At 43.0% G+C, this 86,092-nt stretch carries 77 protein-coding genes, 2 tRNA genes, 3 rRNA genes and 2 pseudogenes (1 of these 84 cut by a window edge); 46 read left to right on the forward strand and 38 right to left on the reverse strand.

Features of this window, described 5'->3' with window-relative positions:
• Positions 1-117, reverse strand: the 5' end (the start) of a protein-coding gene (locus AC5EUN_RS16330; RefSeq protein ID WP_004684194.1) for a thiol:disulfide interchange protein DsbA/DsbL. It extends 501 nt beyond the left edge of the window; the window shows 117 of its 618 coding nt (coding positions 1-117); it begins with the start codon at positions 115-117; its stop codon lies beyond the left edge, outside the window.
• 180 nt (positions 118-297) lie between these two features.
• On the opposite strand from AC5EUN_RS16330, the gene ubiG reads away from it, so the two are divergent.
• The 14 genes from ubiG (at position 298) to AC5EUN_RS16400 (ending at position 12,255) form a co-directional block, all read left to right on the forward strand.
• The gene (gene ubiG, locus AC5EUN_RS16335; protein ID WP_419277039.1) at positions 298-1,014 is read left to right on the forward strand and encodes a bifunctional 2-polyprenyl-6-hydroxyphenol methylase/3-demethylubiquinol 3-O-methyltransferase UbiG; all 717 of its coding nucleotides are present in this window, start codon (positions 298-300) and stop codon (positions 1,012-1,014) included.
• Entirely contained in the window at positions 1,011-1,706 is a 696-nt protein-coding gene (locus AC5EUN_RS16340) for an HAD family hydrolase (RefSeq protein WP_493352448.1), read from the forward strand. Before ubiG ends, AC5EUN_RS16340 begins: the two co-directional genes overlap by 4 nt.
• Positions 1,707-1,742: 36 nt before the next feature.
• The gene (locus tag AC5EUN_RS16345; RefSeq protein ID WP_279043934.1) at positions 1,743-2,489 is read left to right on the forward strand and encodes a YciK family oxidoreductase; all 747 of its coding nucleotides are present in this window, start codon (positions 1,743-1,745) and stop codon (positions 2,487-2,489) included.
• 152 nt (positions 2,490-2,641) lie between these two features.
• Entirely contained in the window at positions 2,642-3,061 is a 420-nt protein-coding gene (locus AC5EUN_RS16350) for a hypothetical protein (protein ID WP_493352494.1), read from the forward strand.
• Positions 3,062-3,211: 150 nt separating this feature from the next.
• Positions 3,212-3,367: a hypothetical protein gene (locus tag AC5EUN_RS16355; RefSeq protein ID WP_286407706.1), complete on the forward strand. Its 156-nt coding sequence runs from the start codon at positions 3,212-3,214 to the stop codon at positions 3,365-3,367.
• A 246-nt stretch (positions 3,368-3,613) separates the two neighbouring features.
• The gene (locus AC5EUN_RS16360; RefSeq protein WP_004983820.1) at positions 3,614-3,997 is read left to right on the forward strand and encodes an RcnB family protein; all 384 of its coding nucleotides are present in this window, start codon (positions 3,614-3,616) and stop codon (positions 3,995-3,997) included.
• Positions 3,998-4,294: 297 nt separating this feature from the next.
• Entirely contained in the window at positions 4,295-4,651 is a 357-nt protein-coding gene (locus AC5EUN_RS16365; RefSeq protein WP_493352449.1) for an RcnB family protein, read from the forward strand.
• Between the two features lie 124 nt (positions 4,652-4,775).
• On the forward strand, positions 4,776-6,128 hold the full coding sequence (gene argA / locus AC5EUN_RS16370) for an amino-acid N-acetyltransferase (protein ID WP_493352450.1): 1,353 nt from the start codon (positions 4,776-4,778) through the stop codon (positions 6,126-6,128).
• A gap of 331 nt (positions 6,129-6,459) precedes the next feature.
• Positions 6,460-7,425 carry a sulfonate ABC transporter substrate-binding protein gene (locus AC5EUN_RS16375; protein WP_493352451.1) on the forward strand — a complete coding sequence of 322 codons (966 nt, stop codon included), beginning with the start codon at positions 6,460-6,462 and terminating at the stop codon, positions 7,423-7,425.
• Between the two features lie 10 nt (positions 7,426-7,435).
• Positions 7,436-8,431, forward strand: coding sequence for an aliphatic sulfonate ABC transporter substrate-binding protein (locus tag AC5EUN_RS16380; RefSeq protein WP_493352452.1), 996 nt, complete (start codon positions 7,436-7,438; stop codon positions 8,429-8,431).
• A gap of 26 nt (positions 8,432-8,457) precedes the next feature.
• Entirely contained in the window at positions 8,458-9,633 is a 1,176-nt protein-coding gene (gene ssuD, locus AC5EUN_RS16385; protein ID WP_493352453.1) for an FMNH2-dependent alkanesulfonate monooxygenase, read from the forward strand.
• Entirely contained in the window at positions 9,633-10,448 is an 816-nt protein-coding gene (gene ssuC, locus AC5EUN_RS16390) for an aliphatic sulfonate ABC transporter permease SsuC (protein ID WP_493352454.1), read from the forward strand. Before ssuD ends, ssuC begins: the two co-directional genes overlap by 1 nt.
• 10 nt (positions 10,449-10,458) lie before the next feature.
• A complete protein-coding gene (locus tag AC5EUN_RS16395; RefSeq protein WP_493352455.1) occupies positions 10,459-11,259 on the forward strand; it encodes an ABC transporter ATP-binding protein in 801 nt (266 codons plus the stop codon).
• 357 nt (positions 11,260-11,616) lie between these two features.
• Entirely contained in the window at positions 11,617-12,255 is a 639-nt protein-coding gene (locus tag AC5EUN_RS16400; RefSeq protein ID WP_058868590.1) for a TetR/AcrR family transcriptional regulator, read from the forward strand.
• A gap of 60 nt (positions 12,256-12,315) precedes the next feature.
• On the opposite strand, the gene AC5EUN_RS16405 is transcribed toward AC5EUN_RS16400, so the two are convergent.
• Both AC5EUN_RS16405 and AC5EUN_RS16410 read right to left on the reverse strand, forming a co-directional pair.
• On the reverse strand, positions 12,316-12,876 hold the full coding sequence (locus AC5EUN_RS16405) for a phosphorylase family protein (RefSeq protein WP_058952462.1): 561 nt from the start codon (positions 12,874-12,876) through the stop codon (positions 12,316-12,318).
• Positions 12,877-13,008: 132 nt separating this feature from the next.
• A complete protein-coding gene (locus AC5EUN_RS16410) occupies positions 13,009-14,145 on the reverse strand; it encodes a TDT family transporter (RefSeq protein ID WP_493352456.1) in 1,137 nt (378 codons plus the stop codon).
• A 206-nt stretch (positions 14,146-14,351) separates the two neighbouring features.
• Here AC5EUN_RS16410 and ribF point away from each other — a divergent pair, with 206 nt between their 5' ends.
• From ribF to AC5EUN_RS16445, 7 genes are all read left to right on the forward strand, one after another.
• A complete protein-coding gene (gene ribF / locus AC5EUN_RS16415; protein WP_493352457.1) occupies positions 14,352-15,353 on the forward strand; it encodes a bifunctional riboflavin kinase/FAD synthetase in 1,002 nt (333 codons plus the stop codon).
• 64 nt (positions 15,354-15,417) lie between these two features.
• A complete protein-coding gene (gene ileS, locus AC5EUN_RS16420) occupies positions 15,418-18,261 on the forward strand; it encodes an isoleucine--tRNA ligase (RefSeq protein WP_493352458.1) in 2,844 nt (947 codons plus the stop codon).
• Complete coding sequence (gene lspA / locus AC5EUN_RS16425) at positions 18,254-18,793, forward strand: signal peptidase II (protein ID WP_005401585.1); 540 nt, start codon at positions 18,254-18,256, stop codon at positions 18,791-18,793. The genes ileS and lspA overlap by 8 nt, the downstream gene beginning before the upstream one ends.
• On the forward strand, positions 18,786-19,268 hold the full coding sequence (locus AC5EUN_RS16430) for an FKBP-type peptidyl-prolyl cis-trans isomerase (protein ID WP_004684162.1): 483 nt from the start codon (positions 18,786-18,788) through the stop codon (positions 19,266-19,268). The genes lspA and AC5EUN_RS16430 overlap by 8 nt, the downstream gene beginning before the upstream one ends.
• 154 nt (positions 19,269-19,422) lie before the next feature.
• Positions 19,423-19,965, forward strand: a complete 543-nt coding sequence (locus AC5EUN_RS16435; RefSeq protein ID WP_087014932.1) for an NADPH-dependent FMN reductase — start codon at positions 19,423-19,425, stop codon at positions 19,963-19,965.
• A gap of 641 nt (positions 19,966-20,606) precedes the next feature.
• On the forward strand, positions 20,607-21,155 hold the full coding sequence (locus AC5EUN_RS16440; protein ID WP_279737340.1) for a TauD/TfdA family dioxygenase: 549 nt from the start codon (positions 20,607-20,609) through the stop codon (positions 21,153-21,155).
• 373 nt (positions 21,156-21,528) lie between these two features.
• On the forward strand, positions 21,529-21,678 hold the full coding sequence (locus AC5EUN_RS16445) for a hypothetical protein (RefSeq protein WP_493352459.1): 150 nt from the start codon (positions 21,529-21,531) through the stop codon (positions 21,676-21,678).
• A 22-nt stretch (positions 21,679-21,700) separates the two neighbouring features.
• Here AC5EUN_RS16445 and istB read toward each other — a convergent pair.
• The 8 genes and pseudogenes from istB to AC5EUN_RS16485 form a co-directional block, all read right to left on the reverse strand.
• Positions 21,701-22,204, reverse strand: a pseudogene (gene istB / locus AC5EUN_RS16450) (IS21-like element ISAba8 family helper ATPase IstB); the annotation flags it as partial.
• 133 nt (positions 22,205-22,337) lie between these two features.
• Positions 22,338-23,495, reverse strand: coding sequence for a PQQ-dependent sugar dehydrogenase (locus tag AC5EUN_RS16455; RefSeq protein ID WP_493352460.1), 1,158 nt, complete (start codon positions 23,493-23,495; stop codon positions 22,338-22,340).
• Between the two features lie 608 nt (positions 23,496-24,103).
• Positions 24,104-24,218: ribosomal RNA gene (gene rrf, locus AC5EUN_RS16460) — 5S ribosomal RNA — on the reverse strand.
• A gap of 175 nt (positions 24,219-24,393) precedes the next feature.
• Positions 24,394-27,287, reverse strand: a 23S ribosomal RNA gene (locus AC5EUN_RS16465).
• 338 nt (positions 27,288-27,625) lie between these two features.
• A tRNA-Ala gene (locus tag AC5EUN_RS16470) sits at positions 27,626-27,701 on the reverse strand.
• A gap of 67 nt (positions 27,702-27,768) precedes the next feature.
• Positions 27,769-27,845, reverse strand: a tRNA-Ile gene (locus AC5EUN_RS16475).
• A gap of 61 nt (positions 27,846-27,906) precedes the next feature.
• Positions 27,907-29,444 (reverse strand): 16S ribosomal RNA (locus tag AC5EUN_RS16480).
• Together the 16S, 23S and 5S rRNA genes with 2 tRNA genes alongside form the textbook arrangement of a ribosomal RNA operon.
• A gap of 426 nt (positions 29,445-29,870) precedes the next feature.
• Positions 29,871-30,440 (reverse strand): peptidylprolyl isomerase, encoded by a 570-nt coding sequence (locus AC5EUN_RS16485; protein WP_148825243.1) that lies wholly within the window; start codon positions 30,438-30,440, stop codon positions 29,871-29,873.
• A 96-nt stretch (positions 30,441-30,536) separates the two neighbouring features.
• Between AC5EUN_RS16485 and AC5EUN_RS16490 the strand changes: the two genes are divergently transcribed.
• A complete protein-coding gene (locus tag AC5EUN_RS16490; RefSeq protein ID WP_493352461.1) occupies positions 30,537-31,205 on the forward strand; it encodes an acetoacetate decarboxylase family protein in 669 nt (222 codons plus the stop codon).
• A gap of 49 nt (positions 31,206-31,254) precedes the next feature.
• Here the strand turns inward: AC5EUN_RS16490 and AC5EUN_RS16495 are convergent, their stop codons facing one another.
• Positions 31,255-32,328, reverse strand: a complete 1,074-nt coding sequence (locus tag AC5EUN_RS16495; protein ID WP_493352462.1) for an alpha/beta hydrolase — start codon at positions 32,326-32,328, stop codon at positions 31,255-31,257.
• 198 nt (positions 32,329-32,526) lie between these two features.
• Here AC5EUN_RS16495 and AC5EUN_RS16500 point away from each other — a divergent pair, with 198 nt between their 5' ends.
• Positions 32,527-33,075 (forward strand): hypothetical protein, encoded by a 549-nt coding sequence (locus AC5EUN_RS16500; protein WP_493352463.1) that lies wholly within the window; start codon positions 32,527-32,529, stop codon positions 33,073-33,075.
• A 136-nt stretch (positions 33,076-33,211) separates the two neighbouring features.
• Here AC5EUN_RS16500 and AC5EUN_RS16505 read toward each other — a convergent pair whose 3' ends face one another.
• Complete coding sequence (locus tag AC5EUN_RS16505; protein WP_039890835.1) at positions 33,212-33,439, reverse strand: hypothetical protein; 228 nt, start codon at positions 33,437-33,439, stop codon at positions 33,212-33,214.
• 925 nt (positions 33,440-34,364) lie between these two features.
• Here AC5EUN_RS16505 and grpE point away from each other — a divergent pair.
• The 5 genes from grpE (at position 34,365) to AC5EUN_RS16530 (ending at position 39,395) form a co-directional block, all read left to right on the forward strand.
• A complete protein-coding gene (gene grpE, locus AC5EUN_RS16510) occupies positions 34,365-34,913 on the forward strand; it encodes a nucleotide exchange factor GrpE (RefSeq protein WP_058951459.1) in 549 nt (182 codons plus the stop codon).
• A 119-nt stretch (positions 34,914-35,032) separates the two neighbouring features.
• Positions 35,033-36,973 carry a molecular chaperone DnaK gene (dnaK, locus tag AC5EUN_RS16515; RefSeq protein WP_062031141.1) on the forward strand — a complete coding sequence of 647 codons (1,941 nt, stop codon included), beginning with the start codon at positions 35,033-35,035 and terminating at the stop codon, positions 36,971-36,973.
• A gap of 114 nt (positions 36,974-37,087) precedes the next feature.
• On the forward strand, positions 37,088-37,912 hold the full coding sequence (blaOXA, locus tag AC5EUN_RS16520; protein ID WP_493352464.1) for an OXA-211 family carbapenem-hydrolyzing class D beta-lactamase: 825 nt from the start codon (positions 37,088-37,090) through the stop codon (positions 37,910-37,912).
• An 82-nt stretch (positions 37,913-37,994) separates the two neighbouring features.
• Positions 37,995-38,906, forward strand: coding sequence for a matrixin family metalloprotease (locus tag AC5EUN_RS16525; RefSeq protein ID WP_493352465.1), 912 nt, complete (start codon positions 37,995-37,997; stop codon positions 38,904-38,906).
• A gap of 114 nt (positions 38,907-39,020) precedes the next feature.
• A complete protein-coding gene (locus tag AC5EUN_RS16530; protein WP_005401765.1) occupies positions 39,021-39,395 on the forward strand; it encodes a hypothetical protein in 375 nt (124 codons plus the stop codon).
• 60 nt (positions 39,396-39,455) lie between these two features.
• Here AC5EUN_RS16530 and erpA read toward each other — a convergent pair whose 3' ends face one another.
• The 4 genes from erpA to AC5EUN_RS16550 form a co-directional block, all read right to left on the reverse strand.
• Entirely contained in the window at positions 39,456-39,791 is a 336-nt protein-coding gene (erpA, locus tag AC5EUN_RS16535) for an iron-sulfur cluster insertion protein ErpA (protein ID WP_004697409.1), read from the reverse strand.
• 118 nt (positions 39,792-39,909) lie between these two features.
• Positions 39,910-40,911: a putative solute-binding protein gene (locus tag AC5EUN_RS16540; RefSeq protein WP_410119883.1), complete on the reverse strand. Its 1,002-nt coding sequence runs from the start codon at positions 40,909-40,911 to the stop codon at positions 39,910-39,912.
• A gap of 231 nt (positions 40,912-41,142) precedes the next feature.
• The gene (locus AC5EUN_RS16545) at positions 41,143-42,153 is read right to left on the reverse strand and encodes a putative solute-binding protein (RefSeq protein WP_493352466.1); all 1,011 of its coding nucleotides are present in this window, start codon (positions 42,151-42,153) and stop codon (positions 41,143-41,145) included.
• 253 nt (positions 42,154-42,406) lie between these two features.
• The gene (locus tag AC5EUN_RS16550) at positions 42,407-43,417 is read right to left on the reverse strand and encodes a putative solute-binding protein (RefSeq protein ID WP_493352467.1); all 1,011 of its coding nucleotides are present in this window, start codon (positions 43,415-43,417) and stop codon (positions 42,407-42,409) included.
• Positions 43,418-43,647: 230 nt separating this feature from the next.
• Between AC5EUN_RS16550 and AC5EUN_RS16555 the strand changes: the two genes are divergently transcribed.
• Positions 43,648-45,588 carry an ATP-binding cassette domain-containing protein gene (locus AC5EUN_RS16555; RefSeq protein WP_336957613.1) on the forward strand — a complete coding sequence of 647 codons (1,941 nt, stop codon included), beginning with the start codon at positions 43,648-43,650 and terminating at the stop codon, positions 45,586-45,588.
• Positions 45,589-46,228: 640 nt separating this feature from the next.
• Here the strand turns inward: AC5EUN_RS16555 and AC5EUN_RS16560 are convergent.
• From AC5EUN_RS16560 to dnaA, 5 genes are all read right to left on the reverse strand, one after another.
• Positions 46,229-46,597, reverse strand: coding sequence for a hypothetical protein (locus tag AC5EUN_RS16560; protein WP_004977712.1), 369 nt, complete (start codon positions 46,595-46,597; stop codon positions 46,229-46,231).
• A 169-nt stretch (positions 46,598-46,766) separates the two neighbouring features.
• On the reverse strand, positions 46,767-49,238 hold the full coding sequence (gene gyrB, locus AC5EUN_RS16565) for a DNA topoisomerase (ATP-hydrolyzing) subunit B (RefSeq protein ID WP_005401771.1): 2,472 nt from the start codon (positions 49,236-49,238) through the stop codon (positions 46,767-46,769).
• 52 nt (positions 49,239-49,290) lie between these two features.
• A complete protein-coding gene (gene recF, locus AC5EUN_RS16570) occupies positions 49,291-50,373 on the reverse strand; it encodes a DNA replication/repair protein RecF (RefSeq protein WP_493352468.1) in 1,083 nt (360 codons plus the stop codon).
• A 15-nt stretch (positions 50,374-50,388) separates the two neighbouring features.
• On the reverse strand, positions 50,389-51,537 hold the full coding sequence (gene dnaN, locus AC5EUN_RS16575) for a DNA polymerase III subunit beta (protein WP_004977721.1): 1,149 nt from the start codon (positions 51,535-51,537) through the stop codon (positions 50,389-50,391).
• Between the two features lie 110 nt (positions 51,538-51,647).
• Positions 51,648-53,027: a chromosomal replication initiator protein DnaA gene (gene dnaA, locus AC5EUN_RS16580; protein WP_004697428.1), complete on the reverse strand. Its 1,380-nt coding sequence runs from the start codon at positions 53,025-53,027 to the stop codon at positions 51,648-51,650.
• A gap of 672 nt (positions 53,028-53,699) precedes the next feature.
• Between dnaA and rpmH the strand changes: the two genes are divergently transcribed.
• The 5 genes from rpmH to mnmE all read left to right on the forward strand — a co-directional run bounded on the left by rpmH (position 53,700) and on the right by mnmE (position 57,811).
• Positions 53,700-53,834 carry a 50S ribosomal protein L34 gene (gene rpmH, locus AC5EUN_RS16585; protein WP_000831329.1) on the forward strand — a complete coding sequence of 45 codons (135 nt, stop codon included), beginning with the start codon at positions 53,700-53,702 and terminating at the stop codon, positions 53,832-53,834.
• A gap of 33 nt (positions 53,835-53,867) precedes the next feature.
• Positions 53,868-54,257: a ribonuclease P protein component gene (gene rnpA / locus AC5EUN_RS16590; protein WP_039890852.1), complete on the forward strand. Its 390-nt coding sequence runs from the start codon at positions 53,868-53,870 to the stop codon at positions 54,255-54,257.
• A gap of 9 nt (positions 54,258-54,266) precedes the next feature.
• Entirely contained in the window at positions 54,267-54,587 is a 321-nt protein-coding gene (gene yidD / locus AC5EUN_RS16595) for a membrane protein insertion efficiency factor YidD (protein ID WP_004977726.1), read from the forward strand.
• Positions 54,588-54,592: 5 nt separating this feature from the next.
• Positions 54,593-56,356, forward strand: a complete 1,764-nt coding sequence (yidC, locus tag AC5EUN_RS16600; RefSeq protein WP_493352469.1) for a membrane protein insertase YidC — start codon at positions 54,593-54,595, stop codon at positions 56,354-56,356.
• Positions 56,357-56,455: 99 nt separating this feature from the next.
• The gene (gene mnmE / locus AC5EUN_RS16605; protein WP_428870296.1) at positions 56,456-57,811 is read left to right on the forward strand and encodes a tRNA uridine-5-carboxymethylaminomethyl(34) synthesis GTPase MnmE; all 1,356 of its coding nucleotides are present in this window, start codon (positions 56,456-56,458) and stop codon (positions 57,809-57,811) included.
• Positions 57,812-57,970: 159 nt separating this feature from the next.
• Here the strand turns inward: mnmE and AC5EUN_RS16610 are convergent, their stop codons facing one another.
• The 4 genes from AC5EUN_RS16610 to AC5EUN_RS16625 form a co-directional block, all read right to left on the reverse strand.
• Positions 57,971-59,668: an NAD-dependent malic enzyme gene (locus tag AC5EUN_RS16610; protein ID WP_493352470.1), complete on the reverse strand. Its 1,698-nt coding sequence runs from the start codon at positions 59,666-59,668 to the stop codon at positions 57,971-57,973.
• A 210-nt stretch (positions 59,669-59,878) separates the two neighbouring features.
• Positions 59,879-60,487, reverse strand: coding sequence for a L(+)-tartrate dehydratase subunit beta (gene ttdB / locus AC5EUN_RS16615; protein WP_493352471.1), 609 nt, complete (start codon positions 60,485-60,487; stop codon positions 59,879-59,881).
• On the reverse strand, positions 60,484-61,383 hold the full coding sequence (ttdA, locus tag AC5EUN_RS16620; protein ID WP_062031161.1) for a L(+)-tartrate dehydratase subunit alpha: 900 nt from the start codon (positions 61,381-61,383) through the stop codon (positions 60,484-60,486). Before ttdA ends, ttdB begins: the two co-directional genes overlap by 4 nt.
• A gap of 59 nt (positions 61,384-61,442) precedes the next feature.
• Positions 61,443-62,744, reverse strand: a complete 1,302-nt coding sequence (locus AC5EUN_RS16625) for an MFS transporter (protein WP_493352472.1) — start codon at positions 62,742-62,744, stop codon at positions 61,443-61,445.
• A 247-nt stretch (positions 62,745-62,991) separates the two neighbouring features.
• On the opposite strand from AC5EUN_RS16625, the gene AC5EUN_RS16630 reads away from it, so the two are divergent.
• Positions 62,992-63,915 (forward strand): LysR family transcriptional regulator, encoded by a 924-nt coding sequence (locus tag AC5EUN_RS16630; RefSeq protein ID WP_493352473.1) that lies wholly within the window; start codon positions 62,992-62,994, stop codon positions 63,913-63,915.
• A gap of 74 nt (positions 63,916-63,989) precedes the next feature.
• Here AC5EUN_RS16630 and AC5EUN_RS16635 read toward each other — a convergent pair whose 3' ends face one another.
• The gene (locus AC5EUN_RS16635; RefSeq protein ID WP_493352474.1) at positions 63,990-65,174 is read right to left on the reverse strand and encodes an MFS transporter; all 1,185 of its coding nucleotides are present in this window, start codon (positions 65,172-65,174) and stop codon (positions 63,990-63,992) included.
• A gap of 133 nt (positions 65,175-65,307) precedes the next feature.
• Positions 65,308-65,574: a metal/formaldehyde-sensitive transcriptional repressor gene (locus AC5EUN_RS16640; protein WP_058870671.1), complete on the reverse strand. Its 267-nt coding sequence runs from the start codon at positions 65,572-65,574 to the stop codon at positions 65,308-65,310.
• 56 nt (positions 65,575-65,630) lie between these two features.
• On the opposite strand from AC5EUN_RS16640, the gene dmeF reads away from it, so the two are divergent.
• Both dmeF and AC5EUN_RS16650 read left to right on the forward strand, forming a co-directional pair.
• The gene (dmeF, locus tag AC5EUN_RS16645) at positions 65,631-66,614 is read left to right on the forward strand and encodes a CDF family Co(II)/Ni(II) efflux transporter DmeF (protein ID WP_493352475.1); all 984 of its coding nucleotides are present in this window, start codon (positions 65,631-65,633) and stop codon (positions 66,612-66,614) included.
• A gap of 106 nt (positions 66,615-66,720) precedes the next feature.
• Entirely contained in the window at positions 66,721-67,422 is a 702-nt protein-coding gene (locus tag AC5EUN_RS16650; protein ID WP_493352476.1) for a DsbC family protein, read from the forward strand.
• Between the two features lie 57 nt (positions 67,423-67,479).
• Here AC5EUN_RS16650 and AC5EUN_RS16655 read toward each other — a convergent pair whose 3' ends face one another.
• The 3 genes from AC5EUN_RS16655 to guaD all read right to left on the reverse strand — a co-directional run bounded on the left by AC5EUN_RS16655 (position 67,480) and on the right by guaD (position 69,972).
• On the reverse strand, positions 67,480-67,731 hold the full coding sequence (locus AC5EUN_RS16655; RefSeq protein WP_004977734.1) for a GlsB/YeaQ/YmgE family stress response membrane protein: 252 nt from the start codon (positions 67,729-67,731) through the stop codon (positions 67,480-67,482).
• Between the two features lie 172 nt (positions 67,732-67,903).
• Complete coding sequence (hpt, locus tag AC5EUN_RS16660) at positions 67,904-68,431, reverse strand: hypoxanthine phosphoribosyltransferase (RefSeq protein WP_004697480.1); 528 nt, start codon at positions 68,429-68,431, stop codon at positions 67,904-67,906.
• A 224-nt stretch (positions 68,432-68,655) separates the two neighbouring features.
• Positions 68,656-69,972 (reverse strand): guanine deaminase, encoded by a 1,317-nt coding sequence (guaD, locus tag AC5EUN_RS16665; RefSeq protein WP_183174402.1) that lies wholly within the window; start codon positions 69,970-69,972, stop codon positions 68,656-68,658.
• Between the two features lie 328 nt (positions 69,973-70,300).
• On the opposite strand from guaD, the gene AC5EUN_RS16670 reads away from it, so the two are divergent.
• Positions 70,301-70,774 (forward strand): hypothetical protein, encoded by a 474-nt coding sequence (locus AC5EUN_RS16670; RefSeq protein ID WP_058870669.1) that lies wholly within the window; start codon positions 70,301-70,303, stop codon positions 70,772-70,774.
• 381 nt (positions 70,775-71,155) lie between these two features.
• Here the strand turns inward: AC5EUN_RS16670 and AC5EUN_RS16675 are convergent, their stop codons facing one another.
• The 3 genes from AC5EUN_RS16675 to AC5EUN_RS16685 form a co-directional block, all read right to left on the reverse strand.
• Positions 71,156-72,316 carry a glutathionylspermidine synthase family protein gene (locus AC5EUN_RS16675; RefSeq protein ID WP_493352477.1) on the reverse strand — a complete coding sequence of 387 codons (1,161 nt, stop codon included), beginning with the start codon at positions 72,314-72,316 and terminating at the stop codon, positions 71,156-71,158.
• Between the two features lie 3 nt (positions 72,317-72,319).
• On the reverse strand, positions 72,320-72,682 hold the full coding sequence (locus AC5EUN_RS16680; RefSeq protein ID WP_176536851.1) for a hypothetical protein: 363 nt from the start codon (positions 72,680-72,682) through the stop codon (positions 72,320-72,322).
• A 185-nt stretch (positions 72,683-72,867) separates the two neighbouring features.
• Positions 72,868-73,833 carry a TerC family protein gene (locus tag AC5EUN_RS16685; protein ID WP_183174405.1) on the reverse strand — a complete coding sequence of 322 codons (966 nt, stop codon included), beginning with the start codon at positions 73,831-73,833 and terminating at the stop codon, positions 72,868-72,870.
• A gap of 400 nt (positions 73,834-74,233) precedes the next feature.
• On the opposite strand from AC5EUN_RS16685, the gene AC5EUN_RS16690 reads away from it, so the two are divergent.
• From AC5EUN_RS16690 to AC5EUN_RS16700, 3 genes are all read left to right on the forward strand, one after another.
• Complete coding sequence (locus AC5EUN_RS16690; RefSeq protein ID WP_279697458.1) at positions 74,234-74,518, forward strand: GNAT family N-acetyltransferase; 285 nt, start codon at positions 74,234-74,236, stop codon at positions 74,516-74,518.
• A 39-nt stretch (positions 74,519-74,557) separates the two neighbouring features.
• Positions 74,558-74,842: a GNAT family N-acetyltransferase gene (locus tag AC5EUN_RS16695; RefSeq protein ID WP_087528470.1), complete on the forward strand. Its 285-nt coding sequence runs from the start codon at positions 74,558-74,560 to the stop codon at positions 74,840-74,842.
• Positions 74,843-74,929: 87 nt separating this feature from the next.
• Positions 74,930-75,313: a hypothetical protein gene (locus AC5EUN_RS16700; RefSeq protein ID WP_493352478.1), complete on the forward strand. Its 384-nt coding sequence runs from the start codon at positions 74,930-74,932 to the stop codon at positions 75,311-75,313.
• A gap of 58 nt (positions 75,314-75,371) precedes the next feature.
• On the opposite strand, the gene mpl is transcribed toward AC5EUN_RS16700, so the two are convergent.
• A complete protein-coding gene (gene mpl / locus AC5EUN_RS16705; protein WP_493352479.1) occupies positions 75,372-76,739 on the reverse strand; it encodes a UDP-N-acetylmuramate:L-alanyl-gamma-D-glutamyl-meso-diaminopimelate ligase in 1,368 nt (455 codons plus the stop codon).
• A 145-nt stretch (positions 76,740-76,884) separates the two neighbouring features.
• A pseudogene (locus AC5EUN_RS16710) lies at positions 76,885-77,650 on the reverse strand (IS5-like element ISAba31 family transposase).
• Between the two features lie 204 nt (positions 77,651-77,854).
• Between AC5EUN_RS16710 and AC5EUN_RS16715 the strand changes: the two are divergent.
• Positions 77,855-78,193 carry a DMT family protein gene (locus AC5EUN_RS16715; RefSeq protein ID WP_493352480.1) on the forward strand — a complete coding sequence of 113 codons (339 nt, stop codon included), beginning with the start codon at positions 77,855-77,857 and terminating at the stop codon, positions 78,191-78,193.
• Between the two features lie 25 nt (positions 78,194-78,218).
• On the opposite strand, the gene AC5EUN_RS16720 is transcribed toward AC5EUN_RS16715, so the two are convergent.
• Positions 78,219-78,668 (reverse strand): hypothetical protein, encoded by a 450-nt coding sequence (locus tag AC5EUN_RS16720; RefSeq protein ID WP_062031194.1) that lies wholly within the window; start codon positions 78,666-78,668, stop codon positions 78,219-78,221.
• Positions 78,669-78,880: 212 nt separating this feature from the next.
• Here AC5EUN_RS16720 and purE point away from each other — a divergent pair, with 212 nt between their 5' ends.
• The 3 genes from purE (at position 78,881) to AC5EUN_RS16735 (ending at position 82,566) form a co-directional block, all read left to right on the forward strand.
• Positions 78,881-79,393 carry a 5-(carboxyamino)imidazole ribonucleotide mutase gene (purE, locus tag AC5EUN_RS16725; protein ID WP_004697498.1) on the forward strand — a complete coding sequence of 171 codons (513 nt, stop codon included), beginning with the start codon at positions 78,881-78,883 and terminating at the stop codon, positions 79,391-79,393.
• A gap of 15 nt (positions 79,394-79,408) precedes the next feature.
• On the forward strand, positions 79,409-80,530 hold the full coding sequence (locus tag AC5EUN_RS16730; protein ID WP_004697499.1) for a 5-(carboxyamino)imidazole ribonucleotide synthase: 1,122 nt from the start codon (positions 79,409-79,411) through the stop codon (positions 80,528-80,530).
• Positions 80,531-81,282: 752 nt separating this feature from the next.
• The gene (locus tag AC5EUN_RS16735) at positions 81,283-82,566 is read left to right on the forward strand and encodes a lytic murein transglycosylase (protein WP_493352481.1); all 1,284 of its coding nucleotides are present in this window, start codon (positions 81,283-81,285) and stop codon (positions 82,564-82,566) included.
• A gap of 112 nt (positions 82,567-82,678) precedes the next feature.
• On the opposite strand, the gene AC5EUN_RS16740 is transcribed toward AC5EUN_RS16735, so the two are convergent.
• Positions 82,679-83,806, reverse strand: a complete 1,128-nt coding sequence (locus AC5EUN_RS16740) for an anhydro-N-acetylmuramic acid kinase (protein WP_493352482.1) — start codon at positions 83,804-83,806, stop codon at positions 82,679-82,681.
• Between the two features lie 63 nt (positions 83,807-83,869).
• Here AC5EUN_RS16740 and tyrS point away from each other — a divergent pair, with 63 nt between their 5' ends.
• Positions 83,870-85,102 (forward strand): tyrosine--tRNA ligase, encoded by a 1,233-nt coding sequence (gene tyrS / locus AC5EUN_RS16745; protein WP_101495492.1) that lies wholly within the window; start codon positions 83,870-83,872, stop codon positions 85,100-85,102.
• Positions 85,103-86,092: the final 990 nt, after the last annotated feature.

Consider the following 86,092-nt stretch of genomic DNA (forward strand, 5'->3'; position numbering starts at 1 on the left):
CTGTACAGGTGTTGGTACGACGATATAGTCCTGACCTGCCACAAAATTTGCAGCCAATGCACTGCCCGAAATTGCGAAAACAGCGGTTGCTAAGCCACTCAAAAGGAGTTTTTTCATTGAACTTATTGTCCTCAAAATCATTATGATAAGTTTATGCAAATACTATAAATCAAATATGCCAAATTCGTTTTCATTCTGTGAACTTTTTTCAGGCTTTTATCGCTTTTTCTAGAATAAACGCTACACTAAGCCCTATTGAACATTTTAAATATCATGACTTAAATTGAGGTGCCGACGATGTCGCAACTGAATGTTGATCCACAAGAAATTGCCAAATTTGAAGCATTTGCTGCCATATGGTGGGATCAGCACTCGGAATTCCGCCCTTTACATATGATCAATCCACTGCGCTTAAACTGGATTGATGAACATGCAGGTGGACTCAATGGAAAAAAAGTCCTTGATGTCGGCTGTGGTGGCGGAATTTTAGCTGAAAGTATGGCACGTCGTGGTGCAGATGTGCTCGGCATTGATATGGGCGAGGCCCCCCTGAATGTGGCACGTTTACATGCAAAACAAGAAGGTGTTGAGCATATCGAATATCGCCAAATTCCAGTGGAGCAGCTCGCAGAAGAACAAGCAGGACAATACGATATTGTGACCTGCATGGAAATGTTGGAACACGTACCCAATCCAGCCTCAATCATTGAAGCCTGCCATAAACTGGTGAAACCAGGTGGTCATGTATTCTTCTCTACCATTAACCGTAATCCCAAAGCCTACCTGTTTGCCATTATTGGCGCTGAATATGTACTGCGCATGTTAGCCAAAGGCACCCACGATTATCAAAAATTCATTAAGCCCTCAGAACTGGCACATGATATTCGCGGCGCAGGGCTCAAACTGAAAGACATGACGGGTTTACATTACAATCCCTTGACCAAACGCTATTGGTTAGCGCCAAATGTCGATGTCAATTACATGGTCTATACCGTCAAAGAAGGTGCTGCATGAAAGCCGTCCTATTCGACCTTGACGGCACACTGATCGACACGGCTGCCGACTTTATTCGTATTATTCAAGACATGTGCCGTGAAAAAGGCGTCGCTGTGGTCGACGCAGACCTGATCCGCAGCCAAGTCTCTGAAGGTGCACGGGCGATGGTGAAATTGGTTTATCCAGAGCTGGAAGTCGAAGACCCGGTTTTTCTGGCACATCGTCAGCGTTTTTTAGATATCTACGGTGCCGATATCGCAGTAGATACTGACCTGTTTTCGGGCATGTATCCGCTACTTGAAAAACTTGAAAACCAAGAGATTCCTTGGGGCATCGTCACCAATAAACCGCGCTGGCTCAGTGAAGCATTATTAAATGCGCTGAATTTGACAGAGCGCTGTGCGGTTTTGGTCTGCCCTGAAGATGTCTCTCAGACTAAGCCTGATCCTGAGCCGATGTATTTGGCTGCCAAGCACATCGCGATTGCGCCTGAAGACTGTATCTATGTCGGCGATCATCCACGTGACATCGATGCAGGTCGTAACGCACAAATGTATACCATTTTGGCGGCTTATGGTTATTTACCATTCGCGCACAAAGATGACTTAACAGCGTGGCAAGCAGATTGTATAGTGAAGACTGTGGCTGAATTGGACGATGTTATTCAGTCTCTTGTGAGTCAAACTATACCGTCCACTTCACTGACTTGATCACAATTAAAAAATCAAAATAACGAGGAGGTAATGATGAAATATTCAGAATATCAACCTCGCCCCGATCTGCTCAAAGATCGCATCATCTTAATTACAGGTGCGGGCGATGGTATTGGTCGTGCTGCGGCATTAAGTTATGCCCTACACGGCGCAACTGTGGTGCTGCATGGGCGTACCTTAAATAAGCTCGAAGTCATTTATGATGAAATTGAAGGCTTAGGTGCGCCGCAACCTGCAATTTTACCCTTGCAGCTGTCGAGCGCCTCTCCTCGTGATTATGAATTATTGGTCGACACTTTAGAGCGCCAATTTGGGCGCCTAGATGGCATTTTGCATAATGCGGGCATCTTGGGTGAGCGCACAGAACTGGAAAATTATCCTGTCGATGTCTGGGATGATGTCATGGCCGTCAACTTGCGTGCGCCATTCGTTATGACTCAAGAGCTAATGCCACTTCTGAAAAAATCTGAGCATGCCTCCGTAGTTTTTGCCAGCTCAGGTGTCGGACGTGAAACGCGTGAACGTTGGGGCGCATATTCCGTGTCTAAGATCGCGATTGAAGCGGTCAGCCAACTATTTGCTAAAGAAAATACCTCACCGAATATCCGCTTTAACTGTATCAATCCAGGGGCGACCCGCACTGCAATGCGTGCAAAAGCCTATCCCGATGAAGATCCAAAAATATTGCCAACGCCTGAAAATATCATGCCTGCCTATCTGTACTTGATGGGCGATGACAGTTTGCATATGAATGGTCAAAGTATTGATGCACAAGACTAAAATGTGTCACTTAAGAGGAAGCTTCGGCTTCCTTTTTTTATGCGTCAAACTGAAGCTTAGTCATCTGCAACATGATCTCAAGTTCAGAAAAGGTTGTCTTTTTTCAATTTTTGCGGATACTGATGTCCAACTCCATTTTTGAAGCATATGCCATGACGGACTTGAGTAACATCACTGTACAACCCACTGAAGATGGTATGGTTAGCCTGTTGATTGACCAACAGCCGATTTCAGAAAAATATGGAATGAAGTTTGAAGCCAGTATTGTGGAGGAACTTCAAGCCCTGGAAAATGGCGCCACACTGAAACTTTTCGACCAGTTTGTTTTTGCCCATACCGACTTGAACTTTGAACATAGCTATCACTACGTCACGGTCATTGCTAAGAATGATGAACAATACAGAGCCAAGAAAAACTTTGTTTATCGCATCAAAATTGAGGGTCAGCCCGACATTGAGCATGCCATCAGCAAAAATGGTGAACCGATGACCACAGCCGATGTACGTGAATTTATCCAAGCGCATGTACAGAAATCATTGAGTGATTATACCGACCTCAACTATGCCTATTAAGCCGAATCAGCCAAGTTGAAAACTCAGCTTGGCTAGCTCGATATTTTAAATCGTATTTTTAAATTACTTTAATAAAAATATTCGGTTTTTCAGATTTAAATTTCCTATTTATCATCCTAATTCATCAAAAATTGAAAATAAGGATGCAGCATGGCTGATTTGCAACGTAAACATGACACCATTCGTCATATCCATAATTTACAACTACCCGAAAGCCTGATTTGTGCTTTGGAGGATGCCAACCAAGCTGAAGCAGTGGTTCATTCAATCTATTCATTACAACATCTGACGCAGCAGTGGAATTAAATAATGCACTATGCGTTCTTTGACAAAGGGAGATATGAGCCCTCAAAATGAGTCAAAAATCAGAAGATACAGACTGTTTGCTTTGGACTTTAGCGCAATTGATGATTTAATTCAGGCTTAGAATTGGGCATAATCTTCTTAATATCTCTGCATTTGTTAATAAATACCCAATTCATCTTCACAGTTTCTCTGCATTTTTTTCGTACATTATAGGAAAGAATGAAATTACCTTAATGAGGATTCAACATGAAAAAGATTTTGACAGTATTGGCAATCTCTTTCAGTGCTTTGATGGCAAGCAGTCTCAGTACTGCTGCCCCTCAGTTTGACCACGATCATCCACGCTATGGTAATGAGCCCCGCGGACGTGACTTTCGCGATTCAGATGATGACGATCAACAAGATCGTCGACGTATGCGCGAAGAGCGCGGTGTCAAACGTTTACAACAGCATAAATGGCAACAAGGTTATGTCATGCCACAGCATTACCGTGGTAACGGCTATAAAGTCGAATATAAAGACCATAATCTTCCAAAGCCAAACCGAAACCAGCAGTGGTACAAAATCAATAACGACTACATCTTAGTCGATGCAGACAGCAACAATATTCTGCGCATTATGGGGCTTTAATCTGCGCTTCGTTTTGTATAACTCAGCAACATTATTGAGACCTGAATCAACACCCTTTCACCCGCTTTAGTACGACTGCATACTCCTCTTAAGAGACCACAGTCAGGCACAGCAAGAAAGGCGTTGTTTCAGGTTTTTTTATGTGCCAAAGCTTTTGTTTGAAAACATTGCAGAAAAACAACAATCTCCTCAGTCTCTTCATACATTTCACAATTCACCTAAATAGCCCTCACGCTTTCTCTAGAGTTATTCGCTAATTTTGAATGATCGAAACAAGACTAATACTGGACGAAAGCAATGAAAAAAATTCTGACTGCAATCACGCTCTCTTTAGGCGCACTCATGGCCACATCTGCAATGGCAGCTCCGCAGTACTATGACCGCTCGCATGATCATGACTCACGTTGGGATCATCGCGATGACCGTCGTTGGGACAATAACAACCGCTACCAAAACAAACGTGTTAACCCAAGCCGTGACTGGCGCTCAGGTCAAACCTTACCACGCGGCTATGACTCATCGCGTTACCATGTCAGTGACCGCGAAGCGCGTCGCCTACCCAACACAGGGCGTTACCAACAGTGGTACAAGATCAATGGTGACTATGTTTTAGTCAATGAACGCAATAACCGTATCCTGCGTATTATCGGTTAATTCTGACTTGTGTCGCAAAACCGATAGAACACCTGAACGTTGCTTCAGGTGTTTTTCTATTTAAGACTTCCTCTTCTGCATTTTTTGATTAAAATCATGCTAAGCAGTTCATTTTGAGACAGGCATGCAAACGAATTCGATCGAAACACATCACAGTACAACTTTGCAGTATGTGCATTGGTTTCGACATTCTGCGCCTTATATCAATGCTCACCGTAATAAAACCTTTGTGATTATGTTCGATGGTGAAGCCGTTCAGCATGATAACTTTCAACATATTATTCACGACATTGCCCTGCTGCATTCACTCGGGATTCGCCTGATCTTGGTGCATGGAGCGCGTCCGCAAATCAACCACAACTTAAAACAAAGCCAACTACAAACGCCATTTCATCAGTATCGTCGCGTCACCACCCGAGAATCTTTGGGCTGTGTGATGAATGCGGTGGGCTCGATTCGTTTGCAAATTGAAGCCTTACTGTCGATGGGACTGGCCAACTCACCGATGTACGGCGCACGCATTGATGTAGTTTCAGGGAATTTTGTCACAGCCAAGCCCTATGGTATTCGCGATGGGGTTGATTTTCAGTTAACCGGCGAAGTCCGTACGGTCGATACCGACGCCATTCAACGCCATTTGGATAATCACAATATTGTGCTGCTCGGGCCAACTGGCTATTCCACCACAGGCGAAGTGTTCAACCTACTGGCAGAAGAAGTAGCGACCCGCACGGCGATTCATCTTAAAGCGGACAAACTGATTTTCTTGGGCAGACAGCATGGTCTGCTCAATGAACATGGTCAGTTGCAACGCGAAATTTCGCCACACAAGCTCGATGCACAAATTGAGAAATACCAAGATTCGAATCCAGACATTGCGGTACATTTACGCGGTGCCAAAAAAGCCTCGACGCACGGCGTACATCGCGTCCATCTGATTTCCTATGCTTATGATGGTGCCTTGGTTGAGGAGCTCTTCACGCGTGATGGTTCGGGTACCATGATTACCGATGCCCATTATGAAGAAGTCCGTATGGCCAACATTCAAGATGTCGGCGGGCTGATTAACCTATTACGCCCACTTGAAGAAGAAGGCATTTTGGTTTATCGCTCACGTGAACGTCTCGAAAACGAAATTGGGCAATTTGCGGTAATTGAACGTGATGGCATGATCTTGGCCTGTGCTGCGCTCTACCCACTGCCAGCGGCAGAGGGTGAAATCCGCAGTGCCGAAATTGCCTGTGTCGCAGTCGATCCTAGCTATCGCAAATCAAATCGCGGCAGCCAAATTTTGCATTATCTCGAAGGTAAAGCCCGCAGTATGGGCATTCAACAGTTGTTTGTACTGACCACACGTACTGCACATTGGTTCTTAGAACATGGCTTTGAAACGGCCAATGTCGATGAACTTCCCAATGCACGCCAAGCCTTATACAACTATCAGCGCAACTCGCTCGTCTTTAAAAAGCCACTTTAAGTGGCTTTTGCAGGATTATGGATATCTTTATTTCTCATATCTTTATCTAGAAAACACCGCAAAAATCGCTCAAATCTATATTGCGTGAAACACTAAGCTTATTCCAAAAACAAAAATACCTTTTAAATAATAAATATCAATAATTTAACCTCAATAAATTTTATATTTTATGTTTTTTATATTGCTGTTTTTTGCATAAGTTTTGCACTTTTGTTTTTATCTTTTTTTTTCATGTCTAAAGCCCGATTTCTTATTTTTTCTGAAAAGAAATGCCCATTAGCGTATGTGTTCACCAACTCACTCACCTTATTTATTTGGAGTTATGAAACACATGAGCACTTCTCGAGCACAGTTCTGGATCAAAACAAGCGTTCTTTCTGCAGCAGTCGTGGGTGCCATGATGTTATCTGGATGTGGGAAAAAAGAAGCTGAGGCCGTCACACTCAATATTGGCTTTCAAAAATATGGCATTTTGCCCATCGTCAAAGAGCGTGGCGCTTTAGAAACGGTGCTTAAAGCACAAAATGTCCAAGTGAAATGGGTCGAGTTTCCTGCAGGTCCACAGCTCCTCGAAGGCTTAAATGTCGGCAGTGTGGTCTTTGGTGAAGCAGGTGAAGCGCCTCCGATTTTCGCACAAGCTGCAAATTCGAACTTGGTTTACATTGCCAACCAACCTGCTGCACCTAAAGCAGAAGCACTGATCGTACAAAAAGACTCAAAGATTCAAAGCATCCAAGATTTAAAAGGCAAACGGATTGCACTCAACAAAGGTTCAAATGTGCATTACCTGCTACTCAAACTGTTAGAAGCGAACAATCTGAAACTTTCTGATATTGAAGCAGTCTATCTACCCCCATCAGATGCACGTGCTGCGTTTGAACGTGGTGCAGTCGACGCTTGGGTCATTTGGGATCCCTTCTTTGCTGCCGCTGAACACCAAATCTCAGCACGTGTGATTGCTACGGGAGAAAACTTAGTCAGTAATCATCAGTTCTATTTGGCCGATCGTAAATTTTCCGAAACCCATCCAGAAGTTTTAAAAACGGTCGTCCATGAACTCAACACCACCACACAGTGGGTCGAACAAAATCAACAACAGGCAGCCAAATTGTTAGAAAAACCGACAGGCTTGTCTTTAGACATTTTACAAAGCTCGATTGGGCGTATGGGCTTTGGCGTTCAACCCATTTCAGCCGAAGTCGCAAAAAAACAGCAGTACGTTGCGGATGCTTTCTATCAACAAAAACTCATTCCGAACAAACTGAATATTGACGCTGCCATTATTAAACAAAAATAACGAGATCATTATGAAAACACTTAAAACAGTTTCCAGTATTGGTATCGTCACCTTGAGTCTTGGACTCGGGGGATGCCAAAAGCAAGACACGGCAGCAACAAATACTTCTGAAAAGCAGGCAGCAGATCCAGTTAAAACCCTGTCGATTGGCTTTCAAAAGTCATCTTTGAACCTATTGGTCGCACGTGAGCAAAAATTATTTGAGCAACAATTTCCTCAAGCCAAAATTGAATGGAAAGAATTCCCCGCTGGCCCACAAATGTTAGAAGCCTTGGCCGTCGGCGCAGTTGATTTTGGCTCTGTGGGCAATACCCCACCGATCTTTGCTCAAGCTGCTGACAAAGAGCTGAGTTATGTCGGCTATGAACAGGTTCCGGCGAATGCTCAAGCGCTGTTGATTGCTAAAAATAGTTCCATTGATTCAGTACAGGCCTTAAAAGGCAAACGGATTGCGGTACAACGCGGTTCAAGCGCACATGAGTTACTGGCGAAAGTCTTACAAAAAGCAGGACTCAGTTGGCAGGACATTCAACCGATTTGGCTGCCCCCTGCGGATGCGCGTGCCGCGTTTGATAAACAATCCATAGATGCATGGGCCATTTGGGAACCCTACCTCAGTGCAGCAGAGCAGGATGCACAGGCCAAAGTCTTGATTGATGGCACAGCATTTCCGCAAACCTATTCTTTTTATATTGGCAACCCGAAATTCATTCAGACCTACCCTGAAGCCACCGCTCAGTTCATTCACGGGCTAAATTTGGCCGATCAATGGGTGCTAAAAAACCAAGCGCAAGCACTTTCCGTCTATACCCAAAGTACGGGTTTACAGCCCTCTATTGCCCAACGCGTCATCGACAAACGTCTGAAGCCTTCACCAATTCAAACCCTGACGCCTGAAGTGGTGCAAGCACAACAACAAATTGCAGATTTGTTCCAACAAGTCCAGCTCATTCCGAAACACATTCAAGTTCAAAGTACCGTTTGGGTTGCACCGAGCAAACCTTAAACGACTCTATCTAAGGATTTTTTAAAATGAAAATTTTCTGGTTTATCCCAACTCACGGTGACAGTCGCTACTTAGGTACCAGCAAAGGTGCTCGTCAAGTGGACCATGCCTATATGAAACAGATTGCTGTTGCCGTGGATAATTTGGGTTATGAAGGTGTGCTGATTCCAACAGGTCGTTCATGTGAAGACCCATGGTTGACCGCAGCCAGCCTGATTGATGCCACAAAAAAATTAAAATTCCTAGTTGCACTGCGTCCAGGCGTGACCACTCCGGCACTGGCTGCACGGATGGCAGCCACCTTTGACCGTCTCTCCAATGGTCGGGTTTTATTGAACTTGGTGACAGGTGGCGATGAAAAAGAACTGCAAGGCGATGGCGTTTATGAAGACCACTCCACTCGCTATAAAACTGCCAATGAATACGTCAAAATTTGGCGTGAGATTTTAACCCGTTCCCATACAGGTGAAAGCTTTACCTTTCACGGCGAACGTCTAAAGGTAGATGATGCCAAACTGCTATATCCACCGGTGCAACAACCCTACCCTCCACTTTGGTTTGGCGGTTCATCGGATGATGCCATCGAGTTAGCCACTGATCAGGTTGACACATATCTGACATGGGGGGAACCTCCTGCGGCAGTCAAAGCAAAAATTGACACTGTCCGTGCCAAAGCCGAGGCCAAAGGTCGTACGCTCAACTATGGTATTCGTCTGCATGTGATTGTGCGTGAAACCAATGAACAAGCATGGCAAGCGGCAGAAGAGCTCATTCAATATGTCGATGATGCCACCATTGCTGCGGCACAAGCCAAATTTAAGAGCATGGACTCGGTCGGTCAACGTCGCATGGCTGAACTGCATAATGGTGACCGTAGCAAACTGGAAGTGTCCCCAAACCTTTGGGCTGGCGTAGGTCTGGTTCGTGGGGGTGCAGGTACGGCATTGGTCGGCGACCCTGAAACGGTTGCAGCCCGTATTCAAGAATATGCAGACTTGGGCATCAGCACCTTTATTTTCTCAGGCTATCCACATCTTGAAGAGTCGATTCGTTTTGCCGAGTTGGTGTTCCCACTCCTGCCGCTTGAAACTCAAACAAAGTTGGCACAACCAAATTTAACAGGCCCCTTTGGTGAGATTGTGGCAAACAACTACACACCCGATGAAAACAAAAAAACAAAAGTGATTCAGGAGCCTGCCTAATGTCCAAAATCGTTTCAGTGCAAACCCTCCAGCAGGAAAAGGTTTCACGTGGAACTCAGTTAGGGCAGCTATTGCTGCCTTGGCTCTTTCCTATCGGCTTGATTGTGCTTTGGCAAATTGCCTCCAGCACAGGACTTTTAGAAAGTCGGATTTTACCTGCACCAACGGCAGTGGTTACTGCTTTTTGGCACCTGCTAATGAGTGGTGAACTATGGAAGCATGTGCAAGTTAGTGCAGGCCGTGCCTTACTCGGCCTATTGGTGGGTGGGGGGTTAGGGCTATTTCTGGGTTTGTTAAATGGTTCATCGAAAACAGCGTCAACCCTGCTCGACACCACTCTACAGATGATCCGAAATATTCCCGCACTGGCACTTATTCCGTTGGTGATCTTATGGTTCGGGATTGATGAAACCGCCAAGCTGTTCTTGGTTGCGGTCGGGGTCTTTTTCCCCATTTACATCAACACCTATCACGGCATCCGTTCGGTAGATCCACAACTGATTGAAATGGGGAAAAGCTATGGTTTGACCCGTTGGCAATTGTATAAAGAAATTATTTTACCGGGTGCGATGCCGTCTATTTTAGTCGGACTGCGCTTTTCACTGGGTTTGGTGTGGGTCCTGCTGATCGTTGCTGAAACCATTTCTGCCCAAGCGGGCATCGGTTATATGACTATGAATGCGCGTGAATTTTTACAGACCGACATCGTCTTGGTGGGGATTTTACTGTATGCCCTACTTGGAAAATTGGCTGATGTACTGGCCGTCACATTAGAAAAATACCTGCTGCGCTGGCATGCAGGATACCAAAAATAAGGAGCCTGAGATGACTGATTTAAGCCTTGGTCGCCATGCCAACATTCCATCGCCGCCAAATCACAATCAAGACATTAACCCTCAAGCGGTGCTTGGGGCCGAAATTATTATCGAACAACTGCATAAGTTTTATGGTTCAGTTAAAGTCCTTGAAGACTTAGATCTGCATATTCAGCCGGGTGAGTTTTTAGCCATTGTCGGACGCAGTGGTTGTGGTAAAAGTACCCTCCTGCGCCTGATTGCCAACTTAGAACAACAAAGCTACGGCGAAATTAAGTTTAAGTCCGCACGACACCTCCGCGAAGGGATTACCGCAGACGATATACGGGTCATGTTCCAAGATCCACGACTGTTACCATGGCGCTCCATTGAACAAAACGTACAACTGGGGCTGCCGAAACAACAACATGCCACTGCCTCGGGTTTGCTAGAAAAAGTCGGACTCAAAGAAAAAGCGGGACTTTGGCCTTCGCAGCTCTCTGGGGGACAGCGTCAACGGACCGCTTTGGCACGGGCTTTATCGCATAAACCACGGATTTTATTGCTCGATGAACCTTTGGGAGCACTCGATGCCTTAACCCGCTTAGACATGCAGAATTTGATTGAAAAATTATGGACGGAACAAGGCTTTACCGCCATATTAGTCACCCATGATGTTAGTGAGTCTGTTCAACTGGCCGATCGGATTATTTTGCTAGACCGTGGCCATATTGCCAAAGAGTTTCAAGTCGACCTGCCCCGCCCTCGCGTCAAAGATATGCAGTTCAATACCCTTGAACAGCAGGTGTTAAATGCGGTTTTAGCCACATAAGTAGACTAAAAAATCCTTAGCTTGGGGGCTAAGGATTTTTTATGCTGAATTTCAGTAAAAAAACACAAGACCATCATATAAATTGAGCATACTTTATTTTAAATAATGTAATAAATTTCACGTTATTTTTATCAAAACATACCACTTCACATTGAATCATTTCATATAGTTTAGACAAAATAGTTTTTATATAATTATATTTTATTGGACAACTTTTAGAATTTATCGCAATTTAAGAGCCAATCTACAGAATAAATGATCATTATTCAAAAAATTAAATTTCCACTTTGTGCACAAATCTGATGATTTGCCGTACAATTTGTCCTTCCCCCTTTTTATTGTTTTTTAAATTAGAGAATGGAACAGAAAAAGAGTACTCAAAAACGCCACCAGCTGCTGAATGCTGCACTAGACGTCTTCTCGCTCTATGGATTTAATGGAGCAAGCTTAGATGAAATCGCACAGATTGCTGAAATGCACAAATCGAATATTTTCTATTACTATGAAAATAAAGAAGCTTTGTACGTTGAAGTTTTAACGACGGTTCTACAAAAATGGTTAGCCCCACTACAAATGTTAGAAGCTGACTTAGAGCCAGAAGAAGCGATCACCAACTACTTATTGCAAAAGATTGAGGTTTCTCGGACTCAACCGAAAGCGTCTCGCTTGTTTGCGTTAGAAGTGATCCAAGGGGCTCCGCATATTTTGGAAATCCTCAAAGGGCCTTTAAAGAAGTTGGTCAAACGTAAAGCCAAAGTCATTAGCAATTGGCAAGAGCAAGGTAAAATTTCAACTGAAATAGACCCTGAGCTGTTAATCCTCAACATTTGGGCATTAACGCAAAACTATGCTGACTTTGCCACGCAAATGGAAATGGTGACAGGTAAAACCCTACGTAACCGCAGCATGCAACAACGAGTCATTCAACATACCGTGCATATGATGCTGTATGGCGTGATCCCGCGAACACCGTCTGCATTATTCAAAGCTGAGTAATTTTGGCATACGACCATAGCACTCTATGGTCGCCGAATTGAAAAAGACAGAATCAAAGCCTCAGATACTTTCAAATAATGCTAATAATTTCTGAGCTCCCAATAACAAATTGTCTTCCCAGTCCAAATGCGCGGTGTCGTTGGCACCGTCTGAAATATATTTGACCGAAATCAGACGGACACCCTGTTTTTTACAGACCTTTGCCAGCGCATATCCTTCCATATCAACCAAATGACACGGTACTTTGGATTCACCCGTTTCAAAGCTATCCCCTGTTCCACAGATACCAGTGCGGAGTTGTTGGAAAAACGGTTCTAAATGAATTTCCGCAGGATGCATGGTGTCAAATGGGGTAAAACCGACAGCGAAACCCAGTGGAGAGACATCCATGTCGCGTTGTACAAATTGAGAGACTTCAACCAATTCGTGCTTATCAAAATACGTACTGCCTGCTGTGCCTAAATTAATCAGGGTTTTACAGCCTGTTTTTTGAATCACTTCAAATGCTTTATAGGCCGCGTTGACTTTACCAATACCGCTGTAATGGACTTCAATCCCTGCTTGCTCAAACAATCCTTTAGACTCATTCGGCAAAGCCATGATTAGTGCAACATCCGACATAAAATACTCAATTAACAGACTTCATGCGTGCCATTAGAAAACAAATCGATCCGAAAGAAAAGCGCCTCTGGTCTCTGCTCAAACAACATATATAAGATCAAATGGCGCTTTAAACTGAAAGGATTGCAGACCTCATTTATACTGCTGTTCTAAATAGGTTTTTAAGCACGGCGAAAAGAACAAATGACCTTGATAAAAACCCTGTGCCGTCTTGGTTGCGACCAAACTCCATAACAACATCAGGATGGCTGCAAAAGCATAACCAACGGCATACAGGAAGGCCAAATTGAGTTGTTGGGCTAAGGTTAAGATTGCCAGTGTATATACGCCCAACGGAAATGTCAGTCCCCACCAGCCCAGATTAAACGGCAAGTCCTGTTTGGCATGGTGTAAAGTGGTCATCACAGCAATGCCTAACCACCATAACCCAAAACCGAGCAGAATGAGACTACCGAAAATTCCTGCATATTGAAAAAGCTGGCCCATTTCAGCCAAATCTATGCTCACCAAAACTGTCGGTGCTTGCTGTCCTAAAATCAATAAAGCCAAAGCCCCCGTACCGATCGGTCCCAAAGCCAACCAACTGCTGACTGCCAGCTCTTTTTCGGGTAGTTTATGTAAGACCAAACGCAACATTAAAATCGTTAAAATTGCAAAGGCGGGTAATACTGAAACACCCCACAATACATAACTACCCAATAAAATCGCAACGGCATAAGTATCAGCTGCCAAATGCCCCAGCAATAAACCACCACTGCTGGCTGCAACTTCACAGGCCACGATCGGCAATAACCACACTGCGGTCATCTGCTGTAAAGCATGCTCCTGATGTCGATACATGGCAAAAGGAACTGCCCACGCCACCAAGAGCGCCAAGACCACATCGGCATGCCAGAACGTTTGAGCAATCTGTACTGCTATGTCGCCATAAATAGGCTGACCATACTTTAAAAAGCCATTGAGGATGGTGGCCAGCGCCATCGGGATAGTCCCTAAAAATAGACTCATGCTTGGATGTTGAAAAATCTGTTTGGCTTCGTGCGGATAAAATGCCCAACGTAAGCCATATAGCACACTAAAAAGTACGAACAGTAAAATATTGAAATACCACAGCCCTGTGCCGAGTTGCCATGTGAATGCCTTTAACATCGGAAACTCTGATACAATTAATGCCACAACACCTGTTCCCATACTCACAGTGAACCAGTTGGGGGTGAATTGACGGATCAGATTGTGCCGCTGTCCAAGTTGTGTAAATGGTTTTTGCATGAGTTCGGCCTCATTTAAAATCTACATTTATACTAATCAAATCTATAAATAAGAAAAATTGATTAATTTATATTAAATAAATCAATAAAAACAATATAAGTATACTTTGCACTAAATTTTGCGTTGTCAAAAAACAACCACAAGACGAATGCCCAAGAATATGGCAATATATAAGCCGTTCTTAATTCCAAGCACTTGATTTGCCCATGAAGCTGCTCCGTCTAAATGCTTTGCCTTCACATACCCAATTAGAAAAAACCGCTGTCACTATCGGTAATTTTGACGGGGTGCATTTGGGTCATCAAGCCATGATTCATCAGCTCAAAGCCGTTGCAAAACAACAAAATCTAAAAACAGTGGTGATGATTTTTGAGCCTCAACCACTTGAATTTTTTAAAGGTTATGATGCTCCACCGCGTATTTCATCATTGCGTGAAAAAGTCGAATATTTAACTGAGCTGGGTGTGGACTATATTGCGGTCGCGAAATTTGACAACAGCTTCCGCAGTTTAAGTGCAGAACAATTTGCGGATATTTTAAAAGAAAAACTCAATGCCCAAAGTTTGGTTTTAGGCGATGACTTTCACTTTGGTAAAAACCGCCAAGGCAACAGCGAATTTCTCAAAAACTATGGTTTTCAAGTCCACAATCTAGAAACCATCCTCGCAGAAGGTGAACGCGTCAGTTCAACTCGGATTCGCCAAACACTGGCCACAGGGGACTTGGCGCTGGCTGCTCAGTTATTAGGGCGCCCTTATAGCATTACGGGTCGCGTACAATATGGCGACCAAATTGGCCGAACCCTTGATTTTCCAACCATTAATGTACGTTTAAACCGACATAAACCCTGTTTAAACGGCATTTATGGTGTAAATGTGATGTGTGAAACCACGTCTTTACGCGATAAAGTGAAAGCAGACCACCCTGATCGATTAGGGGTTGCAGGATATGACCATTCAGCGCTTTTTGGTGCGGGTCATGTCGGAACACGTCCAGCCATTCAACAAGCACAGCCAGAATGGCGATTAGAAGTACATTTCCCTGATGTTTCTGCTAATCTGTATGGTTTGTTAATGCGGGTCACTTTCTTAAACTATTTACATGGTGAAAAGAACTACCCTTCGCTGGAAGCACTAAAAGCGGGAATTGATGATGATGTGGTGAAACTGCTTGAGTTCCGCCAAAACACCCCCACATTTCCCTTTTAAATACCAATCAATTTTATGTAAAACGCGTCAGCCGAGCCGCTGATTAAATTGGAAGACATCTTGCATGAGCGATAAGCAAACTACTGAAAATGCAGTGGATTATAAAGCCACACTCAACCTCCCAGGTACCGAATTTGCCATGAAAGCAAACCTTGCGGTACGTGAAGCAAAATGGTTAGAAGAGTGGTATGCCGACAACATTTATCAGCAGATTCGCGCGTCGCGTATTGGCAAGAAAAAATATGTCCTGCATGACGGCCCTCCTTATGCAAATGGCCAAATTCACTTGGGTCATGCAGTCAATAAAGTTTTAAAAGATATCATTATTAAAAGTCGTATTCTCGACGGCTTCGATGCCCCTTATGTACCAGGTTGGGACTGTCACGGCCTTCCGATTGAACTGAAAGTAGAAGAGAAAGTCGGTAAAGTGGGCGTGAAGGTGGATGCCTCTACTTTCCGTAAAGCCTGCCGTGAATATGCTTACACCCAAGTTGAACTGCAAAAGAAAGACTTTGTGCGTATGGGTGTGTTTGGTGATTGGGACAACCCTTACCTGACCATGAACTTTAAGCAGGAAGCGGACATTGTGCGCTCTGTTGGCGCAATTGCAAAAGCAGGTCATATCGAACCAGGTCTTAAACCTGTGAACTGGTGTTTAGACTGTGGTTCAGCTTTGGCTGAAGCTGAAGTGGAATATGAAGATAAAAAATCTGACGCGATTGACGTTGGCTTTACGGTTGTCGACTTAAAAGACTTAAGCGCACGTTTAAATATCAACGTAGAAGCCGCAACAGATATCGTAATTTGGACCACCACACCTTGGACTTTGCCTGCAAACCAAGCAGTTGCCGTCCATGCTGAAATTGACTATCAACTAGTTCAAGTTAGCACCGACCGTGGCGTGCAAAACTTTATTTTAGCCAAAGACTTGGTTGAATCTTCAGTTGAGCGTTATAAGCTTGAAAATCCTGTGGTTCTCGCTGATTTTAACGGCTCAGTAATCGAAAACCTATTATTACAACACCCGTTACTGACCGATCGCCAAGTGCCTGTGATTTTAGGTGAACATGTCATTGCAACCAGCGGTACAGGGGCGGTACATACGGCACCGGGCCATGGTGTAGACGACTATAAAGTTGGCTTACAGTACAACTTAAAAGTTGAAAACCCAGTGGGTGGTAATGGTGTGTATTTACCAACTTCACCGATTTTTGCAGGCGAGCACATCTACAAAGCCAATCCAAAAATCATTGAAGCTTTGGGTGCCGTCGGTCGCTTATGGGCACATCAACCGATCAAACACAGCTACCCGCACTGCTGGCGCCATAAAACACCGATTATCTTCCGTGCGACCCCACAGTGGTTTATCAGCATGGATGCACAAGGCTTGCGTCAAAATGCGTTAAATGCGATTGAAAACGAGATCAGTTTTGTGCCTGATTGGGGTAAAAATCGTATTCAAGCCATGATCGAAGGTCGTCCAGACTGGTGTATTTCGCGTCAACGTACATGGGGCGTGCCAATCCCATTCTTCGTGCATAAAGACACCAACGAACTCCATCCGCGCACAGCAGAGTTGATCGAAGAAGTCGCGAAGTTGATCGAACAAGAAGGAATTGACGCTTGGTATAACCGTGAAGCGAAAGACTTTATCGGGGATGAAGCGGAACAGTACAATTGTGTGCGTGACACTTTAGACGTGTGGTTCGACTCAGGCACAACGCACTATGCCGTGCTGCGTGAACGCGAAGAACTCACCGATCCTGCTGATTTATACCTTGAAGGTTCAGACCAACACCGTGGTTGGTTCCAGTCTTCATTGCTCACCTCGATTGCCATCAATGAACGTGCACCGTACAAAGGCTTACTGACCCATGGCTTCGTGGTGGATGAAAAAGGCCGTAAGATGTCAAAATCTTTGGGCAACATCATCACCCCACAAGACATCATTAAAGATATGGGTGCGGATGGCTTACGTTTCTGGATTGCATCGGCCGATTACCGTTATGAAATGACTGCTGGTAAAGAAATCTTTAACCGTGCATCAGATGGCTACCGCCGTATTCGTAATACTTTGCGCTTCTTGTTAGCGAACTTAAATGGTTTTACACCATCAACGGATGCACTTCCTGTAGATCAATTGATCGCACTTGATCAATACATCTTGCAACGTGCAGCGGACGTGCAGAAAACCATTCAACAAGCCTATGAAGATATGAACTTCCATATCGTGGCAAATGCACTAACCAACTTCTGTATCAATGACTTGGGTGGTTTCTACCTCGACATCATCAAAGACCGTCAGTACACCACCAAAGCCGATTCACAAGCGCGCCATTCAGCTCAAACTGCGCTGTATCATTTGGTTCAAGCCTTTGTACGTTGGATGTCACCAATCTTAAGCTTTACTGCTCAAGAAGCATGGCCATTGATTCCAGAGCAAACTGAGAAATACGTGTTCACTGCGGAATGGTATGACATTCCTGTGGCTTCAAAAGCAAACTTGTTGTCTGAAGCCGATTGGCAAACGCTGATTGCAGTGAAGTCTGCGGTGAACAAATTCATCGAAACTGCGCGTACCGCGAAAATTGTGGGTTCAAATCTCTCTGCCAAAGTTGAACTGTGGGCAGATGCAGAACTCAAAGACGTACTGGATCGTCTAGATGATGAACTTCGCTTTGTTATGATCACTTCACAAGTCTTGGTCAATGCATTCGATGCAACTCAAGGTGAAGCCTCTGATCTGACAGGTCTGAATGTTCAAGTCTCGGCTGCTGATGGTGAAAAATGTGTACGCTGCTGGCATGTTCTGCCAGATGTGAATACACATGTTACACATCCAGGTCTATGTGGTCGTTGTATTATCAACCTTCCTACAGGCCAAGGCGAAGAGAGAAAGTATGCCTAACCCTCAACAGAAAAAGGGCTTATTCCAATTCTATCCGCACAATTTGGTGTGGGTAGGTTTGGCGATTCTAGCGATTGTCTTAGATCAATGGACCAAATGGATTGCCAGTACCCATCTGAATTATGCAGATCCAGTACCAGTCCTGCCCTTTTTAAATTGGACTTTATTGCATAACTATGGCGCAGCCTTTAGTTTCTTATCCGATGCAGGCGGCTGGCAACGTTATTTCTTTACCTCTCTTGCAGGTATTGTGTCTGTCATTTTCCTGTTTTGGCTGATGCGTATGCCCAAAACTGTGAAAGTGTTGCCCATCGCGATTGCCCTTATTTTAGGTGGTGCTATAGGGAATTTAATTGACCGTGTAACATTAGGCTACGTGGTTGATTTTATTCATGTGTACTATCAAAACAGCCACTTCCCTGCGTTTAATATTGCAGATAGTGCGATTACGCTAGGAACGATCCTTTTGTTGATCGATACCTTTTTTCTCGAAAAAAACCGTATCCAACGTGCCGAAGTAAACCATGACTGATTTTATTAATCCCAATGAAGAAACTCGCGTGAGCGAAGGTTCAAAAGTAGAGTTACATTTTTCTGTTTGCATTGAAAATGGTGTAGAAATTGATAACACACGTAGCCGTGAAGAGCCTGTGAGCCTGGTGATGGGTGATGGCAGCTTACTGCCTGGTTTTGAAAAAGCACTGTTTGGTTTACGTGCTGGCGACCGTCGTACGGTGAGCCTACCACCAGAAGATGCTTTTGGCCCTTGGAATCCTGAAAACGTACAACAGTTTGATACTGTCAAATTTGAACAGCGTCCTATTGAAGGACACATGATTGAATTTGAAGACAAAGCCAAACAAAGTCTTTATGGCGTGGTTAAAACTGTAGGTGATGACATCACCGAAGTCGACTTTAACCATCCATTGGCAGGTAAAGATATTACCTTTGAAGTGGAAATCTTCAAAGTGACCCCTGCCGGCCAACAAGGCATCAAAATTATGTAAAGCCACAGATCGACTGTCTGTGTGTCAGCCAAAGCTCCTTCGGGGGCTTTTTTAATGCCTCAAACATTTGTCGATCAGATACACATTCAATCTATGCAAAGCCTAATTTTCATACTACCGTAGCGTAATCACATTTATTTCCCAAGGATTTTTCATGAAAATTCAGGTCATTATAGGCAGTGTTCGCGAAGGTCGGACAGCCATTAAAGTTGCGCGATGGGTACAAAAAGGCTTTGAACAACTTGGGCTCAATACGGTCCAACTCGAATTGGTCGACTTAAAAGAGTGGGATTTACCGATTTTTTCAGGTGCAAATCCCCCAATGACAGGGATTTATGATCAACCCAAACAACAAGCATGGGCTGACCACATTGCCCAAGGTGATGCCTTTATTTTCATTAGCCCCGAATACAATCATGGTTATAGCCCTGCGCTTAAAAATGCCCTAGATTACTTAGGCAAAGAATGGCAAGGTAAACCTGCGGCCTATATCAGTTATGGTGGTACCAATGGCTCACGCTCCATCGACCAAATTCGCCAAGTCGGTACTCAACTCGGTCTGGTCGATACCAATGCGGTGATTGAAATTCGAGATATTTTTTCACGCAATAAAACCGAAGATTTTGAACCAAATCCTTTTGATGAGAAGAATCTAAAAGCAGCAATTGATAAACTCATTAAATATGTCAGCGCATAAGCATGAGATTCTTCTGTACGCTATTGCTTACAGTAACTTAAGTATTTGTCGGCTGTTCAATAAGCAGCATCGACGTTATAGTTAAACCATACAGAGACAGGATGTCTCAGATTAAAAACAAAAATAACAACATACACAGCAGGATGCTGATCGGTAGGACAGGAGTTATACCGCTTGAAAGAATTTAAAAAACCCTCGACAGGATGTCGAGGGCTTTTCAATTGTAGTGATTATTAGCTCAATATTTCTCTAACAGCCCAAATCACGATCAGATATTAACGAACCTCTTATATGCTTCAATACTTTAGAAGAAGCTCGTGAATACAAACTAAACTGGTCTACTTGGATGTCTATCTCAATTAAAAATTCATAAAATAATCATATAAAACAAATATAAATGCATGTGAAATTTAAAAAATGATCACTTGCGTCCAACGTACATATTTAAGCGCTAGTCCATAAAGTAAATCCATCAAATATTAAGGCTTTCAACATTTGTCGGTATGTTCTTCTGCACCACAAAATATTACATCTTATGCCTGAACTACACTTATACTCTCCCCCACTGAACATTTGCTGATTCAGCCAAAAGGCTTCAGTCCAATACAATAAATTAAAAAAATAACTATAGAGACCATTCCATGCAACTAAACACCACACTTTTAAATAATTATTGCAAAATTTATGTCACAGACCCCGAATATACAGATGTAGACGTTCTAGCCGCCTATGTTAGAGTCCATCGCACAGAACTTATGCAAGAGTTGCATCAGTACGGCATCTTATTATTTCGTGGCTTTAAATTACAACGTCACTATGAATTTCATGAGTTGATCGAACATCATTTTCAGCTTGAACCTTGGCATCCATTTACGCCTAAAAAATCAGGTTGGTTTGCCTCTTTCATGCGTAAATATAGCGAAAATCGTGCAGGTGATGATAGACCTTACCTCAACTGCAATACGGTACAATTAGGCTCTGTTGAAAACTCAATTCAAGGTCCACATGTCGAAGGTGGCCTATACTCGACTCGCTCGCGTTATATTGCCTTGTTTTGCCAAGAACCCGGGGACCACTTACTCGAAACCGGGTTTAATAACCTCGAAAAAATTTGGACTCATTTTCCAGTCAGCATACAACAAAAAATACTTAGACGCATGGAATCATTTTTCTTATATTTCAACATGTAAGCTTAATCTATTTGATCGCTTGACCTTCAATAAAAGCTCATTTAGTTTCCAGAAACAACCAAATAAAAAAACCAAACTTACCTCAAAACGCTCACCTTTCGTTGTCATACACCCGAACACGCAAAAGTTGATGATCGAGCCGTGGGCTTTTGCAAACAATACCAACGCTTTTGCCCACCAAGCTGCACAAAAAAGCTTTAAGAAGTGAGGAAAGCTTCAACTAGACCCCACGGCTAATTGCATACAGCTGTCATGGGAACTTTTCACCCATGAAGGTGAAAAAATTGAATGGACCGATCAGGAAAAACAACACTTCTTTAAAGCCTTATATCACGATGCACTCTTGCTCCAATGGCAAAAAGGGGATGTCGCCTTGATCGATAATATTAAAATTGACCATTGGCGGATGAATGGCAAACAAGGACAACGAAAACTGATGCAGATCCAAGCCAATGTCTTCAATGCCGATTCTGTCAACGGCATTCTAAAATTGACCCCTTTTACCTTACAAATGGCAAAGTAAAATTGACCCCTTTGATCTCGTATTAAGTTTCAACCTGGGGCTGAATCCCTATTCTTTTTTTATCCTTCAAACGATAACTCTCACCCGATATTTGTACCACATGACAGTGATGCAATAACCGATCTAACATCGCAGCGGTCAACGTGACATCATCTGCAAAGGATTTGGACCACTGGCTAAAGGGTAAGTTACTCGTCAATATCGTACTGCCTTTTTCATAACGCTTGGCAATCACATTAAAGAACAGATTCGCTTCTTCACGTCCAAACGGTAAATAACCAATTTCATCCATAATCAGTAACTTTGGTCCCAGTACCGCACGTTGCATATAGGTTTTCAGTTTACCTTGCTGATAGGCTGTACTCAGTTGCAGCATTAAATCCGCTGCGGTAATGAACTTGATCTTAATGTTGTTCATGATGGCCTTATAGCCTAATGCCATAGATAAATGCGTTTTTCCTACTCCGCTAGCCCCCAGAAACACCACATTTTCTGCTCTAGCAATAAAGCTCAGATTGAACAGTTCAAAATGACCGCTATATTAACCAAGGGGGTCAGTTTTTAAATGCCATTAGGGGGTCATTTTTACACTGCCGCTAACACCGATCAACATGCTGCGCTTTAAGACCATCTTTCTTAGCAACACTCTGTTCGGGTGATTAATGTGAAAGTAGCTGAATTAAATCAGCATGTTTCCCATCCTCAATCACCCAAATACTGCCATCTTTCGCTTGTTGTAAACCACGGATACGTTCTTTCATATCTATCCGTTGGATTTCTTTTACTGGCTGTGCTGTGGTGTCTACAATAATTAATGCTTCAGATGAAAGCCCGCCAATGATGGCTTTATCCTGCCACTTTGGAAACCTCTGTCCCGTATAAAAAATCAAACTCGATGGAGAAATCACAGGGGTCCAATCTAATGTCGGCGCTTCAAACTCAGGCCGCGTGGCGTGGTCAGGGATATTCAAACCACTATAATGATCACCATTCGAAACGATTGGATAACCATAGTTTTTAGCCTTTTGAATTAAATTGAGTTCATCCCCACCTTTAGGGCCCATCTCAACCACCCAAAGTTGTTTTTTGGCATCCAAAGCCATTCCTAAAGGATTACGATGCCCCAAACTCCATATTTGTTTTGCGATATCCCCCTGCGCCTGAAATGGATTATCTAAGGCAACCGAACCATCATCATTCAAACGAATCATTTTTCCAAGGTTCGATGTTAAATCTTGTGCAGGATCAAACTTTTGCCGTTCTCCCGAACTAATCCATAATTTACCTGCGCTATCAAATAATATTCGATGTGCATAATGTCCCTGCCCGCGCACCTTGGGTACTTGTTTCCATATCGTTTTAAGGTGATCTAATTTTGGCTGTGTCTGATCTAAATTCAAATCAGCACGAATCACAACCGCACCATAACCACCTTGCCCTGCTTCTGCATAGCTAAGATAAATTTGATGATTTTGTGCAAACTCAGGATGTAAAACAATATCACCTAATCCGCCCTGACCACCATAAGCCACTTTAGGTATATTCCTAATGAGAGTCTTTGTCTGATCTATAGGATTAAATAAAATCAACTGTCCTGATCTTTCAGTAATTAATAATCGCCCATCAGGCAATACCGCTAATGCCCATGGCTCATTAAATTCAGCAATACGCTTTAGCTGTATAGATGTGCCTAAAGAAGCAAAACTGTCCTGTTGTTCATGTGCTGCTGACTCCGCTGGTCTTTGTGCGTGACATGCCATTAATCCAAAAAATGCACTCACTGTCATCAACAAACAAAAAGCTTTTTTTCTCAACATTGCCTTCCCCATTAAATGCACGATCACCATTGATTGTAGAGAAATCATAAGTACAAGGTTATCCGCTTTGGTAACAAGATGAATCTGTGTAAGTCAAAGCTTACAAATACTGAGGAAAGCGACCACTAGCCTTAAAACAGCTTACCGCATATATTAAACAAATCAGGAAACAGGACGTTTCCCAAACTTAAAACAACAATAATCAGTTTGAGCATCAGGATGTGAGATATGACAGGAGTTATATCTAAGCACTGAAATACAAAGAAACCTCGACAGGATGTCGGGGTTTCTTTTTTATTAAGCACATTAAAATCTAAATCAAAACCTGTTTTGGCATATTTTGCATGATCACGAGTTAACTATAGCCCTTCTTTTCCAACGGATATAGATGAAATAGCTGCTCAATTGCTTAAAATATATATAGATACTTAGTTAAAATTTCTTTTAGTGAAGAAGAAACCATCAAATTCAAGTGATAAAAACTAAACCTATTAAATATTAACGGCTATTTTTAGCTAATATTCTTCTTGTATCTCGTTTATTATTTAATATTTTCAGCATAAAAAAATCCCCCTCAGCGATTAGCGGAGGGGGATTTAGAATTAATGAGCTGGCGATGACTTACTCTCACATGGATAACTCCACACTACCATCAGCGCTAAGAGGTTTCACTTCTGAGTTCGGGAAGGGATCAGGTGGTTCACTCTTGCTATTGTCGCCAGCACAACTGTTTATGACTATTCGTTGGGTCTAACCTCAGAGCAGTGCTCTTCGTGCCTAACTTTCATCAAATGAGTTATTAACAGGTATATTTGAGTTGGATATTGTATCTAGCTTTATAACTAAATCAAGTTGTTTGCAGTGATTTGAACCACAACACCAACTGTTTGGGTGTTGTATAGTCAAGCCTCACGAGCAATTAGTATTGGTCAGCTTCACATATCACTATGCTTCCACATCCAACCTATCAACGTCGTAGTCTTCAACGGCTCTTTAGAGGACATAAAGTCCTAGGGAAATCTTATCTTGAGGTAGGCTTCCCGCTTAGATGCTTTCAGCGGTTATCCCTTCCGAACATAGCTACCCGGCGATGCGACTGGCGTCACAACCGGTACACCAGAGGTTCGTCCACTCTGGTCCTCTCGTACTAGGAGCAGATCCTCTCAAATTTCCAACGCCCACGGTAGATAGGGACCGAACTGTCTCACGACGTTCTAAACCCAGCTCGCGTACCTCTTTAAATGGCGAACAGCCATACCCTTGGGACCTGCTTCAGCCCCAGGATGAGATGAGCCGACATCGAGGTGCCAAACACCGCCGTCGATATGAACTCTTGGGCGGTATCAGCCTGTTATCCCCAGAGTACCTTTTATCCGTTGAGCGATGGCCCTTCCATACAGAACCACCGGATCACTAAGACCTACTTTCGTACCTGCTCGACTTGTGGGTCTCGCAGTTAAGCGCGCTTTTGCCTTTATACTCTACGCGTGATTTCCGACCACGCTGAGCGCACCTTCGTACTCCTCCGTTACTCTTTAGGAGGAGACCGCCCCAGTCAAACTACCCACCAGACATGGTCCTCGCTCCAGATAATGGAGCAGAGTTAGAACCTCAATATTACCAGGGTGGTATTTCAAGATTGGCTCCACCGAAACTAGCGTCTCGGTTTCAAAGCCTCCCACCTATCCTACACAAGTAAGATCAAAGTTCAATGTCAAGCTGCAGTAAAGGTTCACGGGGTCTTTCCGTCTAGCCGCGGGTACACCGCATCTTCACGGCGAATTCGATTTCACTGAGTCTCTGCTGGAGACAGCGCCCCCATCATTATGCCATTCGTGCAGGTCGGAACTTACCCGACAAGGAATTTCGCTACCTTAGGACCGTTATAGTTACGGCCGCCGTTTACTGGGGCTTCGATCAAGAGCTTCGCTTACGCTAACCCCATCAATTAACCTTCCAGCACCGGGCAGGCATCACACCCTATACGTCCACTTTCGTGTTTGCAGAGTGCTATGTTTTTAATAAACAGTTGCAGGGGCCTGGTTTCTGTGGCTGCCAATAGCTCAAGGAGTAAATCCTATCACCGTCGGCAGCGTACCTTCTCCCGAAGTTACGGTACCATTTTGCCTAGTTCCTTCAGCAGAGTTCTCTCAAGCGCTTTGGTCTACTCGACCTGACCACCTGTGTCGGTTTCGGGTACGATTCCTATGTAACTGAAGCTTAGAGACTTTTCCTGGAAGCATGGTATCAGCCACTTCACTGTACAAGTACAGCTTGCTATCAGTTCTCAGCATAGAGTACCCCGGATTTGCCTAAGATACATGCCTACAACCTTCCACCTGGACAACCAACGCCAGGCTGACTTAACCTTCTCCGTCCTCTCATCGCATTACATAGAAGTATTGGAATATTAACCAATTTCCCATCGACTACGCCTCTCGGCCTCGCCTTAGGGGTCGACTCACCCAGCCCCGATTAACGTTGGACTGGAACCCTTGGTCTTTCAGCGTGCGAGTTTTTCACTCGCATTGTCGTTACTCACGTCAGCATTCGCACTTCTGATACCTCCAGCATACTTCTCAATACACCTTCATCGGCTTACAGAACGCTCCCCTACCACTTGCAATAAATTGCAAATCCGCAGCTTCGGCATATAGTTTTAGCCCCGTTACATCTTCCGCGCAGGCCGACTCGACTAGTGAGCTATTACGCTTTCTTTAAAGGGTGGCTGCTTCTAAGCCAACCTCCTAGCTGTCTATGCCTTCCCACATCGTTTCCCACTTAACTATAATTTTGGGGCCTTAGCTGGCGGTCTGGATTGTTTTCCTCTTGACTACGGACGTTAGCACCCGCAGTCTGTCTCCCGGATAGTACTCATTGGTATTCGGAGTTTGCATCGGTTTGGTAAGTCGGGATGACCCCCTAGCCGAAACAGTGCTCTACCCCCAATGGTATTCGTCCGAGGCGCTACCTAAATAGCTTTCGGGGAGAACCAGCTATCACCGAGTTTGATTAGCCTTTCACCCCTATCCACAAGTCATCCCCTGGCTTTTCAACGACAGTGGGTTCGGTCCTCCAGTTAGTGTTACCCAACCTTCAACCTGCTCATGGATAGATCACCCGGTTTCGGGTCTACACCCAGCAACTAAACGCCCTATTAAGACTCGATTTCTCTACGGCTCCCCTATTCGGTTAACCTCGCTACTGAATGTAAGTCGCTGACCCATTATACAAAAGGTACGCAGTCACCGAACAAGTCGGCTCCCACTGCTTGTATGCATGCGGTTTCAGGATCTATTTCACTCCCCTCACAGGGGTTCTTTTCGCCTTTCCCTCACGGTACTGGTTCACTATCGGTCAGTCAGGAGTATTTAGCCTTGGAGGATGGTCCCCCCATATTCAGACAAGGTTTCACGTGCCCCGCCCTACTCGACATCATCATATAAGCCCTTTCGTGTACAGGACTATCACCCACTATGGTTGCACTTCCCAGAGCATTCCACTAGAACTTATATGACTTAATGGGCTTTTCCCCGTTCGCTCGCCGCTACTGAGGGAATCTCAATTGATTTCTTTTCCTAAGGGTACTGAGATGTTTCACTTCCCCTCGTTCGCCTCGTATGACTATGTATTCATCATACGATACCTGCCTTATGACAGGTGGGTTTCCCCATTCAGAAATCTCCGGATCACAGGATATTTGCCGCCTCCCCGGAGCTTATCGCAGGCTATTACGTCTTTCATCGCCTCTGACTGCCAAGGCATCCACCACATGCACTTAATTACTTGACTATACAACCCCAAACAGTCGTAGCACCTACAAGTAGTACTAGGACAGATCGATTGCTCGATCATACAGTTTGTTGCTCTGTGTACTTAAACACCGTACAGCTTCAATTCAATTCACATACCAAAACGCTTGATTCAGTTAATTTCGCTAGTAACTCATTTCTTTAATCTTCATCATCCAGTAATAAATCACTGTTAATGTCGATCTTAAAAACGAGTATGAACAAATTATTTCAACTCAAATATATTCTGTTAATGATTTTTCCAGCCTTCGTCAGGTCAGGAAACTGTGATAAATCACAGAAGTTAATAAGCTTTAACTTACTAAGTTCTATAATCTATGGTGGAGACTAGGAGAGTCGAACTCCTGACCTCCTGCGTGCAAAGCAGGCGCTCTACCAACTAAGCTAAGTCCCCAGCTTATCAATAAGTCAATGTTTCTGTTTTCTGTATTCAGCATTTAACAATGCTTGTTAGTCAGATTTGGTGGGTCTGACAAGACTTGAACTTGTGACCCCACGCTTATCAAGCGTGTGCTCTAACCAACTGAGCTACAGACCCTCAGATACATCGTCATGAAGAACAACTTGTTGTGGATTCTTACCAATCGTCAATCTTTCGTTAAGGAGGTGATCCAGCCGCAGGTTCCCCTACGGCTACCTTGTTACGACTTCACCCCAGTCATCGGCCACACCGTGGTAAGCGTCCTCCTTGCGGTTAGACTACCTACTTCTGGTGCAACAAATTCCCATGGTGTGACGGGCGGTGTGTACAAGGCCCGGGAACGTATTCACCGCGGCATTCTGATCCGCGATTACTAGCGATTCCGACTTCATGGAGTCGAGTTGCAGACTCCAATCCGGACTACGATCGGCTTTTTGAGATTAGCATCCTATCGCTAGGTAGCAACCCTTTGTACCGACCATTGTAGCACGTGTGTAGCCCTGGTCGTAAGGGCCATGATGACTTGACGTCGTCCCCGCCTTCCTCCAGTTTGTCACTGGCAGTATCCTTAAAGTTCCCGGCTTAACCCGCTGGCAAATAAGGAAAAGGGTTGCGCTCGTTGCGGGACTTAACCCAACATCTCACGACACGAGCTGACGACAGCCATGCAGCACCTGTATGTAAGTTCCCGAAGGCACCAATCCATCTCTGGAAAGTTCTTACTATGTCAAGACCAGGTAAGGTTCTTCGCGTTGCATCGAATTAAACCACATGCTCCACCGCTTGTGCGGGCCCCCGTCAATTCATTTGAGTTTTAGTCTTGCGACCGTACTCCCCAGGCGGTCTACTTATCGCGTTAGCTGCGCCACTAAAGCCTCAAAGGCCCCAACGGCTAGTAGACATCGTTTACGGCATGGACTACCAGGGTATCTAATCCTGTTTGCTCCCCATGCTTTCGTACCTCAGCGTCAGTATTAGGCCAGATGGCTGCCTTCGCCATCGGTATTCCTCCAGATCTCTACGCATTTCACCGCTACACCTGGAATTCTACCATCCTCTCCCATACTCTAGCTTCCCAGTATCGAATGCAATTCCTAAGTTAAGCTCAGGGATTTCACATCCGACTTAAAAAGCCGCCTACGCACGCTTTACGCCCAGTAAATCCGATTAACGCTCGCACCCTCTGTATTACCGCGGCTGCTGGCACAGAGTTAGCCGGTGCTTATTCTGCGAGTAACGTCCACTATCCTAGAGTATTAATCCAAGTAGCCTCCTCCTCGCTTAAAGTGCTTTACAACCAAAAGGCCTTCTTCACACACGCGGCATGGCTGGATCAGGCTTTCGCCCATTGTCCAATATTCCCCACTGCTGCCTCCCGTAGGAGTCTGGGCCGTGTCTCAGTCCCAGTGTGGCGGATCATCCTCTCAGACCCGCTACAGATCGTCGCCTTGGTAGGCCTTTACCCCACCAACTAGCTAATCTGACTTAGGCTCATCTATTAGCGCAAGGTCCGAAGATCCCCTGCTTTCCCCCGTAGGGCGTATGCGGTATTAGCATTCCTTTCGGAATGTTGTCCCCCACTAATAGGCAGATTCCTAAGCATTACTCACCCGTCCGCCGCTAGGTCAGGTAGCAAGCTACCCTTCCCCGCTCGACTTGCATGTGTTAAGCCTGCCGCCAGCGTTCAATCTGAGCCATGATCAAACTCTTCAGTTAAAATCATTAGTAGCTTATGGCTACAAATCTTGGCTCATCAATTTTCTGACAAATATTTCTCAAATAAACTTCGAGTAATTTTTACCTTCAATCAATGAAATATTTTCGATCGATCAATCAGTAAAAATCCACACAAGTTGTTCTTCATAATCTCTTAATGATCTTTCTAACACCTCGTCAGTGCTAGAAGCTGGACTCAATATACTTAACAACTCAGCACTTCGTGCTTCGTTCGTTTCCGTCTATCTCGTCGGTATGGGGTGCATTCTAGACCATTACGAAATCTTTGCAAGCGCTTTTAACTGGTTGTTTTATCGGGTGTTGTATTTTTATGCACTAAAAAGGTTCAAAAACACACAACCACACACCTAACCCAATAATTTTAAAGCAGAAATATAGATTTAATATTTCTGCTCTCTTTTTTCATTACTTTTGCACTGCTGCTGCTTTAATATTCACACTGAGAATTTTAACAGGTTGTTTCGGTACATCTTGATGTGGTCCTGCACGTCCTGTCGGTACTTTAGTGATTTTATCTACCACATCCATACCTTTAGTGACCCGACCAAAAACCGCATAACCTGCGTTATTGGTACTTTTATCTAAAAAGTTATTATCCACCACATTAATAAAGAACTGACTGGTTGCAGAATGCGGTAAGTTGGTTCGTGCCATCGCCAAAGTGCCACGTTTATTAGATAGACCATTACTTGATTCATTTTGAATGGCTGGTCGTGTTGGTTTTTCTACAAGGTCCGCAGTCATGCCCCCACCTTGCACCATGAAACCCGGAATGACGCGATGAAAGATCGTTCCGCTATAAAACTTAGCTTTCGTATAGTCTTCAAAGTTTTTTGCTGAGATTGGTGCTTTATCATTAAACAGTTCAATTTCGATGTTACCCATTGATGTTTTCATTTCAACAATCGTGTTATTTGCCATGACCGCCATACTCATACATGTAGCCGCCACTGCAACTAAACTCTTCTTTAACATTTCGTTACTCACAGCATTCAGATGTTATTAGATTTCGGTATATTAATCGTTCAGTATAAATAAAACACTACTTCTTCTAAGAAAACGAGAATAACGATGAATGAAGCTTTAGCCCTGTCTCAATTGAGTCAATTCCCACCTTGGCATTTACAAGGTGAAGCCTTTATTTTGAATTATTGGATTAGTCCGCAATTTATTCGACAATATAACGCGTTTCGTATTGCCCCGTCCCCGATTGGTCGTGTGGTTCAAGTCATGTTGGTGCGTTATCATCAATCCCCTGTTGAACCTTATGATGAACTACTTTTACTCGACCATCCTTTACTGAGCAAACGGCGTTTAAGTTCGATTCCTAAAATTTATGTGTCTACACAGATTTCAGTTGAACATGGTCAACAACTTTGGGGTATTCCGAAAGAGTTCGCTCAGTTTGACTGGCATACGCAGCACGAAACAACACAATGTCAACTCAGCACTCAAGACCAAACCCTGTGTTTAACACTCACCCAGTGCAAAAAGGCACGTCCGTTTTATATTAATAGTCATCACATTCCACGTTCTATGCTCAAAATACAGCAAGCATGGCAAGGTCAACGTTATGAGTTTTCTCCACAGTTTCGCGCAAAGCTAATGAAACTGAAAAAATTTGAATGGCAAAACCATACCACTCTCTTTCCAGACTTTGGCCAAGCCAAGGCTCTACAAAGTTTTTATGTCCCGAGCTTTCAGCTCGTTTTTCCAGAAGCCAAAGTCCGCTCTAAATAAAAAAAGAATGTTCCACGTGAAACATTCTTTTTTTCCAATTCATGCATCTTTATTTGGCATTCTTATCCCAAAATTTTCTAAAGTTCTTTGCCATTTCTATGGTGATTTTTTTTGCTCGGCGAGAAATGATGGTGAAGTTCACAAACCCATGGGGTTGATCTAGATAATTCTGATAATAAACCTTATTGCCCTGCTGCTTTAATTTGATGGCATAAATTTCACCTTCATCATGTAATAAATCATGACCTGCGGTGATGACAAAAGCGGGTGCGACACTTTTTAATACGCCATAGGTTGGCGAAACAATAGGATTATCTAAAGCTACCTGATGTTGTTCAGCATACAACGAGGTCACTCTATCGACATCTTGCCCAGTTAAGGTCAGTCCATCTTTGTAAGCAAAGAACGATGGATGGCGACTTTTGAAATCAACCACAGGGTAAATTAACAGTTGTGCACTTGGCGCATAAGCTTTTGCAGCAGTTCGCTGCGCCACCACGGCACTGATATTGCCACCTGCACTATCGCCTGCCACCGCAATTCGGTTTTTCAAAATTTTGAACTGACGACGGTTTTGATAGACCCAAGCCAAAGCATCTTCACAAGATTGAATTAATAAATTCGGGCCAACTTCTGGCGCCAAAGGATAGTCAATACTGAGCACCTGCACTTTGGCATGGATCGCCAGTAAGCGACAGACTTCATCATGACTGTCGAGGCTGCCAACCACAAAGCCGCCACCATGATAAAACACCAGCATCGGCAGCTTCTTATTCGGTGCAGGATGATAATGCCGCGCAAATACAGTTCCACTTTGTAGAGGTAGACGTAAATCTTCCACTTGTTTTACCGCACTGGGTTTGGCAGTCAACATTTGAATTTGATGATCAAACAATTTACGCGAACGATGGTAGTCTTCAAAAATAAAGCCCGATTTACCCTGCTTATATTGAGCTGCCATTAAGCATTTAATAAAGGGATCTAATTGCTCAAACTGGTGAGGATAACCCAGCGCTTTCACCAAGCCTTCTTGTGCTACTGTCGGTAAGCGATCAATCACTCGTGCCGCACTGCCTTGGCCTTGTTCCATCCATTGTTGTAAAGTTTGATTCAACACGCCCATGTCAATAATATCCTTTTATCGTTCTTCATATTCTCTACATGATCAGCACTTACGTGACCATTCTCTTATATAAGTCTTCACATCAAGATACATAGCAATACGCCCTATACGCTAATCTTCTTTTAAGAGCTTGTCATTGACAATTTTTATGCCGATTTAGGAGTGTTTTGCTACTCCGTTTTATGAAGGAGACCTGCCATGACTAAAAAAATAATATTCCTCTCACTCATCAGCACCTTGTTTGTTGGTTGTGTGGCTTTTCCTGAGGATGGCTACTATGACGGACGCTATGACCACCGCTATGATTATGATGATCGACGCTACGACCAGCATGATCGCTATGAAAGTGAACGAGACCGCCAACGTTGGGAATACCAACAACGACAAAACCGCATCGAGCGTGAACGTCGCGAGGCAGACCGAAACCGTCAAAGACATGCTGAATGGGAACGCCAAAACCGTGAACAAGAACGGCAACGTATTGAAGCTGAGCGCAAACGGATCGCCAATCAACGTCATCAAGACTGGCAACAGAAAAAGCGTGACCAAGAGCGATTAAACCAAGAACGTAAACGTTATGATACTGAGCGTCAGCAACGACAAAATGCCGAACGCCAACGTCGTGAGCAAGAGCGTCAACGTACTGAAGATCGACGCAAACAATCCAATAGCGATCGGAAGCAACGTCCCGATGATCAACGCAGCGATCAAAACAAAGGTTGGGATAACTCACGTCAAGAACGATAAAATCGCCATCGTACATCAGACTGATCAAATAACACGGCTGAACAGCTTCTAATTATTTACTCCCTAAAAAAGACCTTCACGGCATCCTGTGAAGGTCTTTAACAAAGCGAATGTAAGAGAAGTTCTCTTTTAAGCTTTATTGTTGTGTTGTCGCAGGTGTAGATTGGATGGGTTCAATCTGAGCCGCAGGATCTGCTTGAACCTCGACTCCAGCACTCCCCTCAACGGTTGCTGTTGCATCCGGTGCAGTGGTCACTTGAGCGGACTCAGGCGCTGTATTGGTTTCATTTGAGCTACAGCCCACAATGGCAAATGCTGAACCTAAAAGCGCTAGAGACAATAATGCAGTTTTCTTATTTAACATTCTTCCATTTCCTTTTACGTCATACAAAAAATAGCAAAGCCAAACTTTGCCCTGCCTATCTTTGTCAAATCCGAAAACTTTTACACACGTGCTGAGTTGTAGTTTTTGCAGACTCGAGTACAACTTGTGCAATTTTTTATTAATTGGGCACAAATATCACCTTAGCACTACATCTCCACAGCAGCTCAAGTTAATGTGCTGATTCTTCATTATTTCTCTCTTCGGTGAGCAGCATAAATAGGAACTCTATGCTTAGCCCATCAACTCTTCAGCATTGCAGAACTCTTGTATGCTGATACACGATTAAATAATGTTATTTTTAAATTTTAAGCAAAAAAAAGCTTAACCCAAGGCGGATTAAGCTCGAAAAAGCATACAAAAATAAAGAAACCACAGCCTTAAAAATCGAATTTTGAGCGCAAAGCTGGAAGCATCCTGACAGCATTATACCTTTGCACCGAATAGAGTACTTTTGGGAGACGTACTATTCAAAAACCTAAATCTCTAAATTGGGAGAGTTCTCCCAAGCTATGCAAATAGGTCGCAGTCACCATACTTTGCTCTCTCCACAAAGTATGATCACCGCTAATAAATTCATTATGTGGTCAAGCGAAAAATTAGTAAAACAGATAAATTTGATTAAAATAATTCAATGTAACGATTAGACTTTTTCAACATCAAAAAACTAAAGCCAGATTGGAAATGAACCTTCGGACAGAATAAGCGCCAAGAAAGCCTGATTTCAGCAATTTTTTACCAAAAATACATGAATTAATCACTGAAGCCGCTTGAATTTTTGGCTGTTGCCCCGACCTTTTGTAGTAATCCTGAATTCAATAACGCATGGCAGTTCAGATTAACCCAGTTAACACTGATGCCTGAAGGACTGTACATGTTTAAGAACCCATTTAAACGGAGTAAATCAATGGCGACTGAGCACAATCAAGAAGCTCAAGATCTAGGGCAAGAGCAAGCGGATTCACAAACAGCGCAAACTCAAGCTGAAACGGAGCAAGCTGAAGTTTCAGTTGAGGATTTACAAGCTCAAATTACCAATCTTGAAGAAAGCTTAAAGCTTGAAAAAGCACGCACTGCAAATGCTGTATACGAAGCACAAAAAAGTGTAGAGCGTATTCAACGTGAATCAGATAAGCATAAAGACACCGTTCTCGAAAAATTCGCAAAAGAGTTACTGGACTCAGTGGATAATTTAGAACGTGCCCTTAGCGCATCGGGTGAAGAAAAAACACCAATGTTTGAAGGTGTGGAACTGACGTTGAAATCGTTACTGACTGCACTGGAAAAATTTGGTGTGGTGGCAGTTGATACAGCAAATGGTTTCAATGCGGACTTGCATCAAGCAGTCGGGATTGATCCAAATGCAAAAGCCAACGAGATCGGAACGGTATTGCAAAAAGGTTATACCTTAAATGGTCGTTTGCTTCGTCCAGCAATGGTCATGGTTGGCGCATAAGCCCTATAAATTCGAGAGTTTGTAAAATTTTTTCTTGATTATCACTTGAAAAAAATTGAACGGCTCTCATATCGAATAACAAGCAAAAACATTGCAAAAATTTTTGAGGAATCATCCAAATGGCTAAAATCATTGGTATTGACTTAGGTACAACAAACTCTTGCGTCGCTGTACTTGAAGGCGACAAAGTTAAAGTGATCGACAACGCTGAAGGTGCACGTACAACACCATCAATTATTGCGTATAAAGATGGCGAAATCTTGGTCGGTCAGTCGGCAAAACGTCAAGCAGTGACTAACCCTAAAAACACATTATTCGCAATCAAACGTTTGATCGGTCGTAAGTATCAAGACCAAGCGGTTCAAAAGGACATCGGTCTTGTCCCTTACAAAATCATCAAAGCAGACAATGGCGATGCTTGGGTTGATGTAAACGACAAGAAACTTGCACCACAACAAATCTCTGCTGAAATCTTGAAAAAGATGAAGAAAACAGCAGAAGATTACTTAGGTGAAACGGTTACTGAAGCGGTGATTACTGTTCCTGCTTACTTTAACGATGCGCAGCGTCAAGCAACTAAAGATGCGGGTAAAATCGCAGGTTTAGAAGTTAAACGTATCATCAACGAACCAACGGCTGCTGCACTTGCGTTCGGTATGGACAAAAAAGAAGGCGACCGTAAAATCGCGGTTTATGACTTAGGTGGTGGTACTTTTGACGTATCTATCATTGAAATCGCAGACCTTGATGGCGACCAACAAATTGAAGTATTGTCGACTAACGGTGATACCTTCCTTGGCGGTGAAGACTTCGATAACGCTTTAATCGAGTTCTTGGTTGAAGAGTTCAAGAAAGAACAAAACTTCAACTTGAAACAAGATCCACTTGCATTACAACGTTTGAAAGAAGCAGCTGAAAAAGCAAAAATCGAGCTTTCTTCGTCAAATGCAACTGAAATTAACCTTCCGTACATCACGGCGGATGCGACTGGTCCTAAACACTTAGTGATCAACGTAACGCGTGCGAAACTTGAAGGTTTAGTGGCTGATTTGGTTGAACGTACAATCGAGCCTTGCCGTATTGCACTTAAAGATGCAGGTCTTTCAACTTCTGAGATTTCTGATGTGATCTTGGTGGGTGGTCAGTCTCGTATGCCACTTGTACAACAAAAAGTACAAGAGTTCTTCGGTCGTGAACCACGTAAAGACGTGAACCCTGACGAAGCGGTAGCAATGGGTGCTGCGATTCAAGGTGCGGTATTGTCTGGTGACAAAACTGACGTACTTCTTCTTGACGTTACTCCGTTGACACTTGGTATTGAAACCATGGGTGGCGTGTTAACAGCAATTATTGAGAAAAACACCACGATTCCTGCGAAGAAATCTCAAGTGTTCTCAACTGCTGCGGACAACCAACCTGCTGTAGACATTTCTGTGTTCCAAGGTGAACGTAAAATGGCACAGCAAAACAAATTGTTGGGTAACTTCCAATTGGGCGACATTCCACCTGCTCCACGTGGTGTGCCACAAATTGAAGTATCGTTCGACATTAACGCTGACGGTATATTAAAAGTATCGGCTAAAGATAAGAGCACTGGCAAAGAGCAATCCATCCAGATTAAAGCAAACTCAGGTTTGTCTGATGCTGAAATCGAAGCAATGATCAAAGATGCTGAAGCGAATGCTGAAGAAGACCGTAAGTTCGAAGAACTTGCGAAAGCACGTAACGAAGCGGATGCATTGGTATCTTCTGCTCAAAAAGCAGTGAAAGATCTAGGCGAGCAAGTAACTGCTGACGAAAAAACTGCTGTTGAAACTGCAGTCGCTGAGCTTGAAACTTCGACTAAAGAAAATGATGTAGAAGACATCAAAGCGAAAACTGAAGCACTTCAAAACATCATCATGCCGATCACGCAACGTGCTTATGAAGCTGCGCAAGGTCAAGGCGGTGCTGAAGGTTTCGACCCGAATGCATTCGGCGGTGACGCTGGTCAACAACAAAAAGCGGACGATGGCGTTGTAGATGCTGAGTTCACTGAAGTAAAAGATGACAAAAAATAATTTGTCTCTTTAATAAAAAACCGCGCGAAAGCGCGGTTTTTTATTACCTAAATATTGTTGTTTCACATTCCACTTTTACATTAGGCTGATAAAAAATTTAGATCTCAGCCTTCAATGAAAAATTTACAATTGGGCCTCATCGCCCTCATTACAACCTTCGCTTCCGCATGTACCACAATAAGCCCCTCCGTAGAAACAGCTAAAAACCAACAGCAACAAAGTGTGCAGCAGCAGATCCATCAGGCCTTCAATCAACTCCAAACCACGGGGGTGATTGTCATAAAGGATAAGCATGGCTTACGCAGCTACGGCAATGACTTGAGCCGTGCTCAGACACCCTATGTACCTGCCTCTACCTTTAAAATGCTGAATGCCTTAATCGGACTAGAACATGGTAAAGCAACCAACACCGAGGTGTTTAAATGGGATGGTCAAAAGCGCAGCTTCCCTGCTTGGGAAAAAGACATGACTTTAGGGCAAGCCATGCAAGCATCTGCCGTTCCCGTTTATCAGGAGCTAGCACGGCGCATTGGCCTAGATCTAATGAAAAAAGAAGTACAGCGCATTGGATATGGCAATCAACAGATTGGCACCGTTGTCGATAACTTTTGGTTAGTCGGTCCACTGCAAATTACGCCTGTTCAAGAAGTCCTTTTTGTAGAGAAGCTGGCCAATACACAACTAGCTTTTAAACCAGATGTGCAACATGCAGTACAACACATGCTGCTGATTGAACAAAAACCGAATTATAAACTCTACGCCAAATCAGGCTGGGGTATGGACCTAGAACCGCAAGTGGGCTGGTGGACAGGCTGGGTCGAAACAGCAACAGGTGAAAAAGTGTATTTTGCTTTGAATATGCAGATGAAAACAGGGATTTCAGCCAGCGTACGTGAGCAACTGGTCAAACAAAGTCTGACAACACTGGGGATAATTTAAGTCCACAGAGAAGACGCATTTTTTATGTTGCAAAGGTATTTTTTACGCTAAAGTAGCTAAAAATAAAGATATATGAAGAAATATGCGTCAAAGTCTCTTGTTTGCTTTACTGGGCTTTTTAGGGTTCATTCTGTATCAAAATATACAACAGCCCCAGCTGCGTCTCAATCCACTGCTGGATCGGCTCACCCATCCTTTCGATCAGCGTATTCGCTATCGTATTGCGGAAGTCGATCCACGTTTTGGTCTTAGTGAACATGAGTTAAAGTACATTAGCCAGCAAGCCACGGATATTTGGAAACAAGGTTTGGGCCAAGACTACTTTGTCTATGACCCCAATGCTCGGCTCCGTATTCGACTCATTTATGACCAGCGTCAAGATGAGTCGGTACAACGCCGTGATCAACTGTCTAAACTGACACAAAATGAACAAGGGCTGAGTCAGAAGAATACTGAACTCAAAGCCATGCAACAAAATCTGGCACGTCACTCAGGGGCTTTAGATGTGCAAAAACAGAGTCTACAGGAACTTAGCCAAAAGTATAATGCCATGATCCGTCAGTATAGCCAGCACGGCGGAGTCCCTGCTTCGCAGCAGGCGGCTGTACAACAGAGTTTGGCGCAGCTGCGCCAACAGCAACACGTTTTAGACCAACAAATTGCCAACTTTAACCTGCAAGTGAATGCCTACAATCAAAAGGTAGATGAACTGAACCGCTTAGATCAAGGCCATAATCGGGCCATCGACCAGTTCAACCAACGCTTCCAACCCCGTCTATTTGATAAAGGACTGTTCAATGGGCGTGAAATTCATATTTATGAGTTTGAGTCCAAAGAAGACTTACGTCTGACTTTAGCGCATGAATTTGGCCATGCCCTCGGAATGAAACATCATAATGATCCGAAAGCCCTGATGTACCCAATGCTAGAAGAGCAAGATATGCAGCATTTCCGTTTACAAAGTGCCGATATTGCATTGTTTAATGCCCGTTGAAATGATGAATTACTAAAAAAATCCCCTAATTTTAATATGTGTATGAAATACAATCACAGCACATCTTGACTCGGGTTCGTGTTATTGTAAATAATTGAATATCCACTAGAAGCTTTGGAGACGAATGTGAGTTACTACCATATCTTAATCGAAGTAAATGACCACATCAGTACGATTGAAGAAACTCGTGATATCGAAATCTTTGATATTGTTGAGATTCAACCTTATCTCCATTCTATTCTATTGCCCTATTTTAACGAGCAGCTGTTAGAACTTGAAGATGAAAATTTAGAGTTTAAGGATGTTTTACATCTGGAAGTGAAACAGACGCTTTTACCGATCAATGACTTGATCGAAGAAGAACAGAAACTGTTACCGAGTGACACCGATGTCACCATTACTGCCTATGAAGTTTTTAATAACCGAGACTTAAGCCAAGATGTCACCACGATTATTTTTGACTTACTCGATGCAATTAAACTCGATTGAAAGTGAATGATTGCACATAAAAAAGCCCTCATCATGAGGGCTTTTTTAATCAGATCAGGCTTAGATCGAGAAAGATGAACCACAACCACAGGTCGTTGTTGCATTTGGGTTTTGCACGATGAAACGTGAACCTTCTAAACCTTCAATATAATCCACCACTGAACCGACCAAATATTGATAACTCAATGAGTCAACCAACATTTTCACATCACCATTGATAAATTCTGCGTCGTCTTCATTTTGGTTTTCAGCAAAGTTAAAACCATAAGAAAAACCTGAACAACCACCGCCCGTGACATATACACGAAGCATTAAATCCTGATTCCCTTCACTGTCACGTAATTGACGTACTTTATTTGCGGCATTGTCGCTTAGTTCAAGTGCTTGGGCATTCATCTTAGATTCCTCAGTTCGGTTCAGCTGTCTTTCAAATCAAAAAGACAATATTTCGAGTATAGCATACTCAATATATGGTCCCTATTTGAATATTTAAAGTCAAATCAGACTAATTTTCTCAAGATTGTTTGTAATTTTCATCCTGTAGTCCACATTCAAAGTTTTTCGCCGCTTGCTTACAACGGAATTGCCATAACAGTTTCATCATTCGCTTATCGTAAATACCGCGGTTGGTAAGATCAATTCGTGCTTCCCGCATCATCTTTTGATAACCGGGTTGATCTGCAGCGGGCACCTGCATCCAATATTTTTGCGGAATTTCGGCTTTCATTTTACCCAAGATACCGAATGCACGCGGCAGCTGGCCTTTGACCCATTCCCGTGATTTTTGTCCATAACCTGCAGGAAATTTATCTGGACGAATGATGATATTACCTGTGACCTGTAAAATCGGATAATTCACAATCGCCCCTTTCGTCCCCAAGCCTTTATGTAATTCCAACGGTTTAAAAACCGCTGCAGGCGCACCAATAATATCGACTTGACCATTATTGAACTTTGCACCAAAGTTCGTGACATCGGCACTCACAGCTTGCGCACCAATTTGTTGAACCATAACCTTTTGCGCTTGGTCATAGTCTAAAACCGCAATTTTCTTGCCTGCGGCTTTCGCTACGGTATTGATGCTACGGTCATTCACCAATAAAAAGGCATCCCCCACAGGAATCACACCTGCGACCTCGTACTTACCATTGACCATATGTTTAGCAAAAGTTGGACTGGCCAAGCCTTGCATCACTTTAACCGCTAAATTGAGATCGGGAATCGCACCAATCGCGTCAAGTGAACCTGTAAACGCGTTAAATTGGCGCCCGCGCATGCCCGTAACACTAATGGCATCGCATTTTCCTGCTTTAAAATCCTCAGCAATCACGGCTTCGTTTTGTCCGACCCGCAGTTCAATATCCGCGCCCCAGTTTTTAGCCGCCAACTGATAATCTTTCATCAGGCTATACACATCACCATTTTTACCGACCAAGTCGAATACACAAACCACTTGTTTGGCTTGCGCCATCGCTGTTGCAGAAATGACTAATGTCCCGACACTCAGGCTTTTCATCCACTGTTTCATGTATCTTCCTTTTGACTTATTGTTGTTTATTGTGATGAGCCATTCACTTCTGCTCTTTGTTATTTTTTAATGCCCCGAATGACAATGCACTCGGTTCAAAACCACTCATTTCCTGCGCGCTATACAAATTAGCTGCTTCAAATCCATTTAAATCGGTCGATTAAAAGCAAAAAAGAAAGCTCAATTTAAACTGAGCTTTCTTTGATTACACTCGGCAAATTACTCACCGCCCAGTGAGCATTCAAAGTTGGCTTTATCCACCGAGCAACGGGCTTTTTTCAAGACCGACATCATTGCTGGATCATAGATGCCTCGTTTGGTCATATCCATCCGACCATCACGTAACATTTTTTGATATTTGGTTTTGTCTTCTGCTGTAAGATTCATTTTGTATTTTGCAGAAATGCCTGCTTCTAAACGACCAATCATCGCGATGCTTTTCGGTAGGTTTTTCACAAACCAATCTCGCGATTTTTGTCCAAAGCCTGCGGGAAATTGATCTGGGCGAATCACAAAGTCAGCTGTCACTTGTAGTACAGGGAAGTTAAACATGGCGCCGTTCGTGCCTAAACCTTTATAAATTTCTAAAGGTTTATAAGCATAAGCCGGTGCCCCGACCATATCAACTTGACCATTATTAAACTTCGCCACAAAGTTAGACACATCGGAAATCACAGCTTGCGCACCGACGCGTTGTACCATGATTTTTTGGGCATCGTCATAGCCCAAGACTGCAAACTTTTTACCTGCCGCTTTTTCAATGGAATTAATACTTTTATCGCGCACAAAAATAAAAGCTGAACCTAAAGGTGCAATCCCTGCCACTTCATATTTTTTACCCCCAAGATTGGTCACCATTTTGGTCGCATTACGCTGATCCAATGCAAAAGTAATCGCACGTTGTGCAATGGCATTGCTTGGCGCTCCGCCCAATGCATCAATAGAACCGACAAATTTATTGTACTGGCGCGCACGCATAGCGGTCATAAATACGCCATCACACTTGCCTGCTTTAAAGTCGTTGTCGGCAACGGCTTCATCTTGACGAGGGATTAAATTAATTTCAGCTCCCCAGCCTTTTGCCGCCAAAGCCCATTCTTGCGCCATTTGATACGACTCACCAGATTTGCCAAGCAAGTCAAATACACAGATGTCCACTTTGGCCGCTTGTGCTGTTGACGCCACACCAAAAGCAGAAAAAGCAGCGAGTGCGAGGGTTAATTTTTTCATTCTTGTGTCCTTGTTCGTTTTGTTGTTTGACAGGTGTCCATACACATGCAAAATATTAAGCAAGTTAAAATTAAAAAAATAGTGCATTTACTCAAAAATCACTGTCAATTGGGCAAATTTTTTTCTTTTCTCTCATTTTTATTTTCAAAGGATTTATAAAAGTATTTTAAATTCATTATATTAAAATAAAAAGCCTGCATCATTCATTTACATGAATGATGCTTAATATTACAAAGAAATACAGATTTTCGCCTTATTCACCGCCCAATGAACATTCAAAATTGGTGCGTTCAACCGTACAGCGGGCTTTTTTCAACACGCGCATCATCCCTGGGTCATAGACCCCTTGTTTGGTTAAATCAATGCGCCCTTCTCGTAACAAGCGCTGATATTTTTCTTTGTCTTCTTTGCTGAGTTGCATCTTGATTTTACTGGGAATAGCAGCTTCAAGTCGCTGGACCATAGCAAAGGATTGCGGAATTTTTTGCAAAAACCATTGCCGTGATTGCTCGCCAAATTGAACAGGAAAACGCTCGGGTCTTACAATTAAATCTGCAGTGACATTGACCACGGGAAAGTTAAGCATAGCCCCTTTAGAACCTAGACCTTTTTCAATTTCTAAGGGTTTATAGGCATATGCAGGTGCAGCAACCACATCGACTTCGCCTGTATTAAACTTTTTTATAAAGTTGGAAATATCCGACATCACAGGTACAGCGCCTACCCCCTCCACCATCACTCGTTGTGCTCGATCGTAGTGCAGGATGGCAAATTTTTTACCTTGCGCTTTTTCGATGGTATTCAGACTTCGGTCTTTTACAAAAATATAGGCTGAACCAATCAAGGCAATGCCTGCCACTTCATAACTGTCCCCTTGCAGCGTAGTAATCATGCGCTTGGTATTTCTGGGATCGAGTACATATTCCACCGCCTTTTGTGCAATTTTATTGCTTGGTACTCCGCCTAAGGCATCAATCGAACCTGCGAACTTGTTATAGGTGCGCGTGCGCATCGAGGTCATATACACCGCATCGCATTTATCATTTTGAAAAGCTTTATCGGCTAAGTCTTCGTCCTGAAACGAAATCAACTGTACCTGTGCACCCCATTTTTTACTGACCAAAGCCCATTCTTCTAAGAATTTATAAGATTCCCCTGCTTTACCCAATAGGTCGAAGACACACACCTGCTGCTTCGCCTGCACCATACTTGAGAAGCCGCACAGTGCTAGCGTCGATAAAATAAAAAATCCTTTTCTTTTCATTATTATCCCTTCATATTTTTTGTTTTACTGGGGAAATATATCTGTGTGCTATTCCTCAATATAGGTCAAAAAAGGTCAATTTTTAGCTTTCCGACCAAAGGTCAAATGGCTTCATCCTCCCCTTAAAAGCAGCTATTCAAGATTTCAGTTCAGATAAATTTTGAATGTTTAGTCTTTTGCTGACGCATCCATTAGAATAGGCGCACCTTTTTCTGATATTTGATAGTTCCATGATTCAGCTTGATCAAGTTTCATTGCGCCGTGGTGGACGAGTGTTATTTCAAAAAGCCTCCATGCAAATCCATCCGGGTTGGAAAGTTGGTCTCACCGGTGTCAACGGTGCTGGAAAATCAACCCTGTTTGCTGCGCTCTTAGGCTCGATAGGTCCTGATGATGGCACCCTAAGCCGCCCTGCCGTATGGACGGTGGCGCACATGGCACAGGAAGTAAAAGCCTTAGATATGGCTGCAATTGATTTCGTCCTGACCGGTGATGAAGAATATTGGAACATTCAACAACAGCTCAACCATCCTGAACAGTTAACTGACACTGAACTGGCTGATTTACATGGCCGATTCGACGAAATTAACGGTTATTCCGCACCCGCTAAAGCCGCTCAGCTTATGGCGGGTCTGGGTTTTATGGAACATCAAAACCAACTCTTAGTTTCGAGTTTCTCTGGTGGATGGCGAATGCGTTTAAACTTAGCGCGTACTTTGATGAGCCGTTCGGATCTATTATTACTGGATGAACCAACCAACCACTTAGATCTCGATGCTATTTTATGGTTAGAAGATTGGTTAAATGCCTATACGGGCACCCTAATTTTAATTTCGCATGACCGCGATTTCTTAGATGCGATTACCAACCGTATTTTGCATATCGAAAATCAAGAACTCACCCTCTATAGCGGTAACTATTCTACCTTTGAAACCACTCGTGCAGAACGCTTAGCACAACAACAACAAGCCTATGAAAAGCAGCTCGAAACACGGGCACATATTCAAAAATATATTGACCGTTTTAAAGCCCAAGCCACTAAAGCACGTCAGGCACAAAGCCGAATTAAACAATTGGAACGGATGCAGCTGCTTGCGCCTGCACATGTCGATACCCCTTTTACCTTTAGCTTCCGTGAACCCACCAAAATGAGTTCACCATTGCTGACTTTAGAACAGGCTGATATTGGTTATGGTGATAAACTGATTGCCACCAATATCAACATACAAATCACCCCGACGAGCCGAATTGGCTTATTGGGGATGAATGGTGCAGGTAAATCAACTTTAATCAAATCCTTGGTCGGTGATTTACCTTTATTGGCAGGACAACGCAAAGCCTCAGAACTGCTGAATATTGGCTATTTTGCACAGCATCAAATGGATTCACTGGATGAGTCGGCCAGCCCAATGCTGCAATTGGCACGGATTGCGGATAAAAAAATCAGTGAAGCGACCTTACGTGCCTTTTTAGGCAGTTTCGGCTTTAGTGGCGAGCGAATGGATACCCCATGCGAGAGCTTCTCTGGTGGTGAACGTGCCCGTTTGGCATTGGCTTTAATCGTATGGTTACGTCCCAATGTCTTGATTCTAGATGAACCGACCAACCATTTAGACTTAGATATGCGCCATGCCCTGACCATGGCTTTACAAGACTATGAAGGTGCAGTGGTCTTGGTTTCGCACGAACGCCAACTGATTGCTAGCGTGTGCGATGACCTAATTTTAGTCCATGCTGGAAAATCCACCGAATTTGAAGGCGATCTACACGATTATGCCAACTGGTTACGCCAAGCACGTCTAGAGATGATTAAACAAGGTGGAATCGTAGCGCCAATCGTGTCTAAAGTCAGCACTCAAAAAACCATCGTTTCAAAGGTTGATAAAGAAGCGCAGCGTAAATTGGCCGCACAACGCCGTGAACAAACGCGTCCGATTCGTAAAAACATCGAAAAATGTGAAAGCCTGCTGGCAAAGCACCAGCCACGTTTACTCGACATTGAACATTTACTCGGTGATGCTGGCCTATATGACGCTGCACGCAAAGATGAACTCATGAAACTGATGAATGAGCAAACCGAACTTAAAAACCAAGTCAGTGAAGCTGAAGAACAAATGCTAGAGCTGATGATGGAACTTGAAGAGCTCGAAAGCTCATTCGAAAACGAATAATCTTTCCTCATACACCCTGCCCGCTCTGTTTATGCATGGCGGGCATTTTTATGTCTTAACCATTTTGATTGATTTACTTTGCTGCAACACCAATCGATCTCGAAAAACGTGCCTTTTCGGTCTATGCATATAACTCAATAGGAAATGCACGCAAATAGTCTGAGCATTTTAAGAAATCATAAGTGATTGAAATTAAAATTATTTCTTAATAAATAAAGCGATAAATTGATTGATTTTTATTATTTAGATATTCTTAAAAAGCAAAAAATTAGATTGTTTAATTTAGCTTAATTAATTGAATATTCAACTATATACAGTCCTATTTCCATGCATTTCACAGCTTAAAGCCAAATACAACCTTCACAACAGACAGCGAATATCCATCATGTTCAGACATGCACCTTTCAACACAACAAGTTTTGAATTTAAAAAGAGGGAATAAATTTAAAAGATCCGATTTAAATTTAAAAAATAACGTATGGTTTTAAATTTAAAAACCACACTTAAAGCAGCTGTGGATAAAATTATACGTATTTTAGCAACTGATATAAAGTGCTATTTTTATTTATCCACAGGCTAATGTTGTTTATTTATTCAGTTGTTTTAGGCAAATCCATCCTCTTTTTTGCGCTCTTTTTCCTTAATTTAATACGGCTCTTTGCGCCTTTAAAAAACGTAATTCTTGTATTTTCCATCCCTGATCGAATACCCATGTTTCTTGGATTTGTTGGCGATTTTCAACCAAACCGATCAAGACCTGACAGCGTGTTTGGTCACGATCAAACTCAAATTCTTCAAATTCGACGTCGGGTTTTTGAGGTTTCCAAACGCCATTTTTCACAGCATGCGCGATCTTTTCATAGCGCGTATAGTTACTCTCTACACGATCAGCTTGTTCATAGACCACTTTAAAATGCTCATCTTCATATTGAGCTAAAACCTCATAATTACCTGTAAAAAAAGCATTCACCCAAATGTCGCGTACTTGTTCTAGTTGATTATCCATCATAATGACCTCACATTTTGCACTGTGCAAAAGACTTGATACTCACATCATGACATCGCTATAAGTCAGTTTAATAACAGTGTGCACTGCTTATATTTTATTCAAAATCATAAAAAATGCTGTAAAAAAAAGCACCTCGTAGGGTGCTTTTTTGGCTTATTTTGTAAAGCGCTTAGGCATCAATATCCGCATTCAATGCATTTTCTTCAATGAATGCACGACGTGGTTCCACATCGTCACCCATCAAACAAGAGAACATTCTATCGGCTTCAATCGCATCCTGAATGGTAACTTGCAACATGTTGCGGTTTTCAGGATCCATGGTGGTTTCCCAAAGCTGGTCCGCATTCATCTCACCCAATCCTTTATAGCGTTGAATCATCATGCCACGACGGGAGTCAGATAAAATATGCTGCCATACCTGATGGAAGTTAGTAACTGCAATCTTGCGATCACCTTTTTGTAGGTATGCGCCATCTTCCAACAACGTGAACCAACTCTTGGAGTTTTTCAACAAACGGGCATATTCACCAGAACCCAATAAACCTGCATCTAATAAGTAGCTGTGCGGCAGATTGTGTACATAAATGGTGATACGAGGTAAGTAAGTCTCGATCTTTTGACCATCTGCCAGTTCTTTTTCAAACGTTTCTAAGCTTAACTCAGGACGCAAGCTCGGTTGAATCTCTGCCACAGCACTGCGCACTTGTTCAGCCCATTGCTCGACATAAGCTCGGTCATGGTTTTGATCAAGCTTAAAGCCTTCAACCGAAATCAACGCATCTAAGACACTGGCAGGATAACGTACAGTTAAACGCTGTAAGCTCTTCTGAGACGTTTGATAGTCCGCAATCACATTCGCCAAGGCTTCACCACGGATTGCAGGTGCAGCATCGCTGATGTGCAATTCAAGCTCATCAATCGCGTTTGAAATTAAATAGGTTTCAAGCGCATCATTATCTTTCAGATACTGCTCTTGCTTGCCTTTTTTCAGCTTATACAGCGGTGGTTGAGCAATATAGATATAACCACGCTCCACCAGCTCAGGCATTTGACGGAAGAAGAAGGTCAACAATAGGGTACGAATGTGCGAACCATCCACGTCAGCATCGGTCATGATGATGATCTTGTGATAACGTAATTTGTCCGGATTGTACTCTTCACGACCAATACCACAACCCAATGCCGTGATCAGGGTGCCGACTTCTTGAGATGAAATCATCTTGTCAAAACGCGCACGCTCCACGTTTAGGATTTTACCTTTCAACGGTAAAATCGCTTGCATCTTACGGTTACGGCCTTGTTTAGCTGAACCGCCTGCAGAGTCACCCTCGACCAGATACAATTCAGATAATGCTGGATCTTTTTCTTGGCAATCCGCGAGCTTACCTGGTAAGCCTGCAATGTCTAACGCACTTTTACGACGCGTCATTTCACGCGCTTTACGTGCTGCATCACGAGCACGTGCAGCATCAATGATTTTGCCTGCAATTGATTTTGCAGCTTGCGGGTTTTCAAGCAAATATTCAGAGAATGATTTATTCATTGCCTGCTCAACCGCAGGTTTCACTTCACTGGAAACCAACTTTTCTTTGGTTTGTGAAGAGAACTTCGGATCAGGCACTTTCACTGAAACAATCGCAGTTAAACCTTCACGTGCATCATCACCAGAAACCGCTACTTTCTCTTTTTTGAGTAAGTTTTCGTTTTCCATGTAGCTGTTTAGACCACGCGTTAATGCCGCACGGAAACCCGCTAAATGCGTTCCACCATCTTTTTGTGGAATGTTGTTGGTAAAGCAACGTACATTTTCTTGATAGGTATCATTCCACTGCAACGCCACTTCAACACCAATGCCATTTTCAGCCTGTACGGTGAAATGGAAAATGTCGTTCAGATGGGTTTTGCCTTGGTTAATATATTTCACAAACTCAGACAGACCACCTTCGTAGTCAAACACATGTTCTGCATGAATACGCTCGTCACGCAAAACAATGCGCACGCCCGCGTTTAAGAAAGACAATTCACGTAAACGACGCGCTAGAATATCGACATTGAAAATGGTTTGGCTAAAAGTTTCAGCACTTGGCCAAAAACGGACAGTTGTTCCTGTCGTATCCGTATTCCCCACAACAGTCAGTGGGTAAACCGGATCACCGTGTTTATATTCTTGTTGATGAATATGACCTGCACGATGAATCGTCAGTTCCAACTTACGCGACAAGGCATTTACAACCGATACACCTACACCATGTAGACCACCTGAAACCTTGTAGCTATTGTCATCAAACTTACCACCTGCGTGCAGAATGGTTAAAATCACTTCTGCGGCAGAAACCCCTTCTTCAGGGTGAATATCGGTCGGAATACCGCGCCCATTGTCCGATACACTTACAGATTCATCTTCGTGAATCGTCACCAAAATTTCATCACAGTGACCTGCAAGCGCCTCATCGATCGCATTATCCACCACCTCAAACACCATATGGTGTAAGCCTGAACCATCATCCGTATCACCAATATACATACCCGGACGTTTACGTACTGCGTCCAATCCACGTAATACTTTGATACTAGAGGAATCATAAGCTTTTTCTGTGGTTTGTTCCGTTTGAGAAGCAGCTTGTTGATCTTCTGAACTCATGGTTTCTCCCTAGCGAAAAATAGGTCTATCCCGTGATGGGTAAAATCTAAAATCATTGTGCGACAACTTGAACTTGACCGTTTTCAACACAGAATAATTGATAAGAAATAGATAAATCATGTAAGTGATTTTTGACTGATTCATACTCTAAAGTGGTAATAAAAACTTGACTACCCAGTTGGCTCAATCGCTCAATTAAACGTTGTTGTGCTGTTAAATCTAATTCTGCTGTCAGATCATCTAATAATACCACAGTTTCCTTATTACAAGCATGTAGCATTGCAATCTGTGACAGTTTTAAGGCTATGATTAACAGCTTTTTTTGTCCACGTGACAGCACGACATCGGCATCGCCAAGGCTTGTTTTTAAACGCAAATCTGCCTTGTGTGGACCATACTCGGTATAGCGCCGTTCAAGGTCTTTTTGATGATGACTTTGCAGGTCATTCAGTAACCCTAACTCGGTATGAAAGCCAGGGCTATATTCTAACTGAACCTCGATATCTGGCAGCAGGTGTTTTAAATCTTGCTCAAAAAAGCCCTTCCACTGCTCCACAATGCTGACGCGCTGCGAATGCAGCATTTCCCCATAATCACCAAGCATTTTGTTCCACGGCTCCAAATCTGCCAGACTTAGATTCCGTCGTGTTTTCAGTAAACTATTACGCTGTTTTAATGCCCGTGAATAATATTGCCATGCATGATAAAAATCAGGTTCCACGTGGAACATCAGCCAATCTAATAGTTGCCGTCTAGGCTTGGCACCATGATCAATAATATCGGTACTTTGCGGATCAATCAGTTGCAAAGGAAGAATCTTAGCCAACTGGCCTTGAGTGGCAATGTTGTCGCCATTGACCTTGATGAGCTGTTCACCAGACAACAGCTTTTGCATCCCTATTTTTTCAGAACTGGATTGGGCAAAGACAATCGCGTCTTGGGTGTCGGTTTGAATATAGTGTTTCGGAATATGGGTCCGAAAGGAACGCCCAGTCGCCAACAGATGAATGGCTTCTAAAATTGAGGTTTTACCTGAACCATTTTGTCCATAAAAAACATTAAACGGTTGCAATCCATGGAGAGCAACCGTTCTGAGATTTCGAACACGTTCGATGTTTAAACGCGTGATTTGCATGCCTGAACCTAGGGCTTAAACACGCATTGGCATGACCACATAGGTCTGATCTTGATGAGCTGGATCTTGCACTAGAACCGATTGATTTGCTTCGGTCATCGTCATTGACACATCATCACCATCCAATGCGCCTAAGACTTCCAAGATATATTGGGCATTAAAAGACATTTCCATTGGCGCATTATTATATTGAATCGCCAAATCCTCTACGGCTTCGTCTTGCTCTGGGTTATTGGCACGCAGCTGCAAAGTGTCTGCGGCAAAGTTTAAGAACACACCACGTAGTTTTTCATTACTTAAAATCGAAACACGTTGTAAAGATTGCTTAAAGACATCATGTGCAATTAACACATTTTTATCCCCACCACGTGGAATCACACGGCGATAATCAGGGAACTTACCGTCAATCAGTTTTGTGGTGAAACGAACCGTGGTATCCCCTTGTTCTTTGTCACGACTGGCAATAGAAATAGTCACATTCAATAGTTCACGACCGATTAACAACGCCAATTGTTCATCTTCAATGCTCAATAAACGTTGTAATTCGCCCACTGCTTTACGTGGAACAATCGCTTGAATCAATTGAGTGGCATTTGAGCTAGCGACAGTTTCACACAGAGCTAAACGGTGGCCGTCTGTGGTCACTGCACGCAGTTGATTATTATCAATTTCAAGTAAGGTTCCCGTGAGATAAAAACGCACATCCTGCACCGCCATAGCAAATGCAGTTTTTTCAAATAGGCGCTTTAATTCACGCTGTGTCACCGCAACTTGCGTGCCTTGCGTGTTCTCTGTGGTCAATAACGGGTAATCTTCAGCGGGTAAAGTCCCCAACACAAAACGGCTATTACCGGACTTTAAGATACAACGTTGATCTTCAGTAATTTGTAAGTCTATCAGTGCTGCAGTCGGTAAAGATTTGCAAATATCCATCAACTTACGTGCAGGAACTGTGGTTTCACCCGCTTGTAAACACGCCCCTTCAGCAAGCGTGGTACTTGCAACCAATTCAACTTCTAAGTCTGAACCTGTAATCGTCAACGACGCTTGGCTCACTTGCACTTTAACATTTGAAAGAATGTTTAAAGTATGGCGACGTTCAACCGCTCCTACGACATGTGATAGAACATTAAGTAAGCTTTCTTTCGCGATTTTTAAACGCACGATACATTCCTCGAAAAACTGAAGATAAAATAATAAATAAATGTGTTTTTAGCAGTGTACTATGCGGCAGAACATGCCGCATTGCAAGAATAGAATTTGAGCAATTTTGCTTAACTTTGCAGCAAGCGTTGCAAGTTTTTATAGTCCTCATTGAAGATCGGATCTTCATCGCGCAGACTTAAAACTTTTTCACAAGCATGCATGACGGTACTGTGATCTCGACCGCCAAAGGCCATACCAATTTCAGGGAAACTGTCTCCCGTTAACTCACGTGCCAAGCCCATTGCCAATTGGCGTGGACGAGCATAAATACGGGTCCGTTTAGGCCCAACCAACTCTTTGAGTGGAATTCTAAAGTACTCACTCACCACACGTTGAATATTTTCAGTACTGATGGTTCGTGCACGAATGGCCAAGACGTCTTTTAATGACTCACGCACAACATCCAAATCAATAGCGGTACCCTTAAAGCGTGAAATGGCCACCACTTTATTCAGCGCACCTTCCAATTCACGTACGTTTGCAACCACTTGTTGCGCAATAAATAACGCACAGTTTCGTGGTAATTCCACATCATTGCTTTCTGCTTTTTTCAGCAAAATTTCAATACGGGTTTCAATATCTGGTGGCTCAACCCCAACCGACAAGCCCCAAGAAAAGCGTGAAACCAAACGTGGATCTAATTCCGTTAATTCTTTTGGATAGCGATCTGAAGTCAGAATAATTTGCTTAGATTCATCTAAAAGTGCGTTAAAAGTATAGAAAAACTCTACTAAACTCGCCTCTTTACCCGCCAACAAATGAATATCATCGACCAACAATAGATCTAAAGATCGGCAATTTTTTTTAAATTCTTCCACTTTGCCTTGTTGTAAAGAACTAACAAAATCTTGAACAAAGCTTTCTGCCGTCATATACATGACACGTGCATTGGGTTTGGCTTGCAACAAGGCATTGCCCACTGCTTGCATTAAGTGTGTTTTACCTAAACCAGTCGGGCCATATAAAAATAAGGGATTGTGCTGAGAAGCACCTAACTGGGTTAAAACCTTACGACACGTTTCAGCAGCCATTTGGTTTGAACGACCTTCCACAAAAAGTGAGAAGGAAAATAAAGGATTTAACTGCCGTTTACGGCTGTTTTTAGAATTCCCCTCTTCTTTTTCTTTTTTCGGACGTACAACAGGTGCTGGAGCAGACTCTAAAGCCGCAGTCGTCGTTGCAGGTTGCTCACTCGCAGATAAAATTGCACCTGGGCGTGAGTCGACTAAAATTTCAACTTTACGTACACGCCCTTCAGAGAGCTGCTCCACTAAAATTGTAATCAGCTCTAGGTGATGTTCTTGAATGTAACGTGTCCAATAGGGATTGGGAGCATAAAGACGTAGTGTGTCATTTAACTCTTCTGCAACTAAAGGGCGTATCCACATTGTAAAGACATTCCCAGAGAGCTCTTGTCGCAAGCGAGTTAAGCAGTCCGTCCAAAGCATGTGAAACCCCTATTCATTCCATCAATAATTAATAAAAACACTATGTACCCACCGAAGCGGGTCGCCATTCTAACCAAGTTATCCACATCTGTCATGGAAAATTCTGCAGATATTGCTCAAAAAGCCTGCTTATGAAAATAAATTTAAATTCAAATAGTGGTGTGGATAAGTTTATCCGCAAACTGTGGATAGAATATAGCACAAAGTTATCCACAAACTATTAATTTTATAAAAACAATCTTATCCACACCATATTTTATTGTTTTATAATTAAAAAAGTGTCATTTCCACAGAAAAACACCTCCCTAATAGTAATAAATTTAAATTTATAAATTTGAATTTATTTATAAGAGGCCTGTTTTCTGGGGATAACTGGAGATCCAAAATGAATTTAAATTTAAAAACATGCGTAGCAAGTGAATTTAAAGACTTGTGGATAATTGTGTGGGTAATCTTGTTGGTAACTTATATCACTTTAATAAACAATAATCTAGGTTGTGTATAAGAAAAAAGTGCAGTTGTTTAAATGTTATCGAGAAAAGAGCAAGCTCAAGCTGCTGTTACAAATAAAAAGGCTTAATTTCACAAGAAAATCGGTTTTCCATTGACAGCTCAAGCAATGAACACTAAACTCGCGAACCTTCATTGAATGATCATTTTTGGAGTTTCGATATGAAACGTACATTCCAACCATCTGAATTAAAGCGTAAGCGCGTTCATGGTTTCCGTGCTCGTATGGCTACTAAAGCTGGTCGCCAAGTATTAGCTCGTCGTCGTGCAAAAGGTCGTCACAGCTTAACTGTTTAATTAATAGTTAACGCTTAAACGATTTTGGGTGTTATGACTACACTTTATGGCTTCAGCACAGAGGTTCGTATTCGCTGTGCTGCCGATTATAAGAGTGTCTTCGATGGTGCGCTTTTTAAAGTGCATCAGCCCCATTTCTTATTTCTAGCAAAACTGACCGAACAACCTCAAAGTCGTTTGGGTATTGTTGTTGCTAAAAAGAAAGTGCGTCGTGCACACGAAAGAAATAGAGTAAAACGTTTGGCTCGTGAAAGTTTTCGCTTGCATCAACAGCAATTAACTTTAGATATTGTGGTTATGCCTAAAATGGGGATAGAAACAGTGCCTAATGCAGAGTTGCACCAGCAATTACAATTTGCTTGGCAAAAATTACAACGTCTTGCCAAAAAGCATCAAAAAATAGCTCCCTCCCTGCAAAAGTAGAGATGGCCAATGGTCCGGTTACTGCATTGGTTAATTCGATTTTATCAAATTGCGATTAGTCCTTTACTTGGACCGCGTTGTCGTTATATCCCTACATGTTCTCAATATTCATTGGAAGCAGTCCATACACATGGTGCTGTGCGTGGTGTGTGGTTGGCTACTAAACGTATTTGCCGTTGTCATCCTTGGGGTGGATCGGGGTATGACCCTGTTCCAAACAAAAGGATTCGTTTTATCTCTTTTCAGCAAATAGATTCTCAAAAGCATCTGGTTGCTGTACCCTTTCGTGATTGTTTCTTGAACCAAAATCACTCTAACCACTTGGGGTAATCGATATGCAACAATGGGCCAGGTTTGCCATTCTCGGGGCCATGTTTGTTGTCGCTTATTTGCTCATTTTGGCTTGGCAAAAAGATTATGGACATGCTGAGACTCAGCCACAGCCACAACAGGCTGCAGCAGTTTCACATGAAGTATCTGCAGATTTGCCAAATGCTCAAACGGCTTCAGCAGCGTCTGATATGCCACAAGCAAATATCGCGACTCAGCAACCAGTTACAGAAGCAAAAGTATCTGTAAATCAACAGCTTATTTCAGTACAAACTGACCTTTATCATCTTTGGATTAATCCTAAAGGTGGTGATATTGTTCGTATTGAATTGTTAAACCATGACAAGAGCAAAGACAGTAACGAAGCATTTGTCATGCTTGAAAGTGATGCAAAACGTACTTATGTGGCGCAGTCTGGTTTAATTGGTCTTAATGGTCCAGACAGTAACCGTAGCGGTCGTCCAATGTATGAGATTGAAAAATCTGCTTATACATTGAATGATGCCAAAGCGGTTCAAACTGAAGATGGAAAAAGCATCAAAGTGTTAACCGTACCGATGGTACTGAAAACAGCTGATGGTGTGGAAATCATTAAAACCTTTACCTTTAAGCAAGGTGAATATCCTGTTGTTGTGAACCATAAAGTGGTGAACCGCAGTGGTCAAAACTGGCAGGGTCAAATGTTTGGTCAACTCAAACGTGACAACTCTGATGATCCAGGCAAATCGGATCAAGGTATTTTCACGCTGGGCACTTTCTTAGGTGGTGCTTGGGGTTCGCCTGAAGAACATTATAACAAGCTTAAATTTGCTAACTTCAATGAAGAAAAATTGAATGTTGAAGCGAAAGGCGGCTGGGTTGCTATGGTTCAGCACTACTTTGTGAGTGCTTGGATTCCAGGTGACTTAAAATTGACGCAAGCCAATGGTCAACCTTATGTCGCGAAATTAGAGTCGCGTAAGTCAACGGATGATATGAATATCATTGGTTTTACTTCGCCGACGATTACTGTGCCTGCCGGTACAGTGGCTGAGATTGATGCGACTTTCTATTCAGGTCCTAAAGTTCAATCTGAGTTGAAAGAGCTTGCAACAGGTTTAAACCAAACTGTTGATTACGGTTGGTTATGGCCAATTGCGAAATTATTGTTCTTGGGTCTTGAGTTCTTCCACGGTTTAGTGGGTAACTGGGGCTGGGCAATTATTTTGTTAACGGTCTTGGTGAAACTGATTCTTTGGCCATTGTCGTCTAAGAGCTATCGCTCAATGGCGAAAATGCGTGTCATTGCACCTGAAATGCAGCGTATGAAAGAAGAGTTCGGTGAAGACCGTATGCGCTTCTCTCAAGAAATGATGGCACTGTATAAACGTGAACAAGTCAATCCGCTTGCGGGTTGTTTGCCATTGTTATTACAAATGCCAATCTTCCTTGCGTTGTACTGGGTGTTGATGGAGTCTGTTGAGCTTCGTCATGCGCCATGGTTACTTTGGATTCAAGATTTGTCAGCGATGGATCCGTGGTTTATTTTACCGCTGTTAATGGGCGCAACGATGTTCATTCAGCAGTCTTTAAACCCACAACCGGCTGATCCAATGCAAGCGAAAGTTTTCAAAATCATGCCGATTGTTTTCACAGTCTTTATGTTGTTCTTCCCTGCGGGTCTCGTGTTGTACTGGATTGTCAACAACAGTATCACGATTATTCAGCAGACCTTGATCAACAAATCTGTTGAAAAAGACCGCTTGAATAAGGAAAGTGCGTCGAGTTAATCGAGGCAACTTTTCGCGAAAAGCTGAATAAATCCGCTTAAGATGGTAATCTTAGGCGGATTTTTCATTGTGTGACTTTTAAGATTTTAGGTGAATGTTATGTACAACCGAACCACGATTGCTGCCATTGCAACACCACCTGGGCGTGGTGGTGTGGGGGTCATTCGCCTATCTGGTCCCAAGTCTTATGAGATTGCACAGGCCTTGACCCAAAAAGACTTACCGAAAGCGCGTTTTGCTGGTTTTCGCCAGTTTTATGATGCATCTGGCGAAGTGATGGATGAGGGCTTAGCGCTTTGTTTTCCGAACCCGAACTCGTTTACTGGTGAAGATGTGGTTGAGTTGCAAGGTCATGGTGGCCCTGTCATTCAAAATGCTTTACTGGGGCGTTTGTTGGAGCTCGGTGCGATTGCAGCAAAAGCCGGTGAGTTTTCCATGCGTGCTTTTGAAAATGGCAAACTGGATTTGGTACAGGCTGAAGCGATTGCTGACTTGATTGATGCGACGTCTCAAGCTGCTGCACGTTCTGCGGTACGTTCATTACAAGGCGCATTTTCAACTAAAGTGAATCGTGTATTGGAGCAATTGATTCATCTACGTTTGCATGTGGAAGCTGCGATTGATTTTCCTGAAGAAGAAATTGATTTTCTTGCGGACGGGAAAATTTTAAATCTTTTAGATGGTGTTACGGCTGCTGTGAACCAAGTGCAACAATCGGCTCGTCAAGGACAGTTGCTGCGTGAAGGTTTACAAGTGGTAATTGCAGGAAAACCGAATGCGGGTAAGTCATCACTGCTCAATGCATTAGCAGGCATTGAACGCGCCATTGTGACGGATATTGCAGGCACTACACGGGATGTCTTACATGAAAAAATTACCCTGAATGGTTTACCCATTACCTTAACCGATACCGCGGGTTTACGTGAAACCGGCGATATAGTAGAAAAAGAAGGGATTCGTCGTGCCATTAAAGAAATTGAGCAAGCTGATCTGTTACTTTTGGTTTATGACTTAAGCCAAGGCGAAGACCCACTTAAACTGGCGCAAGAATATTTTGCTGAGCATATTGAACCGAAACGTTTAATGCTGATTGGTAATAAGTGTGATTTGATGGAAACGACATCGCATATCGAAGACTTTAACGGCTTCCGTCATATTATGGTTTCGGCAAAGCAAGAAACTGGCGTTCAAGCGCTCATAGAAGCGATTACAGCGCATGCAGGCTTCCAGCCTGAAGAAGATACCTTTATTGCGCGTACACGCCATTTAGACGCAATGAAACGCACTCAGCTTTACCTTGCTGAAGCTCGTGAACAATTGGTGGTGTATAACGCAGGTGAGTTGGTCGCAGAGTCGCTCCGTTTGGCGCAAAATGCCCTTGGCGAAATTACAGGGGATTTTAGTGCGGATGATTTGCTTGGGAAAATTTTTGGATCGTTCTGTATTGGAAAGTAATGCCGACATTTAGCATCGTGCCTATTTAGGAAGATGGATATAAAAAAGCACTCAGTTTTAAAGGCTGGGTGCTTTTTTATACATAGGGTGGTTAGTGCTGCTATTGAGCTTCTCTTTGGCGCAAAAAATTTATGAGATTCCTATGCTGTAAGAAGCCAATCAAAAGGTAATTCGTCGGTAATCTCGATATTCGGGTTTCCACACATGCATCTCAATGGCTTTTTGCAAACTGGCTTGGTCCATTAATGGGGCAACCCCTTCCCGTATCGCGGCAAGCCCTACCTGCAAGGCGATAATTTTAGAGATGTTCTGAATGGCATCAATACTTGGCAGTAAATCATGGTCTGGGTTTTTCAGCATGGGTGAACAGCTGGCTAAAGCATTACTCGCGGCCATTAACATCAGGTCGGTCACGCTTTGCGCACCTGCGGCAATGACACCTAGACCAACCCCAGGAAAAATATAAGCATTATTGCACTGAGCAATGGGGTAAATATGGCCTTGATGATGTACTGGTGCAAATGGACTGCCTGTTGCGATTAAGGCTTTACCCTCTGTCCATTGAATAATATCTGCGGGGAGCGCTTCGACCTGAGAGGTGGGATTGGACAAGGGAAAGACGATCGGGCGTTCACAGTTTTCAGCCAGTGCGCGAATAATCTCTTCACTAAATAAGCCAGTTTGTCCTGAAACACCGATTAATACTGTGGGTTTGGCATGCTGAATGACTTCGAGCAGAGAAATCTCTGGCGCTACATTTGCCCATGTCTCAATGGCACGCAAAGGCTGCGCCAACTTGCTTTGAAAATCGAGTAAGTTGGGTTGCTGTTCAGTCATTAAACCAAAGCGATCCACCAAATAAAGACGTGAGCGTGCTTCATGGTCGCTGAGCCCTTCAATTTTCATTTGTGCAATAATTTGTTCTGCAATACCACAGCCTGCTGAACCTGCACCTAAAATAACAATCGTTTGATCTTTTACCTGCTTTTTCACCACATGAGATGCTGCAATCAGGCTAGCTAACGCTACAGCCGCCGTACCTTGAATATCATCATTAAAACAACAGATTTGTTCACGGTAGGTAGTTAGTAAAGGCATGGCATTTTGCTGAGCAAAATCTTCAAATTGAATCAGAGCTTTCGGCCAGCGTCGTTGAATGGCACGAATCACATCATCGATAAATTGATTGTATTCATCGCCACTAATACGGGGGTGGTTCCAACCCAAATACAGCGGATCGTTGCGTAACTGTTGGTTATTGGTCCCAACATCCAGCGTAATAGGCAAAGTATAGGCTGGACTGATGCCTCCACAGGCGGTATAAAGCGACAGTTTGCCAATGGGAATCCCCATGCCGCCAATGCCTTGATCACCAAGACCTAAGATCCGCTCTCCATCGGTCATCACGATAACTTTGACATTTTTGCGGTTGACGTTGTATAGAATTTCATCAATATGCGCGCGATCTGGGTAGGAAATAAAAATGCCACGATGTCGGCGATAAATATCGGAAAAACGTTGGCAGGCCTCACCCACAGTTGGGGTGTAAATGATCGGCATCATTTCACTTAAGTGATGTTTGAGCAGATGATAAAACAGGGTTTCGTTGGTATCTTGGATATTGCGTAAATAGATATGTTTGTTGATGTCATCATTAAAAGATAAATACTGCTGATAGGAGCGGCGACTTTGTTCCTCAATGGTTTCAATCACGTGTGGAATTAGGCCGTGTAAATTGAAGGTATTGCGTTCTTGTATTGAAAATGCAGCTCCTTTATTCAACAACGGCAGTTCTAAAAGTGAATGAGCTGCATAGGGAATATAGAGCGGTTTTTTTATGGTTACATGATCCATCATGAGCTTGATCTCGTTACATCGATTGCAATGTCCGTAGTCTACTAAAAGAAGTATGGATTAAACGTCGAGACGTTGTGGTGAATAGGGACACAAGTGAAGAGAAATGCCTGATTTGGCTGTGATGTGTCTGACCAAATGCAGGCTTAGAGTTAAAATAAAGAGAGATAGACAACACCAAACAGGATCGTTTGAGGTGCTGTCTGTAAAGCACTATTTAATAAAACTCAGTTCATTACTAATCCGATCCAGCACTGGTTTCTTTTTGGCTTGGAACTGGGTTTTATTCTGCTGAATAAGATTATTGCCATGAGTATCAATCGAGATGATCAGCGGGCCAAATACCTTGACGCGGTTAATCCATAAGGTTTCAGGCATCCCGAGGTCTTGCCATTCAGCGCCTTCAATTTCCTCGACTTGAGTGGCTGCCAGTACCGCACATCCTCCAGGGAAAATCGCATGGACTGCTTTGTGTTCCTGACAGCCTGCGACAGTCTCAGGGCCCATGCCACCTTTACCCACAATCAGTTTCACCCCAGTTTGTTTGATAAATTCGCGTTCAAATTTTTCCATACGCATACTGGTGGTGGGCCCAATAGAGACCATTTCAAAACCGCCATCATCCTTTTTACGCACGATTGGACCGGCATGGAAAATCGCACCGCCTTCTAAATTCACGGGAAGTTGTCGACCTTGTTCAATTAAGCGGCGATGTGCCACATCACGACAAGTAACTAGACGTCCAGTTAGATATACCACGTCACCAATTTTAAGATCGGCTAAGTCTTCATCACGTAATGGGGTGGTCAGTACTTTTTTCATAGCACAACTCCTTCGTGTGACAGAATTTCATAAGACATATCAGGGTTAATTTTAATTTTGCCACGGCGGTGTGCCCAGCAACCGGTGTTGACTGCCACGCCAATGGTGGATGGGTGACGAGCCGAAGACTCAATATTGACGCCCATGACGCTGTTATTGCCTGTTAAGCCCTGTGGGCCAATGCCAATTTCATTCAAGCCTTGTTCCAGCAAGTCTTCCATCAGCGCAGCGCGTGGGTTATCACTTCTTGAGTCTACAGGGCGCATAATGGCCAGTTTGGACAAGCGTGCAGCGGTTTCAACTGAAGTGGACACCCCGACACCGACCAGTAATGGCGGGCAAGCATTCACACCACGCTCGGTAATCACATCCATCACGAACTCGGCTACACCTTCATAGCCTTGACCTGGCATCAAAACTTTAGCTGCACCTGGCAAGGTACACCCGCCGCCTGCCATATAGACATCGATGGTACAGGTATCCTGTTCCGGGACGATGCGCCAGTCTAGCCACGGAATTTGGGTGCCCGTATTGGTGCCGGTGTTTTTCTCATCAAAGGTTTCAACTGCATTGTGGCGCAAGGGGCCTGTACGGGTTGCCTCTTCGGTCGCTTCACGTAAAATTTCCTGCAATTCGCCCAACAGTGGGAAATGCGCACCCGCTTCAACAAAATATTGAATCACGCCTGTGTCTTGGCAGCTGGGACGGTTTAGTCGATCTGCTGCTTCTTGGTTTTCATCCATTGAATCATAAATTGATTTGGCCAATGGGTTGGTTTCCAATGTTTTCAGCTCAATCAGTTTGCTTTTGACATCTTTGGGTAAACGTTTGCCAATATAGGCTGTAAATTTGGCCATGGTGTCCGTGAGGGACTGTACGGCAAGTTCTTTGTCCATGGGAGGCTCCTTGTTAAGCGTTCAATTCGCTCGAATATCGAATAAGGTAAAAATGAAGATCATGAATTACTCAATTCAGCCGAACTGGCTTTGTTTTTTTGAGTAAAACTTAAAACGAGGGTCAGGACGGTAGATAAAATCAGCAGACCTGCAACGAAATACAAACCGCCTGCAAAGCTTCCAGTTTGATCTTTAACCCAACCGATCATGGCTGGACCCGCAAAGCCACCTAAGTTCCCAATCGAGTTAATGGTTGCGATGCCTGTCGCTGCTGCTGCGCCCGATAGAAACATGGTTGGCATGCTCCACAGTGGCGGTTTAGAGCAACTGATGCCGACGTTGACAATGGTTAATGCTGCAATCAGGCCAAACATACTGCCAGTACTGGCTGCAATCGCGAGCCCCACAGCTGCGGTTAAACAAGCCAAAGCCACATGCCATGTGCGTTCATTGGTTTTGTCGGAGTGACGTGACCACAAAATCATGGCAACCACAGAGATAATAGGAGGAATAGCGTTCAATAGACCGACGGTCATTGAGCTGACACCCAGTTCTTTAATGATTTGAGGTGCCCAAATGCCAAGGGTATACAGCCCCGCTGAGGTACCGAAATAAATGAGTGCCAGAGCAAGCACGCGTGGATTGGCGAGTCCGCGTAAAATACTGTGCTGCTGTTGCCCTCCTTTATTGGCATCTTCTGCTTGCATGGTTTTAACCAACCATTCACGCTCATCGGGTTTTAACCACGCGGCTTTTTCAGGTCGATCTGTCATATAGAAAAACACTACGACGCCTAGGATCACCGCAGGAATGGCTTCAATCAGGAACATCCGTTGCCAACCTGCTAAGCCCATGATGCCGTGCATTTCCAGTAATGCTGCTGAAATAGGAGAACCAATCGCCGTGGCTATAGGGGCGGCAGCCATAAATAAGGCAATTACCCCTGCTCGGTTTCGTGCAGGGAACCAGTAGCTTAAATACAAAATAATGCCGGGGAAAAAGCCTGCTTCGGCGACACCGAGTAAAAATCGCATAACATAAAAGCTGGTTGAGCTTTCGACAAAGGCCATCCCGCCAGCAATAATGCCCCAAGTCACCATGACCCGTGCAATCCAAATGCGAGCGCCGACTTTGTGCAAAATAATGTTGGAGGGAACTTCAAAGAGGAAATAGCCCAAAAAGAAAATTCCTGCGCCAAAACCGAGAATCGAAGCGGTAAAGCCCAAATCTTCTTTCATGGTAATGGCAGCAAAACCAATATTGACCCTATCAATATAGGCAATTAAATATAAAATCATGATAAACGGCACAATACGCCAAGTGATTTTGCGTAGCGTCCGTTTCTCGATATCCATGTCCATGGCTTATCTCCATATCAGTAGCGATTACCTCCCGATTCGGTCGAAGTCACACCGCAATCGAGTTTGGCGAAACAGCTCCCCGTTTGTGCACCGTTGTCCTTACACGGTGGACTTTATGACTCACTCAAGTTTCCTTGCTTGGGTGAGATATGTTGTTTGGGGGGTAACGTGATAGGGATATTAGAGACTTTGCAAAACCGATGAATCGATATAAAGTTAAATCACTCTTGCAAAAAACTGAATAATCATGAGCTCAGATACCGAATTAGCATTTTTTTGTTTACTAATAAAACAGGGCAGTCTGGTTGCAACAGCGCGTGAGTTGAATTTAACGCCCCCTGCTGTGTCCCGACGTCTGACACAAATGGAAGAGCGTTTAGGGGTTCGGTTGTTGAATCGGACCACCAGGCGCATCAGTTTGACCAATGAAGGCGAAATTTATTTTGAGAATGCTTCGCGAATCTTGAAAGAAATTGAAGAAATGGAACAGCAAGTAGCGCGCAGTCGCACCACCCCTAAGGGCTTACTGCGAGTGAATGCACCGTTTGGTTTTGGTCGAACCTACATTGCTCCTGCGATGTCAGACTTTGCGCGAAAATTTCCAGATATAGAGGTCCAGTTACATCTGACTGATCGCCCGATTCATCTGCCGAATGATGCGATTGATGTCTCGATTCACTTTGGGCAGGTACCAGACTCACGACTAATTGCGAAAAAAATTGCGGCCAATCGACGGCTTCTATGTGCTTCTCCGCGTTATTTGGCGCACGCTGGGGCACCACTTACGCCACGCGAACTGACCTTGCACCAATGCATTGTGTTAAGACAAAATGATGCGGCATATGCGAACTGGCGTTTAACTCAAGGGGATAACGAAGAGACCGTTAAAGTGCATGGAAAATTGAGTAGCAATGATGGCCAAGTCACCATTGGTTGGGCACTCGATGGTCATGGTATTTTAATGCGCGCTGAATGGGACGTGGCTAAGTATTTAAAAAGTGGTCGTTTAGTTCAAGTCTTGCAGGACTATGAGACGCCCCCTGCCGATATCTATGCGATTTATATGGATCGGCTCGAGCACTCACCAAGAGTGTCCTATTTTTTAGAACATTTAAGCCAGTATTTAAATGAACATACGGACTTAGCCCATGCCAACAAGAAAAGAACCTAAGTTATAGCAAGGGTAGACTGAAAAATGGCATCTGAAGAACGATCTAAATCCAAATGATTTTGACTTCACTCTTTCTATGCAGAAGCTAGACGTATACTGCTTTTATGCGCAAACCACAGATAAAAACACAATAAAGCGATGACAATGCAAAAGCTAATGACCCCGAAGCTTAATCCAAAGTGATCTGCCAAATAACCCACAGCTACAATGGGCACAATCGTGCCCAAATAACCAATAAAAAGATAAGTCGACATTACTGCAGCACGATTCTCTAAGGTGGTCATGGCATGAATGAGACCAAAGGAACCAATCAAGGTCAGGCCATGTCCGACACCAACGAGAAAATCACTGATAAAGAAAAATGCACTCAGTTGAAATAGCATACACAGCGCCAAAATGCCTAAGCTTGCAATCAAGGTAATTAAGCCATAGTTGAGGCACTTATAAGCAGGAATACTTCTGGCAAAATACTGCACCACGGCAGAGACAATTAAAATACTGGTAATGGCTGAACCGCTAATGAGGGGGCCGTGCCACGGCAAAATATCCCGCACAAATGACGGGGATAAGGATGCAAATAAACTAAACGCGGCAAAGGCACTAAATGCGGTAAATCCAACAATGAAAAACAACTGATGATATTGCACTTCTGGTCGGAGTAGCTTTGGGGCGATACTAAAGGGCTGTGCGGTAAATGTAGGAGACTCAACCCAAAATAAACCAAAGAAACACAGTACAGCGCCAAGAATAACGGGTAGATAAGGACTGACCAACGGATATTCTGAAAATTGAGCTATCAGGCCACCAATCAGCGGGCCTAAGCCAAAGCCTACTGCGGTAATAATCGAACTCAGTTGTGGTGCAATCTGTTGATGGCTTTTGGGCACGGTATACATCAGTCCCAGTAAGGCCGAAGTGGTCATCAAACCAGATGCAATACCAATAATAAAGCGCCCCAAAGATAAAATGAGAGCATCAGAAGCATAAGCGGAAATCACCAACCCGATGCTAATAAACACCAACCCTACTTGTAAGGTTCGTAAATAGCCAATGCTATTACTGGTCCGGCCGAGAAACAGTAAAGTAGCGAGACAACCAAACATATAAGCCACAAAAATATAGGTGATCTGACTCGGCACCAGATGCCATAAGGCTTGATACAGCGGGTAAAGTGGACTGGCTAAGGCAGTCCCCATCGTTCCCATCATTAAGGCGAGGCTGACCATACAAAATGGACGCCAAGAAGTGGTTGTTGTCATGCAAATGCCATGCGGCTCTCTCGGTCAAAACAAGAATATTTTGATGCCCAAGAGAAAAAGGATAGAGAGCAACAGTGTATCGGTTTGTGGAAAAAATGGTCAACTAAAAACTTGAAAAAGAACGCAATAAAACTTAGCCATAGCGTTTCAGCAGTTTTAAGAACTCAGCCAACTCTTCTTCATTGACCTGTTCAGCTTGTGCTAATACATGATGGCGTAAGTGTGCTTCAACCAGTTCATTCATCAGCCCATTGACCGCGCCTTTAATAGCAGCGACTTGTTGTAAAACGTCGATACAACTGGCATCGGGATGTGTGATCGAGAGTTCAACGGCCTTGACCTGTCCTTGTAAGCGTTTCACACGGTTTAAAATTTTTTTATCTTCATGCAAATGACTCAACACATTGCTCCAAAAATAAATATACTAAGGGGGAGTATATTGGTGAATGATTTTAAATGCAAAATACCCCATCACGTCAGCATACGCATCATTTTGATGACGGTAATCCACTGGCACAAAAACGGATTTTAATGGCGACCATTTTAACGGCAGTCATGATGTTATTAGAAGTGATTGGTGGATGGATTTTCCAATCAATGGCTTTGCTGGCGGATGGTTGGCATATGAGTTCGCATATGTTGGCACTGGGTTTGGCTTATTTTGCCTATCGTGCTGCACGGCATTATGCCCATGATCAGCGCTTTAGTTTCGGCACATGGAAAATTGAAATTCTTGCAGGTTACAGCAGTGCTATTTTGCTGATGGTAGTAGCAGGTTCTATGGCTTTTCACTCGATTCAGCGTCTATTCTCGCCTGTACAAATTCATTATAACGAAGCGATTCCAATTGCGATTTTAGGCTTATTGGTGAATTTAATCTGTGCATGGTTGCTGCACGATGGTGACCATCACCATCACCATCACCATCACCATCACCATCACCATCACGCTCATGATCATGCATCAGAAGTACATAGCCATCATCATGATTTAAATCAGAAAGCTGCATTTATGCATGTGGTGGCAGATGCAGTGACTTCTATTTTCGCGATTATCGCACTGATTTTTGGTAAATATTTGGGTTGGGATTTTCTCGATGCTGCTCTTGGGATCGTAGGTTCAATACTGGTGGCTAAATGGGCACTGAGCTTAATGCAAGAAACGGGAAAAACCTTGTTAGATGCTGAAATGGATCATCATGTGGTGGATGAAATTCGCGAAGTGTTGGCAGAACTACCGCATACGACCTTGACCGATTTACATGTTTGGAAAGTAGGCAAAGGCAAGTTTTCCTGCATTTTGGCTTTAGAAACGACGGTAGACTTAACTGCGGATCGCGTGCGGGCAATGCTCTCGATTCATGAAGAAATTGTTCATGTCTCGGTGGAAATTAATAGCACAGCCCTCACTGTTCCACGTGAAACTTTGGCCAGTTCATAAGCAAGGCGTGTTGGGTTTCGGTAAAGCCAAGGAAAAAATGATTCAATGCTTGAATAATACGCTCTACACTAGCGCCGTGGTTCTCCGATTGAAAGAGCAAAAAGTGATGATAAAAAAACTGGGTTTGGCACTACTCACAAGTGCAATTGCAAGCATGAGTATGGCCAGCGTAGAAAGTGTTCAAGCCAACTTAAAAAAGAATTATCCAAATATTCATGTTCAAAATATTCAAAAAACAGAAATGTCGGGCATTTATAGCGGATCTTTAGATGGTGAAATTGTGTATTTAGGCGAAGCGGCTGAGCATGTGATTGCAGGTTCGATGGTGCGCTTAAAAGATCAGAAAAATTTAAGTGCTGCCTTATATGTGCAACAAAACTCGCTTGATTGGAACAAGCTGCCGCTAAAAGATGCCATTAAAAGCGTTAAAGGCAACGGCAAACGCCAATTGGCGGTTTTTTCAGACCCAAACTGTCCTTACTGTAAGCAGTTAGAGGCTGAGCTGAATAAACTGAATGATGTGACCATCTATACCTTTATTTATGCTATTAAGGCGCAATCGATTGCACCGTCGAAACAAGTGTTTTGTGAAGCAGACCCTGCCCTCGCATGGAAAAATTTGATTGCAAAAGGGACTCAGCCAACGTCGAAAAAACCGTGTGCCAATCCAATTGAGCGCAACATTCAACTCGGTCGTAGTCTGGGTTTACAAGGGACGCCTGTGGTTATTTTCTCAAATGGCTTTAAAGTGAATGGTGCTGTGCCTTCAACCACTATTGAAAATATGTGGCGTGAACTGGGCTTATAAGAGTTCAAAGATACATAAAAAAAGCACCTGAAACGGTGCTTTTTTTAATGGATGAGTTTAGGTTTTTTTGGTGACCATGTTGTAAATGAATAGAATAACAATGGCCCCAATAACTGACGCAATAAAGCCTGCGGCAGAGCCTTCACTATATAGACCAAGTAAACGACCACCATAAGTGGCTACGAGAGAACCTGCAATCCCCAGTAAAGTAGTGACAATAAATCCCGCTTTGTCATCGCCAGGATGGATAGCACGTGCGATGAGACCTGCAATAAAACCAATCACGATTGCAACAATAAGTGACCACATGAGCCAGCTCCTTTTTTATCATGTCTTTGTTTTTACATCATGTGCAAAAATATCATCAGGCATAATGCGACTGTGCAGTAGAGCGAATCTGCTAAAAACTGTATGTTTTATGTACTTGGCTAACAGTAAAAATAAAAAAAGTGGCCTTTGGCCACTCTTTTATCGATTGCTCTTAAAGACCAATTTCACCAATAAATGGCAAATGACGGTACTTTTGGTCGTAGTCTAAGCCATAACCCACAATGAATCGATCTTCGACATTAAAACCTAAAAACTTCACATCGAGTTCAATTTCACGGCGTGAAGGTTTGCTGACCAAGGTGCAAAGTTCAATTGAGTTTGGAGAGCGTGTTTCTAAAATTTCGAGTACTTTGCTCAAGGTGTTGCCTGAGTCGATGATGTCTTCAATGACCAAGACATCTTTACCGCGAATTTCGCCGTCTAAATCTTTTAAAATTTTTACATCACGTGAAGATACCGTACCGCCACCGTAGCTTGAAACCGTCATGAAGTCGAGTTCATGGGGTTTTGAAATCGTACGACATAAGTCTGCCATGAAAATGACTGAACCACGTAATAAACCAATCAGTACGAGTTCCTTATCACTGTTTGCATAATGCGCATCGATTTGTGCACCAAGCTCTTTTACTTTCGCTTGAATCTCTTCAGTAGAAATCATTACGCTCATTTGAACGGTCATGGGTAGATACCTAAAAATTAAAAAAATCAAAAATAAAAAAGGCGTTGACCTGCAACACCTCTATATATGCATTAATTTTAATATATCTCTAAACGAGATGCACCCCCTTTTGCCCGCTGGAAATGTAATCATTTCATTGCAGGCGGGATGCAGCTTGGTTTAGAGGCGAAAATCACAGTTGTTTCAAAACTCGATTAGCTGCTTAAATTTTCGCTATTTGCTACTTAGTTTTGCACATAGGCTTTCTGACCAAAAATATAAGTCGCATGAATATTACGGTCATCACCCATGGTCATCAGGGCAAATAACGCATCTTCAATCCCTTTTGCACGTTGCTGACGTAATGCTTGCAGCGCGGTTGCTTTGAGATCGAGCACCACAAAGTCGGCTTCTTTGCCCAAATTAAAGTTACCGAGTTTATCATCCAAGCTCAGTGCTTTGGCACCGCCCAGCGTAGCGTGGTAGAGCGACTCAAACGCGGACAGTTTATCGCCCTGAAGCTGCTGCACTTTATAGGCTTCATTGAGGGTTTGTAGTTGGTTAAAAGAGGTCCCCGCACCAATGTCTGTACCCAGCCCAACTTTTACCTGCTTTTCCCAAGTCTTGTTCAATGGAAATAAACCGCTGCCTAAAAATAGGTTGGAGGTCGGACAAAAAGCAATGGCTGAATCCGTCTGATGCATGCAGTCCCACTCAGCATCTTCTAAATGCACGCAGTGGGCAAAGACCGAATGCGAACCGGTTAAGCCAAAGTGATGATAAACATCGAGATAACCTTGCTGTTCAGGGAATAAGTCTTTTACCCAAGCGATTTCATTTTTATTTTCACTTAAATGCGTATGCACATACACATCTGGGTATTCAGCTTTGAGCTGCCCTGCTTTAGCCAATTGCTCTGGTGTTGAGGTTGGAGCAAAACGTGGCGTAATCGCATACAGGTTACGACCCTTGCCATGCCATTTCTCAATCAGTGCTTTAGAGTCCGCATAAGCACTGTCAGGCGTGTCGCACAGATCTTCAGGTGCATGACGGTCCATCATGACTTTACCTGCGATCAGACGCATCTGGTGCTGCCCTGCTGCTTCAAATAAAGCATCGACTGATTCGGTATGCACAGTACAGAAGACCAAGGCTGTGGTGGTGCCATTTTTTAGCAGTTCTTGCACAAAGAATTGGGCAATCTGGTCGGCATAGGCTTTATCTGAAAATTGTAATTCGGTTGGGAAGGTATAGGTATTGAGCCATTCGAGTAGCTGTTCACCATAGGCCCCCACCATTTCTGTTTGTGGAAAATGAATGTGGGTGTCGATAAAACCCGGCACAATCAATTGTTCAGGATAGTGCTGAACCTCGATGCCAATAGGAAGGTGCTGTTGCCCCTCCTGCCAAGATCCAAACCATTGGATTTTGCCATTTTGGCTAATCAGTAAACCATCTTCTACGTAACGCACTTGGTCGTGAATTTCACGCGCTTGGGCAACCGTATTCTGAATATCTAGGAAGCGACCGCGAACCGCCGTCGTTGCAACTACAGAAGACATTTTAAACCTGTGTTTTGACTTTTTTTCGATTGATTGTACCGTAAACTGGATTTTTTTCACGGCTATTTAATGAAGTTTTTATGTGTGTTGTGAACGCTAGATTTTAAATGAAAGACTGGAGCAGTATTTTCTAAAAAATTGAACTGTTTTGAGGCCATACATGTATCCATGCCATCGATAAGATCATGATTTTTTATGTCATACATAAGCACAAGCTTTGCGCTTAAATGATTCAATCTATTCGCAAAATTTTGTTGAGAAAGTCTTTATCTTTAAATGCTGAGTCAGTACAGTGTCGGCATTGATAAAATAAGAGACAATGACCGGCATGTATTTTTGGAATACCAAAGCATTAGCACATGAATTATCTAGCAATACCCTCGATAAAAAGCATTATAAAAATTATTACTTAGTCACCGCCTTACTGGTTTCAGTGGTGTATTACTACGGTATGTATTCACCCTATGGGGATGTCCGTGTGATTGGTATTGAGGGACTTCTGACTTTATTGATTATGTTTATCGGGATTCAAAGTGCTTATAAAGCCAATGGCGGGGATGAGGGTGAGCATTTCCTAGGTCGAATCACAGCGTTGTCTTTTCCCATTTTGGTACAAACCACCGTGGCTGGTGTTGTGTTTGGTGCAGTGTTATTGGGCCTTTATTTTGCTTTTAATCTAGAAGGCACAGCATTTGATGATTGGTATGAATGGACTATTTCGCTATTTACCATCTTCCTGCAAATCTTGTTTTTCACGCGTTTGGTGTCTTATATGAAGCGGGTTAAAGCGCATACCATTTAAGCTTGAAAAAAATATTGTTTTCGAATGTATGCCTGTCAGTTTTAGATTTGACAGGCATTCTCTTTTTCAATTTAAACATTTTTTGATACTCGGAAGCATCATTCACAACCTGCGTAGTGTTTGGAATAGATTGTTTTTGCAACACAAATTTTTAAATTATAGAAAGTGAACAGGTTTTGCGGAGGACAAATGCTTTTCTTACGAAGCTTCGCTTCTCATTTGGCGAAACAAAAGAAGAATTGAGCTCCCAGTATCGAACTTAAAAAAGATAAGACTCCCTCGTGAATAACCCAAAAGTGATAGTGCTTCTACTAAAATGCCTGAACAGACCCGCATTAATCTTTGGACATCTATTTTAAATAGGTGATTTAGAGCGCCACTTTATTCCACAAAATAATGTGCAGCAAAATGCGCATCATTACCAATCACATCAAACACATCTTCACGCAGTGACATCCCCGCACATTCATCTCCGACCATCCAAAGTCCCAAGGTGGGCAGCATGCCTTCATGCAACGGAGTTTTTACCCAGCGCTGCATGACATAACCATATTTGTCGTAGTCATCGAAGTAAAAACTACCTGAGGCTGCGCCGCAATCGACATTGTTTTGTAAGATATTAATATTTGCGCCTTCGCGCGCTAAGATGGGCTTACGCACCCATTTCCCTGCGTAGTGGGCGTGCGCATCATAAGCGTGGGTTTCTAACAACAATGGATGATTCGGAAAGCGTTTCCATAGCTCGATCAATAGGGCTTTATTCGAGAGTAGCATTTTCCAACATGGTTCAATCCATTCGGTTTCAGGTTTGAGAAACTGTGAAAAATTTTCTTCCCAAATCCATTCCCACGGATACAGCTTAAATAAATGCTGAATCTCTTGCTGATGCAAATCGACAAAGGCGGTGCCATTCCAACCAATGTTTTCCATCGACAGTTCGCTGACATTTAAGCCTGCCTGAAAAGCGGTATCCATGAGGTATTCTAAATTACCCCAATCTTCACGCCCTGCTTCTTGGCAGGCTGCGAAATGGACACGGCTACGCGCAGGATAGAGCTGTTTCCAGCGCTCAATCAGCTTTTCATGAATGCTGTTGAACTGATCACGGTTTGCAATATTTTCGACCTGTTCAATCCAATGCCACTGTGCAACTGAGGCTTCGAGTAAACCCGTTGGCGTATCGGCATTGTATTCCAGCATTTTGATGGCTTGACCATCATAGGCAAAATCGAAACGGCCATACAGCATCGGCGCTTGGTTTTTCCATGAGTGCTCAATCAGAGGAATCGCTGCTGGGGGGAGTTGAAAATATTCGGGATAATGACCGCGTTGAATCATATCCCCTGCCACTTCAAGGCACATCTGGTGTAATTCGTTCGAGGCATCTTCAAGCTGTTCAATTTGCTTGAGGCTAAACTCATAAGCCACCCCTTCTGACCAATACATTGAACCATCCCGCGACGGCAAGTTGTAGTAGTCAAAACCAATCTCTTGATGCGCCTGTTGCCAGTTTGCACGCTCAGGGAATAGAACTCGTTTCATGTATTAACCTCCGAATGAGCCCCCGCCACGGCCGAAGCCTCCACGAATGGGTTGGGATTTGGCATGGCTAAAAACGTGAGTCGAGATTCTGGGTGTGCCCATCGAATGACGTCCGCGAGCTTTCAAGACTTTGCCCATGTAACGGACTTTACGGTTGTTTTTATAATATTGTGGGCCGATATAAACCCCAGTAGAGCCACTATAGCTCGATTCACTATTTTCGTTAGCAGGTTCGCACAGTTCAAAATGCCAGTCTTGGTAGCAGTTGTATTGGTTATTGTAAACATCCTGTTGTAGGGTTTTAGAACCGCTACATGCCGTGAGTAAAACGGGCACTACAACAAGAGTTAATTTTTTGGTACGCATGGATGAGCAACCTTCAGGTTCTTTTATTTTTACAGGTAAAACCAAGGGTTTTAAGCCCGCTTATCATAGGGAGCTGTTTGCATAAAGTACAGTACATTTGCACAGAAAATCATAGGATTAAGTCTTGTACAATTTAAGATTTAGCCATCAAAAAAGCCTTCACAGAGGAAGGCTTTTTTAAAACATTAGAGGGTGGTTTGATGATGTTTCTTACTGTATCGAATCGACAAGATCGCAGTAATGGTCAGCACCAACACAATAAAGCCCAGTGAAATCCAAATTGGCATGTGGAACACATCCAGCATGAGCATCTTAAAGCCGATGAATACCAAGATAATACCTAAACCATACGGTAGGTAATGCATCTTGGTTGCTGTACCAGACAACAAGAAGAACATCGCACGTAGACCCAAAATTGCCATTAAGTTTGCAGTCAACACAATAAACGGATCAGAAGTCACCGCGAAAATTGCAGGAATGGAATCCACCGCGAAAATTACATCCGACGCTTCAACTAAAATTAACACCAAGAACAGCGGCGTTGCCCACAACATCCCGTTTTGACGGACAAAGAACTTATTGCCATGCATTTGCGGGGTAATCCGCATATGTTTACGCAACCATTTTAAGATCGCCATATCTTCGATATTGGTTTCTTCTTCGTTTTGCCCTTTGAAGAATTTGAAACCCGTATACACCAAGAACGCACCGAAGATATACAGAATCCATGAGAACTCTTGCACGAACCACGCGCCAATAAAAATAAAGATGGTACGTAGAATAATCGCGCCCAATACACCATACAGCAATAATTGGCGTTGTAGTGCAGGTGGGATGGCAAAAGCAGCAAAGATCATCAGCCAGACAAAGACGTTGTCGACGGCTAAAGATTTTTCAAGTAAATAACCTGCGAAGTACTCCATGACCTTGGTATTGGCCACAGTGACACCTGCAGTTTGTTGTAAATACAACCAGAGACCTGCACCAAAGAGTGATGCGACGGAAACCCATGCAATACTCCATAACGCGGCGGTTTTGATTTTAACTTCTTGACCTTCTTTTTGTTTAAAGCCTAAAAAGTCGATCAGTAGCATCACGGTAACAATGCCGAAAAAAGCAAGGTATAGCCATAAATTGCCGATAGATTCCATGAAATCCTCCACATCCAGCAATCGGCCACAAAAAAACCTTGACCTGCTGCCAGATGAAATAAAACATCTGTGACAACATGATCAAGGTCTTGCCTACATTTTAGCGTATGTATTTTGTGCGCTAAAATGCTCAGATACCGACTTTTTGCAAAGTGTAATGACGATAATCTGACACGTGAACGTTATGCATGGCATTGATTTTTCACGTTTGGAGGAGGCTACTCCCCTTGTTCAACATAAATTTGGTTTTGGATTTGATCCAAAAGTGAGCTAAGCATCGCATATTTTTATGGTTTGAGCAAATATTAAAGAAAATTGTAGATGAAATATAAATGAGACAAAATTTTGCTTCAATTTGTGGCAAGCTAAAAAAGCAGCATAATCAGCTAGAGGAATAATAATGAAAATTCAACATCAAGAAACAGATAGTAAAGGCGAAGTTTTTGTTGAGCAAGAAAACGAGCGTGTGGCGGAAATGACTTATAGTTGGGCTGGGGATGATAAATTTATCATTGATCACACTTGGGTCAGTGAGTTGCTCCGTGGGCAACATGTGGGGCGTCAGTTATTGGATGTTTTGGTTAACTTTGCCCGTGATAAGGGCGTGAAAATTTTACCCCTGTGTCCGTTTTCCAAATCGGTATTCGACAAAGATCCATCTATTCATGATGTTTTATTCCACTAAGATAGAGAACGATAAATCAATCCATTCAACGAGTATGCTATGCAATTTCAACATGTAGATCGTGATCAAAAAGGTGAGTTTTTTTTAAATAATGCAGACGGTCAGCGCATTGCTGAAATTAGCTATATTTGGCGGGACGATACAACCATTGATGCCAACCATACTTGGGTCGATGATTCACTGCGGGGTCAAGGTGTGGCGCGTTTGCTGTTGGATACTCTGGTTGATTTTTCACGTGAGAAAAACCTGAAAATTATCCCGACCTGTTCTTATGTCGATGTGATGTTTCGCCGTGAGAAAAGTTTTGAAGATGTCGCGGCTTAATTGTACATAACATTCATCGCGGTTCTAAGCGTTAAACTAAAATGAGATCGATATAGCTGCCATTGCAGTTCTAATTTGGACTTTGCAATGCTGAACATGATGGAATTAAAGTATATGAAGACGCTTTTATCTATGGGCCTATTCTGTTCAGTTGCCCCTTTATTACATGCTGAAGATTGTGTAAAACTTGAGGAAAAGGCAGAACAAAAAGAAGTCCAGATTATTCCACGTTGGGGCATGAAAGTGATTGCTCCAACCAGAGTGTATTTTCATTCAGCACCGAGCGATGCTTGTAAAATCAAGGATCTGTTTATGATTAAAAATGACCATATCACTGCTTATAGCACCTATGATGATGGCCAAGAACAGTGGGTTTCGATCATGTATTTTAGTAAACGCTTGGGAGACACGGTTCAAGGTTGGTCAAAACTAAAAGACTTTGAATATACGGGTACGATGTCTGGTTTTTAATTAGATACGCTTGTAAAAAAACCCGCCATATGCGGGTTTTTTCTTCTAATCGGACAACTTATTCTGCGTTTAAGGCACTGATCAATTTTTGGTGTAAACCACCAAAGCCACCATTGGACATGATCACGACAGCATCGCCCTCGCCTGCTTCACTGACGATGGTATGGATAATGTCATCTAATGTACGTGCGACCACGGCCTTGTTGGGTGCAGCTGCAATGACAGGTTGCAAGTCCCAGTCCAAACCTTCTGGTTGATACCAAATCACTTCATCGGCCAAACGTGCAGAGTGTGCGAGTCCATCTTTATGGCTTCCCATGCGCATGGTATTTGAACGAGGTTCAATAATTGCCCACAACTTACGCTCGCCTAAACGCTTACGTGCGCCTTCTAGCGTAGTATCAATTGCGGTTGGGTGATGGGCAAAGTCATCATACACTTCAACACCACGCACCGTGCCTAAAAGCTCCATACGGCGCTTCACGCCGCCAAAGTTAGACAGTGCTTCGCACGCTATTTCAATGCTTACGCCAACATGTTCAGCCGCAGCGATAGTCGCCAAAGCGTTGGCTACGCTGTGCTGCCCTGTCATGTTCCATTGCACGATGCCTTTCACCACGCCGTGTTGGAGCACTTTAAAGTGTGAACCATCAGCACTTAGTTGTTCGGCATACAATTCAGACTTGTCGTGGGCCTCTAAAGAGGTACGAACCACGGGTGTCCAACAGCCCTGCTCTAAAACTTCATCAATATTGCTTTCAGTAATCGGAGCAATGATACGACCCTCACTTGGAATGGTACGAACCAAGTGGTGGAATTGTTTTTGAATCGCTGCTAGATCATCAAAAATGTCGGCATGGTCAAATTCGAGGTTATTTAAAATGGCTGTTTTTGGGTGGTAATGCACGAACTTCGAACGTTTGTCGAAAAAGGCAGAATCATATTCATCGGCTTCGACACAGAAGTATTTGCCAGCACCTAAACGTGCACTTTCAGAAAAACCTAAAGGTACACCGCCTATCAGGAAACCTGGCTCTAAACCTGCCTGATCCAAGACCCAAGCCAACATGGTGGTGGTGGTGGTTTTACCGTGGGTCCCTGCTACACCAAGTACGTGTTTGCCTTGGAGCACATGATCGGCCAAAAATTGTGGGCCTGAAATATACGGTAAGCCTTCATTGAGCATGTATTCAACGGCATCAATCCCACGTTTCATCGCATTGCCGACGATGACCAAATCAGGATGAGGTTGTAAATGACTGCGGTCATAACCTTGCATTAAGGTAATGCCTGCATTTTCGAGTTGGGTCGACATGGGAGGATAAACGTTTAGATCCGAACCCGTCACTGTGTGGCCAAGATCACGTGCTAAAAGCGCTAAAGACCCCATAAAGGTGCCACAAATACCCAAAATATGCAGATGCATTCCGCCTCACTCCACTGCTTTTATAGACACATCACGTATTGTTGGTGCTGTTGTCGTGATTAATTCGATGTGAAAGCAACCATAGCAAGGCGCTTAGCGAAAAGATAGTGATTCTTGTATCTAATCGTTTAGGGTCTGTTGACATTTACTGTTCATAATTAACCCTATAAAGGTAGCCATAAAAATATACAGGCTAAAGCAACAGAACTTTGATAATTTCTTTTGAGCTTGTCATATCGAGTAGCTATTCCTCTAAATTGCTTTAATCTACAAAACATATTTTCAACTAAATGCCTGATTTTATATAAATACCAGTCCATATGGTCATTGTTCGATTGGCTATTTGTTTTCTTTGGTATATTCGCTTTAGTCCCTGTTTTCCTGATCTGTTCACGCAGTGGTTCTGAATCATAGCCTTTATCTGCACATACCACTTTTGTCTCTTTTAAATCTAATGTTGATATTAAATCAGGTGCAACTTTAACATCATGTGTGGTTCCATCGGTAATCATGAAATCAATAGGATTGCCATGTGCATCAACAATCAAATGTATTTTTGAGGAGTTTCCTCCTACACTTTTAGAAATAGATTGATTCGCTATGCCGGCAGAATGTTGATGAGCACGTACATGAGAGCCATCAATAAAAATCCACTCCATATCGGGGCATGAGGCTAGTAATTTGAATAATCTAAGTAACTTACCGCTGCTTGACCAACGATTAAAACGTTTGAAAATAGAGTTTGAATGACCAAAACAACAAGGAATATCTCGCCACGGACAGCCTGTTCTAATTCTATAGAGAATAGCTTCAATAAAATTGCGTAAATTTGAGTTGTGGTGAATGGATAAATTACGCAGAATAACTTTCAACTTTTGCCAGTGTTGATCTGTCAGCATGGTACGAGGCATAGCGAATAGTAAAATTGGGTTTGGCGATTTGATTTTACTACTTCGCTATTTTTTTAAGCTAAAAGTGTCAACACACCCTAATTATTCTGCGGCTTGAACAACGCTTTTATTTTGTAAAAAAGCTGGCTGAAAAGTGCAATATTTGCTGAATTTCCTCGCAAAAAACGTAGAATAAAATGCTCCTAAATTTGGCGATCTTGCTTCATGTCTCTGCCCTTTATTTTATTGATTATTTCCAATTGCTTTATGACCTTGGCTTGGTATGGTCATCTTAAATTTTTGCATGGTGCGCCGCTTTGGCAAGCCATTTTATTTGGGTGGGCCATTGCGTTACTCGAATACAGTTTTATGATTCCAGCAACGCGATTGTTGGCCAAACACGGGTGGTCTTTGGGTCAAATGAAAATCACACAAGAAGTCGTGACTCTATTGGTCTTTGTCCCATTTATAATTTTTCTTTTTAAACAACCCTTTAAATTGGATTATTTGTGGGCAGGTTTATGCCTTTTTGGTTGTGTTTATTTCGTATTTCGCAGTGCTTAATTGATTTAATACAGCACAGGTCTCATCATTTAAGAGATGCGTGTTTGCAGGCGTTTTTTAGGACTTTACTAAACTCACGGTCTCGTGCAGTGGGATCCTCATAGTCAAAGGCATAATCACTATCACTGGTCAGCACACTCATTTGACCGTCTGCTTCAAAGTTGATGAGTGCATAACCATAGGTTTGGTCATCACAAAACACACGATATTCTGAAATAGAATACATTTTATCTTTGCCATCATCTGCTTTGTAATAGCCTGTCATCATGACCGGTTCACGTTCATCAATGACCGACTTTCCGGTCACTAAAAACTTTTCTTGGATGTAGCCATTACTCTTAATTTGGCCGTTATAGCCTTTTTGTTTCTGTAATAGGCTAAAGTCTTTTTCAAATTGGCTAGTATTGAGTTGAATTAGTTGGGCAAAACTCTGTGAGCTTATGGCTAAAGCGAGCAGGATGAAGATCTGTTTCATGTTTAAAGGCTCTGATGAATATTGATTTAATAAAAGTTTTTATAAAATTGAAAAAAATAAAAATATTTTCATAAAAATATTATGGAGTTTTCTCTTTAAAGACAACCGTTAAATTTTATTGAGATGAATTTTCAGTCTATAATACGGGGCTCTTATTAAAGCTTGGCGCTAGTCGAGATTTATCTCTCTTAACTATCTCTGGAAACATTGCAATGAATGCGGCCGCTTCACAAGACACTCCTCTCGTTGGAATTATCATGGGTTCTCAATCAGATTGGGCCACTCTCGAACACACTGCCAATATGCTTAAGCAACTTGGTGTCCCATTTGAAGCGGAAGTTGTGTCTGCGCACCGTACGCCAGATCGTCTTTTTGAATATGCTGAGCAAGCACGTGACCGTGGTATCCAAGTGATTATTGCGGGTGCAGGCGGTGCGGCGCATTTACCAGGAATGTGTGCGGCGAAAACTGATTTGCCTGTACTGGGTGTACCAGTGAAGTCTTCGATTTTAAACGGTGTCGATTCACTGTTATCGATTGTGCAAATGCCAGCAGGTATTGCAGTGGGTACCTTGGCGATTGGTCCAGCAGGTGCAACCAATGCCGCGATTATGGCAGCGCAAATTTTAGGTCTGACACGTCCTGAAATTGCAAAAAATGTAGCCGATTTCCGTGCTGCACAAACTGACAAAGTCGCAAGCAACAATATTCCAGGCCAAGCTTAATACGGGGCATTCCTCATGAATAAAACCATCGGTATTTTTGGTGGTGGGCAGCTGGGTCGCATGATGGCGCAAGCGGCTTTGCCACTGAATATTCAATGTACGTTCTTTGATGTGAGTATAGACTGCCCTTCAGCGGCTTTAGGAACTGTGATTTCAAGCAAAACTGAAAACGGTTTACAAGATTTTATTGCCAGTGCAGATGTCTTCAGCCTTGAGTTTGAAAATACGCCTTTGTCTGATGTTGATGTTTTGACCAAGCAAAAAGATATGCATCCGCCGCGTCAGGCCTTAGCCATTGCACAGCATCGCTTGTCTGAAAAAGCATTATTTGATGAGCTTGAGATTCCTGTTGCGCCTTATAAAGCGGTAGATTCCCTAGAAAGTTTAAGCGCTGCTGTTGCTGAGCTGGGTTTACCGATTGTGCTGAAGACAGCCACAGGCGGTTATGATGGTAAAGGTCAGTTCGTATTGCGTTCTGAGCAGCAAATTGAACAAGCATGGGCTGAATTAGGCCCTGCTGGAAGTTTAATTGCAGAAAGCTTTGTGACCTTCTCGCGTGAAGTTTCGATCATTGCGGTACGTGGTCAAAATGGCGATGTGAAAACGTGGCCATTGGCTGAAAATCATCATCATCATGGTATTTTGTCGCACTCGATTGTTCCTGCACCGAATAGTGCGGACTTACAACCCGTTGCACAAGACTACATCACTCGTCTATTGAATCATTTGAATTATGTTGGCGTATTGACTTTAGAACTGTTTGTCACAGACAAAGGTTTATATGCCAATGAAATGGCGCCACGTGTGCATAACTCAGGACACTGGTCGATTGAAGGCGCAGTATGCTCTCAGTTTGAAAACCATATTCGTGCAGTCGCAGGCTTACCCTTGGGTTCAACTGAAGTGGTTCGCCCTACGGTCATGATCAATATTATTGGTCAGTATCCACAGTCTGAACAAGTCTTGGCCTTAGAAGGTGTACATCTACACCTTTATAATAAGGAAGAACGTGAAGGCCGTAAGATTGGTCACCTGACTTTAATGCCGAATGATACCGCTCAACTCACGACGCTGTGTCGTCAGTTAGCGAAAATTTTACCGAACCCATTGGCACTGAGCGAAGATATGACCATCTAAAGCTTCAGTTGTTGTTAAAAAAAGCGATCACAAGAGTGGTCGCTTTTTTATTTAGATTCATTCAGGCATGATTGCGCCTCTTTGAAAAAAGTGACCGTTAATCGGATCAAAATTAAAATAAATTGCGTGTTTTTTATCCGTTTAGATAAAATTAGCGCATAGAAAAATAAACTGAAAGCAAAATAAAGCGAGTTTTGTGCAGTGAAGCACGTTTAAAACAGAGCCCACAATTGAATGTGACACTGGTTTTCACCTAAAAGAAAGTGAAACAGCAGAGATCTCTATCAACTTGGGTTTGTGGATATCTTTTTAAGTCTATTTTGAATTTAAAAGTGAGTTTTAAATTTAAATCGAGTGTTTAAATTCAAAGTTCTGATGCTATTTGAATTTAAATTCAAAACAATAAATTTAAAGACTACTGAATGAATTTAAAGTTTTGAATTTAAAAATATTGAGCTTGGATTTTGATGTTTGAATTTCTGTATATTATTGATTATTAATATTAAATATAAATGTGGATAAAATAAATTTAAAACAAGATGATTGAATTTAAAGTGCTTGCTGAACTAGAGGTTGTTTTTGAATTCAAAAGTTGAGATGTGGGGTGCTGTGGATAAGTGGTTTTAAATTTAAAAGATGGTTTTTAATTTAAACCAGAATGAATATTCATTTACGTTTTGATTCAGAAAAGTGAAATCGAAAGTGTTAAGGTAAAAAGCATAATTTAGAGATAAAGAATCATTAGGGATTTTATGCACCGTTTTGCTTTTCTTTTAGGTTCATTTTTTTTAGCGGCGACTCAGGCGAATGCTGAGCTCATTATTAATGGTCAAAAAGTTACAGGCAGTTCAAATGTCGCAACTTCCGATTATAGTCCTCAGAACTCATTTCAAAGCTGTATTGCCAATTTAAAAAGCCAAGCGATGGTGAATGGTGTGTCTGCATCCGCTTATGATCGCTACACGCAAAATTTAGCGCCTGATTATTCTGTGATTGAAAAATTAAATTACCAACCTGAATTTTCCACGCCGATTTGGGATTATTTGTCAGGATTGGTGGATGATGAGCGTGTTGCAGTAGGTCGGCAAAAATTGGTGCAGCATCGTGAAGTGTTGAATCGCGTTGCGGCAGCGTATGGTGTGCCTGCGGAGACCGTGGTTGCCGTGTGGGGTGTTGAAAGTAATTTTGGCGATATTTCAGGTAAATATCCATTATTACAAGCTCTGGGCACGTTGAGCTGTGAGGGGCGCCGTCAAAGCTATTTCCGTGGTGAGTTTTTTGCCGCTATGCGCATTTTACAGCGTGGTGATTTAACTGAATCACAACTGAAAGGCTCGTGGGCAGGCGCATTTGGCCATACCCAGTTTATGCCATCGACGTATGAAGAGCTGGCCGTTGATTTTGATGGCGATGGACGCCGTGATTTGGTGTCGAGTACCACAGATGCTTTGGCATCAACAGCCAATTTTCTCAAAAAACGCGGTTGGCAAACTGGGCAGCCTTGGGGATTTGAAGTGAAAAATCCGCAAGCGATCTCTCTGAGTGGTGAAAGTCGTCGCAATAAGAAGTCCTTGTCTTACTGGGTGCAGAATGGTTTGGTACGTGCAGATGGCTCAGCGTTGGTTCAAGGCAATTTATCCTCTAGTTCGCAAGCGGGGTTGATGGCGCCCGCTGGCGAAAATGGTCCACTGTTTTTAGTGTTTAAAAACTTTGATGCAATCTATAGTTATAACGCTGCAGAAAGTTATGCATTAGCGATTGCACATTTGTCAGACCGCTTACAAGGGCAAGGCGGGTTTAGTACAACTTGGCCAACCGATGATGCAGGCACTTCGCGTTCTGAACGTCGTGAAATTCAGCAGTTTTTACTGAACCGTGGCTATGATATTGGCGCGGTGGATGGTTTGATTGGTGATAAAACTCGTCAAGCGATTCGACAGGAGCAAATCCGTTTAGGTTTAAGCCCGACGGGGCGAGCGGGACAGCAAATTTTAAAAGCCTTTCGTCAGGAAAATGCCAAGTTGATGATGCGTTAACATTAACAGCAAAAAATCGCTGAGATAGATAAAAAGCCAGTCGGTTATTCACCTGACTGGCTTTTTTTGATTTGCTCGGGTTGCGACTAAAAGGTCAGAAGCGCTTTGATGTTTAAACCGCGGTAATTGTCCCGAGAATACGGTTACCTTGTGCGCCTGTCACTGTCGGTAAGTTGCCGCTGAGTTGATGGATAAAGCGCATAGCCAACCAAGCAAAGGCAGTCGCCTCCACCCAAGTTGGGGCTAAGCCAATCGCGGAGGTGGTTTGTACAGACCAATTATGTTTACGTAAGCGCCAACGTAACTGTTCTAAAAGGTGTGAATTATAGGCACCACCACCACAGACGTAGACTTCACCCGTATCCATATCGGAGCGATAGATGGCTTTTTTAATGGCGCGCGTGGTGAGCTTCATTAATGTAGCCTGAATATTTTCAGGACTGTCTTCAAGCTCGTCGTATTCAAGGTCATTGCGCCAGTCGGCAATTTGTTCATCTAACCATTCGAGGTTGAAGTCTTCACGGCCAGTACTTTTCGGTGGTTCTTTAGAAAAATACTCATGTGCTTGGAGCCGATCGAGCAGGCTGCGAATCGGATGGCCGTAAGCTGCCCAATTGCCATTTTCATCATAGGGCTGTCCAGTAAAACGTTCACACCAAGCGTCCATTAAAATGTTGGCTGGGCCTGTATCAAAACCGTAGACCTGATCAGGTTGGCCTGCGGGCAACATGCTGACATTGGCGATGCCGCCTAGGTTTAAGATGACACGATGTATGCTCTCATGTTGGAACATATCTTGGTGAAAAGCAGGAACCAGTGGGGCACCTTGTCCACCTGCGGCCATATCACGACGTCGAAAATCTGAAATCACAGGAATTTGGGTGATTTCAGTGATGATGTTTGGGTCACCAATTTGCAAGGTAAAACCGTGCTCTGGACGGTGGCGAATGGTTTGTCCATGTGAGCCAACAGCTTTGATTTGACTACGATCTAAATGACTTTGCTCAATCAGCTGATTGATGCCTTCGCCAATCATCTTTGCTAAAGCCACATCTGCCTTGCCCATACGGTCGATTTCGTTGTCACCGGGCAAAGTGAGTGCCATCAGTTCATCGCGTAAATCTGGGTCGAAAGAAAGAGTGAGGGTGGCGTGAAGCTGCAATGGATCAAAAGAAGCAGCAACAATATCAACACCATCCATGCTGGTGCCGGTCATTACCCCAATATAGATCGCTGTCATGATTATTCTAAAGCCTGCAATGTGCTGAAAAAGTGTTAGTATATCGCACAAATTGAATAACTGATGTGTTTGGGTTTTGTGATGTCAAATTTCCTGCCGGCTGAAGAACAACTTGCTCTCATTCAACGAGGCACGCATGAAATTATTTCTGAAGAAGATCTTCTGAAGAAATTAAAAGAAAATCGTCCTTTAAAAATTAAAGCGGGCTTTGACCCGACTGCGCCTGACTTGCACTTGGGGCATACGGTTTTAATTAATAAACTGAAAACTTTCCAAGACTTGGGTCATGACGTGACCTTCTTGATTGGGGACTATACCGCGATGATCGGTGACCCGACTGGAAAAAGTGCAACACGCCCACCATTGTCGCGTGAGCAAGTGCTTGAAAATGCAAAAACTTATCAAGAACAGGTGTTTAAAATTCTTGATCCGAACAAAACTAAAGTGCGTTTTAACTCAGAATGGTTTGCCGAAAAAACGGCTGCTGACCTGATTCAGTTGGCATCACAGCAAACGGTTGCACGTATGCTTGAGCGTGATGATTTCACCAAGCGTTATAACAACCATCAACCAATCGCAATTCATGAGTTTTTGTATCCATTGGTTCAAGGCTATGACTCGATTGCCCTTGAAGCGGATGTTGAATTAGGCGGTACAGACCAAACCTTTAACTTATTGATGGGGCGTACACTTCAAGGTCGTTATGATCAAGAAGCACAAGTCTGCATTACGGTGCCAATCCTTGAAGGTTTAGACGGTGTGAACAAAATGTCTAAGTCTTTGGGTAACTATATTGGCGTATTTGATGCACCAGGGGCGATGTATCAAAAAGTCCTTTCGATGCCAGATGCATTAATTGAACGCTATTTCGATTTACTCAGCTTTAAATCCGTTGAAGACATTAAAGTCCTGCTAAACGAAATTGCTGAAGGGCGTAATCCACAAGAAGTGAAAAAGATTCTTGCGCTTGAGTTGGTAGAGCGTTTTCACGGTGCAGAAGCGGCAGAAAATGCACATAAAGGTGCAGGCAATCTGATTACTGAGGGTGAACTACCAGAAGGGACACCTGAAGTAACGATTTCACGCGCTGAATTTGGCGGCGAGTTGTTTATTGCAACGATTCTTCGGGTAGCGGGCTTAAACCCAAATGCAGCAGCAGCAAAAGATGCCGTGGGTCGTGGTGCGGTCAAAGTTGATTGGAACGTGGTCGATATGAGTTTCTCTGTTAAAGAAAATGTCACTTTAATTATCCAGTCGGGTAAAAAAGCCATTGCCAAAGTCACTTTTACAGACTAAGTCAGTGCATATATATGCTTTAAGTTATTGATATAAAAGCAGGCTTCGGCCTGCTTTTTATTTTTTTAATCTTTATAAAAAAATCAAATAAGTAAATTCAAAAAAAACCTTATAAAAACAATGCTTAATTTTTTCCAAAAATATTGCAATTTAAAATGAGTGTGTATAAGATTTCAACGTCTAGTCGATGTTTTTAACATCGCTAGCAGGGTCAATAAGAATAACTCTCCACAGTTTTCAAGTCTTTTCCCCAAGGGACTTTTTTTAAGATAACTATAATAATGACATCTATGGATCAGATAACGATCTAACTCCGAGGAAGAGGTTTTGGGAGAGATCTCTTCCTTTTTTATTGGCAAAAATTTAGTTTTTTAAAATCAATTTCTCGCAGACAAATAACGAGTTGTCATAAAAGTTAGGTGCAACAGACTCTTAAATAAATATGGTCATCACCTTCACAGGTATATAACACTGCGTTTTCTACTTATATTCAGATGCTTCTTATCATCCAGCTTTATCGTGGCTGTTATTTCAGCTCTGTCTTGAATTATTTTGATTGAGATGTGGGTAGAAGAGGGCTTTGCTATTACGCAAATGAAATAAAAACAGACTAAGTATTCCATTCTTGCTAAATATTAGGTGCTTTTATAGCGATGTGGCAGTTTTTCAGCTTAGGCGCGTATTAAATATAAAAGAACTACGTCTTTAGAAAGATAATTTATCAAAAACACAGAGATGAAAGAAATACAGAGTGATTTTAAGTCCGAAAATGTTGCTAGAAGATTGATAAGACTCATCCTAAAGAAAAAATAAATGTTAAGGCTTAAATTTTAAGCTTAAAAGACTTTTAAAGATTGGAAATGAAAGGCTCATATTGAAAGAAATAAGAGAAAAAATTATAAATATGATCAAAAAATAAATGAAAAATACGGTTTTTCTTAGATTTTGTAGAAAAAACCAACGCCCGTTTCAAATAAGTGAATTTGGGGG

The organism is Acinetobacter sp. CAU_H_S170_2, from assembly GCF_058890445.1.

Bases quoted from the DNA above. Each gene is read 5' to 3' on its own strand.
- dnaK (WP_062031141.1), top strand. From the start codon at position 35,033: ATGGCTAAAATCATTGGTATTGACTTAGGTACAACAAACTCTTGCGTC.
- AC5EUN_RS16400 (WP_058868590.1), top strand. From the start codon at position 11,617: ATGGAACAGAAAAAGAGTACTCAAAAACGCCACCAGCTGCTGAATGCT.
- AC5EUN_RS16670 (WP_058870669.1), top strand. From the start codon at position 70,301: ATGTATTTTTGGAATACCAAAGCATTAGCACATGAATTATCTAGCAAT.
- AC5EUN_RS16730 (WP_004697499.1), top strand. From the start codon at position 79,409: ATGAATAAAACCATCGGTATTTTTGGTGGTGGGCAGCTGGGTCGCATG.
- gyrB (WP_005401771.1), bottom strand. From the start codon at position 49,238: ATGAGTTCAGAAGATCAACAAGCTGCTTCTCAAACGGAACAAACCACA.
- AC5EUN_RS16340 (WP_493352448.1), top strand. From the start codon at position 1,011: ATGAAAGCCGTCCTATTCGACCTTGACGGCACACTGATCGACACGGCT.
- AC5EUN_RS16715 (WP_493352480.1), top strand. From the start codon at position 77,855: ATGTCTCTGCCCTTTATTTTATTGATTATTTCCAATTGCTTTATGACC.
- guaD (WP_183174402.1), bottom strand. From the start codon at position 69,972: ATGTCTTCTGTAGTTGCAACGACGGCGGTTCGCGGTCGCTTCCTAGAT.
- AC5EUN_RS16375 (WP_493352451.1), top strand. From the start codon at position 6,460: ATGAGCACTTCTCGAGCACAGTTCTGGATCAAAACAAGCGTTCTTTCT.
- ileS (WP_493352458.1), top strand. From the start codon at position 15,418: ATGAGCGATAAGCAAACTACTGAAAATGCAGTGGATTATAAAGCCACA.
- AC5EUN_RS16735 (WP_493352481.1), top strand. From the start codon at position 81,283: ATGCACCGTTTTGCTTTTCTTTTAGGTTCATTTTTTTTAGCGGCGACT.
- AC5EUN_RS16685 (WP_183174405.1), bottom strand. From the start codon at position 73,833: ATGGAATCTATCGGCAATTTATGGCTATACCTTGCTTTTTTCGGCATT.
- ubiG (WP_419277039.1), top strand. From the start codon at position 298: ATGTCGCAACTGAATGTTGATCCACAAGAAATTGCCAAATTTGAAGCA.
- AC5EUN_RS16680 (WP_176536851.1), bottom strand. From the start codon at position 72,682: ATGCGTACCAAAAAATTAACTCTTGTTGTAGTGCCCGTTTTACTCACG.
- mpl (WP_493352479.1), bottom strand. From the start codon at position 76,739: ATGCATCTGCATATTTTGGGTATTTGTGGCACCTTTATGGGGTCTTTA.
- lspA (WP_005401585.1), top strand. From the start codon at position 18,254: ATGCCTAACCCTCAACAGAAAAAGGGCTTATTCCAATTCTATCCGCAC.
- AC5EUN_RS16720 (WP_062031194.1), bottom strand. From the start codon at position 78,668: ATGAAACAGATCTTCATCCTGCTCGCTTTAGCCATAAGCTCACAGAGT.
- AC5EUN_RS16405 (WP_058952462.1), bottom strand. From the start codon at position 12,876: ATGTCGGATGTTGCACTAATCATGGCTTTGCCGAATGAGTCTAAAGGA.
- AC5EUN_RS16635 (WP_493352474.1), bottom strand. From the start codon at position 65,174: ATGACAACAACCACTTCTTGGCGTCCATTTTGTATGGTCAGCCTCGCC.
- AC5EUN_RS16490 (WP_493352461.1), top strand. From the start codon at position 30,537: ATGAATGAAGCTTTAGCCCTGTCTCAATTGAGTCAATTCCCACCTTGG.
- dmeF (WP_493352475.1), top strand. From the start codon at position 65,631: ATGCAAAATACCCCATCACGTCAGCATACGCATCATTTTGATGACGGT.
- yidC (WP_493352469.1), top strand. From the start codon at position 54,593: ATGCAACAATGGGCCAGGTTTGCCATTCTCGGGGCCATGTTTGTTGTC.
- AC5EUN_RS16610 (WP_493352470.1), bottom strand. From the start codon at position 59,668: ATGATGGATCATGTAACCATAAAAAAACCGCTCTATATTCCCTATGCA.
- AC5EUN_RS16630 (WP_493352473.1), top strand. From the start codon at position 62,992: ATGAGCTCAGATACCGAATTAGCATTTTTTTGTTTACTAATAAAACAG.
- AC5EUN_RS16435 (WP_087014932.1), top strand. From the start codon at position 19,423: ATGAAAATTCAGGTCATTATAGGCAGTGTTCGCGAAGGTCGGACAGCC.
- AC5EUN_RS16695 (WP_087528470.1), top strand. From the start codon at position 74,558: ATGCAATTTCAACATGTAGATCGTGATCAAAAAGGTGAGTTTTTTTTA.
- AC5EUN_RS16430 (WP_004684162.1), top strand. From the start codon at position 18,786: ATGACTGATTTTATTAATCCCAATGAAGAAACTCGCGTGAGCGAAGGT.
- AC5EUN_RS16365 (WP_493352449.1), top strand. From the start codon at position 4,295: ATGAAAAAAATTCTGACTGCAATCACGCTCTCTTTAGGCGCACTCATG.
- mnmE (WP_428870296.1), top strand. From the start codon at position 56,456: ATGTACAACCGAACCACGATTGCTGCCATTGCAACACCACCTGGGCGT.
- AC5EUN_RS16350 (WP_493352494.1), top strand. From the start codon at position 2,642: ATGACGGACTTGAGTAACATCACTGTACAACCCACTGAAGATGGTATG.
- grpE (WP_058951459.1), top strand. From the start codon at position 34,365: ATGGCGACTGAGCACAATCAAGAAGCTCAAGATCTAGGGCAAGAGCAA.
- blaOXA (WP_493352464.1), top strand. From the start codon at position 37,088: ATGAAAAATTTACAATTGGGCCTCATCGCCCTCATTACAACCTTCGCT.
- hpt (WP_004697480.1), bottom strand. From the start codon at position 68,431: ATGACCGTTCAAATGAGCGTAATGATTTCTACTGAAGAGATTCAAGCG.
- recF (WP_493352468.1), bottom strand. From the start codon at position 50,373: ATGCAAATCACGCGTTTAAACATCGAACGTGTTCGAAATCTCAGAACG.
- AC5EUN_RS16690 (WP_279697458.1), top strand. From the start codon at position 74,234: ATGAAAATTCAACATCAAGAAACAGATAGTAAAGGCGAAGTTTTTGTT.
- AC5EUN_RS16485 (WP_148825243.1), bottom strand. From the start codon at position 30,440: ATGTTAAAGAAGAGTTTAGTTGCAGTGGCGGCTACATGTATGAGTATG.
- AC5EUN_RS16625 (WP_493352472.1), bottom strand. From the start codon at position 62,744: ATGGACATGGATATCGAGAAACGGACGCTACGCAAAATCACTTGGCGT.
- ttdB (WP_493352471.1), bottom strand. From the start codon at position 60,487: ATGAAAAAAGTACTGACCACCCCATTACGTGATGAAGACTTAGCCGAT.
- AC5EUN_RS16410 (WP_493352456.1), bottom strand. From the start codon at position 14,145: ATGCAAAAACCATTTACACAACTTGGACAGCGGCACAATCTGATCCGT.
- rnpA (WP_039890852.1), top strand. From the start codon at position 53,868: ATGACTACACTTTATGGCTTCAGCACAGAGGTTCGTATTCGCTGTGCT.
- AC5EUN_RS16525 (WP_493352465.1), top strand. From the start codon at position 37,995: ATGCGTCAAAGTCTCTTGTTTGCTTTACTGGGCTTTTTAGGGTTCATT.
- AC5EUN_RS16505 (WP_039890835.1), bottom strand. From the start codon at position 33,439: ATGTTAAATAAGAAAACTGCATTATTGTCTCTAGCGCTTTTAGGTTCA.
- AC5EUN_RS16700 (WP_493352478.1), top strand. From the start codon at position 74,930: ATGCTGAACATGATGGAATTAAAGTATATGAAGACGCTTTTATCTATG.
- AC5EUN_RS16655 (WP_004977734.1), bottom strand. From the start codon at position 67,731: ATGTGGTCACTTATTGTTGCAATCGTGATTGGTTTTATTGCAGGTCTC.
- AC5EUN_RS16550 (WP_493352467.1), bottom strand. From the start codon at position 43,417: ATGAAAAGAAAAGGATTTTTTATTTTATCGACGCTAGCACTGTGCGGC.
- AC5EUN_RS16555 (WP_336957613.1), top strand. From the start codon at position 43,648: ATGATTCAGCTTGATCAAGTTTCATTGCGCCGTGGTGGACGAGTGTTA.
- purE (WP_004697498.1), top strand. From the start codon at position 78,881: ATGAATGCGGCCGCTTCACAAGACACTCCTCTCGTTGGAATTATCATG.
- ribF (WP_493352457.1), top strand. From the start codon at position 14,352: ATGAAGCTGCTCCGTCTAAATGCTTTGCCTTCACATACCCAATTAGAA.
- AC5EUN_RS16380 (WP_493352452.1), top strand. From the start codon at position 7,436: ATGAAAACACTTAAAACAGTTTCCAGTATTGGTATCGTCACCTTGAGT.
- AC5EUN_RS16395 (WP_493352455.1), top strand. From the start codon at position 10,459: ATGACTGATTTAAGCCTTGGTCGCCATGCCAACATTCCATCGCCGCCA.
- erpA (WP_004697409.1), bottom strand. From the start codon at position 39,791: ATGAATGCCCAAGCACTTGAACTAAGCGACAATGCCGCAAATAAAGTA.
- AC5EUN_RS16455 (WP_493352460.1), bottom strand. From the start codon at position 23,495: ATGTTGAGAAAAAAAGCTTTTTGTTTGTTGATGACAGTGAGTGCATTT.
- AC5EUN_RS16495 (WP_493352462.1), bottom strand. From the start codon at position 32,328: ATGGGCGTGTTGAATCAAACTTTACAACAATGGATGGAACAAGGCCAA.
- AC5EUN_RS16560 (WP_004977712.1), bottom strand. From the start codon at position 46,597: ATGATGGATAATCAACTAGAACAAGTACGCGACATTTGGGTGAATGCT.
- AC5EUN_RS16650 (WP_493352476.1), top strand. From the start codon at position 66,721: ATGATAAAAAAACTGGGTTTGGCACTACTCACAAGTGCAATTGCAAGC.
- ttdA (WP_062031161.1), bottom strand. From the start codon at position 61,383: ATGGACAAAGAACTTGCCGTACAGTCCCTCACGGACACCATGGCCAAA.
- AC5EUN_RS16360 (WP_004983820.1), top strand. From the start codon at position 3,614: ATGAAAAAGATTTTGACAGTATTGGCAATCTCTTTCAGTGCTTTGATG.
- argA (WP_493352450.1), top strand. From the start codon at position 4,776: ATGCAAACGAATTCGATCGAAACACATCACAGTACAACTTTGCAGTAT.
- AC5EUN_RS16545 (WP_493352466.1), bottom strand. From the start codon at position 42,153: ATGAAAAAATTAACCCTCGCACTCGCTGCTTTTTCTGCTTTTGGTGTG.
- tyrS (WP_101495492.1), top strand. From the start codon at position 83,870: ATGTGTTTGGGTTTTGTGATGTCAAATTTCCTGCCGGCTGAAGAACAA.
- AC5EUN_RS16440 (WP_279737340.1), top strand. From the start codon at position 20,607: ATGCAACTAAACACCACACTTTTAAATAATTATTGCAAAATTTATGTC.
- ssuD (WP_493352453.1), top strand. From the start codon at position 8,458: ATGAAAATTTTCTGGTTTATCCCAACTCACGGTGACAGTCGCTACTTA.
- rpmH (WP_000831329.1), top strand. From the start codon at position 53,700: ATGAAACGTACATTCCAACCATCTGAATTAAAGCGTAAGCGCGTTCAT.
- AC5EUN_RS16740 (WP_493352482.1), bottom strand. From the start codon at position 83,806: ATGACAGCGATCTATATTGGGGTAATGACCGGCACCAGCATGGATGGT.
- AC5EUN_RS16500 (WP_493352463.1), top strand. From the start codon at position 32,527: ATGACTAAAAAAATAATATTCCTCTCACTCATCAGCACCTTGTTTGTT.
- AC5EUN_RS16355 (WP_286407706.1), top strand. From the start codon at position 3,212: ATGGCTGATTTGCAACGTAAACATGACACCATTCGTCATATCCATAAT.
- dnaA (WP_004697428.1), bottom strand. From the start codon at position 53,027: ATGCTTTGGACGGACTGCTTAACTCGCTTGCGACAAGAGCTCTCTGGG.
- AC5EUN_RS16675 (WP_493352477.1), bottom strand. From the start codon at position 72,316: ATGAAACGAGTTCTATTCCCTGAGCGTGCAAACTGGCAACAGGCGCAT.
- AC5EUN_RS16540 (WP_410119883.1), bottom strand. From the start codon at position 40,911: ATGAAAAGCCTGAGTGTCGGGACATTAGTCATTTCTGCAACAGCGATG.
- ssuC (WP_493352454.1), top strand. From the start codon at position 9,633: ATGTCCAAAATCGTTTCAGTGCAAACCCTCCAGCAGGAAAAGGTTTCA.
- yidD (WP_004977726.1), top strand. From the start codon at position 54,267: ATGGTCCGGTTACTGCATTGGTTAATTCGATTTTATCAAATTGCGATT.
- AC5EUN_RS16345 (WP_279043934.1), top strand. From the start codon at position 1,743: ATGAAATATTCAGAATATCAACCTCGCCCCGATCTGCTCAAAGATCGC.